This window comes from Vibrio sp. RW (genome assembly GCF_027587105.1).
GTDB classification, from domain to species: Bacteria; Pseudomonadota; Gammaproteobacteria; order Enterobacterales; family Vibrionaceae; genus Vibrio; species Vibrio toranzoniae.
Genome location: NZ_JAPPTM010000005.1, coordinates 1 through 115,343 on the forward strand (window position 1 = coordinate 1; position 115,343 = coordinate 115,343).

Annotated in this window: 92 protein-coding genes, 1 tRNA gene, 2 pseudogenes and 1 riboswitch (1 of these 96 running past the window's edge); of the genes and pseudogenes, 51 read left to right on the forward strand and 44 right to left on the reverse strand. The window is 43.7% G+C overall.

Translation table 11 applies throughout. The annotated features are described in order from the left end of the window. Positions 1–490, reverse strand: a 490-nt coding sequence (locus tag OCT63_RS05845) for a pyruvate kinase (RefSeq protein WP_269983356.1), incomplete at its 3' end; no start/stop codon positions are given. A 318-nt stretch (positions 491–808) separates the two neighbouring features. Here OCT63_RS05845 and mlc point away from each other — a divergent pair. Both mlc and OCT63_RS05855 read left to right on the forward strand, forming a co-directional pair. After that, on the forward strand, positions 809–2,026 hold the full coding sequence (gene mlc, locus OCT63_RS05850) for a sugar metabolism global transcriptional regulator Mlc (protein WP_161678000.1): 1,218 nt from the start codon (positions 809–811) through the stop codon (positions 2,024–2,026). A gap of 159 nt (positions 2,027–2,185) precedes the next feature. Beyond that, positions 2,186–3,127 (forward strand): chemotaxis protein CheV, encoded by a 942-nt coding sequence (locus OCT63_RS05855; RefSeq protein ID WP_017054999.1) that lies wholly within the window; start codon positions 2,186–2,188, stop codon positions 3,125–3,127. 163 nt (positions 3,128–3,290) lie between these two features. On the opposite strand, the gene OCT63_RS05860 is transcribed toward OCT63_RS05855, so the two are convergent. From OCT63_RS05860 to OCT63_RS05875, 4 genes are all read right to left on the reverse strand, one after another. Then, positions 3,291–6,383, reverse strand: a complete 3,093-nt coding sequence (locus OCT63_RS05860; protein ID WP_269983357.1) for an error-prone DNA polymerase — start codon at positions 6,381–6,383, stop codon at positions 3,291–3,293. A 97-nt stretch (positions 6,384–6,480) separates the two neighbouring features. After that, positions 6,481–7,953 carry a Y-family DNA polymerase gene (locus OCT63_RS05865; RefSeq protein WP_269983358.1) on the reverse strand — a complete coding sequence of 491 codons (1,473 nt, stop codon included), beginning with the start codon at positions 7,951–7,953 and terminating at the stop codon, positions 6,481–6,483. A 3-nt stretch (positions 7,954–7,956) separates the two neighbouring features. Next, positions 7,957–8,664: a translesion DNA synthesis-associated protein ImuA gene (imuA, locus tag OCT63_RS05870; protein ID WP_269983359.1), complete on the reverse strand. Its 708-nt coding sequence runs from the start codon at positions 8,662–8,664 to the stop codon at positions 7,957–7,959. A 154-nt stretch (positions 8,665–8,818) separates the two neighbouring features. Further along, positions 8,819–9,559, reverse strand: a complete 741-nt coding sequence (locus OCT63_RS05875) for a YciK family oxidoreductase (RefSeq protein WP_016792973.1) — start codon at positions 9,557–9,559, stop codon at positions 8,819–8,821. A 137-nt stretch (positions 9,560–9,696) separates the two neighbouring features. Here OCT63_RS05875 and sohB point away from each other — a divergent pair, with 137 nt between their 5' ends. Further along, entirely contained in the window at positions 9,697–10,764 is a 1,068-nt protein-coding gene (gene sohB, locus OCT63_RS05880; RefSeq protein WP_269983360.1) for a protease SohB, read from the forward strand. A 187-nt stretch (positions 10,765–10,951) separates the two neighbouring features. On the opposite strand, the gene OCT63_RS05885 is transcribed toward sohB, so the two are convergent. From OCT63_RS05885 to OCT63_RS05920, 8 genes are all read right to left on the reverse strand, one after another. After that, on the reverse strand, positions 10,952–12,514 hold the full coding sequence (locus OCT63_RS05885; protein WP_161685985.1) for a SpoVR family protein: 1,563 nt from the start codon (positions 12,512–12,514) through the stop codon (positions 10,952–10,954). Positions 12,515–12,525: 11 nt separating this feature from the next. After that, the gene (locus OCT63_RS05890) at positions 12,526–13,797 is read right to left on the reverse strand and encodes a YeaH/YhbH family protein (protein WP_269983361.1); all 1,272 of its coding nucleotides are present in this window, start codon (positions 13,795–13,797) and stop codon (positions 12,526–12,528) included. Between the two features lie 85 nt (positions 13,798–13,882). Continuing rightward, entirely contained in the window at positions 13,883–15,817 is a 1,935-nt protein-coding gene (locus OCT63_RS05895; RefSeq protein WP_017055006.1) for a PrkA family serine protein kinase, read from the reverse strand. A gap of 623 nt (positions 15,818–16,440) precedes the next feature. Then, positions 16,441–16,941 (reverse strand): YfbU family protein, encoded by a 501-nt coding sequence (locus tag OCT63_RS05900; RefSeq protein ID WP_060467377.1) that lies wholly within the window; start codon positions 16,939–16,941, stop codon positions 16,441–16,443. 220 nt (positions 16,942–17,161) lie between these two features. Then, positions 17,162–17,902 carry a pyruvate formate lyase 1-activating protein gene (gene pflA, locus OCT63_RS05905; RefSeq protein ID WP_060467378.1) on the reverse strand — a complete coding sequence of 247 codons (741 nt, stop codon included), beginning with the start codon at positions 17,900–17,902 and terminating at the stop codon, positions 17,162–17,164. 163 nt (positions 17,903–18,065) lie between these two features. After that, entirely contained in the window at positions 18,066–19,067 is a 1,002-nt protein-coding gene (locus OCT63_RS05910) for a lipid A deacylase LpxR family protein (RefSeq protein WP_161685981.1), read from the reverse strand. A gap of 206 nt (positions 19,068–19,273) precedes the next feature. Beyond that, a complete protein-coding gene (gene pflB / locus OCT63_RS05915; RefSeq protein WP_046222727.1) occupies positions 19,274–21,550 on the reverse strand; it encodes a formate C-acetyltransferase in 2,277 nt (758 codons plus the stop codon). 307 nt (positions 21,551–21,857) lie between these two features. Next, positions 21,858–23,399: a DUF3360 family protein gene (locus OCT63_RS05920; RefSeq protein WP_161678011.1), complete on the reverse strand. Its 1,542-nt coding sequence runs from the start codon at positions 23,397–23,399 to the stop codon at positions 21,858–21,860. Positions 23,400–24,189: 790 nt separating this feature from the next. Between OCT63_RS05920 and OCT63_RS05925 the strand changes: the two genes are divergently transcribed. From OCT63_RS05925 to OCT63_RS05940, 4 genes are all read left to right on the forward strand, one after another. Continuing rightward, entirely contained in the window at positions 24,190–24,960 is a 771-nt protein-coding gene (locus tag OCT63_RS05925; protein WP_017055012.1) for an ABC transporter ATP-binding protein, read from the forward strand. 136 nt (positions 24,961–25,096) lie between these two features. Further along, positions 25,097–25,867: an ABC transporter substrate-binding protein gene (locus tag OCT63_RS05930; protein WP_010437364.1), complete on the forward strand. Its 771-nt coding sequence runs from the start codon at positions 25,097–25,099 to the stop codon at positions 25,865–25,867. Positions 25,868–25,945: 78 nt separating this feature from the next. Beyond that, entirely contained in the window at positions 25,946–26,686 is a 741-nt protein-coding gene (locus OCT63_RS05935) for an ABC transporter permease (RefSeq protein ID WP_060467381.1), read from the forward strand. A 2-nt stretch (positions 26,687–26,688) separates the two neighbouring features. Beyond that, the gene (locus OCT63_RS05940; RefSeq protein ID WP_017055015.1) at positions 26,689–27,366 is read left to right on the forward strand and encodes an ABC transporter permease; all 678 of its coding nucleotides are present in this window, start codon (positions 26,689–26,691) and stop codon (positions 27,364–27,366) included. Positions 27,367–27,449: 83 nt separating this feature from the next. Here OCT63_RS05940 and xthA read toward each other — a convergent pair whose 3' ends face one another. The 3 genes from xthA to emrD form a co-directional block, all read right to left on the reverse strand. Beyond that, the gene (gene xthA, locus OCT63_RS05945; protein ID WP_269983362.1) at positions 27,450–28,256 is read right to left on the reverse strand and encodes an exodeoxyribonuclease III; all 807 of its coding nucleotides are present in this window, start codon (positions 28,254–28,256) and stop codon (positions 27,450–27,452) included. A 170-nt stretch (positions 28,257–28,426) separates the two neighbouring features. After that, complete coding sequence (locus tag OCT63_RS05950) at positions 28,427–30,517, reverse strand: S9 family peptidase (protein ID WP_269983435.1); 2,091 nt, start codon at positions 30,515–30,517, stop codon at positions 28,427–28,429. A gap of 339 nt (positions 30,518–30,856) precedes the next feature. Beyond that, entirely contained in the window at positions 30,857–32,062 is a 1,206-nt protein-coding gene (emrD, locus tag OCT63_RS05955; protein ID WP_161685979.1) for a multidrug efflux MFS transporter EmrD, read from the reverse strand. 698 nt (positions 32,063–32,760) lie between these two features. On the opposite strand from emrD, the gene OCT63_RS05960 reads away from it, so the two are divergent. After that, positions 32,761–34,878 carry a methyl-accepting chemotaxis protein gene (locus OCT63_RS05960; RefSeq protein WP_161685977.1) on the forward strand — a complete coding sequence of 706 codons (2,118 nt, stop codon included), beginning with the start codon at positions 32,761–32,763 and terminating at the stop codon, positions 34,876–34,878. A 140-nt stretch (positions 34,879–35,018) separates the two neighbouring features. Here the strand turns inward: OCT63_RS05960 and OCT63_RS05965 are convergent, their stop codons facing one another. From OCT63_RS05965 to dinG, 5 genes are all read right to left on the reverse strand, one after another. Next, on the reverse strand, positions 35,019–36,152 hold the full coding sequence (locus OCT63_RS05965; protein WP_269983363.1) for a ribosomal protein uL16 3-hydroxylase: 1,134 nt from the start codon (positions 36,150–36,152) through the stop codon (positions 35,019–35,021). A gap of 43 nt (positions 36,153–36,195) precedes the next feature. Beyond that, complete coding sequence (rsmS, locus tag OCT63_RS05970; protein ID WP_017055021.1) at positions 36,196–36,366, reverse strand: pleiotropic regulatory protein RsmS; 171 nt, start codon at positions 36,364–36,366, stop codon at positions 36,196–36,198. Beyond that, on the reverse strand, positions 36,356–36,904 hold the full coding sequence (locus tag OCT63_RS05975) for a primosomal replication protein (RefSeq protein ID WP_060467387.1): 549 nt from the start codon (positions 36,902–36,904) through the stop codon (positions 36,356–36,358). The genes rsmS and OCT63_RS05975 overlap by 11 nt, the downstream gene beginning before the upstream one ends. 22 nt (positions 36,905–36,926) lie before the next feature. Continuing rightward, positions 36,927–37,706: a sulfite exporter TauE/SafE family protein gene (locus tag OCT63_RS05980; RefSeq protein ID WP_017055023.1), complete on the reverse strand. Its 780-nt coding sequence runs from the start codon at positions 37,704–37,706 to the stop codon at positions 36,927–36,929. A gap of 126 nt (positions 37,707–37,832) precedes the next feature. After that, complete coding sequence (gene dinG / locus OCT63_RS05985) at positions 37,833–39,908, reverse strand: ATP-dependent DNA helicase DinG (RefSeq protein WP_269983364.1); 2,076 nt, start codon at positions 39,906–39,908, stop codon at positions 37,833–37,835. A gap of 512 nt (positions 39,909–40,420) precedes the next feature. Here dinG and OCT63_RS05990 point away from each other — a divergent pair. Further along, complete coding sequence (locus tag OCT63_RS05990; RefSeq protein ID WP_269983365.1) at positions 40,421–41,419, forward strand: porin; 999 nt, start codon at positions 40,421–40,423, stop codon at positions 41,417–41,419. A gap of 191 nt (positions 41,420–41,610) precedes the next feature. Then, complete coding sequence (locus OCT63_RS05995) at positions 41,611–42,267, forward strand: DUF2057 family protein (RefSeq protein ID WP_161678023.1); 657 nt, start codon at positions 41,611–41,613, stop codon at positions 42,265–42,267. 80 nt (positions 42,268–42,347) lie between these two features. Here OCT63_RS05995 and OCT63_RS06000 read toward each other — a convergent pair whose 3' ends face one another. Continuing rightward, complete coding sequence (locus OCT63_RS06000) at positions 42,348–43,082, reverse strand: pseudouridine synthase (RefSeq protein WP_269983366.1); 735 nt, start codon at positions 43,080–43,082, stop codon at positions 42,348–42,350. Between the two features lie 321 nt (positions 43,083–43,403). Between OCT63_RS06000 and OCT63_RS06005 the strand changes: the two genes are divergently transcribed. Continuing rightward, positions 43,404–45,629, forward strand: coding sequence for an NADP-dependent isocitrate dehydrogenase (locus tag OCT63_RS06005; RefSeq protein WP_269983367.1), 2,226 nt, complete (start codon positions 43,404–43,406; stop codon positions 45,627–45,629). Positions 45,630–45,884: 255 nt separating this feature from the next. Here OCT63_RS06005 and cspD read toward each other — a convergent pair whose 3' ends face one another. Beyond that, on the reverse strand, positions 45,885–46,106 hold the full coding sequence (gene cspD, locus OCT63_RS06010) for a cold shock domain-containing protein CspD (protein ID WP_017055029.1): 222 nt from the start codon (positions 46,104–46,106) through the stop codon (positions 45,885–45,887). Positions 46,107–46,692: 586 nt separating this feature from the next. Between cspD and clpS the strand changes: the two genes are divergently transcribed. Then, positions 46,693–47,013 (forward strand): ATP-dependent Clp protease adapter ClpS, encoded by a 321-nt coding sequence (gene clpS / locus OCT63_RS06015; protein ID WP_029626771.1) that lies wholly within the window; start codon positions 46,693–46,695, stop codon positions 47,011–47,013. Positions 47,014–47,052: 39 nt separating this feature from the next. Beyond that, on the forward strand, positions 47,053–49,326 hold the full coding sequence (gene clpA, locus OCT63_RS06020) for an ATP-dependent Clp protease ATP-binding subunit ClpA (protein ID WP_161672214.1): 2,274 nt from the start codon (positions 47,053–47,055) through the stop codon (positions 49,324–49,326). Positions 49,327–49,499: 173 nt separating this feature from the next. Here the strand turns inward: clpA and infA are convergent, their stop codons facing one another. The 3 genes from infA to aat form a co-directional block, all read right to left on the reverse strand. Then, complete coding sequence (infA, locus tag OCT63_RS06025; RefSeq protein WP_001040192.1) at positions 49,500–49,718, reverse strand: translation initiation factor IF-1; 219 nt, start codon at positions 49,716–49,718, stop codon at positions 49,500–49,502. A gap of 81 nt (positions 49,719–49,799) precedes the next feature. Beyond that, complete coding sequence (locus OCT63_RS06030) at positions 49,800–50,498, reverse strand: arginyltransferase (protein ID WP_269983368.1); 699 nt, start codon at positions 50,496–50,498, stop codon at positions 49,800–49,802. Further along, a complete protein-coding gene (gene aat, locus OCT63_RS06035) occupies positions 50,495–51,208 on the reverse strand; it encodes a leucyl/phenylalanyl-tRNA--protein transferase (protein WP_269983369.1) in 714 nt (237 codons plus the stop codon). Before aat ends, OCT63_RS06030 begins: the two co-directional genes overlap by 4 nt. Before the next feature lie 53 nt (positions 51,209–51,261). On the opposite strand from aat, the gene OCT63_RS06040 reads away from it, so the two are divergent. Both OCT63_RS06040 and aroA read left to right on the forward strand, forming a co-directional pair. Then, a complete protein-coding gene (locus OCT63_RS06040) occupies positions 51,262–51,717 on the forward strand; it encodes a glycine zipper 2TM domain-containing protein (RefSeq protein ID WP_060467396.1) in 456 nt (151 codons plus the stop codon). Between the two features lie 162 nt (positions 51,718–51,879). Further along, positions 51,880–53,160 carry a 3-phosphoshikimate 1-carboxyvinyltransferase gene (gene aroA / locus OCT63_RS06045; protein WP_269983370.1) on the forward strand — a complete coding sequence of 427 codons (1,281 nt, stop codon included), beginning with the start codon at positions 51,880–51,882 and terminating at the stop codon, positions 53,158–53,160. 61 nt (positions 53,161–53,221) lie between these two features. Here aroA and OCT63_RS06050 read toward each other — a convergent pair whose 3' ends face one another. Further along, a complete protein-coding gene (locus OCT63_RS06050; protein WP_060467398.1) occupies positions 53,222–53,467 on the reverse strand; it encodes a YciN family protein in 246 nt (81 codons plus the stop codon). Between the two features lie 439 nt (positions 53,468–53,906). Between OCT63_RS06050 and topA the strand changes: the two genes are divergently transcribed. From topA to OCT63_RS06070, 4 genes are all read left to right on the forward strand, one after another. Beyond that, entirely contained in the window at positions 53,907–56,537 is a 2,631-nt protein-coding gene (gene topA / locus OCT63_RS06055) for a type I DNA topoisomerase (protein ID WP_060467399.1), read from the forward strand. Between the two features lie 522 nt (positions 56,538–57,059). Then, positions 57,060–58,289, forward strand: a complete 1,230-nt coding sequence (glgC, locus tag OCT63_RS06060) for a glucose-1-phosphate adenylyltransferase (protein ID WP_269983371.1) — start codon at positions 57,060–57,062, stop codon at positions 58,287–58,289. Further along, on the forward strand, positions 58,279–59,733 hold the full coding sequence (gene glgA, locus OCT63_RS06065) for a glycogen synthase GlgA (RefSeq protein WP_269983372.1): 1,455 nt from the start codon (positions 58,279–58,281) through the stop codon (positions 59,731–59,733). The genes glgC and glgA overlap by 11 nt, the downstream gene beginning before the upstream one ends. A gap of 284 nt (positions 59,734–60,017) precedes the next feature. Further along, positions 60,018–60,815, forward strand: a complete 798-nt coding sequence (locus OCT63_RS06070) for an alpha/beta fold hydrolase (RefSeq protein WP_017055040.1) — start codon at positions 60,018–60,020, stop codon at positions 60,813–60,815. Positions 60,816–60,941: 126 nt separating this feature from the next. On the opposite strand, the gene OCT63_RS06075 is transcribed toward OCT63_RS06070, so the two are convergent. The 5 genes from OCT63_RS06075 to torD all read right to left on the reverse strand — a co-directional run bounded on the left by OCT63_RS06075 (position 60,942) and on the right by torD (position 65,029). Continuing rightward, entirely contained in the window at positions 60,942–61,259 is a 318-nt protein-coding gene (locus OCT63_RS06075) for a putative signal transducing protein (RefSeq protein ID WP_060467401.1), read from the reverse strand. An 11-nt stretch (positions 61,260–61,270) separates the two neighbouring features. Then, positions 61,271–61,951 carry a TVP38/TMEM64 family protein gene (locus tag OCT63_RS06080; protein WP_060467402.1) on the reverse strand — a complete coding sequence of 227 codons (681 nt, stop codon included), beginning with the start codon at positions 61,949–61,951 and terminating at the stop codon, positions 61,271–61,273. A gap of 135 nt (positions 61,952–62,086) precedes the next feature. Further along, positions 62,087–62,677 (reverse strand): TfoX/Sxy family DNA transformation protein, encoded by a 591-nt coding sequence (locus OCT63_RS06085; RefSeq protein ID WP_161672206.1) that lies wholly within the window; start codon positions 62,675–62,677, stop codon positions 62,087–62,089. Positions 62,678–62,804: 127 nt separating this feature from the next. Then, a riboswitch (cyclic di-GMP riboswitch) is annotated at positions 62,805–62,890 on the reverse strand. A gap of 170 nt (positions 62,891–63,060) precedes the next feature. Continuing rightward, positions 63,061–64,065, reverse strand: coding sequence for an HTH-type transcriptional repressor PurR (purR, locus tag OCT63_RS06090; RefSeq protein WP_017055044.1), 1,005 nt, complete (start codon positions 64,063–64,065; stop codon positions 63,061–63,063). Between the two features lie 316 nt (positions 64,066–64,381). Next, positions 64,382–65,029 carry a molecular chaperone TorD gene (gene torD / locus OCT63_RS06095; RefSeq protein ID WP_161752215.1) on the reverse strand — a complete coding sequence of 216 codons (648 nt, stop codon included), beginning with the start codon at positions 65,027–65,029 and terminating at the stop codon, positions 64,382–64,384. Between the two features lie 255 nt (positions 65,030–65,284). Between torD and torR the strand changes: the two genes are divergently transcribed. After that, positions 65,285–65,998 carry a two-component system response regulator TorR gene (torR, locus tag OCT63_RS06100; RefSeq protein ID WP_060467405.1) on the forward strand — a complete coding sequence of 238 codons (714 nt, stop codon included), beginning with the start codon at positions 65,285–65,287 and terminating at the stop codon, positions 65,996–65,998. A 158-nt stretch (positions 65,999–66,156) separates the two neighbouring features. Here torR and elyC read toward each other — a convergent pair whose 3' ends face one another. Beyond that, positions 66,157–67,005: an envelope biogenesis factor ElyC gene (gene elyC, locus OCT63_RS06105; RefSeq protein ID WP_060467406.1), complete on the reverse strand. Its 849-nt coding sequence runs from the start codon at positions 67,003–67,005 to the stop codon at positions 66,157–66,159. A 115-nt stretch (positions 67,006–67,120) separates the two neighbouring features. Between elyC and cmoM the strand changes: the two genes are divergently transcribed. The 5 genes from cmoM to fdhF all read left to right on the forward strand — a co-directional run bounded on the left by cmoM (position 67,121) and on the right by fdhF (position 79,148). Continuing rightward, a complete protein-coding gene (cmoM, locus tag OCT63_RS06110) occupies positions 67,121–67,906 on the forward strand; it encodes a tRNA uridine 5-oxyacetic acid(34) methyltransferase CmoM (RefSeq protein WP_269983373.1) in 786 nt (261 codons plus the stop codon). A gap of 125 nt (positions 67,907–68,031) precedes the next feature. Continuing rightward, positions 68,032–69,369, forward strand: a complete 1,338-nt coding sequence (mukF, locus tag OCT63_RS06115) for a chromosome partition protein MukF (RefSeq protein WP_102507513.1) — start codon at positions 68,032–68,034, stop codon at positions 69,367–69,369. Continuing rightward, complete coding sequence (gene mukE, locus OCT63_RS06120) at positions 69,350–70,156, forward strand: chromosome partition protein MukE (protein ID WP_161678045.1); 807 nt, start codon at positions 69,350–69,352, stop codon at positions 70,154–70,156. The genes mukF and mukE overlap by 20 nt, the downstream gene beginning before the upstream one ends. Next, complete coding sequence (gene mukB / locus OCT63_RS06125) at positions 70,153–74,613, forward strand: chromosome partition protein MukB (protein WP_269983374.1); 4,461 nt, start codon at positions 70,153–70,155, stop codon at positions 74,611–74,613. Before mukE ends, mukB begins: the two co-directional genes overlap by 4 nt. A gap of 293 nt (positions 74,614–74,906) precedes the next feature. After that, positions 74,907–79,148 carry a formate dehydrogenase subunit alpha gene (gene fdhF, locus OCT63_RS06130; RefSeq protein ID WP_269983375.1) on the forward strand — a complete coding sequence of 1,414 codons (4,242 nt, stop codon included), beginning with the start codon at positions 74,907–74,909 and terminating at the stop codon, positions 79,146–79,148. Positions 79,149–79,282: 134 nt separating this feature from the next. Here fdhF and OCT63_RS06135 read toward each other — a convergent pair whose 3' ends face one another. The 6 genes from OCT63_RS06135 to OCT63_RS06160 form a co-directional block, all read right to left on the reverse strand. Beyond that, positions 79,283–80,263, reverse strand: coding sequence for an alpha-L-glutamate ligase-like protein (locus OCT63_RS06135; RefSeq protein WP_060467412.1), 981 nt, complete (start codon positions 80,261–80,263; stop codon positions 79,283–79,285). 3 nt (positions 80,264–80,266) lie between these two features. Beyond that, the gene (locus tag OCT63_RS06140) at positions 80,267–81,772 is read right to left on the reverse strand and encodes an inactive transglutaminase family protein (RefSeq protein ID WP_060467413.1); all 1,506 of its coding nucleotides are present in this window, start codon (positions 81,770–81,772) and stop codon (positions 80,267–80,269) included. 17 nt (positions 81,773–81,789) lie between these two features. After that, entirely contained in the window at positions 81,790–82,530 is a 741-nt protein-coding gene (locus OCT63_RS06145) for an ATP-dependent zinc protease family protein (RefSeq protein WP_269983376.1), read from the reverse strand. A 273-nt stretch (positions 82,531–82,803) separates the two neighbouring features. Continuing rightward, positions 82,804–83,775 carry a tRNA 5-methoxyuridine(34)/uridine 5-oxyacetic acid(34) synthase CmoB gene (gene cmoB, locus OCT63_RS06150; RefSeq protein WP_161685949.1) on the reverse strand — a complete coding sequence of 324 codons (972 nt, stop codon included), beginning with the start codon at positions 83,773–83,775 and terminating at the stop codon, positions 82,804–82,806. 113 nt (positions 83,776–83,888) lie between these two features. Beyond that, on the reverse strand, positions 83,889–84,617 hold the full coding sequence (gene cmoA / locus OCT63_RS06155; protein WP_060467416.1) for a carboxy-S-adenosyl-L-methionine synthase CmoA: 729 nt from the start codon (positions 84,615–84,617) through the stop codon (positions 83,889–83,891). Positions 84,618–84,756: 139 nt separating this feature from the next. Beyond that, positions 84,757–85,641 (reverse strand): DUF72 domain-containing protein, encoded by an 885-nt coding sequence (locus OCT63_RS06160; RefSeq protein WP_161678055.1) that lies wholly within the window; start codon positions 85,639–85,641, stop codon positions 84,757–84,759. Positions 85,642–85,955: 314 nt separating this feature from the next. Here OCT63_RS06160 and aspS point away from each other — a divergent pair, with 314 nt between their 5' ends. The 17 genes from aspS (at position 85,956) to OCT63_RS06245 (ending at position 102,235) form a co-directional block, all read left to right on the forward strand. After that, a complete protein-coding gene (aspS, locus tag OCT63_RS06165; protein WP_269983377.1) occupies positions 85,956–87,728 on the forward strand; it encodes an aspartate--tRNA ligase in 1,773 nt (590 codons plus the stop codon). Between the two features lie 159 nt (positions 87,729–87,887). Continuing rightward, positions 87,888–88,409: a crossover junction endodeoxyribonuclease RuvC gene (gene ruvC, locus OCT63_RS06170; RefSeq protein ID WP_161685947.1), complete on the forward strand. Its 522-nt coding sequence runs from the start codon at positions 87,888–87,890 to the stop codon at positions 88,407–88,409. A 155-nt stretch (positions 88,410–88,564) separates the two neighbouring features. After that, positions 88,565–89,176: a Holliday junction branch migration protein RuvA gene (gene ruvA / locus OCT63_RS06175; RefSeq protein ID WP_060467419.1), complete on the forward strand. Its 612-nt coding sequence runs from the start codon at positions 88,565–88,567 to the stop codon at positions 89,174–89,176. Between the two features lie 151 nt (positions 89,177–89,327). After that, positions 89,328–90,344, forward strand: a complete 1,017-nt coding sequence (gene ruvB, locus OCT63_RS06180) for a Holliday junction branch migration DNA helicase RuvB (RefSeq protein ID WP_017055062.1) — start codon at positions 89,328–89,330, stop codon at positions 90,342–90,344. A gap of 552 nt (positions 90,345–90,896) precedes the next feature. Further along, positions 90,897–92,483 (forward strand): cytochrome ubiquinol oxidase subunit I, encoded by a 1,587-nt coding sequence (gene cydA / locus OCT63_RS06185; protein ID WP_017055063.1) that lies wholly within the window; start codon positions 90,897–90,899, stop codon positions 92,481–92,483. A gap of 13 nt (positions 92,484–92,496) precedes the next feature. Beyond that, entirely contained in the window at positions 92,497–93,633 is a 1,137-nt protein-coding gene (gene cydB, locus OCT63_RS06190) for a cytochrome d ubiquinol oxidase subunit II (RefSeq protein ID WP_161748707.1), read from the forward strand. A 31-nt stretch (positions 93,634–93,664) separates the two neighbouring features. Then, complete coding sequence (gene cydX, locus OCT63_RS06195) at positions 93,665–93,772, forward strand: cytochrome bd-I oxidase subunit CydX (RefSeq protein ID WP_000270284.1); 108 nt, start codon at positions 93,665–93,667, stop codon at positions 93,770–93,772. After that, entirely contained in the window at positions 93,765–94,067 is a 303-nt protein-coding gene (gene ybgE / locus OCT63_RS06200; protein ID WP_269983378.1) for a cyd operon protein YbgE, read from the forward strand. Before cydX ends, ybgE begins: the two co-directional genes overlap by 8 nt. A 190-nt stretch (positions 94,068–94,257) precedes the next feature. After that, entirely contained in the window at positions 94,258–94,677 is a 420-nt protein-coding gene (gene ybgC, locus OCT63_RS06205) for a tol-pal system-associated acyl-CoA thioesterase (RefSeq protein WP_060467422.1), read from the forward strand. Beyond that, the gene (tolQ, locus tag OCT63_RS06210; RefSeq protein WP_017055067.1) at positions 94,667–95,350 is read left to right on the forward strand and encodes a protein TolQ; all 684 of its coding nucleotides are present in this window, start codon (positions 94,667–94,669) and stop codon (positions 95,348–95,350) included. Before ybgC ends, tolQ begins: the two co-directional genes overlap by 11 nt. 3 nt (positions 95,351–95,353) lie before the next feature. After that, on the forward strand, positions 95,354–95,797 hold the full coding sequence (gene tolR / locus OCT63_RS06215) for a protein TolR (protein ID WP_017055068.1): 444 nt from the start codon (positions 95,354–95,356) through the stop codon (positions 95,795–95,797). Positions 95,798–95,810: 13 nt separating this feature from the next. Further along, positions 95,811–96,878 (forward strand): cell envelope integrity protein TolA, encoded by a 1,068-nt coding sequence (gene tolA / locus OCT63_RS06220; protein WP_060467423.1) that lies wholly within the window; start codon positions 95,811–95,813, stop codon positions 96,876–96,878. Positions 96,879–96,890: 12 nt separating this feature from the next. Then, the gene (gene tolB, locus OCT63_RS06225) at positions 96,891–98,243 is read left to right on the forward strand and encodes a Tol-Pal system beta propeller repeat protein TolB (protein ID WP_161748704.1); all 1,353 of its coding nucleotides are present in this window, start codon (positions 96,891–96,893) and stop codon (positions 98,241–98,243) included. Positions 98,244–98,354: 111 nt separating this feature from the next. After that, positions 98,355–98,897, forward strand: a complete 543-nt coding sequence (gene pal / locus OCT63_RS06230) for a peptidoglycan-associated lipoprotein Pal (RefSeq protein WP_060467425.1) — start codon at positions 98,355–98,357, stop codon at positions 98,895–98,897. Between the two features lie 33 nt (positions 98,898–98,930). Next, positions 98,931–99,719: a tol-pal system protein YbgF gene (gene ybgF, locus OCT63_RS06235; RefSeq protein ID WP_269983379.1), complete on the forward strand. Its 789-nt coding sequence runs from the start codon at positions 98,931–98,933 to the stop codon at positions 99,717–99,719. Positions 99,720–99,962: 243 nt separating this feature from the next. Next, positions 99,963–101,024, forward strand: a complete 1,062-nt coding sequence (gene nadA / locus OCT63_RS06240) for a quinolinate synthase NadA (RefSeq protein WP_269983380.1) — start codon at positions 99,963–99,965, stop codon at positions 101,022–101,024. A 179-nt stretch (positions 101,025–101,203) separates the two neighbouring features. Then, the gene (locus tag OCT63_RS06245) at positions 101,204–102,235 is read left to right on the forward strand and encodes a potassium channel protein (protein WP_269983381.1); all 1,032 of its coding nucleotides are present in this window, start codon (positions 101,204–101,206) and stop codon (positions 102,233–102,235) included. A gap of 115 nt (positions 102,236–102,350) precedes the next feature. Here the strand turns inward: OCT63_RS06245 and OCT63_RS06250 are convergent, their stop codons facing one another. After that, a complete protein-coding gene (locus OCT63_RS06250; protein ID WP_161685926.1) occupies positions 102,351–102,920 on the reverse strand; it encodes a UPF0149 family protein in 570 nt (189 codons plus the stop codon). A 137-nt stretch (positions 102,921–103,057) separates the two neighbouring features. On the opposite strand from OCT63_RS06250, the gene OCT63_RS06255 reads away from it, so the two are divergent. The 5 genes from OCT63_RS06255 (at position 103,058) to OCT63_RS06275 (ending at position 109,110) form a co-directional block, all read left to right on the forward strand. Then, a complete protein-coding gene (locus tag OCT63_RS06255) occupies positions 103,058–105,544 on the forward strand; it encodes an ATP-binding protein (protein ID WP_443088544.1) in 2,487 nt (828 codons plus the stop codon). Positions 105,545–105,792: 248 nt separating this feature from the next. Continuing rightward, positions 105,793–106,242, forward strand: coding sequence for an L-alanine exporter AlaE (locus OCT63_RS06260; RefSeq protein ID WP_060467431.1), 450 nt, complete (start codon positions 105,793–105,795; stop codon positions 106,240–106,242). A gap of 163 nt (positions 106,243–106,405) precedes the next feature. Continuing rightward, positions 106,406–106,496: transfer RNA gene (locus OCT63_RS06265), tRNA-Ser, on the forward strand. A gap of 207 nt (positions 106,497–106,703) precedes the next feature. Further along, positions 106,704–107,630, forward strand: a complete 927-nt coding sequence (locus OCT63_RS06270; protein ID WP_161685922.1) for a LysR family transcriptional regulator — start codon at positions 106,704–106,706, stop codon at positions 107,628–107,630. Positions 107,631–107,856: 226 nt separating this feature from the next. Beyond that, complete coding sequence (locus tag OCT63_RS06275; protein ID WP_161685920.1) at positions 107,857–109,110, forward strand: D-amino acid dehydrogenase; 1,254 nt, start codon at positions 107,857–107,859, stop codon at positions 109,108–109,110. 78 nt (positions 109,111–109,188) lie between these two features. On the opposite strand, the gene OCT63_RS06280 is transcribed toward OCT63_RS06275, so the two are convergent. The 3 genes and pseudogenes from OCT63_RS06280 to OCT63_RS06290 all read right to left on the reverse strand — a co-directional run. Continuing rightward, positions 109,189–109,926, reverse strand: a complete 738-nt coding sequence (locus OCT63_RS06280; RefSeq protein WP_161685918.1) for a dienelactone hydrolase family protein — start codon at positions 109,924–109,926, stop codon at positions 109,189–109,191. Between the two features lie 212 nt (positions 109,927–110,138). Beyond that, a complete protein-coding gene (locus tag OCT63_RS06285) occupies positions 110,139–111,068 on the reverse strand; it encodes a pyridoxal-phosphate dependent enzyme (protein WP_161685916.1) in 930 nt (309 codons plus the stop codon). Positions 111,069–111,160: 92 nt separating this feature from the next. Continuing rightward, positions 111,161–111,298, reverse strand: a pseudogene (locus OCT63_RS06290) (sensor histidine kinase); the annotation flags it as partial. 3 nt (positions 111,299–111,301) lie between these two features. Here OCT63_RS06290 and OCT63_RS06295 point away from each other — a divergent pair. Both OCT63_RS06295 and OCT63_RS06300 read left to right on the forward strand, forming a co-directional pair. Then, positions 111,302–111,436 (forward strand): annotated as a pseudogene (locus OCT63_RS06295) (glycosyltransferase); the annotation flags it as partial. A gap of 25 nt (positions 111,437–111,461) precedes the next feature. Next, positions 111,462–111,845: a GtrA family protein gene (locus OCT63_RS06300; protein WP_269983383.1), complete on the forward strand. Its 384-nt coding sequence runs from the start codon at positions 111,462–111,464 to the stop codon at positions 111,843–111,845. Positions 111,846–111,929: 84 nt separating this feature from the next. On the opposite strand, the gene OCT63_RS06305 is transcribed toward OCT63_RS06300, so the two are convergent. Beyond that, positions 111,930–114,257 (reverse strand): YgiQ family radical SAM protein, encoded by a 2,328-nt coding sequence (locus OCT63_RS06305; protein WP_269983384.1) that lies wholly within the window; start codon positions 114,255–114,257, stop codon positions 111,930–111,932. A gap of 235 nt (positions 114,258–114,492) precedes the next feature. On the opposite strand from OCT63_RS06305, the gene OCT63_RS06310 reads away from it, so the two are divergent. Together OCT63_RS06310 and OCT63_RS06315 are read left to right on the forward strand one after the other, a co-directional pair. Further along, positions 114,493–115,173 carry a hypothetical protein gene (locus OCT63_RS06310; RefSeq protein ID WP_060467441.1) on the forward strand — a complete coding sequence of 227 codons (681 nt, stop codon included), beginning with the start codon at positions 114,493–114,495 and terminating at the stop codon, positions 115,171–115,173. Positions 115,174–115,271: 98 nt separating this feature from the next. Next, a protein-coding gene (locus OCT63_RS06315; RefSeq protein ID WP_017055091.1) for a DUF4250 domain-containing protein crosses the window boundary here: on the forward strand, positions 115,272–115,343 show its start. Its footprint extends 129 nt past the window's final position; 72 of the gene's 201 nt are visible here — the first part of the coding sequence; it begins with the start codon at positions 115,272–115,274; the stop codon falls past the right edge of the window.

The following is a 115,343-nucleotide window of genomic DNA, read 5'->3' on the forward strand; positions in this document are numbered from 1 at the left end:
TATTAATACCCTTGTTGTTGGAGAGAGGGCCTCCGATGAGCACTTCAGTGTGGACTTTGCACCCTTCGACACTGGTCACTTTTAATTGAACACGACCATCGTCGAGTAATAAGATGTCGTTAGCTGATACGTCGTTTGGTAGTTCTTTGTAATCGAGGCCAACGGCTTGTTGGTTGCCTTCACCTAAGCCTAGGTTACTGTCTAGAGTGAACCGGTTTCCCACGGCTAATTGGATCTTGCCATCTTTGAATGTCGACACACGAATCTTCGGACCTTGCAAATCTCCTAGAATGGCGACTTGAGTGCCGAGCCGTTTAGCGATCGCTCGAACTTGTTCTGCGCGTTGGATGTGATCGTCGCTGCTGCCGTGAGAGAAGTTCATACGGACGATATTGGCACCGGCTTTGATGATAGCTTCAAGCACATTACCTTTATCTGTTGAAGGGCCTAGCGTGGTGACGATTTTCGTTTTTCTTAATGCGGCTGTCATGAATACTCCTAGAGTGAGGACTGTAATCTGATTTAAGGCTGAATTAAGTATATGCATTAATTGATAATTTATTGGGAGCTAGGAAGGTATTTCTCCAATTATCCACAATGATTGAATTCAAGCCTCAGTCGTGATGTTTTTTTTCGAAAATTAAGTCTTAATTTCTCAATTTGGATGATAATTCTTCTCGAACTATTTGACTCGATACACAAAGATTCATGTATATACGTGATACTGGTCACGGCGATATACCAAGTGACTTCACAATTACTTCGCAAAGTAAAAAAATTATCCAGTTGATGATTTTTGGAGCGTAAAATGTACATGGCTCAACCGGGCCATATTGATCATATCAAACAGGTCAATGCTGGTCGTGTATATAAACTAATTGACCTTAAAGGTCCTATTTCTCGTATCGATTTGTCCAAGCAAAGTGAGTTGGCTCCGGCGAGTATTACTAAAATTACCCGTGAACTCATTGAAGCTCACCTTATTCATGAAACGACGGTTCAAGAAGCCACCACTCGTGGGCGTCCGGCTGTCGGTCTGCAAACCAATAACGAAGGTTGGCAGTTTCTGTCGATGCGTCTTGGTCGTGGATACTTGACAATTGCTCTGCATGAATTGGGTGGTGATGTTCTTATCGATACTAAAATCGATATTCATGAACGTGACCAAGACGATGTGCTTGCTCGCTTATTGCATGAGATTGATGAATTCTTCCAAACCTATGCTGAACAACTCGATAGGGTAACCAGCATTGCGGTTACGCTACCTGGCCTTGTGAATTCTGAGCAAGGTATCGTGTTGCAGATGCCACACTATAATGTTGAAAATTTAGCGTTAGGGCCGGAGATCTATAAAGAAACGGGCTTGCCAGTCTTTATTGCCAATGACACCCGAGCATGGGCATTGGCAGAGAAGCTGTTTGGTAATTCACAAGACAACGACAACTCTGTTCTTATCTCGATTCACCATGGTTTAGGTGCCGGGATTATTCTTGATGGACGTGTTTTGCAAGGGCGTCATGGCAATATAGGTGAACTGGGGCATATCCAGATCGATAAAGAAGGCAAGCTTTGTCATTGTGGTAACCGAGGCTGTTTAGAAACGGTAGCGAGTTCACAAGCGATACGTGACCAAGTGAAAGCAAGACTCGCAAATGGTGAAGCATCAACCTTGTCTGTGTTTGAAGATGTCACCATTGAGCAAATCTGCGCGGCAGCAGCACATGGAGATGAGTTAGCCGTCGAAGTGATTGAGCAGTTAGGTCGCTACCTAGGTGCGGCTATTGCGATTGTGATTAACCTATTCAACCCAGAGAAAATATTGGTTGGCGGTGTTATTAACCAAGCAAAAAGTGTCCTATACCCTGAAATTCAAAAGTGTATCGAAGAGCAGAGTTTATCGGTTTACCATCAAGACTTAGAGTTGGTGGAGTCTCGTTTTTATAAGCAGGCGACCATGCCGGGTGCTGCGCTTATCAAGCAGGCTTTGTACGATGGTCAGCTATTGATGAAAGTTATTGAAGGTTAGCTTCTTTACTACTGTTATAGTCTACTCCAACCATACACCTAAGCTTCGTATTGCAGTATTTTTGATACTTAGTTTAAGTATTCTGTGATTGGCGCTTTGTGTTATCCTATTGAAGTAGGCTATTGTAGCCAAAGTTATTATTTGTCACTAAGGTGTTGTATGTCTGGAGTTTTAAATTCGGTTGATCAAAGAACCAAACTGGTAGGTGAAAACCGTCTGGAACTCTTATTATTCAGTTTAAATAGTCGTCAACTATTTGCGATTAACGTGTTTAAAGTGAAAGAAGTCCTAAAATTGCCAGTACTCACTCGCTTTCCAGGCTCCCATCATAATATTACCGGCGTTGCTTCTTTGCGCGGTGAATCCGTCCCTGTAATTGATTTACGTAGTGCGATAGGCTTTCCGCCATCACGTGCCGATTCTCAAGAAAGTAATTTGATTATTACGGAGTACAACCGAACTGTTCAAGGTTTTTTGGTTGGGCAAGTTCGTAATATTGTGAATACGATGTGGACTGAAATCCAGCCACCACCCAAGACAGCAGGGCGTGCAAACTACCTAACAGCGATTACGCATATTCAAGAAGAAGATCAACATAAAATTGTTGAGATCATCGATGTTGAAAAGGTACTAGCTGAGATCATTGATTACGATGTTTCTATCTCTGAAGGGGTTTTAGACGAGCAGCTCGCCAATGAGATGGTTGGACGTAACGTTCTTATTGTTGATGACTCTTCAACAGCACGTAACCAGATTAAAGGCACTTTGTCACAACTCGGCCTGAATATTATTGAATGTTGCGATGGCTTAGAAGCTTTGAATCTGCTTAAGGGATGGTGTGACGAAGGTAAAGACATTAATCAGGAAATATTGTTGATGATTACCGATGCTGAAATGCCTGAAATGGACGGCTATAAACTGACTCATGAGGTTCGTAGTGATCCAAGAATGCGTGACTTATTCATTACGCTAAATACTTCATTAAGTGGTAGTTTCAATGAAGCAATGGTTGAGAAAGTAGGGTGTAATCGCTTCATTTCTAAATTCCAGCCAGACCTATTAGTTGAAGTGACTCAAGAACGAATGCGCCAGATTTTGTAAGTAATACTGCTAATGGTTTATAGAGCCTTTAAGAAAAGGCTTACGGCGGATAGCGTTGAGGTATCATTCAATAATTTGAACTGAACTGAACTGAACTGAACTGAAGGGAAGCAGATGCTTCCCTTTTTCGCTTTTAGCGTTTATGAAACGGCTATCTGAGTCGCTAATGGAAATCCCGTGATTTGGTTTTCAAACCAACAATTTCATCGGTAATATCGATGAGCTTCCCAGCAATCACATGCATTACTTCGCCTTCCTTTTCTAATATTCCTTGTACTTTTAATGCTTTGGCTGTGAGGTAGGCTTTCTGTTGAGCTCGTGCGGTAGCTCCCCATACCACAACATTAATGTTGCCAGTGCTGTCTTCCAGAGTGACAAAGGTGACGCCTGTTGCGGTACCAGGTGATTGCTTACCAGTGACTAATCCGACAACAGTGACCATGGATTTGTGTCTTTGTTGTATTAGGTCTTTCATATGAGTGAATCGACCGAGTCGGTTCGCTTCTTCTAACAAAGTGATAGGGTGTTTGTTTAATGAAATCCCGATACTGGTAAAATCTTCAAGTAGATCTTGCATCTCATTGGGTTTGTGCAATGTGTGTTCGCCATCCTCATCCTTAGTATCGTCATAGACTTGGCTAAATAGAGGCAGGTCAGAAGCGGAATCCATAATTGCCCAGCGTGTCTGAAAGCGGTCACCAGAAACGTTGTGCAGCGCATTAGCCGAGGCGAGTAATTCAATGTCTGTTTTACTCATTGATAGTTGCTTCACCTGGCTAGGGTGACGATAACCGGAATGCGGACGATTGGCGAGTACGCTCTGGATACCGTGTTCGCTCAAGCCTTTGATTTGTCGCAGCCCTAATCGAATCGCTAGACCATTCTGATGAGAAACAACCGTGTGATTCTCTTGAGAGGTATTCACACATATCGGCAAAATCACCAGATTGTGCCTCTGTGCATCTTGTACCAACTGCGACGGGCTATAAAAACCCATGGGTTGGCTATTCAGTAAAGAAGCGTAGAAACATTCTGGGTAGTAACATTTCAACCAAGCTGAACAATAGGCTAATACCGCAAACGAAGCGGAATGGCTTTCCGGAAAACCGTACTCGCCAAAACCGCATATCTGTTTAAATATCTGTTCGGCAAACTCGGTTTTGTAGCCGCGTTTTTGCATGCCTTCGATGAGTTTGTTTTTAAACTTAAACACGTTACCGTTTTTCTTCCAAGCGGCCATCGCGCGCCTGAGTTGATCCGCTTCTCCGCCAGTGAACCCTGCAGCTACCATCGCGAGTTTAATCACTTGTTCTTGAAAGATAGGTACACCTAAGGTGCGTGATAGTACCGACTCCACCTCTTTGGATGGGTAACTTATGGGCTCAATGCCATCTCGACGTTTTAGAAATGGATGTACCATATCGCCCTGAATTGGTCCTGGGCGCACGATAGCGATTTGAATCACCAAGTCGTAATAAGTTTTCGGTTTAAGCCTTGGCAGCATACTCATTTGCGCTCGTGACTCAATTTGGAATATCCCGACGGTATCGGCTTGTTGAATCATGCCGTAAACCTGAGGATCGTCCTTAAGACGAGTGATCTCTGCGATCGTAAGGGAGCGACCATGGATACTCTTGATCTGGTCGAAACATTTACGAATCGCAGAGAGCATACCCAATGCGAGTACATCGACTTTCAGCAGCCCCAAGGTTTCTAGATCATCCTTATCCCATTGGATAATGGTGCGATCGTGCATTGCCGCATTCTCGACAGGAACCAGTTCATACAGAGGCCCTGAAGAGATCACAAAGCCGCCGACGTGCTGAGACAGGTGACGTGGAAAGCCAATAATGTCATTAACTAAATGGATAAATTGCTGACCCTTTAAAGAATCAGGTTGTAGTCCTAATTGAGTTAATTGTGCTTGCCAACCTAAGCTTTTATCTCTGCGATTCGTGTTTTTAATGAAGTAATCAAGCTGGGTTTCTTGTAGCCCTAATGCTTTGCCGACATCCCTTACCGCACTTTTAAAGCGATATGAAATGACAGTGGCGGCAAGTGCTGCGCGTTCTCTACCGTATTTCTTGTAGATGTATTGGATGACTTCTTCACGGCGTTCATGCTCAAAATCGACATCAATATCAGGCGGTTCGTCGCGCTCTTTACTGATGAAGCGTTCAAATAGCACTGAGATCTGTCTTGGATCGACAGAGGTGATCTCTAAGCAGTAACAGACCACGGAATTGGCCGCTGAACCTCGACCTTGGTAAAGAATCCCTTGGCTTTTGGCAAACATGACGATGTCGTGGATCGTGAGAAAGAAGAAAGGGTAGTCGAGCTCGTTAATCAGCCCGAGTTCTTTATCTATGATCTGCTGGATGTCGTTAGGCACACCTTGTGGGAAGCGAGCCTGTTTTCCTTTCTCGACCAACATTCGCAGATAGCTCATGGGCGTCTCACCTTGAGGAATAAGTTCACTTGGGTATTCGTAACGTAAGCTGTCTAAATCAAATTCGCACAGCTTAGAGATACGGTTACTCTCTTCTAGCCACTCAGTTTTGAAGATATGAGAGAGCTTATCAAGACTTCGCAAACAGCGCTCAGCATTCGCCAGTAAATGGCAGCCTACTTCTGTAATTGGCTTTTGGTACTTAATCGCGGTGAGTGAGTGCTGTAAGGGCAAGCGATTAGTGTTGTGCATCAATACACCACCACAAGCCGTAATTGGTAGTTGGTGATGTTGTGACAGCTCAACACAGTAATCCATGTACTGCTGGTCGGTTTGTTTTAGGTGTCGTTGTTGGCCAATCCACAGCCGGCCGGAGTGATGCTGAGAAAGCCATTGTCCCCAATGTGAATCTTCACTTTTCTGTTGAGGCAGCCAAAGAATGAAGCAATGCTTAGCCGACATGATATCCCATTCAGAGAGCTGATAATGTCCTTTGCTGCTACGACGTCTCGCGTTGGTAATAATGCGGCATAGCTCGGCATAGGCCGTTCTATTTGGGCATAACAAGACAACTTGGCACTCGTCATTTAACCAAAACATGCTCCCGACGATTTGCTTGAGCGACAGTTTATGTTGCTTGATTGCAGAGTGAACCTTCACGATGCCCGCTACCGAGCACTCATCGGTGACCGCGAGTGCTTTGTAACGTAAGAAATCGGCTTGTAAAACAAGCTCTTCTGCGTGCGAAGCTCCCTCAAGGAAGGAGTAATTACTTTGGCAGAAAAGCTCTGAGTATTGCTGAGACATAGCGTAATCTCACTTAATCATTGCGAGTGAACATGATTGAAAAGAGGCGTTTAAATGGAACAAGTGGCAAGAACGACTTACCAAACTGTCTTACTGACTAGCTGAACAAACCGTGCAAGAACCACTGTTTATCTGGTGTTCTAAATACCCATAACCACCGCCCGTTTTTGCTGTAAGCAATAAAGTAGTCACGAATGATTTTATCTCCGTCCCACCACCCAGACACAATGCGTTCAGGGCCTTGAGACAAGGTGACGCTCTCTGTTAATACTTCAGGCTCAGGTAGCAGAATACTCGGCCTGAGTCGCTGTTGATTAATACTGATAGCTGTTGTGGTTTGTTGATTGGCCTTTTGGGGAGTCAGAGCATTTTTTGTCACATGACTTAGTGTTGGTAGTGAATATTGATTGTTTTTTTCTGGCCTAGGATCCTGTTGTATTTTCGGAGTTTGAATACAGGCTTGCCCAAGCTTCGCCTGTAACAGTGAAAGTAGGTCTAGCGCAGCAAGTGTTCCGGTATTGCCATCAAAAAGATCATGGTAGGTCATTTGGGGGGCTCCATGACGAATCAAGGAGAGAGTTAGCCCTTGAACGGGTGCCGTGAGCTTTAGAGACTCTAAGGCGAGATGGGTAAGGTTCGCCCATTTTCTTGCAAGATAATCGCCCTGTGCTGAATAAAAAGAGACATGGTGATCGTCTTTATCTCTTAGATGCAAAGTCAGCGTCAACTCGAAAGCTACTCGGTCACGTAGCTTCAAAAAACACTCGAGTTGATTCAGTAATTTCAGTAACGGCTTTTCGATAAACAGGATGTTTTCAATATCAAACAATAGCTCGAGATATTGCTGAAAATTCTCCGGTGGATGGTAGAAATCAATCGGGTGCTTGAACTGTCCGTTAAGGCGACCAACATAATTCACTAAGTCGATATCAAAGCGACGTGCGACTTCTTGCAAAGGCAGCTTTAATAGGTCTTCAACGATATTGATACCAACACGATTCAGGCGCTCAACTTGCTTAGCTGGTAATTCGCTTGAACTTAGCGCCTGCTGACTTACCCAAGCTTTCATTTGCTCAACATTGTTCGTTGCTTGGTTGATGGATTGTTTGCCTAAAAGGATTGCAGAAAGCGGCGAATAGCCTGTAGCAAAGCTGAACTGGATATTGAGCGTTTCTAAATGGTTTTTTAGTTCATGCCAGTAATTGTCTAGCCCGTTGTAAAGCGACAGCATGTTAGAGGCTTTAATTAATAAACCATTGGGCGGCAGTAACGCCATATCTGATGTAACTAAATATGCCCATTGAGCGATCTCTTTCAGTTTATTTTTCTCTAGCTCAATACTGTAAGGGTGGACGTGTAAGTTGTGGCAAAGTGCCGCCGCAGACCCGAGTCCCATGCCTAGTGTGATGCCTGATTGCAGTGCGGCTGGGTTAGCTTGCAGCACACGGTGATCTTTTTCATCCACGATGATAATAGGTTGCTCGTGTGATGTTTCGTTCAAACCCAACTCATTAGAGTTAAACAAGGTATCTAACTGCAGAGATGGAAAGTGTAGATAAAGCCACAACATACGTTAGCCTTGCTTCGCAATAGGGAAAGCCGGCACCGTATTACTAGACAAAGCGTGAGTCGAACTGTTTTGATTGATGACTTTTTCTGTGAGTAACGGCCAATTTTGGCTCATGTCGAGAATAAAGCTGCCATACGACCAGCTGCCTTTTCTTTTCGTGACCTCAACCTTTAACCCCTGCGCGTGAGAAGAGAGTTTCATGCTTAAAGAAACGGGTAGGGACAACGGATTATGGCTGGTGGCTTTAAAGTGAAATAGCAGGCACTTACCCGTTTCACTGGCTGCTTGTAAGCGCTTGATTTGGTGTATTTCTAGATTGGCTCCCCATAGCAATACAGAATGACAAGCACCACTCTTGAGGCATTGTTCAGCGGCCCATAGTGCATCGAGAGCACGCTGAGGTTGGATGACTAGGATGTTCTCTAATGGAATATCTTGGTCGTTGAAAAACTCGGCACAGATCTTCCCTGGTGGGTTGATGAAAATGGCCAGTTTCTGTGAGTTTTGTTGAGCTAAATAAGGCGTGAGTAGACGAAGTTCGCCGATCCCTTGTTGTGATTCCACCTCAATAACGCCGTGCATCGGAAAGCCTCCATCAAGCTGTTTATCCAATTGAGGATAGCCTGTCGAAGTGGTACTTCCTTGCGTTGTTGATTGTAATCCTTTCCAGATTAACTGGCGGTCTTGTAAGTTTTTTATGAGTTCATGCATAATCAAATACCTGTATATATATACAGTATATTTAACAATGAAAAAGATGCAAAGCAAAATGACGAAAATCAGATGAACTAACTGTTAGATACTTGATTTAGATACAAAAAAAGCCGCGATTAAGGCGGCTTCTTGCTATTGGTTATAATATCAACTACTTAGGTTGAGCATCTATACATTGGCCATTAATGTCGGTCACACTTGGGTTCATTAAGTGTAGATACAGCGGGATGATGTCTAATGGCGTTTTCAGCTTGTTAGCATCCTCACCTGGGTACGCTTTTGCACGCATACGTGTTTGAGTACCGCCCGGATTAATTGCGTTAACACGGATGTTGGTGTCTTCAAGCTCATCCGCTAAGATCTGCATCATACCTTCGGTAGCAAACTTAGAAATCGCGTAAGTACCCCAGAATGCACGGCCAGAGTGACCAACCGTTGAAGAGGTAAAGACAATGCGACCTGCTTCCGCTTTCTTAATGACAGGCAGGAGTGCTTGAGTCATTAGAAACTCAGCTTTAACGTTGATTTGCATGACGCCATCAAAGGTCTCTTCATCGATTTGATCAAATGGACTTAACGTGCCAAGCACACCTGCGTTATGCAGTAGGCCGTCTAAACGACCAAACTGTGATTCAATGGTTTCAGCCATATCGACGTAGTTCTGTTTTGTCGCGCCTTTTAAATCCAATGGGATAATCGCAGGTTGTGGGTAACCAGCGCTTTCGATTTCGTCGTAAATCAATTCAAGGTTTTTGACATTACGGCCTAACAGAATGACAGTTGCGCCATGTTGAGCGAAGCTTAGTGCGGCTTGGCGACCAATGCCAGCACCGGCACCTGTAACCAAAATTACTTTATCTTTGAGGGCATCTGTAGAGATTGGGTAATCCACTGTGCTTATCCTTCTTTCTTTTATTATGTTCGTCATTCCATTGATGTTTAATTACACAGATAACCGCAGGAATGATGAGAAATTCTTGGTAATCGTGACAAGATGGTTACAATACACTAATTCATACAATAGGGGATATGACATTGGAATTTTTGTTGGACTACGGCTTGTTTTTAGCCAAGATTGCGACCGTTGTAATCGCCATCATTGCCATTTTAGTGATTGCTAAATCGGTGGGTGGTAAATCAAGCGCAATTAAAGGTGAGCTGGAAATCACTAACCTATCGGAACATCACAAACAGACTATTGAACAATTAGAGCACCATTTGCATGATGATACTTTCATCAAAGCACGTGATAAAGCAGAAAAGAAAGCGGAAAAAGAGAAAATAAAGTCACGCGGTAAAGAAGTGAAGAAAGCAGCGAAAGAGGGGGAGCTTGATAGCAAGCGTGAACCACATCTATTCGTTCTTGATTTTAACGGCAGTATTGATGCGAAAGAAGTGGCTTCATTACGTGAAGAAGTAACGGCGGTTCTAGCTGTGGCTCGTGAAGGTGATGAAGTATTGCTTAAGCTTGAATCTGGCGGTGGCATGGTTCACGGCTATGGTTTGGCCTCTTCTCAACTTGATCGTATTAAAGCGGCAGGCCTACCTCTGACTATCTCGGTAGATAAAGTCGCAGCAAGTGGCGGTTACATGATGGCATGTATTGCAGACAAAATCGTATCTGCACCTTTTGCTATTGTTGGTTCTATTGGCGTTATCGCTCAATTGCCTAACTTCAATAAATTGCTTAAAAAGCATGATATTGAGTTCGAACAGTTAACGGCGGGTGAGTACAAACGCACGCTAACTATGTTTGGTGAGAACAGCGATAAAGCACGTGAGAAGTTTAAAGAAGAGCTAGAAGAGACACACGGCTTATTCAAAGACTTTATTCGTGATCACCGTCCAGCGCTAGACCTTGATAAGGTTGCAACGGGCGAACACTGGTTCGGTACACAAGCTCATGAACTTGGGCTGGTGGATGAGATCAGCACTTCTGATGATTTAGTCGTAGCAGCATGCAAAGACAAGACGGTTCTAGCAATTCACTACGTACAGAAGAAAAAACTATCAGACAAGCTAGCGGGCGTGGCAGGTAAATCAGCAGACAGCGTGCTGATGAAGCTGATCGAACGCGGTCAAAAACCGATTGTTTAAGTTTTTTATACCAATTGTAGTAAATAATTGCTCGTCTTAGCTTGTTAAAAGGCTCGATAACTTCACTAGAATATTTGATTGTAGAGTAACTACTTATCGAAAAATTCTGCTTGGTTTTCAAGCCTTTTCCAGCACCATTCCTGAATGTCTTTTTACATATAGAGTATCAACGTTAGCGAGTTAAGCGTTAAATCTTGGTTCCATAATCATTACGTTTTGGACAAGTGGTCAGGATCTCTCTATGACCCGTATCGTTGAGCTCTTCCAAAATGACATCAAAACCCCATAAGCGGTATAGATGTTTCATGACTTCATCATAGCCTTTATCAAGAGGAATCCGGTCGTGAGGCCTATATTGCAGTGTCATCGAGCGATCACCACGGACATCTACATTTAGCACCTGAATATTAGGTTCAAGGTTACTTAAGTTATATTGTGCAGCGAGCTTCTCTCGAATCAAACTGTAGCCTGGATCATCATGGATAGCGCTGACTTCAATCGTGTTCTTATGGTCATCGTCGAGCACAGAGAACAGCTTAAAGTCCCTAATGATTTTTGGAGAAAGATACTGGCTGATAAAGCTTTCATCTTTGAAGTTATGCATAGCAAAATGCACGGCTTCTAACCAATCACTTCCGGCTAACTCAGGGAACCACTCTTTGTCTTCATCGGTTGGTTCTTCACAGATGCGTCGGATGTCTCTAAACATCGCAAACCCAAGCGCATAAGGATTTATGCCATTGAAGTAAGGGCTGTTGTAAGCCGGTTGTGCGACCACGCTAGTATGGCTGTGTAAAAATTCTAAGATGAACTTATCACTTACTAAGCCTTCATCGTAAAGGTGGTTAAGGATGGTGTAGTGCCAGAAGGTTGCCCAACCCTCATTCATTACTTGGGTTTGTTTCTGTGGGTAGAAATACTGGCTGACTTTACGGACGATACGGACACATTCACGTTGCCAAGGTTCAAGCAGTGGAGCGTTTTTTTCGATGAAGTAGAGAATGTTCTCTTGAGGCTCGCTAGGAAAACGAATCGTTTCCTTTTCTTCTTTGTCTTGACTTTTAGGCACCGTTCTCCATAACTCATTGACTTGAGATTGCAGGTAAGCCTCTCGCTCTTCCTGTCTTGCGGTTTCTTCTGCGATTGAAATCTTCTCTGGACGTTTGTATCTATCTACGCCGTAGTTCATCAGTGCGTGACAAGAATCGAGAAGTTGCTCGACTTCTGCAACGCCGTATTTTTCTTCGCACTCAGTAATGTATTTTTTAGCGAACAATAGGTAGTCGATGATGGAACTGGCATCGGTCCATGTTTGGAACAGATAGTTGCCTTTAAAGAAAGAGTTATGGCCGTAACAAGCATGAGCCATAACGAGTGCCTGCATAGTGACGGTGTTCTCTTCCATCAGATAAGCGATACAAGGATCTGAATTGATGACAATTTCGTATGCTAAGCCCATTTGGCCGTGTTTGTAGTTTTGTTCGGTTTGAATGAATTTTTTACCAAAAGACCAGTGGTTGTAATTGATGGGCATACCAATGCTGGAATAAGCGTCCATCATCTGTTCTGAGGTAATCACTTCAATTTGGTTCGGGTAAGTATCTAAACGGTAATGCTGCGCCACACGCTTAATTTCAACGTGATATTGCTCTAATAGGTTGAACGTCCAATCGGGTCCGTCAGGTAGCATCTTCTCGTTTTTCTTCTGCGTAGCTTCGTTCTTTTCTACAACGTTTGATTTCGCTGTCATGGCAAGCCCCCTTACGCTGTTTCTTTTTGGAATAGCTCTCTAAACACAGGAAAAATATCATCCACTGTTCTAATATTTTTCATCGCAAAGTTGTCAAAGCTGTTTTCGAGTTTTTCGTATTCGTGCCAAAGGGTTTGATGAGAGCGGCGTGTTATTTCTATGTATGAGTAATATTGGCAGATAGGCAGAAGCTTATTCACCAGCAGTTCTTTACAGCGAGGGGAGTCATCAGCCCAATTATCGCCGTCAGAGGCTTGAGCGGCGTAGATATTCCATTCACTCGCTGGGTAACGGTCAGCTACAATTTCTTTCATTAATTTCAGTGCGCTGGAAACGATAGTGCCACCCGTTTCTTGCGAGTAGAAGAACTCATGTTCGTCGACTTCTTTCGCCTGAGTATGGTGACGAATAAACACCACATCGACATTTTCATAAGTGCGATTGAGGAACAGATACAGCAGTACGTAGAAACGTTTTGCGATGTCTTTGGTGGCTTGATCCATTGAGCCCGACACATCCATCAAACAGAACATCACCGCTTGGCTAGATGGAATAGGGCGCTTCTCATAGTTTTTAAAACGTAAGTCGAAGGTGTCAATGAAGGGCACGTTTTCAATTTTTTTGCGTAGCTCGGCTATCTCTTCTTTTAAGCGACTTTCTTCGAAGGGTTGTGCCGGTTCCGTCATTTTAACTTGGTCAAGTTGCTCCATCAGTAGGTTAAGCTTGCGTTTTTTACTAGCTGTCATCGCGGTTCTTCGAGCTAGAGACTGCTGCAGTGAACGCACGATAGCGATGTTGGATGGAATCCCCGCGCTTTGGTAACCAGAGCGGTGTGTTTTCCATTCGGTGATTTTATTGACTTGATTCTTTTCTAGATTAGGCAGGGCTAAATCTTCAAATAGAATATCAAGATATTCATCTTTTGAAATTTGGAAGGTAAATTCATCTTGGCCTTCGCCATCAGGGCTCGCGTCCCCTTGCCCCGAACCACCACCTTGGCCCCCACCTTTAGGGCGCTCAATTTTATCGCCAGTAATGAACTGGTCATTACCTGGATGTACGCGTTCTCTTACGCCGCCTTGACCTTGATGAAAGCTTGGCTCTTTGATGTCTTTATGAGGAATAGTGACGTCTTCACCAGTTTCAGTATTGGTGATTGAGCGTCGGTTGACTGCATCGGCCACAGATTCTTTGATTTGCTCTTTATGGCGTCTTAAGAAGCGCTGCCTGTTTACAGCGCTCTTATTTTTGCCATTGAGCCTCCGATCGATAAATTGTGCCATAAGAACTCCCTCTCAGCTGATGTCGCGATCCTACTTTTATTTAGGTTGTACGAGCGGTTCACTTGAACTGCTCTGTACAGTTTAGTTATGAGGATTTACGAACTCTTAGGTACCACTCAGATAGTAGCCTAACTTGTTTTTCGGTGTAGCCTTTCTCCATCATACGAGCAACGAAGTCGTCGTGTTTTTTCTGATCATCCGTAGAGGTTTTAGCATTGAACGAAATAACAGGAAGTAGTTCCTCTGTGTTAGAGAACATTTTTTTCTCAATCACAGTGCGCAGTTTTTCGTAGCTTGTCCAAACGGGGTTTTGCCCGTTATTATTGGCTTTGGCACGAAGCACAAAGTTCACAATCTCATTTCGGAAGTCTTTAGGGTTACTGATTCCAGCTGTTTTTTCGATTTTTTCTAGCTCAGCATTCAGAGAAGCGCGATCAAATAGCTGTCCTGTTTCTGGATCACGGTACTCTTGGTCTTGAATCCAGAAGTCAGCATAGATGACATAGCGGTCGAAAATATTCTGACCGTACTCAGAGTAAGACTCTAGATATGCGGTTTGAATCTCTTTACCGATGAATTCTACGTATCGAGGCACTAAATATCCTTTCAAGAACTCGAGGTACTTCTCGGCGGTTTCTTGAGGGAATTGCTCACGCTCGATTTGCTGTTCGATGACGTAGAATAGGTGAACAGGGTTAGCTGCTACCTCAGCTTGGTCGAAGTTGAACACACGAGAAAGGATCTTAAAGGCGAAGCGCGTCGATAGCCCTGACATACCTTCGTCGACACCGGCATAGTCTCGGTACTCTTGGTAACTCTTCGCTTTTGGATCGGTATCTTTCAGTGTTTCGCCGTCGTAGACACGCATTTTGGAGAACAGTGATGAGTTTTCTGGCTCTTTGAGTCGAGACAAAATACTGAATTGTGATAGCAGTTCTAGTGTACTAGGTGAGCAAGGTGCTTTAGACAATTCACTGTGCTCAAGCAGTTTCTGATAGATCTTCACTTCTTCAGAAACACGTAGACAGTAAGGTACTTTTACAATGTACACACGGTCTAGGAAAGCTTCGTTGTTTTTGTTGTTGCGGAAAGTTTGCCATTCTGACTCATTCGAGTGAGCTAAGATCATGCCATCGAACGGTAATGCAGAAAGTCCTTCGGTACCGTTAAAGTTACCTTCTTGTGTTGCCGTTAAGAGAGGATGTAGAACTTTAATCGGCGCCTTAAACATCTCTACGAATTCCATTAAACCTTGGTTTGCTTTACACAGCGCACCAGAGTAGCTGTAGGCATCAGGATCATCTTGAGAGAAGTGCTCAAGCTTGCGAATATCAACTTTACCAACAAGAGATGAGATATCTTGATTATTTTCATCTCCTGGTTCTGTCTTCGCGATCGCTACTTGATCGAGAATCGAAGGGCGTAGTTTGATGACCTTGAATTTGGAAATATCACCGCCAAAATCGTGCAGACGTTTTGCTGCCCACGGAGACATAATAGAACGGAGGTAGCGCTGCTCAATGCCGTATTCGTTCTTCAGTAAGTCACCATCTTCGTTTACATCAAATAGGCAGAAGGGGTGATCATTCACAGGGCTTCGTTCACCGTTGGCAGACAGCACATAGATGGGTAGCTTTTGCATTAGTGCTTTGAGCTTTTCGGCAAGAGAAGATTTACCACCACCCACGGGGCCAAGTAGGTAAAGGATTTGTTTACGTTCTTCTAGGCCTTGTGCGGCATGCTTTAGGTAAGAAACAATCTGCTCAATCGCGTCTTCCATCCCATAAAAATCTTCAAATTCACGGTAACGTGCTATCACTCTGTTGGAGAAAATACGACTTAGATGAGGATCTTGAGCTGTGTCAATCACCTCCGGTTCGCCAATAGCTAGCAGTAAGCGCTCAGCAGCGTTAGCATAAGCACTCTTATCGTCTCTACACAGCCCCAAGAATTCTTGCAATGTCAGCTCTTCTTCCTTGGCCGCTTCATAACGTGATTGATAGTGGTCAAAAATACTCATAGTCACATTCCCCTTGTTAACCAGTCAAAACTGACGAGCGATTGAAAAATAGGCTCTTCCTACATTTTAAGGTTAGACCCGCTTCCACAATTTTGCTTAACAATTATGTATTTATTTACAATTTTGCGTGTGAAAAGCTCGGCGAAAGCAATAGGTAACTTGAAGCGAGCAAAATCAAATTATTTTGCATTCGAGAGGGGCTAGCCGTTTGTTTTATGATTTTAGGCAGCTTTCCAATTCTTGAACTGGATTTATGTGTATTAGACGTATAATCGAGCTTGATGTTTCTTTTTCGAATGAGCCTCTTTATCGTGCGCTGCGTTATCATAAATTGATGGCTGAATAGGTCGAATCAGTGAAAAAATCCTTCGTTAAAACAGCCGATGTGAGACAACCATATAAATGGCAGTGACAACACATGAAAAGTGGAAGGCGCGAGAAACGTCAGTGTGGAATCCATTCTCAAATAATTATATGAGTAGGGCTGTAAGCAATAGTGGATTCAAGCCTAGTATTTAAGATTCAAGTAATAAAAAGGGCTACTCAGTTGAGTAACCCTTCTTTGTATATATCAATGTTGTAAATCAGTTGGTGTCGCTGCAATCTAGTGTTGTTTATTAAGCTTAAGCATTAAAGATTTGAGATAGCTCTGTCGCACATAGGTGGTACTGACGAGGGCAATTGCGCCATGTCATTAACATGCGACGGTATTTCTCTAACATTGGCATTTGGCTATTAAAATGGTGGTCAGCTTTGTCGAATTGAGGGTAAAGCCCTTCAGAGCCCACTAGGAAGCGTACGTAGTGTGTTCTCTGCACTTCAGAAGAGATATCAAAACCGAGAAACTGTAGACGACGTTGGTCAACCTCAGTACGTTCTTGATTTTCTAGCATTTTGTGTGATTCTTGCATTGCATGGTACATTTCCATGATGTCGATAATTTCACGACACTCAGCTTCAGTTAAACAACCAAATTCTTTGTTAAGCTCTTGCATTTGGAGTTCGTAACCGCGCTCTACAATCGTTTGTAGACGTTGGTATTTAGCTGAATTCTCAGGATCCATTTGAGACATTAGGTAGTATTGATTCGATAGAATTAGACGCTGAGCATTGGTCATTTCCATGGGAGGAGCCTCACTAAAAACTAAATGTTGTATTCTTTTGTTGCAGTAAGAGTAACAGCATTCCTACGAGTGGAAACATGATCTCAACACGGATTTAATATGATTTTTTGAATTGATAAACAAAAGTTGTAAAGAAAAGTGAAAGGATTGTTTGGCTCGAAAAAGAAAACGCCCCAATCGAAATTGAGGCGTTTGAAATCACTATCAACGTAAGCTTAGATTAGTATTTGACGTTTGGATGATACTGACTAAGTACGGCTACAATCTCGTCCATTTTCTCTTTACTTGGAGGTTGTATACCTTCAAGAGGGTAGTCATGGCCGAGTGCTTCCCACTTGTGAGCACCAAGCTTGTGATATGGAAGTAGTTCTATTTTTTCAATGTTGTCCATGTCTTTAATGAACTCACCTAAAAGGTGAGCATCTTCTGGAGTATCGGTGTAACCCGGAACAATCACGTAACGAATCCAAGTGGTTTTTCCGATCTTGTGTAGGTAGCGTGCAAAATCAAGCGTACGTCTATTCGATACACCAATGAAGTCGTGGTGAATCTCATCTCGCATATGCTTAATATCCAGCATCACTAAATCTGAGGCTTCTAGAACTTCATCGATCACTTCAGTGTGCTTGCGAATGTAGCCATTAGTATCGAGACAAGTGTGAATGCCTTCAGCCTGAGCAGCGCGGAAAAAGTCACGGACAAACTCAGGTTGCAACATTGCCTCACCACCTGAACAGGTGATACCACCACCAGAGGCTTTCATGAAATGACGGTACGATTTTGCTTCGTTGATGATCTCTTCGACCGTTACTTCCTTTCCATCATGAAGATCCCATGTGTCGCGATTATGGCAGTACATACAACGCATTAAGCAGCCCTGAAGAAACACAATAAAGCGGATACCAGGGCCATCGACAGTACCACAAGATTCGAATGAGTGAATACGACCAGTTGTAGACATGAGCTATTCTCGTAGAGGAATTTATGCCCCTTATTTTATTACAAAAACGGTACATAAAATAGGGTCAAATGGTAACGAGGTCTTTAAAAGTAAAGGCAACTATCGATGAAGATGATTGTCTTTCTTAAACTGGAAAAGTAAAGGACAAAAGGCCTTATGGTGCCTAGAAGAAAGCAAACATGGTGATGCCACCCGTGGTGTACACTGACTCTTTCGCTTCTTTGTAATCAGGCGTTTTTGCCGTTAGCGCCAAGGATGCACCAACGTGTTGGTTATACCAAGCAAAACCCAGAACGGCTGTCGCTTGTATGTTCTCTAATGTAACATCGTAAATAGCAGGATCTTCGTTGTTTTTATTCGCATACTCGTCCACACCTGAACGATCACCTTCGATAGTCAGGTCGTTAAATCGGTAACGACCTTCAAGGCCAGCATAGGTAAACCAACCCGTGTTTGACGCGCCGATCATACCTGCCTTAAATGGGTTTTCTGTGCTGATGTTTGCTGCGCCAAAGTTGCCACCTAAGTCTGTACCCCAACGGAACATGAAGCCTGTTGAAATATCACTTCTAAAGTTACCCACGTTGATTTCTGAAACGTTAGAGATTTCGAAGTCAGTGTTTACTAACGCTTGATTGCGCATTAGGTTGAAATGACTCAGATACCCCACACTACCGGCGTACTCATTATCAACTTGATATTCCCAACCCATAGGTTCGTCTGATTTCGTGATCGAGTGGACTAGCTTTTGAGCGTCTTCAGAAAGTGCACGTTCACCCGTTGTACCAAACGTGATGTTAAAGCGTTGGGCTTGCTGCGGATTCAAGCTAATGTAGTTGAATTCTGTGTGTAGGAAACCGGCATATGGGCGATCATTGGCTGATGGTGTTTCCAATTCAATATCAGAAGGGGTATACATTTTGTGGCCAATGGTGATCTCCCACTTATCTAGAGAGTTTGCGCCCCAATAAGAAAGACTTAATGGTTTCACCCAATTGTACGGAATAATACTTGATGATGTGTAACCCAGAAATAAGCCGTTGGTGTAGTCTTGGTCGACACCAAAGATACCATCATTGTCTAAAGCGAAAGTTAATGTAGAACGTTCAGATGCTAATGATGCAAAAGAGAGAAGAATCAATGGTAAACAACGAAGGTAATTCATGTAGCAGTTACTCTAAAATTATGAGCCAAGATAGTACCGTAGTTTGAGTTAATCTATAGAAAAAAAGTGAATAGAAAGGGAGATTTCTGCTCAATCTAACACTTTGGGATATTGGTGAGGTCAGTACTATTTATATCGAATATAAAAAAAGCCTCGCACATTGGCGAGGCTCATTATTACTGAATGGTCAGTTTAAACGTTGATGTTTATAGAGACTCAGTAAATGTACGTGCGATTACGTCAGCTTGCTGCTCTGTAGTCAGAGAGTTGAAGCGTACAGCGTAACCAGAAACACGAATCGTTAGCTGAGGGTATTTCTCAGGGTGCTTAACTGCGTCTTCAAGAGTTTCGCGGTTAAGAACGTTAACGTTAAGGTGTTGACCACCTTCAATGCCAGCTTCGTGGTGGAAGTAACCATCCATTAGGCCTGCAAGGTTAGCACGTTGGCTGTCTTGTTCTTTACCTAGTGCGTTTGGCACGATAGAGAACGTGTAAGAGATACCATCTTGTGCGTCAGCAAACGGTAGTTTACCGACAGACGTTAGTGAAGCTACAGCGCCTTTCTCATCACGACCGTGCATTGGGTTAGCACCAGGAGCGAAAGGAGCGCCAGCACGACGACCGTCTGGAGTGTTACCTGTTTTCTTACCGTATACCACGTTAGACGTGATAGTAAGAACTGACTGTGTAGGGATAGAGTTACGGTAAGTCTTAAGCTTACGGATCTTGTTCATGAACGTAGAAACGAGTTCACAAGCAATGTCATCTACACGAGAGTCGTTGTTACCGTATTTAGGGTAATCGCCTTCGATTTCAAAGTCAGTTGCGATGCCATCTTCGTCGCGGATTGGTTTAACAGTCGCGAATTTGATTGCAGACAGTGAGTCAGCTGCAACAGATAGACCAGCAATACCACAAGCCATAGTACGACGAACGTCACGGTCATGAAGAGCCATTAGAGACGCTTCGTAGCTGTACTTGTCGTGCATGTAGTGAATGCTGTTTAGTGCAGTCACGTATTGCTTCGCTAACCAGTCCATGAAGTGATCTAGACGGTCCATTACTTTATCGTAATCAAGAACAGCGTCAGTCATTGGAGCTTCTTTAGGACCAACTTGCATCTTAAGTTTTTCGTCCATACCACCGTTGATTGCGTAAAGCATTGTTTTCGCAAGGTTAGCACGAGCGCCGAAGAACTGCATTTGCTTACCAACGATCATTGGAGATACACAACAAGCGATTGCGTAATCATCAGAATCAAGGTCAGGACGCATTAGGTCATCATTTTCGTACTGGATAGAAGAAGTATCGATAGATACCTTCGCACAGAAACGTTTGAAGCCGTCAGGCAGTTGCTCAGACCAAAGAACAGTGATGTTTGGCTCTGGAGAAGGACCCATAGTGTATAGAGAGTTAAGGAAACGGAAGTTCGAACGCGTTACTAGCGTACGACCGTCGATGCCCATGCCACCCATAGACTCTGTTGCCCAGATAGGGTCGCCAGAGAATAGCTCATCGTACTCAGGAGTACGTAGGAAACGAACCATACGTAGCTTCATTACGAAGTGGTCGATCATTTCTTGAGCTTGGTCTTCTGTGATTTTGCCAGCAGCGATATCACGCTCGATGTAGATGTCTAGGAAAGTCGAAGTACGACCTAGAGACATTGCAGCACCGTTTTGAGACTTAACAGCAGCTAGGTAGCCAAAGTAAGTCCACTGGATAGCCTCTTGAGCAGTTTGAGCTGGCTCAGAGATATCGAAACCGTATTTAGCTGCCATTTGCTTGATTTGACCTAGAGCACGATGTTGCTCAGAGATTTCTTCACGCAGTTGCATTGTTTCTGCTAGGTTTTCGCCGTTTTCGAATTGCTCTTGAAGAGAAGCAAATTGAGCTTGCTTGTCTTTCATTAGGAAGTCGATACCGTATAGAGCTACGCGACGGTAGTCACCAATGATACGACCACGACCGTATGCATCAGGAAGACCAGTCAGAACACCAGACTTACGACATTTTAGGATATCAGGCGTGTAGATATCGAAAACGCCAGCATTGTGTGTTTTGCGGTATTCTGAGTAGATTTTTGAAACCATTGGGTCAAGAGTTTCACCGTATGCTTTACAAGAACCTTCAACCATACGTACACCACCGTTAGGGATGATGGCACGTTTTAGTGGTTTCTCAGTTTGTAGACCAACGATAGTCTCAAGATCTTTCTCAATGTAACCTGCATCGTGAGCAGTGATGGTAGAGATAACAGAAGTATCGAAATCTACAGGTGCCTTAGTTGCGTTTTCCTGTTTGATACCTTCCATTACCGAAGACCAAAGCTTGTTAGTTGCTTCAGTACCCTCAGAAACTAGGAAAGACTCGTCGCCTTCATACGGCGTGTAGTTCTTTTGAATGAAATCACGAACGTTTACTTCGCTTTGCCACTCACCTGCAGCAAAATCTTCCCAAGCTTTAGCAAATTGCTCTGCCATGACATACCTACCTTTTTAGTAGAAAAAACACGTACATTAACACTGTTGAGCCAGTGCCCCTGGTAAGGGTAGTACACTCTTATTAATAACAATATGTATGAGCATATTCGCTTCATATGATTATATATATTGTCACTACTCTTTATATGTTGTCTTTACTCTATGTAATTAAGACTACGCTAAAAAATTTCTGTAAACCTTAAACTAAATCAATAAATACCAACAAAAGTTGAAAAAATTTGAGTAGCAGGGGTTGCTACCCAAACTTTTTTTTAATCTTAATACTACTTTTGTGTAGTAAAAGAGGTTATAGCCAAGATGTTAGGCCATACTGACTCTCTAGCATACCAACTGCAAGCATTGCTACTAGACAGATAACTAAAACGCCAACTGGGATAACAATTTTGTCTACAAATGATAGACGCTTCGCACGCTCTTTATCACCAATTAGGCCGTTGTTATCAAGAAGCATAGTTAACGCCCAAGCTAATACTGGGTTAACAACTGCAGAACCAAAGATACAGATACCAGCGGCTTGAGAATCTTTCGAATCCTTAACCATTTGCATACCCGCTTCCAGTAGAGGTAGAGATACACCGACAAGTAGCGCAACACGCATCACAGGTGGCCATACCGCAACGTCCATCGGGAAACCAAGAATCGCAACAATAATACATAGCGAACCAAGTAAGATTGCGCCACCAGGAATGGGACGTTTCGCGATTGCAGCTGGGATCATATAAGTACCCCAAGAAGAAGTGATATTACCACCACCTACTGCAGTACCAACCATTTGACGAACTGAACACATAGTCATTGTGTCATCTACGTCCATCAGAACTTTTTCAGAACGTTTAGGGTAGTTCAACTCTTGGAAGATACGGTGGCCTAAGAAATCAGGTGACCACATTGCTACTGCAAGAATTGCGAACGGTAAAGAAGCGATAAAGTGTTCAATGTTTGGCAAGCCAAGCATCCAACCTTCAGAAGTCGAACCCCACCAGTAAACTGGGTTTAGGTTTGGAATACCCATTTCAGTTTCGAACACGATATCGAAACCAGCGCCTAGTGCTAATGCAATAGCAAGGCCTGTAAACGCACAGACTGGGATAGCTAACCAACGCTTGTTAACTTTTGCTAGGAAAGCGTAAATAGCAATAGTAATGGCAAGAACGATAAGACCCACGTAACCCATGCTACCCGCTTCAACAGTAGAAGATTGAAGACCAACCGCCCATGCTTGAATTGAGTTGATTTGGCTCATAGTACCGGTTAGACCTAAGAAAATGAGCAAGCCACCAGCAGTACCTTCTGAAGTTAGGTTAACTAGCTTGGAGCCGCCTTTTAGGAAGCTTAGGATTAGACCGAAAATACCGATAAGGATAGCCAATGCAAGAGGGTGAGCACCAGCTAGAGCGATGGTACCAATAAGAGGGATCATTGGGCCGTGGTTACCGGCAAGGTTGGCTTTTGGATTAAAGAAACCAGAGGCAAGGATACAGAACAGCAGTGCAGGGATAAGCATTTCTACACGAGCGACTTCAATCGCAAATTCTTTACCAAGGTTTACGTGATCCCAAGCTTGAGTGAGGCCATCAGCCCAAGACATCATTACTGCAGAGTACATTGCGATGATACCAATGGTGCCAGCAAGTGCAGGAACAAGGTCTTCAAGTTCAAAGCGGAAATCACGGCCTGGAAGGTTTAGGCCAAAACGACGAGGCTTCATGATTTGAAGTTCGTGGTCTAGGTAATCTGAGCGGCTCTCAAATTCAGAAGAAGGGCGGTGTAGCTCTTTATAGCTTTTCTCTTCTACTTCAGAGTTCGCATTATTGACAACGTCTGACATAGATTCCTCATATTTTTGTGTTAGTAATTCTAAGATTGAATTCTATAATTTCGCATAATTGCGTTATTTCTTAGTTTTAACTTGTTAGCACTATGTTGCGCAGTTTTAATGTGCATTATGCTGTGAAGTTAAAAGAAACATTTGGCATTTTTTTATGCCTTATTGTGTGTCGAGGAGTTTAACAAGCTTACTCTTTAGGGTGATTGATCTTGATCACTTTAAGAGTGTATGTGAAAGAAAGCTACAAAATGAAGCGATTCATTAACGTACCATTGATGAATCATGTAATTTGTTTTCACAAGTTAACGTTTACTATCTTCTTTAAACTCTGTTGCCACAGCGTTCGTTGATGTGCCTAAAACTTACTGGATTGTTTAATTACTACCTGCTTGTCCTGCTTATTAGGGAAACTCTTACAATCTAGTCCCTTTATAATAATTGTGATTTATGTAATGACTTGTGTATTTATGTGTGCGCTATATGTTGTCGGCAATAAAGCATCTTAGTCACATAACTTGTTTTCCTTACCGAGTATAAGGTTACGACAATCTCATTTTGGTTAACTTTATTTAAACAATGTAAGAGAGGGTATTACGAGTTATTGATATAACTCATTCATTAAATTGAGGGTAAAACGCTACATAGTGCATAATAAATCAGTGTGAAGTGCTATTTATTCTGAATTTACTAGGTTAATAATTTGTTGCATGTTGATCCGTGTGGTGCTAATTTGTATCGCATGAAAAGGTCGGAGTACCTTGCATTTTCACAAACTTGGGAGAGAAAGCGCATGAAAGATGTACCAGCGCTGGACATAAAGGATCTACACAAAACGTTTGGTCAAAATGAAGTTTTAAAGGGAATTTCACTTTCAGCGCATAAAGGCGACGTGGTATCAATTATCGGATCTTCAGGATCGGGTAAAAGTACTTTCCTTAGATGTATCAATCTTTTAGAGACACCTACCGCCGGCGAAATTTGGGTTAATGGCGAATTAATTCAAATGAAAAATAATCGTCAAGGTGTTTCTGTTCCTACCAATGAAAAACAAGTTCAGCGAATCCGTTCTCGTTTGGCAATGGTTTTTCAAGGTTTTAATCTATGGTCTCACCTGACCGTTCTCGAGAATGTTATTGAAGCACCTGTTCACGTATTAGGTGTGCCTAAAGCACAAGCGATTGAAAATGCAGAGTTACTATTGAAGAAAGTAGGGCTGTATGAGCGCAAAGACTACTACCCAGGACACTTATCCGGCGGGCAACAACAGCGCGCTGCGATTGCACGAGCGTTAGCGGTCGACCCCGAAGTGATGTTGTTTGATGAACCAACATCGGCACTCGATCCTGAGTTAGTTGGTGAAGTTCTTGGCGTAATGCGTGATTTGGCTGAAGAAGGAAGAACCATGCTTGTGGTAACACATGAAATGGCTTTTGCTCGCGATGTATCAAATCACGTAATGTTTTTGCATCAAGGGCTAGTGGAAGAGCAGGGCGATCCAGCTAAACTGTTTACGGAGCCTGAATCTGAGCGTTTACAACAATTTATCTCATCGATTTACTAATCAGAATTGAAATACCGTTGCCAAGGTAAATAGCAACGGTGTGAACAATGAAACACAACACGTAAGTTAATAAGCAACAACAAACACAATATTAAAACTAGCAAAACATAAAAACCTAAATCACAGGAGTAGGGATATGAAAAAGTGGTTATTAGTCGCGGCACTTGCTGCAACTGCTGCAACGGGCGTAGCTCAAGCAAAAGAATGGAAAACAGTACGCTTTGGTATTGAAGGTGCTTACCCTCCATTTAGCTGGACAGAAGCTGACGGTTCACTGAAAGGCTTCGATGTCGATATGGCTAACGCGCTTTGTACTGAAATGCAGGTGCAGTGTAAGATCGTTGCACAAGACTGGGATGGCATCATTCCTTCTCTACTTGCTCGTAAATATGATGCGATCATTGCGGCAATGTCTATCACGGAAGAACGTAAGAAAAAAATCGACTTCACTGGCAAATACGCACTTATCCCAAACAAGTTCATCGCTAAAAAAGGTGCAGGCCTTAACTTTGATGATCTAAGTGGTCAAAAGATTGCCGTTCAACGTGCAACAACTCACGATAAATACCTAACAGACAACTATGGCGACACAGTAGAGATCGTTCGCTACGGTTCATTCGACGAAGCTTACCTTGATCTAGCAAACGGTCGTGTTGCTGCTGTACTCGGTGATGCATCTGCTCTAGAAGAAGGCGTGCTGAACAAAGCGGGTGGTGAAGACTACGAATTCGTTGGTCCATCACTAACTGATCCTAAGTGGTTCGGCGAAGGTTTTGGTATTGCTCTACGTAAGCAAGACAAAGATCTGACTAAGCAATTAGATGCGGCAATCCTTTCACTACGTGAAAAAGGCATCTATCAAGATATCGCGGCTAAATACTTCAACTACGACGTATACGGTCAGTAATCTCTAGCGTCATTTCTTAAGGGAGAGGTTCTCCTCTCCCTGTCTTACCAACTTTTCGCAGTTCTGTTGGAATTCATTATGTTTGATTTACAAGGATATGAAGCGTCGATCCTAAAAGGAGCGGTGCTTACAATCGAAGTTGCTTTATTGTCGCTGATTTTAGCTATGGCGCTTGGCATGCTAGGCGCTTTGGCAAAGCTTGCACCCTATCGTTGGGCTCGCGCCATCGCAACCCTCTACACAACCGTCATTCGAGGCATTCCAGATCTCGTATTGATGATGCTGATTTTCTTTGGTGGACAAATCCTTTTAAATAACAGTTTGTACTCCATCAATGAGTGGCTCAATGAGTGGTTCACATCAAGTGATCCTAACCATGAATGGACCGCTTACTTACCCGATTATATTGATGTCAGCCCATTTATTGCTGGTGTTTTAACGATAGGCTTTATCTTTGGCGCTTACATGGCAGAAACATTCCGCGGCGCGATCATGGCGGTGGATAGCGGTGAAATGGAAGCGGCGAAAGCTTACGGCATGAGCCCTGTACTGGCATTTCGTCGTATTCTATTGCCACAAATGATTCGTCACGCCTTACCGGGTTTTGGCAACAACTGGTTGGTATTACTTAAAACCACCGCGTTAGTTTCCATTATCGGCTTAGAAGATATGGTGCGTGTTAGCGCATTAGCCGCGGGTTCAACCAAAATGCCATTTACCTTCTATATGACAGTGGCGCTTATCTTCCTATTCTTCACCAGTGTTTCGACGGGCTTGCTTAAGCTGGTTGAACGTAAATTCAGTATCCACGCGAGGTAGTTATGGACTTTTCATTGATAATTGAAAGCCTGCCGATTTACCTTAGTGGTTTATGGACAACGGCTTGGATGGTTTGCTTAGCTTTGATCATTGGCTTATTTGTCGCCATACCATTAGCTATCTCTCGCAACAGCCCAAATATGCTGATTAATGCTCCTGCTTGGTCATTCATCTATTTCTTTCGTGGTACGCCGTTATTGGTGCAGTTGTATCTTATTTACTACGGTATGGACCAGTTCTTCCCAGTAAAAGACACATTATGGGAAAACGCTTGGTTCTGTGCTCTGGTGGCATTCATTCTTAACACATCAGCATATACAGCAGAGATCATTCGCGGTGCTATTAATGGCTTACCAAAAGGTGAAGTTGAAGCGGCAAAAGCATACGGTATGAGTACAGCGAAGACTTATAGACGTATTATTCTGCCAAGCGCTCTACGCCGCGCACTACCGGCTTACAGTAACGAAGTTATCTTCATGCTTCACGGTTCAGCGGTAGCCGGTATCGTAACGATTATGGATCTTACGGGTGCTGCGCGTTTGGTTAACTCACGTTACTACGCTCCGTTCGAGTCTTTCCTAACGGCAGGTCTGTTCTACATGGCACTAACGTTCATCATAATCGCGATTTTCAAATTCGCAGAGAAACGTTTCTTAGCTTATCTAAGACCGCTTAGCTAATAAGCACACCGCAATAATTTCAGTTAAACAAACGGCGCCTTTCATAGCGCCGTTTTTTTATGGATAAACTTGTTTGCATAGAGCTAGTTAAACGTCGACCAAATTGGCGCGTGATCTGACGGTTTTTCGATGCCACGTAGCTCGTAGTCGATGCCTGCTTCAGTACATTTATCAGCAAGTTTCTGTGTTGCTAAGACTACATCAATACGTAGGCCACGGTTGTCTACGAAACCTTTCGAGCGGTAATCGAACCACGAGTATTGATCATTCACTTCAGGATGTAGCATGCGGAAGCTGTCCACAAAGCCCCAGTCCATCAATGTTTTCAACCATTCGCGCTCTTCTGGTTGGAAAGAACATTTACCGGTTTTCAACCAACGTTTCGCATTAGGTTCACCAATACCGATATCAGCGTCGATAGGGCTGATATTAATGTCGCCCATCACAATCACTTGTTCATCTTTGTTGTGGTAATCGTTTAGGTAAGTCATCAAGTCTTTGTAGAATTGACGCTTGTACGGGTATTTGGTTTCGTGCTTGATGTTATCACCTTGAGGGAAGTAGCCATTTAGCACAGTAACCTTTTCACCATTTTCATCTTCAAACGTCGCCATGATCATGCGCTTTTGATGGTCTTCATTGTCTGTTGGAAACCCCTTCTGCACAGAGATAGGCTCTTGCTTACACAACATAGCCACACCGTAGTGTGCTTTTTGACCGTGGAAGTAAACCTTGTAGCCCATTGCTTCAACATCAGCAATTGGGAAAGCTTCATCGTGTACTTTTATCTCTTGCAGACCGATCACGTCAGGTTGATGCTTGTCGATAACAGCTTGCAGTTGGTGAAGACGGGCTCTCAGGCCGTTGATGTTGAAGCTAATTACTTTCATTTGTTTTTATACCTCTCGTAAACCTTTGTCACTGCGAGTTTTTAAAGGTTTTTTGATTTGGTGGATTTCATGGTATGTCGTATTTAACCACGCTTAATAATTTCTGTCGCCATTTTGTCGAGACTAAATGGCGACGTTAAATTGTGTGAATACCTACAGTTACGCTGAGTCTACTGAGTTTTTAGTAAGTCTAAAAAGAAGGCGTATTCAAGAGCATCTTCTTTTAATCGCTTAAATCGACCAGAAGCGCCACCGTGACCGGCTTCCATATCGGTTTTGAACACCAGTACATTGTTGTCTGTTTTCATTTCACGCAGCTTCGCGACCCACTTCATTGGTTCAAAGTATTGCACTTGTGAATCATGTAGGCCTGTTGTCACCAACATGTTCGGGTAGTTTTGTACCTTAATATTGTCGTACGGTGAGTAACTCAGCATGTAGTCATAGTAGGTTTTATCGTTTGGGTTGCCCCATTCGTCATACTCATTGGTGGTTAGAGGGATCGATTCATCAAGCATGGTTGTCACAATGTCTACAAACGGAACATGTGCACCAATACCCCGGTACAGTTCTGGCGCTTGATTGATGATTGCCCCCATTAGTAGACCGCCAGCAGAACCGCCCACCGCAAATACTTTATCTTTAGCGCCATAACCTTCTTCAACTAGGCCTTTAGTTACATCGATAAAGTCATTGAACGTGTTTTGCTTGGTCAGCTTTTTGCCGTCTTCATACCAAGGGCGCCCCAGCATTTCTGAACCGCGTATGTGAGCTATCGCATAAACGAAGCCTCTATCGAGCAGGCTGAGACGAATCGAGCTGAAGGTCGGTTCAATGGTGGAGCCGTAAGACCCATAACCGTATTGGTAGATTGGGTTAGTGCCGTCTTTTTTGAACAAATCTTTACGATACACCAAAGAGACAGGGACTTGCTTACCATCGCGAGCCGTAACCATGATTCGCTCTGATTGGTAGTTATCCGCTTCAAAGTCACCTAATACTGGTGTTTGCTTTTTGATTTCAGACTCACCCGTGCTGAGGTCGAAATCATAGTAAGTTCCTGGCGTAGTCAAGCTGCTGTAATAGATACGAACTTTTGAGTTATCTAACTCATAGTTACTCGTTAGGTAAGCGGCGAAAGCGGTGTCGTTAAATTCAAGTGGGAACTCTTTACCTGTTGAGAGTTGGCGAACCTTGACTGTCGACAAGCCATCCGCACGTTGCTCGTAAACAAGATGGTCATCAAACAACTCGAAATCAACAAGTTGAGTGTTGTCGTCTGCTGCGATGACATCGACCCATTTTGAGCGGTCATGCATGTCTTCGGCTGTGACTTTCATTAAACGGAAGTTGACTGCTTGGTAGTTGGTGTAGATGTAATACCAATCACCCAGTTTAGCGATGCTGTACTCAATTCCAGTCTCTTTTGGGTAAAAAGCTTCAGCTTTAGCCTTCGGGTTGTTGGCATCGATGACTGAAACCCCACTGGTTTCTGTACTCGAGTGCCAAATGTAGACCTGTTCACCATCTTTGCTTTTATTTAAAGAGGTGTAGTAAGCGCTGTCGGCTTCTTCGTAGATTAGCTCATCGCTTGTTTGAGGTGTGCCTAATACGTGGCGGTAAACTTGATAACCTAGCAGCGTTTGTGGATCTTTCTTAATGTAGTAAAAGGCTTGGTTATCGTTTTGCCACGCGATAGCACTCGAAGCACCTTCTATTTCGTCTTTTAGGTATTCACCAGTGGTGAGGTCTTTAATCTTGATGGTGTAAATGCGGCGACTCAGGGTATCTTCGCCATAGGCCAACAAGTTTTCGTCTGGGCTGATTGTTAGGCCACCAATACTGAAAAATTCGTGTTCTTTTGCTAGTTCGTTAACGTCTAAGATGACTTGCTTGTCTGTGCCTAAAAAGTCTTTTTCACGCAAGTGAACTGGGTATTCGTTGTCACCTGTAACTTCATTCGAGTAGTAGTAGCTGCCTTTGCGAACTGGTACCGAATTGTCGTCTTTGGCGATTCGACCTTTGATCTCTTCAAATAGCTGTTCTTGCAATGCTTCAGTGTGTTTGAGCACAGTGTTGGCGTACTGATTCTCTTGCTCGAGGTGGTGCAAGATCTCTGGATCTTGGCGCTTGTCGTCACGCATCCAGTAGTAATCATCGATTCGGGTATCACCATGAATCGTCATTGCATGAGGGACTTTCTTAGCAACAGGAGCTTGTGTTTGCTGAGCGATGAGTTGCGATTGAGAGTAGTGGTTCATGGTTGGTATTCCTTGATTGCTGCATCCGGCGACAAGCGCGCCCGATACAGCTAATGTGATTAAAGCGAAACGCATCTGTATATCCTTAGTCTGTACCTTACTCGCTTTTATGCCAGCATCCTTATTAATTAGAGCCTGGGTACGTTGATGTTCTTCCAGTGATGTTATTTATAATCGGATTCTGGATATGCACTTTCATCGTAAGTTTCTGTTATTGTTTTCAAAAAATCAAAGTAATGTTAAATGAAATTGCTGATGGATGAGGAAAAAGGGGAAAACGTGTAACAAAAAAGGGACACACTTGCTGGTATGTCCCTTTTGGATGATGAGAGCGCTGTTTTAGATTGCCAGTGGCATTTCGTTTGAGTGGCCAGGCTTACGATTGACCCAACGTAAACCAAGCATCACGATAAATGACATTACAATCATCAAACAACCGAGTGGCAGTTGGTCTTGAGCGGGGAAGAACGATGCCAATAGTGTTGCGATACCAGCTCCTAAGTTCTGCATGCCACCTAAAATAGCACCTCCCGTGCCTGCATGGTATGGGAATGGCGAAAGCGCCCCTGTTGTTGCGGCTGGGAATAGGATGCCAGCGCCCAAGAAGTAAATAGTTGCACCGCCAATCAGAGTTAATGCTGTCGTTTGACCAAACAGGCCCGGAATCAATACCACGGTTGAGCCTACTAAGATCGCCACTAGACCAACATTCAGTGAGCGGCGCTCAGAGCGACGTTGTGCGATGTAACTCGATAAGCCAGCACCGACTAAGTAACCCGGAATGGGTAAGACAAACAACAAGCTTACTGTGGTCGCTGGTAAGCCTAGTACGCCGCCAAGCAGTACGCCTGCCGCAGCTTCAAATACGGCTACTCCAGCAAATGTTGCGACCAATATCAGTAAGAAACCTTGGAAGCGTTTGTCGGACAGAACGAATTTGTAGCTATTGACCACCGATTCATGTTTGCGTCGCTCTTTTGGTAGGGTTTCCATCATGCTCGTCATCATGGTGATCACAACGGCTATGCCAAACAGCGCAAGGAATAGATAGCTAGAACGCCAACCGAAAACTTCTGTTAGATAACCACCCAATACAGGCGCCATCAATGGTGAGAAAATCACACACATGCTGATTAAACTGTTTGCACGGTGCAGCTCTGCGCCTTCAAAACAGTCACGAGTCAATGTACGAGACATCGCCCCACCACAACCGATTCCCAACCCTTGGATAAAGCTACCCGCTAAGAACCAGTCATATTCATGAGCGAATAATGCCATCAAAGTACCAATGATATAGATGACCAACCCAGCGACGATGATTGGTTTACGACCTAGGCGATCAGAAAGCGGACCGTAGACAAATTGCGACAGGCCATAAGGGATCAGGTAACACGCCATCACCGCTTGAAGTGAAGACGCTGATACTAAGAACTCACCCGCCATATGACCGATAGAAGGCACATACATCGTTTGAGTCATTTGACCTACGGCAGTCAGAATTGCGATTAAAAAGGTGAGTTTCGCTAATGGAAACGAGGCGGACATTTGCGTATCTCTCCAAAAAAATAGGACGTAAAAAGCCTTAGCGCTCCATTAAGGAGAGCCAAAAGAATAAAGTATTCAGGGAATCTAGGCGCGAGATATTAGAACTTGAGTGGCGACTTAGCAATCAAAAAATGTGAAGTTGAACAAGATAAAAATCTATAACTTGGATTACAAAAACTAATCCGAAATTAGTGCGGTTTAAAGATAAAAAGGGTGAATAGGTTTCCTTGAAATATCACAATTATGATGACCAACTTGAGGTATTCATAACCTGAAGTGCAGACGAAAAGAAGTTTAAGGAGAAAGGTTTCAGTAGCCGAGTGAAATATAACCGTTTTTATCAGAGTGACGATGTAGAAAATAAAAAAGGTTGCCTTGATAAAACAGCATTCCCATTAATGATGACAGGTTAAACGTCTCTCTAGTTGCGTCTATCTTAGTTGCGAACACTGTTAGTTGGGCATTCTCGCTTCAATCATTTAACTTGGCGTGAAAGCTGAAAGCTCTTGAAATCACAGTAACAAAAGACAAAAACACGACTTATTAACATTTATGTAAACTTTCGTTTTATATGTCTGCAAATTGTGCTGTAATTATCCGCTAAGCTATTCGTCTAACCTCATTAGCATTGTATGCAGGTAGTTATCAATGTGAGAGTTAGGGTTAAGGAAGTCTTTTGGCTTAAATAAGGATATTCAATGCGCTCTCTATCGGTACAGTGGAAAATAACCCTCTTAGCAGGTTGTTGCCTACTCATTACTTCACTGTCTCTTATTGGTTTCTCGATCTACAATGCGACGAGCAATCAACAAGTCATCAAATCTCAAAGTTCAGAATCGGTTATCAATAAAACTCAGCAGTTGTTGGCGTCTGTTTCTCAGCTCAATGCTCAAGAAACGCAACGTTATATCGACGAAGCTATTTACCGCGCCGAGATGCTAGCGGCGAATGCTCTGTTTCTAAAGAATAATGCGGATGAAAACTTTACCCCAAGTGAAGAACTTCGTACTGCATTGGATGAAATGGTGCGTCGTTCAGTTTTAAATTTTGATTCGATTCAAGGGGCATACTTAGTCTTTAAGCCAGATTTGCTTGATAGTGAAGACGCGAACTATGTGAATGCTGATTATGTCGGCTCTAACGAAAAAGGCCGTTTCGCACCTTATTGGAAGGTGGCTGATAACGGTGAGAATGTTTTGCCGAACGTGATCTCAGAATCAACATTGAGCGATGATAGCAACAGTGAGCGTTTTTATTGTCCTTTGTCATCAGGGCAAACGTGTATTAGTACACCAAAAGTTGTAAACAGCGGTGGTAAAACCTTACTGACTTCCTCAATTTCTGTGCCTATTTTAGTCGATGATGTAGCCATTGGTTTCTTAGGGATAGACCTAAGGCTTGATGGCTTAGTGGATGTAGTCACTCAATCTGATCAAAGTTTGTTTGATGGTGCTGGTGCTATTTATGTCGTTAGTTTGGACGGTTCGGTTATTGCTTCTGATGATTCTAGTATTGCTGTTGGTTCGACTTTCCAGAGTGACCACACGAACAGTGATTTGATGACCGACTTTATCTTTGGTGGCGAAGTGACAACGCAATGGAGCAAAAACGACGAGTGGTTACTCGCATTTGCTCCTGTTATAGCGGCTAACCAAACTTGGGGAGTTCTATTCGAGATCCCAAGAGAGAGTGTCGTCGCTGATGCAAACCAGTTGGATTCCATCATTAGTACTAAGTTAAGTGAAGGTATCAAAACAGAAGTCATTGCAGGCACTGTCTTTACTCTATTTGGCTTGGCCATTATTGCATTTGCTTCACTGTCCATTGTTAAGCCAATTCGACAGGTGGTTGAGAGGTTGAATGATATTGCTTCTGGTGAAGGTGATTTAACGCAGCGTTTAGAAGTGAAATCTCAAGATGAAATAGGTCAGCTATCGAAAGGCTTTAATCTGTTCCTAGATAAGCTTCAGCACACAATCAAAGAAGTGGTTTTAACTACAGAGCAAGTGGCGAGCACAACAGGCCAAGCGAAAGCATCCGCATCAAGCACACGTGAAAGCAGCGAATCTCAATTCAAAGAAGTGGATTTAGTTGCAACAGCGGCAGAAGAGATGACTCAAACATCAGGCTTGGTGGTACAAAACGCAGAAGTGGCCGTTGATGCGGCTAGCGAAGCTAACCGTTCTGCTCAACAAGGCCAAGAAGTTATCGAGCTTTCTGCCGGTGAAATGAGAAAGCTGGTGGAACGTATGTCGAGCGCGGTGCCTATTGTTGAAGAGCTAGCAAAGAATAATGGAAACATCACCGAGATCTTAAGTGTCATTGAAGGGATTTCTGAGCAAACTAACTTATTAGCACTGAATGCGGCGATTGAAGCGGCGAGGGCCGGTGAGCAAGGTCGAGGTTTTGCGGTTGTTGCGGATGAGGTGAGAAACCTAGCAAGTCGCACGCATTCATCGGTTGGTGAAATCAGAGCGGTTATCGATAAGGTTCACGCAGGTACTCAAGATGTTGTTGAGGCGATACAAGAAGGTAATATTCTCGCCAATGATACCGCGTTACATGTTCAAAAAGCGGTTGAAGATCTTGGTTCGATCTTTACCTCGATAGAAGCGATCAGTGACATGAACAATCAGATCGTCAGAGCGGCAGAAGAGCAGCAATCCGTTTCTGGTGAAGTGAATCAAAGCGTGGTTAACATACGTGATTTGAGTGCTAAGATTTTAGAGCAAGCTGCGGCGTCTGAACAAGTCGGAAGTGAAATTGATCAGCTGTCTCAACAGCAACAGAAATTAGTTAATCAGTTTAAGGTCTAGTGGTTTAGAACTGATTAAAAAGTGAATTAAAAAAGGACAAATGGAGATTTCATTTGTCCTTTTTTGTTACTTCTGAGGTTTGGTCTAACGTTCTAGCTTCTAAAACTCAGTAATTTTCGCCGAAACCTCTGCTAGCGAAGTTAGTCTTCAATGAACCAGTACCCTTTGTTCACTAACTCTGTCACAACCGTTACGCCCGAAGGAGATAGAGTGGCAGCTGAATTGATAACGCCTTCATCGCAAAGTATGTTGAGTAGTGATGAGTCAGCTTCGTCAACCTTAACCACTTCACCATTGATGTAAGCCGTGTTGCTTTCATTTTCATGGTAGAGCGCTTTTAAGCCAGATACACGATGGATCTCGCCCTCAGACTCTAAGTGTTGAGCGATCTCTTCTTTAGTCCACAAAGGCTCAGGTGCAACGATATCAAGTTGGTGTCGTGATTGGCTCAGTAAACAACCCATGAAATCACTGAGCGTTTCTGGTTCTTCCAAGGCTGACTTCAACATATCAGTCAGGTTATCTAAGTCTGATGAACGAATCTTGCCGTAGCCTTCTTGCGTTTTGAACTCTGGATCATGCAGGTGAACGTCACCCATATCATGAGCAAGTACAAAGTCGGCAAAGTTGCTGATCAGCTCTTGTTCTTTAGGGGAGCGATAGCCAATAGAGTAGCTCATTGACGGCTCTAACGTGTTCCCTTCATGCGGGAAACCTGGTGGGATATAAAGGATATCGCCAGGTTCTAAGATTTCATCAATGATTGGCTCAAAGCCTTCTATTTGACGAAGTGCAGAGGCTTGAACGGATTCTGTGTACTGACCTATATCCTTCGCACCAACCTTCCATTGACGCTTACCTTGACCTTGGATGATGAATACATCGTATTGATCAATGTGAGGGCCTACACCGCCTTCAGGTGCTGAATAGCAGATCATGAGATCGTCGAACAACCAGTTTGGTAATTGTTGGAATGCTTCAGTCAGCTGATGTGCACCTTGATGCCAGTGGTTCGCCGCTTGAACAATCAATTGCCAATGGCTTTCAGTGAGTTCACCAAACTTTTCTTCAGAAAACGGGCCATGTTCTGCTGTCCATTGGTTGTCGAGGTTAGAAACAAAGCGAGAATCCACTTCTTCTTCCATCGATAAACCAGCAAGTTCTTCCGGCGAAATGGGGTCGACGAAGTTTTGGAAGCCACCTTTTAAGATAGTTGGTTTTTTATGCCAGTAATTTTCAAGAAATTCGGGCATAGAAAAGCTAAGTTGGTACATGTGAATCCTGTATATTTTAATGCTAGATGCTAGATGCTAGATGCTAGATGCTAGATGCTAGTTTGGCTTGTAAATCTTGCTGGACAATTTTGATTGCTTCTAACGCTACTTTTGGATCGATTTCGTTGCTTTCGAGCAGATAGATCAAGTCGACAGCCAACTTAACTTCTTCTGGTGCGTTATCCAGTGGTGATGGTGTGTTATCAGTGTTCATTTCGCTTAGGGTTCTCTAAGTTAATCAGTCTCTCAATATTTTTCATTGAGTCTTCACAGCGCTCTAATCGTTCTTTTGCTAACTGCCAAGCCTCTTCCGCTTTTTTCTTACTGTGGCGAGGCGCAGAATCAAACGCTAACTTTCGTGCTTGAACTAAATCGACGAGCCGCTTTTGCCAATCTTGATGCTGTGCAAGTTCATTGTATAAATCGTTTAAACTTTTCCCTGATTTACTTTTTCTATCTAGACGCAAATCGTGATTCGCTAACTCTCGTTGAATCGCAGCAATCTGGTTGGTCAGCTTTTCAGTTAGATAATTCGCTCGTGATGAAGTGAGTTGATTGGTGCTCTGTTCACGAATGATTGTGTTATAAGTCGCCTGAGTTTCGAGTGCATAGGGAAGCAGAATAGAGGAACCACACTTAAACAAGGCTCGATCAAACAGTGCTTGATGGTAAGCACCACGAGATTTATCGACCTGAGAGCAATGGCCAATCAAGGTGTCAATAACACTTTTTAGTTTTGAAAACTGATTCATGTTGCTTCCTGTTTGCTGGTGGCTATAAGTTTACAAACCACGCTTCGTAAGCCAGTTTAATGGCAAGAACACTGACCACAGTCACAAAGACAGGTCGTATAAACGTCGCACCAAAACGAATCGCAGAGTGTGCACCAACAAATGCCCCTGCCATTAAGCAAACACCCATGGTTAAACCAAGAACCCAATCAATATGACCCAAAATGGCGAAAGTTACCAAAGAAGTGAAGTTACTAGTAAAGTTCATTGCTTTAGCTAAGCCAGAAGCAAGTAAGATATTCAGGCGGTAAAGTGCCATAGAACTTACGGTCCAAAATGCGCCGGTTCCTGGGCCTGCAACACCATCGTAAAACCCAAGAATGAACCCTTGGTACTTTTGTTTTCTTTTAAGTACCGGACACGGTTTAGGAGACACATCGTGGCTCACGTCTGGAGTCTTATGGAAAATGGTATAGACCGCCGCCGCTAAAATAATGAGCGGTAAGACTTTCTCTAACCATTCAGTACTGATTGCATCAACGGTTAATGTGCCAATAGTCGCACCTATTAGCGTTGCTATGAATGCGTTGACCCAGCACTCGGGTTTAAATAATTTCTTACGGTAATACGTAAAAGCCGCTGTCGATGAGGCAAACGTCGCAGCGAGCTTATTGGTACCCAGCGCAATGTGTGGTGGTAGGCCAAGTGATAACAAAGCGGGGACGGTTAACATCCCACCACCGCCTGCTACAGCATCAATAAAGCCAGCTGCAAATGCAACCAGAGCAAGAATAACCAACATGGTTGGTTCAATCATTTCCATAAATAGCTAGTGTTCTCGTTGTCGGCTGGTCGTACAGCCACACGAATAATCGATGGATTAGTCATGTTGGGTTGTGAATGCAGGGCCTAGCGATAACTGGCCATAACTACCTTAAGGGTAGGAAAATTAGTAATTTATTGTTCTTTTAAAAGGCGGTAGCGAGTCGAGTAGGGACTTCCCGTATCGCTTCGTCACTATACGTCTATCAAGGATGGTGACTTTACCAGAATCTCGTTCTTTTCGCAGTAGCCGACCGACAGATTGAATAAGCTTTTTACTCGCATCTGGAACAGTAATCTGCATAAAGGGATTACCGCCACGTGATTCAATATATTCTGAATGTGCTTGTTCTACTGGGGAGGTTGGAACGCCAAAAGGAATCTTGGTAATAACTAGGTTTTCAAGAAGTTCTCCTGGTAGGTCAAGGCCTTCTGCAAAGCTGCCAGTCCCAAAAAGAACGCTTGTTTTACCTTGGTCTATGAGTTTTTTATGTTTTTTTAGGATTTCAGTGCGTGAAGTGTCACCTTGAACCTGTAAAGCCCATGACTTTTTAACAAAATCTGTTGCCAAAGCTTCTGCAACTTTATTCATTTGCCAGTAAGAAGAGAATAGAACGAGATTGGCTTTGTTTTCTTCTATTATCTTAGGCAAAATTTCAATAAGATAGTCGGTAAACTGAGGCGCTTGCGGTTCGTATTTCATGGCTGGAACGATCAGCTCTGCTTGATTCTGATAATCAAACGGTGATGCCAAAGCCAGAAACTGCACACCATCTTCCGCTTTTTGACTGATCCCCGCTTGATGACTGAAGAAGCTGAAGGAATTGAGCGCTCTCATTGTCGCAGAAACTAAGACAGCTCCAACACAACGGCTCCAAATCTGTTGGTCAAGTTGCCAGCCCACCTCTAATGGTGAAACATTCACGACGATATCGCCTTCACTCTCTTTGTTTAACTCAAGCCAACGCGCTAACGGCGCCCCCTTTTCTCGCTTAGGTTCCGCCATTAGGCGCCATACTTGCGCTAGATTCTCTGTCCTTTGTATATAGAAACCTATTTCAGCGAGCGCGGGCTCGGCTAATTTCGCTGAAAGTTCTCCGTCTTTAACGCGTTCAGCAATGAGGTCTGCAACTTTTGCGACGGCTTGACTCGCCTTTTGAGTGAGCTGCTTGAGATCTTTAGATTCACTTTCTAGCCATTCGGGTAGGTCGCCGTGCTCAAAACGAAACAACCCGTCTTCAAAATGGGCGGTGTCAAATTGTTTGTTTAGCTGATTCAAAGTGGGAATCAGCTGTTGTACTGAATCTTGCAGTTCATTTCTGAATCGATTAACGCGCTTTTCATCCGCGAGGCCTGAAAGCTTGGTGATGGATTGATTTAAGCGCTCTAACCAAGATGCGGCGCCTTTTAAGCTCGCCGCTGCAGACGAGTGATCTCTTGCTACGTGAGGTAAATGATGAGCCTCGTCGAAGATATAGATACTATTCTCAGGTTCTGGAAGAATAACTCCACCGCCTAGGTCTGCGTCTGCCATCACCAGGCTGTGATTGGCAATAATCACGTCCGCTTTATCTAGTTCCGAGCGTGCTTTTTGGAAAGGACAGTCTCTATGAGTAGGCATACTGTTATTACAGCTGTGTTTATCACTGACAATCATTTGCCAAATCATGTTGTCGATCGGTTTCGGCCATGAATCACGGTCGCCATCCCATTTACCTTGAGTCAAGCTACGGTACATGGTTTGTAATTGTTCGATGTCTTTTTTCTTTGGTTTGGCGTCGAACATAGCCATTTGTCCACCATCAACTCCACAAGCCGCGGCTAACTTCTCGGTACAGCAATAACGCTGTCTACCTTTGGCGAGTATAAAAGAGAACTCTCTATCAGTAAGTCTTCTATATAGAGGGAGGTCTTTATTGACGAGTTGTTCTTGAAGTGCAACTGTCGCCGTTGAAATGACGATTTTTCGATTGTTGAGCACCGCAACAGGAATCGTCGCCATTAAATAAGCCAGTGATTTACCAATCCCCGTTCCTGCTTCAGCAACAATCATGCGATTACTTTTGTGGTATTGCCCACAAAGTGTCTTTGCTATTTCTGCAACAAGGTAATTTTGAGCACGTCGAGGTACAAAGTTGTCCAACTGATCTTGGAGGTTTTGATAACTGGTGCGGATAGAGTTTTGAATTTTAGTAGTTAGCATACTGTGACCTACGTAACGGAGCGAGGATAGTAGCACATATCACTAGCCGGTACATTTATGGCAAAATAGCTCGCTTTTGAATCAAAGGTAGATCTCGTTCACAAAAAAAAACTGAACCATCAGGAACTTAACTATTTTATTTATCTTGTGAAATATAAATATTAAAAAAGACTGGCTATTAGGTGTAATATTCTTATTTAGTGGTTTTTTTTATACCTTTATGGTTTTTAATGCTGTATTTTTTATTTTTATAGTTATTATATTTCCCAGTTAAACTAAGGATAAGTTACTCGTAAAACAATGAAAAAAAATGTAAGTGTTTGATTTTTAGTTGTTTATGTTTTTTTTGAGTGTTTTTTTAGTTTATTTGACACGCAGGATAATCTTTTGCAATCTAGACCTCGAAATTTAGTGACAGTGGTTAGCCAACAAAGAGTGGTAATTACTAGTCACAAAAATAATAGGGAACCGGGCAAGGATCTCCCATTCTTAGAAAAGGCAGTGGATTTATTATGAAAAAGACTCTAATCGCATTAGCACTAGCGGGTATCTCAACTTCTACGCTAGCAGCAGGCAACATTTATGACGACGGCACTACAGCGTTCAACGTTAAAGGTGAAATCGATACTTACCTAAGTACTGCTGAATCAACAACAACAGCTAGTGGTACAGCGACAAAAACCAAGTCTGACATTGACGTGGATCTATGGGCAAAAATCCAAATCGATGCAACGCATAAGTTGAACGATAGCGTATCTGCATTCGGCTCTTTCGAAATCCAAAACGGTAACGGTTTTGATGGTTGGAAAGGTAAGGTAAGCGACGATAATTCAATGCAAACTGATGACCTTTACTTCGGTTTCAATATTGGTGAAAACTTCGGTATTGCTGCTGGTGAAGTAGGTGACTTCGGTGACTCTCTAGACGCAGTAACACTAGACAACACTAATGAAGGTTTAGGTTACATGGATGACTTTGTTAGCTCTCTTGAGTCTGCTGGTCATGCAATTTCAGCTAAGTACACAACTGGTGGTCTTAAGTTAATCGCTGATACTTACCTATCTTCAGATGAAAATGAAGATGCTGCATACGGTGTATCTGCTGAATACACTTTCGACGAGATGTTCACTCTTGGCGCAACTTACCAAGATCAAGGTAACCGCGGAAAAGGTACTGACCACAGCATCATGGGTGCAAAAGCTGGTCTTACTCTAGGTAACTTCGGCGCGGCTGTGAACTACATCTTTGAAGACATCGATGGTGCTTCAGATCTAGACACAATTTCTGCTGCTTTAGATTACCAAATCGAAAAAGCACGTCTATACACGTCATTCGGCTTCACTGACGGTGATAACGATGAAGAAATCAACTACTACACTATCGGTGCTGATTACTCAGTTTCTAGCAACATCTTAGCATTTGTTGAATATACTGATGCAGAAGATGTAGCTGATAACAACAACAAAGTTGAAGGTGACGGTGTTGTTGCTGGTATGTACTACACATTCTAATCACTTGATATCAAGTTGAATGTAAACAAAGGTCGCATTTATGCGGCCTTTTTGATTATATAAGAAAGCTGTCAGTGTTATACCCAACTGAGCTTAAATCTCTGGCTAGTAAGCTATATTTTTATGCATGGTGTTAGCGAGACCTCGAGGTTATTTGGGTATAAGACTTAATGATAAAAAAGGGTTAAATCATGAAACGTACTATTTGGACTTCGATTTTAATGGCGCTTTCCGCGTTGAGTGTCCCGAATGCATATGCAAACACCAATTCGTCGACCGAGCTAGATGCGGCTCAAGGGGTTGAAGTGTTATTTATCAATAGTCAAAAGCAGATGGATGAACCGTTTATGCTTACCACGGGATCGAATCAAATCGTGTTACGCATTGATACGATGTTGGGGCGAGGTGAGCAGCGTGGCAACTTCACTTCAGCGCCTTATATTCTTACCTTGGATGTTAATGGTGGCGAACTGGAAATCGACGGTCCGAAACTGAAGGACGTACTTCAAGCAAGAAAAGTGTTTGAAGGCGATACGATTGACTGGAATGTGAGCCTCAATGGCAGCGATATAGATTACGACCAAATCAAAATGGTGGGGAAAAAGGGCATGCTCCCATATTCAAACCTTGACGAACAACTTGCGATTTATAACGCAGCCAATGGCATCAGCTTTGCGGGTAATGTCATTGCACCTGTTGCCGGTGCAAGTTTAGTAAACGGTAAGCAACAAGCAGCTAAGTCTGTAGGCCAAGATAGCCTAGAAATGCAAAAAGCAAAAATGTCGTATTTGAAATTGTCGCCAACTGAGCGTAAATCACTCCGTAAATGGTTGGTTGATCAGCAGTAAACGAACTCAATCAACGTTGATGACTGTTTTTAGGAAGCGAAGCCAGGAGCACTAGCTGCTGGCTTTATTCGTTCAAGCGGTTAAAGCTTTACCTCTCTCCACTCACCAGGCTGAAGCTCACCGACGTTCATATTACCCATCGAATAGCGAATGAGGCGTAGGGTAGGGAAGCCGATATTGGCTGTCATACGCCTTACCTGACGGTTACGTCCTTCAATGATAGTCATTGCTATCCATGTAGTCGGTATTGCAGCTCTAAACCTAACTGGAGGGGTTCTTTCCCAAACCTCTGGCTCTTGCATCACTTCTACGTTTGCAGGCAGTGTCATACCGTCTTTTAGTTCGACACCTTTTCTCAATTTATCTAAATCTTCCTCAGAGGGGCTTCCTTCAACCTGCACCCAATAAGTCTTTGGTGACTTTGAGTTGGGCTGAGTTAGTTTAGCTTGAAAGATGCCATCATTGGTTAAGACCATTAACCCTTCGCTGTCGCGGTCAAGTCGTCCTGCGGCATAAACATCTTTAATTGGTATAAAATCAGCCAATGTTTTTCTGCCTTCACCATCAGTGAACTGGCTGAGAGTATCAAAAGGCTTATTGAACAGAATCACTTTTCGCTCTTCCAATGTTACCTTGGGTTTGGTACTCATAGGTTTACTCTTGTAACGGTGTTTACTTGAGTGAGGTTTTTTATGTGAATTACCAGTGCTATGTTTATCACTGCTTCGGCTCTGCCTATTACCGCTTTGTTTTAATGTTGCGCCAGAACGAGTTGGTTTGTCTGAGCGAGATGCGCTGCGTGAGCGAGTAGACATGTTAACTACCTTGCAAAAATGTAAATGAAGTGTGCTGAAAAGTTTTCACTGAAACGGAATTGAGCTATCATTTGCGCGCCTAAAAGACACAAAATCGAACAAGTTGATGGACTCTTAAGCCTGATTTGTTTAATTATACCTTCGTGTTTTATTATAACAACGCACTCACGGATTTGGTTCATGCTGCCATCAAGATAGCATGAGGAATAAGATAGAGTACGACTACCAAGTAAGCAGTTTTCACTCTCAGAGTCGCTTATTGGTCAATTTATAACATGCTCACTACTTTAGGTGAGCTTGTAAGAACTATAGGGAAATTTCATGCCTACTGAAAAACCAACTATCATCTATACCATCACAGACGAAGCTCCGGCACTAGCAACTTACTCTCTGCTGCCAATCATTCAATCTTTTACGGCTTCTTCTGGTATTGACGTTGATACTCGCGATATTTCACTTGCAGGGCGCATTATTGCCAACTTCCCTGACTACTTGAATGAAGAGCAGCGTATAGGTGATGCATTAGCCGAGCTAGGTGAGCTGGCTAAGACACCAGAAGCGAACATCATTAAGCTTCCAAATATTTCAGCATCTGTACCTCAACTTCAAGCAACGATCAAAGAGCTACAGTCAAAAGGTTACGCACTTCCTAATTACCCTGAGGAAGCGAATACTGATGAAGAAAAAGCAGTAAAAGCGACTTACGACAAGATTAAAGGCAGTGCAGTAAACCCAGTACTACGTGAAGGTAACTCTGACCGTCGTGCTCCACTTTCTGTTAAGAACTACGCGAAGAAAAACCCACACTCTATGGGCGCTTGGTCTGCAGACTCTAAGTCACATGTTTCAAGCATGGACGACAAAGACTTCTTCGGTAGTGAAAAGTCAGTGACAATTGAAGGTGCTACTCAAGTAAGCATTGAGTTTGTTGGTAAAGACGGTTCTAAGAAAACGCTTAAGCCAGCTTTTGCACTGCAAGATAAAGAGATCATCGATGCATCAGTAATGAACAAAGCTGCTTTGGTTGCGTTCTTTGAAAAAGAGATCGTATCGGCTAAAGAGCAAGGTGTACTGCTTTCTCTTCACATGAAAGCGACGATGATGAAAGTCTCTGATCCAGTGATTTTTGGTCACGCGGTTAAGGTTTACTACAAAGACGTATTCGCTAAGCACGGCCAACTATTTGAAGAGTTAGGTGTTGATGTTAATAATGGCATCGGTGATGTATATGCGAAAATTGCTGAGCTTCCTCAAGCGGAGAAAGAAGCAATAGAAGCTGACTTACAAGCGGTATACGAGACTCAGCCTCCACTAGCGATGGTTGATTCGGACCGTGGTATTACTAACCTACACGTACCAAGCGATATCATTGTTGATGCATCTATGCCTGCAATGCTGCGTTCTTCAGGTCAAATGTGGGACCCAGAAGGTAAGCAAAAAGATACGAAAGCAATGATCCCAGATCGTAGCTATGCAAGTATCTACCAAGCAGTTATTGATTTCTGTAAAGAGAACGGCGCTTTTGACCCTACGACTATGGGTAGCGTACCAAACGTTGGTTTGATGGCTCAAAAAGCGGAAGAGTATGGTTCTCATGATAAAACTTTCATTCTTGAATCTGCTGGTCAGGTTCAGGTTGTTGACGCTTCAGGCTCAGTGCTTTTGGAGCAAGACGTCGAGGAAGGCGATATCTTCCGTATGTGTCAGGTTAAAGATGCGCCAATTCAAGACTGGGTTAAACTGGCGGTAACTCGTGCTCGAGCTTCGGGTGTTCCAGCGATATTCTGGCTAGATGAGTCTCGCGCGCACGACGCTCAGCTTATTAAGAAAGTTGAAACGTACCTTTCTGAATACGATACTGATGGTCTTGAAATTAAGATCCTTGCTCCACTTGAAGCAACTCAATACTCATTGGCTCGTATTAAAGAAGGTCTAGATACGATTTCAGTTACAGGTAACGTTTTACGCGATTACCTAACTGACTTGTTCCCAATTCTAGAGCTTGGTACATCAGCTAAGATGCTATCAATTGTTCCGCTAATGAACGGTGGTGGTTTGTTTGAAACAGGTGCTGGCGGCTCGGCTCCTAAGCACGTGCAGCAAGTAGAGAAAGAAAACCATCTGCGCTGGGATTCTCTCGGTGAATTCTTAGCATTGGCGGCGTCACTAGAGCACCTAAGCGTAGTGACAGGAAATGCTAAAGCGCAAGTTCTAGCTGATGCACTTGATAAAGCGACGGGCGAATTCCTAGATAACAATAAGTCACCTTCACGTAAAGTGGGAGAGCTTGATAACCGTGGTAGCCACTACTACCTAGCTGCATACTGGGCTAAAGCACTTGCTGAACAAACTGTTGATGCTGATTTAGCAGCAGAGTTTGCTAGTGTGGCGCATCAACTGACGGAAAACGAAGAAGCGATTGTTGCCGAGCTAAACAACGCTCAAGGTGTAGCTGGTGACTTAGGTGGTTACTACCTACTTGACGACGCATTGGTTTCAACTCTAATGCGCCCAAGTGCAACGCTAAACGCATTTATTGATGCATAGTGATTGTACTCATAACTATCAAGTCATAAACATGGTTTGATAGTTACCTTTTAGTCAGGTAAGAAATGTATTTACTGGCTAAACCAAAATTGAAGACGCTTTAATGAAACCGTTAAAGCGTTTTTTACTTGATGTCTATTGTTCGAAAAAAAACGCCCATTTAAGACTGTATGACAGTGCTAAATGAGCGGTTTCTGTGTAACTTAGTCGCCTTTAACTAGGACTAATGAACGTAAACATGTGTTGGCAGTGAACCTATTTACTGGCGTTACCTTCTACAGGAACAACAGAGCTAGCATGCGATCCTTTAGGTCCACTTTCTACTTCATAGTCGACCTGCTGACCAGCCTTTAAGGTTCGATAACCTTCCATTTGTATTGTGGAGTAGTGCGCGAAAATATCGCCGTCTTCACCTTCTGGACAAATAAAACCAAACCCCTTGGCGTTGTTAAACCATTTTACTGTACCTGTAGCCATGCTATACATCCCTCATGCATTTTATTACTAACGTTGTTATATCAATTTTTGTAAGTGAGATTGATATCATTCTTATCAGCGAAAAAACTTCAGCTGATAGCTTGAACCTCGTACATTGCTTACGGAAATTAACGCTACCCTGCGTAACTATTCCTTATTGTTAATTTTTAAAGCGTGTTGCTGATTTCAAATCATGTTGCAAAAATGTATTAAAAAACCTTTTAGCTCCAATGTAGCTAATGATTGAGCACAGTCAATAGCAAATTGGTATAAAATTGATCAATTTTAATAACAAATCACATTCGAGATTAACTGCAAACTATTAACTAAATAGTAACTTAGTGGCGGCTTTATTGTCAGAGTCAATAGTTGTGGTGTCTTTTTAATCAATCACATATGTTAATCCTGTTAATCGAGATCTTTTATTTGCAGCTATGGAAATGGTGGATTAGGCTCAGTATAGAGGAATATTTTTTGGCCCTGTTTCTTGGTGCAGTTTCTTAGTACACCATAAAGCGTGAATATGATAGATTTGAATGAGCTAAACATTCACGATTTCCGGAAAATAACCCTTAGCAAAACTGATATGAGCAGAAACTTTGAATGGGCATCTCCAGGCTCAGATCTACTGGAGAAAGAGACAACTAAAGTAAAGCCACCGGCAATGTATAACGTTATATTGAATAACGATGATTACACGCCTATGGACTTTGTAATCGAGATACTAGAGCGATTTTTCTCACTAGATATCGAAAAAGCAACGGAAGTGATGCTCAAGGTTCATTATGAAGGTAAAGCTATATGCGGCACATTCAGTGCTGAAATAGCGGAAACAAAGGTAGCTCAGGTAACGATGTATTCAAAGGAAAATGAGCATCCGCTACTATGTACAATGGAGCAAGTATAAATTGCTCGAACAACACTGTTGTTCACTTAGGAGGTACTTATGCTAAATAAAGAATTAGAGACGAGTTTAAATGGTGCATTTGCTCGTGCACGAGACAAGCGGCATGAATTTATGACTGTCGAACACCTCCTACTAGCATTATTAGAAAATGATGCGGCCAAGGAAGCGCTACAAGCTTGTCAGGCTGATCTCGATGCTCTTCGCAACGAGCTCGATATTTTTATCGATCAAACAACCCCACTGATTCCAGAGAGCGATGAGACTCGTGAAACGCAGCCTACACTGAGCTTTCAACGAGTGCTCCAACGCGCTGTTTTTCATGTCCAATCTTCAGGTCGTAGTGAAGTAACAGGTGCTAATGTACTTGTCGCTATTTTCAGTGAGCAAGAATCTCACGCGGCGTATCTTCTTAAGAAAAACGACATTAGTCGCTTAGATATTGTTAATTTTATTTCTCATGGTATTACCAAGGTCAATAACGAAGGCGACAGCTCATCATCATCTGCTTCATTTGGTGGTACAGAGAGTGCAGAAGAAGCGAATTCTGAAGACCGTCTAGAAAACTTTGCCACCAACCTTAACGAAGTGGCGAAGCAAGGTAACATTGATCCACTAATCGGGCGTGATAAAGAGCTTGAACGTACAATTCAAGTACTATGTCGCCGTCGCAAGAATAACCCTCTTTTAGTGGGTGAAGCTGGTGTAGGTAAAACTGCCATTGCTGAAGGCCTTGCATGGCGTATTGTTGAAGGACAAGTACCTGAAATTATTCAGAGCAGTGTGATTTATTCTTTAGATATTGGTTCGCTGCTAGCGGGTACTAAATATCGTGGTGACTTTGAGAAACGCTTCAAAGCGATTCTTAAGCAACTAGAAAAAGAAGAAGACGCGATCCTGTTTATCGATGAAATTCACACAATTATTGGTGCGGGTGCCGCATCTGGCGGTCAAGTTGATGCAGCAAACCTAATTAAGCCGCTATTAAGCAGCGGTAAATTACGTTGTATCGGCTCAACAACATACCAAGAGTACAGCAGTATTTTTGAGAAGGAGCGTGCGCTATCTCGTCGTTTCCAGAAAATCGATATTGTTGAACCGTCATTAGATGATACGACTAAGATTCTGATTGGCCTGAAGCCAAAATACGAAGCTCACCACGAAGTGCGCTATACCAATAAAGCGTTGCGTGCCGCTGTAGAGTTGTCAGCTAAATACATTAATGAACGTCACCTTCCTGATAAGGCGATTGACGTTATTGATGAAGCCGGCGCTCGTAGCCGTCTGGCTCCTGCAAGCCGTCGTAAGAAGACGGTAAGCGTGGCTGATATTGAGTCAATGGTGGCGAAGATGGCGCGTATTCCTGAGAAATCAGTATCGTCTTCAGACAAAGATACGCTGCAGAAACTGGATCAACGCATGAAAATGTTGGTATTCGGACAAGACCCAGCGATCGATGTATTGAGCGAAGCGATCAAGCTAACTCGTGCAGGACTAGGTGCTGACAATAAACCGGTTGGTTCATTCCTATTTGCTGGTCCTACTGGTGTGGGCAAAACCGAGGTTACGGTTCAACTGTCTAAACTGATGGGTATTGAACTGCTGCGCTTTGATATGTCTGAGTACGGTGAGCGTCACTCGGTGAGCCGCTTGATCGGTGCGCCTCCAGGTTACGTTGGTTATGACCAAGGGGGATTACTTACTGACGCGGTCATAAAGAACCCACACTCTGTTGTGTTACTTGATGAGATCGAAAAAGCTCACCCAGACATCTTTAACCTGTTATTGCAGGTGATGGATAACGGTACACTAACTGATAACAACGGTCGCAAAGCTGATTTCCGTAACGTTATCTTAGTGATGACAACAAACGCGGGTGTAGCCGAAACCGAGAAGAAATCGATCGGTCTGATCCAGCAAGATCACGCAACTGATGCGATGGGTGAAATTAAGAAGGTGTTTACTCCTGAGTTCCGTAACCGTCTTGATAATATTATTTGGTTCAATAGCTTAGACCCAAGTGTGATTAGTCAAGTAGTCGACAAGTTCATCGTTGAGCTTCAGGTTCAACTGGACGCACGTGGCGTATCTCTAGAGGTTTCTGAAGATGCTCGTCACTGGTTGGCAGACAAAGGCTACGATAAGACGATGGGAGCTCGCCCTATGGGACGTGTGATTCAAGATAAGCTTAAGAAGCCTCTTGCCAATGAGCTGTTGTTCGGTAGCTTGGTTGATGGCGGTACAGTTAAGGTGTCCCTGAAAAAAGACGATCTAGACTTTGTTTATGTAGGGGCGAAAGAAGAAGTTATGCACTAAGCATTATTTCTTAATGGTTTAACTTTCTAGCGGCTTAAGCCTCAATGAACACATAGCTAAAATAAAACGCATGATTTCGGTTGTGCGTTTTTTATTTTTGGGATACGGGGAATTTTAGGTGTTAAAAAACGGAGCATATAGCTCCGCTTCTTATCGTATTCGATAATTAAAAATTAACGAGCACGGAAGACGATGCGGCCTTTAGAAAGGTCGTATGGAGTCATCTCAACAGTTACTTTATCACCAGTAAGAATACGGATGTAGTTCTTACGCATTTTACCAGAGATGTGTGCTGTCACTACGTGACCATTTTCAAGTTCAACACGGAACATTGTGTTTGGTAGAGTATCAAGGACAGTGCCTTGCATCTCGATTACGTCTTCTTTAGCCATCTAATCCTCTTTCGAAATTTGGCGGTTTTCAACGGCTTGATTGTGCCGTTAAAATCAAAATATGTAAAGTTGTCGCGTATTCTACCCTTGCCACCGTTGATTTACTAGCCTTTGATGGCGTTGAAACCGTACTTTATAGTTCATTGCAGGGCATTCATCGATTTGATAACCCAAATATAGCCATTGTTTATGCTCTTTCTGGGCATGTTGGATTTGGAATAGAACACCAAGTGTTCCCATGGATATGTCGATATCTGGATCGAAGAAGGTATAAAACGCGCTAGTGCTATGAGCCATAACATCGGTAACCGCGATTCCGATCAACTTGTTCTCGTCGTAGATATGCATGAACTTTGTCGTAAGCCACTCATTTTGTGAGAATTGTAAAAATTCTTCTTCCTTTGGTGGGTACATGGTTCCCGAACGATGACGAGCGGTTATGTAGCGGCTATATAAATCAAACCAGTTATCATCCATTGTATCTTTGAGTTCCCAGCGAAATGTTTTCGCCTTGTTGAGGGCCCGTCGCTGGCTTTTGGAAAGTTTAACTTCTGGAATCGAAATACGAATGGCCTGGCATGCTGAGCAACTGTCGCAATGCGGTTTGTAAATGGTAGCTCCACTGCGACGAAACCCGTTTGCGAGCAGAACTTCATAATTCTCTGAAGTGTGCATGTGTTCATCAAGCGTGACCGCCACTCTTTCTTGAAGATGTGGCAGGTAGCTGCAAGCATGGTTATCGGTCAATCCAATTCTGATTTGTTGTAAATCTGAACTCATGAAGGCGTTCCCTCTAGCCATTGTGATTTAAAACATCCATCGCTAAGTTGATTTTCTTTAAGTATTTTCAAAGCACTAAGGAACTCATCTCTTTCTACTTCGATAGCGCCCAAGGATTCCAAATGAGGGTTCATGACTTGGCAATCGATGAGCTTTCCTCCGAATCGTGTAAAGTGTTCACAAAAGTACCACAGCGCGATCTTAGAGGCATTGGTCTTCAAGCTAAACATCGATTCACCGCAAAAGACTTGGCCTCTTTGCAAGCCGTAAAGTCCGCCGATCAGTTCATCGCCTTGCCAAACCTCTACTGAATGACAGAAGCCTAATGAAGTAAGTTCACAGTAGGCTGATTGCATGTCACTGTTTAGCCACGTTTCTTCTTCGGGCCTGAGTGACGAACAGTAACCAATCACTTTATCGGTCGCTTGGTTAATGCTGACACGATAATTATGTTTTCTTTGAAACTTTTTAAGACTTTTTGATGGTTTGAATGTCTTAGGATTAAATATCGCTCGCGGTGCAGGGCTCCACCAAAGTATAGGCTCACCTGGGCCGTACCATGGAAATATACCTTGGCTATAAGCGTTCAAAATTCGCATTGGTGATAAATCACCACCAAAGGCGAGCAGACCGTTGGGTTCATCAAGCGCGTCGAAGGGCGAAGGAAACTCTATACTAGTAGTATCAAGTTCGGTTAGGTATATAGTCATAAGTACCGCGTTACAGATTAATCACTGACCAAGAGGTCTTTAGGAGTTTTACCATGAAGAAGTTGCTTTGGATTTTACTTGTTTTGCCCATGTTGGCAAATGCAGCTTACAACAGAAACCAAGCTCGCCCAGTGAATGAGGTGGTTTATGGTGAGATCGATACGGTTAGATACATCACTCAACAAGAGATCGTTGAATCGAAAGCGAATGGTTGGGAAACCTTATTGGGTGCTGCGATCGGTGGCTTGATCGGTAATCAATTTGGTGGTGGCACTGGTAAGGAAGTCGCAACGGCCGTGGGCGCAGTGGCTGGTGCGGGAATAGCTCGTAACCGGGGCAATACACAGTACAAAGTTGAGTACAAACTTGTCGAGTTATTGGTCAAAACCAAAGAGGGTAAGTTGGTTAACATTATTCAAGATGTCGATAACTCGATGTTGTTTAACCGAGGTGATGATGTGCGAATTCTCTATTTTTCTGATGGCGTACGTGTTGATGTCGTGTACTAGTGTCTTGGTTCAATTGATTGACCGATTAATCGCCTTTATCAAGGGGATTAGCTCTGGAGTTCGTTGGAAAAGTTAGTTAATCTGCGAGTACGAAGAATTATTCATCACCCGAAAATAAATACGCGCCAGTGACTTCGGGTGGTACAAGGACTAAAAGATTTAATGGAAAGCCTTACGTTACAACCAATTCAAAAAGTGAGTGGGGAAGTAAACCTACCTGGCTCAAAAAGTGTTTCCAACCGTGCACTTCTTTTGGCGGCACTTTCAACTGGAACAACTCGCCTAACAAACTTGCTAGACAGTGATGACATTCGCCATATGTTGAATGCCTTGACTCAACTAGGTGTCGATTATCAGTTGTCTGCTGACAAAACTGTTTGTGAAGTAACGGGTGTGGGTGGTGCATTCTCAAGCGATAAAGCTCTTGAACTTTTCTTAGGTAACGCAGGTACGGCGATGCGACCGCTTGCTGCAGCACTTTGTTTAGGTCGTGGTGAGTATGTTCTGACAGGCGAGCCACGCATGAAAGAGCGTCCGATTGGCCACTTAGTCACAGCACTACGCGAAGCCGGCGCCGAAGTCGAATACCTAGAAAGCGAAAACTACCCACCACTGAAGATCACAGGTACTGGTCTTAAAAGTGGGACGGTTTCAATCGACGGCTCTATCTCTAGTCAGTTTTTGACGGCATTTTTGATGGCTGCTCCTCTGGCTGAAGGCGAAGTGACCATCAAAATTGACGGTGAATTGGTTTCTAAGCCTTATATCGATATCACGCTACACATCATGAAACAATTTGGTGTGGATGTGGTTAATAACGATTACCAAGAGTTCGTGATTCCTACCGGGCAATCTTACTCGACACCGGGTGATTTCTTAGTGGAAGGCGATGCATCATCAGCGTCTTATTTCCTTGCAGCTGCTGCGATTAAAGGTGGTGAAATTAAGGTCACTGGTATTGGTAAAAACAGTATTCAAGGTGATATCCAATTCGCTGATGCGCTTGAGAAAATGGGTGCGGAAATCGAATGGGGTGACGACTACGTTATCTCTCGTTGTGGCGAGCTGAAAGGTATTGATATGGACTATAACCATATCCCAGATGCTGCGATGACTATTGCGACAACGGCACTGTTTGCGAAAGGCACAACGGCTATCCGTAACGTCTACAATTGGCGTGTGAAAGAGACGGATCGTTTGGCTGCAATGGCAACCGAATTACGTAAAGTCGGTGCTGAGGTTGAAGAGGGAGAAGATTACCTAATCGTTAACCCAGTAGCTGAACTGACACACGCGGCGATTGATACTTATGATGATCACCGTATGGCGATGTGTTTCTCGTTAGTCGCCTTGAGCGATACGCCGGTTACCATCAACGATCCAGGTTGTACTTCAAAGACATTCCCTGACTACTTCGATAAGCTGAAAATGCTAAGTCTATAAAAATGCAAAGCATATAAAGGTTGAGGAAGTAAAAAGCTTGCCTAAATGGCAAGCTTTTGAATTATTGCTGAAGCGTAAATTCTTTCGAAAGATGGTGCGCTAAGTATTTAAACATGTTAAATACCCCGGTTGTATGTTCTGTTGGCATTCCATTGCTGTCTAAGAAATATTCACCTTTGAAAATGAGAACATCGTCTTGTTCTACTACGCTGTTTGCGCGCATGCCTTCAATGTAGTCATCATGTGATTGGATAATTTGGTTTGCGATAAGCAGTAAATCAAATTCTGCGATTACTTTCTTTGTCATGAGTTTATCTCTGATAACTGAATATAACGTTGAGTTTATGGTGTCGAACTAGAAATTCAATGATTTCACAACCGTTTAAGAGAGTCTTTTTCGAATATCCACAATTTATTTTGTGATTTACGACAAAAATAATTGAATGGAACTCGCGTTAGATTCGCGGACAAGCTTAGTATGAGCCCGTTTAGACGTAATGCCTGATGAATAGGCTCTTGCAAGTATTCTTCGTGAGTACTTTATAGCTTCTTTATATTGTGACCCTTTATCTATGAGTCGTCGAATTGTCGAGCGATCAGATCCAATTTTGAAAAAAGCGGTTGATCTTCTAGTAATCTCGCACAATAGTAAAAAAAGAAGCAATGAATTTAGAATATCATGCGTAAAAGCCCGCAAGTTAAATTGTTGGTGCTGAAGCATCGTGATTAAGGACGTTAGAGTCAATATGGGTAAATCGCTCGTTATAGTGGAGTCGCCAGCCAAGGCTAAAACTATCAATAAATACCTTGGCAAAGACTTTGTCGTAAAGTCGAGTGTAGGTCACGTACGTGATTTACCAACGGCTGGTCAAAGTACTGGTAAAAAGGCTGCTGCAGTTTCAACCAAGGGTATGAGCCCAGAAGAAAAAGCTCGTATCAAGAAAGAAAAAGATCGCAAAGCTCTTATCAAAAAAATGGGCATTAATCCGTATAAAGAGTGGGAAGCGAATTACCAAATCTTACCTGGCAAAGAAAAAGTTGTTGCTGAATTACAAAAACTGGCTGAGAACGCAGACCACGTTTATCTCGCAACCGATTTGGACCGCGAAGGAGAAGCTATCGCATGGCACCTTCGTGAGATCATCGGTGGCGATGAAACGCGATACAAGCGAGTGGTCTTTAATGAAATCACCAAGAATGCTATTCAACAAGCTTTCGAAACTCCAGGTGAGCTAAACATTGATGGCGTGAACGCACAACAAGCACGACGTTTTATGGACCGTGTTGTTGGCTTTATGGTGTCACCTCTGCTTTGGAAGAAAGTAGCACGAGGCCTGTCCGCTGGCCGTGTTCAATCGGTAGCCGTTAAGCTGTTGGTTGAGCGTGAGCGTGAGATTAACGCTTTCATCCCTGAAGAGTTTTGGGATGTACATGCTGACACTAAAACAACAGATAAAACAGATTTCAGGCTACAAGTTGCGCAGAAAGATGGTGTTGCGTTTAAACCTGAAAACGAAGCGCAAACTCAAGCTGCAGTTAGTGTTTTAGAAAAAGCGCAATACGAAGTATGTAAGCGTGAAGACCGCCCTACGAAGAGTAAGCCGTCTGCACCTTACATCACGTCAACGCTGCAACAGGCGGCGAGTACGCGTCTTGGTTACGGCGTAAAGAAAACCATGATGCTGGCTCAACGCTTGTATGAAGCGGGTTACATCACTTATATGCGTACTGACTCAACCAACTTGAGTTCAGAAGCGGTAGAAGCCGCTCGTGAATACATTGGTTCTGAGTACGGCGCGAAATACCTTCCACCTAAAGCACTTGTATACGGCAGCAAAGAGGGCGCTCAAGAAGCCCACGAAGCGATTCGTCCTTCAAGTGTAGATGTTAAGTCGGAAGACCTAAACGGCGTAGACGCAGACGCACACAAGCTTTACTCGCTGATTTGGAATCAATTCGTAGCATGTCAAATGACACCAGCTCAATACGATTCAACGACAGTAAGCGTTAAAGCAGATGAGTACACGTTAAAAGCGAAAGGTCGTATCCTTAAATTTGATGGTTGGACACGCGTTCAACGCCCAATGGGTAAAAACGAAGACACGATTCTTCCAGCAGTGCAGATTGGCGATAAGCTCGATCTCATTGCGTTAGACCCTAAACAGCACTTCACTAAGCCACCGGCACGTTTCACTGAAGCGGCACTTGTTAAAGAGCTTGAGAAGCGTGGTATTGGTCGTCCTTCAACTTATGCATCGATCATCTCGACGATTCAAGATCGTGGTTACGTGAAAGTTGAACAACGCCGTTTCTATGCAGAGAAGATGGGTGAGATTGTTACTGACCGTCTAGACGGCAGCTTCAATGACCTAATGAACTACGATTTCACTGCTCGTATGGAGCAGAAGTTAGACCAGATCGCAGAAGGCGAAGCAAGCTGGAAAGGCGTGCTAGATAACTTCTTCGAAGACTTTACTGGCGATTTGGAAAAAGCGGATTTAGACGAAGACGCTGGTGGCATGAAGCCAAACCATATCGTGGAAACCGATATTGAGTGTCCGACTTGTAGCCGTAAAATGGGTATTCGTACCGCTTCGACAGGTGTATTTCTTGGCTGTTCTGGTTATGCGCTTCCACCAAAAGAGCGTTGTAAGACGACAATAAACCTTGGTGATGAAGAAGGCATTGTTAACGTTCTTGAAGAGGACGTTGAAACCGCAGCACTTCGAGCCAAAAAACGTTGTCCTATCTGTGAAACAGCAATGGATGCTTATCTGATTGATGATAAGCGTAAGATGCACGTGTGTGGTAACAACCCTAACTGTGAAGGTTATGTGGTTGAGTACGGCGAATTTAAAGTGAAAGGCTACGATGGCCCGCTTGTTGAATGTGATAAGTGTGGTTCTGACATGGTTTTGAAAAACGGTCGTTTCGGAAAATACATGGACTGTACGAGTGAAGATTGTAAGAACACTCGTAAGATTTTGAAGAATGGTGAAGTTGCGCCACCTAAAGAAGATCCCGTGCACTTCCCTGAGCTTCCATGTGAAAATTCAGACGCGTACTTTGTGCTTCGTGATGGTGCTTCTGGCTTGTTTATGGCGGCGAGTAACTTCCCTAAATCGCGTGAAACACGTGCGCCATTAGTAGAAGAGCTGGTTCGTTTTAAAGACCGAATTTCACCTAAATTCAAATACCTAACATCAGCACCAGTTGCTGACCCTGATGGTAAGCCGACAGTGGTTCGTTTTAGTCGTAAGACTAAAGAAAACTACGTGCGTACTGAAGTCGATGGAAAACCATCCGGTTGGACTGCGTTGTACATCGACGGTAAATGGGAAGTTACGGATAAGCGTAAAAAGCCCAAAGAAAAGTGATTGAACGTTATTGATTGAAAAAGCAGCCATTCGGCTGCTTTTTTTTGATCTAAATATGACTAATTATGCAAATGGTAGACTCCTGTTAGTTCTGAAGTTTTATTAAATGACCACAGGAAAATGAAGGAAATGATTAATCGTATCTTTTTATGTGGTTTTAACAGTATTGTAACTCAATTAAAATACTGTAACTCTCAAGTTTGGGGTTAGTTGTATACCTAATGTGTGGTGAGTGTTAATGTAATGTATCTCTGAGAGGGGGTAGTGTGAGCTGCTTTAAGTCTTAGAAAAAGCAATCGGTTACATAGCGCAGAATGGCGTATTAAAAATTGAAATCGACAGGAAAGTCGATAACGTATATAAAACTAAGTGCAAATAATAATGCACATATAATAACGTTTGGCTTAGGATATCGCCACTGTATGTGAATAGATATTCGCTAAGTACCCTGAATAAGTGTTAGTGCTCATCCCCCAGAGGAAGATACCTCTACGAGTACTGACATCGACAAGCTATAGATATATGGAGAATAAAATGGCTGGTGTATTGGGAATGATTCTTGCTGGTGGCGAAGGCTCGCGCTTGAGACCTTTAACAGAATCTCGCAGCAAACCCTCGGTTCCGTTCGGTGGTAGCTACCGCTTAATTGATTTCGCTTTAAACAATTTCGTCAATGCAGATCTTATGAAGATCTATGTGTTAACACAATTTAAGTCACAATCTTTGTTTCATCATATGAAAAAAGGTTGGAATATCAGTGGTATAACAGATCGTTTTATTGACCCTATTCCAGCGCAAATGCGTAAAGGAAAGCGTTGGTATGAAGGTACGGCAGATGCTATTTACCAAAATATGGGTTTCATGGAGTTGGAAGAACCAGATCAAGTCTGTATTTTCGGTTCTGACCACATCTATAAAATGGATATCAAACAGATGCTTGATTTCCATAAAGAAAAGAGAGCGTCTTTAACGGTTTCAGCGTTACGTATGCCACTTGCAGAAGCTTCTGAGTTTGGTGTTATTGAGGTTGATGCTGACGGCCGTATGATTGGCTTTGAAGAGAAACCTGCAAATCCGAAGTCGATTCCGGGCGATCCAGAATCAGCGCTCGTTTCAATGGGCAATTACGTATTTGAAGCGAAAGAACTTTTTGCTGAACTAACGGAAGATGCTGATAGAGAAGGTTCGACACACGATTTCGGCAAAGACATTATTCCAAACATGTTCCCACGTGGTGACGTGTTTGTTTATGATTTCAGCACCAACCGGATTACTGGTGAGAAAGAAGAAGTTTACTGGCGCGATGTAGGCACGATTGACGCATACTGGCAAGCGCACATGGACCTTCTCAAGAAAGATGCGCCATTCTCACTATATAACCGCAAATGGCCTCTACACACTTATTATCCACCACTACCACCAGCTACGTTTACTGATTCGGCAAATGGTCGAATTCAGATCATTGATAGCCTTGTGTGTAGCGGTAGTTATGTACGTGGTTCGCGTATTGAAAAGAGTGTATTGGGATTCCGTAGCAATATCGCATCAGCGTGTGATATTAGCGAAAGTATCTTACTCGGTGATGTAAAAGTGGGTGAGGGTTGTATCCTGCGCCGCGTTATTATTGATAAAGATGCAGACATCGCACCGGGTACACAGATTGGTGTAAATTTGACAGAAGACAAAAAGCATTACCACGTATCTGATGATGGTGTCGTAGTTATTGAAAAAGGAGCACGAGTTGGTTACTAAGACTCTCTCGGTACTTTTTGTAGCGTCTGAAGTTGAAGGCTTGATTAAAAGTGGTGGCTTGGCTGATGTAGCCAAGGCACTGCCGAAGGCTTTGCAAGCTCTCGACCAGGACGTTCGAGTGACTATTCCCGCATATAGAAATATTCCAAACATTGACTCAGCAGACGTTATTTTATCGACTGAACTCGATCATTGGCCTCATACTGCTTATCAGGTTAAGAAACTGACCGTAGAAGGCGTTCAAGTTTTAGGCATCGAATGTGCCCAGTATTTCGACCGCCCAGAAATGTATGCAGAGAACAACCAAGCTTACGCTGACAATGGAGAACGCTTTTCGTTTTTTAGCGCCGCGTGTTTGGATATGTTGCCAAAGCTTGGTTTCCAACCTGATATCGTTCATGCGAACGACTGGCATACGGGCTTTGTTCCTTTCTTGCTTAAGTTTCGTTATCACCAGCACGAATTTTTCGAAAACACTCGCAGTGTTATATCAATTCACAACGCGGTGTTCAAAGGCGTTTTTTCTTACGAAGAGTTGCAATGCCTGCCTGAAATGCACAGCTATAACGTACCTGAAGCTGCAGTAAGTGATACTCACGTTACCATGCTAAAAGCGGGTGTTTTGTGTGCAGACAAAGTGAATGCAGTAAGCCCAACCTATGCAGAAGAGCTCAAAACTGAGCTTGGCAGTCATGGTATGGCAGCAGAGTTCCAACACAGAGCTTCGGACTTGTTCGGTATTTTGAATGGCTGTGATTATGGTGCTTGGAATCCTGAAACGGATGATTTTTTGCCTCGCAAATACAAAGCGACTAAGCACAGCATGGTTCGTGGTAAATCGGCGTGTAAGCAAAAATTGCAACAAAATGTTGGTTTGCCAGCTATCGACTGCGCTGTGTATGGCATGGTTTGTCGTCTGACCCATCAAAAAGGCGTGCATTATTTATTGCCCATCATCGAGCAGTTTTTGAAGAATGAGCTTCAGATTGTGATTGTAGGAACAGGCGATCCAGTGTTGGCGAGTCAGTTGAAAGAGCTATCCGCACTTCATTCAGACAAGTTCTCGTTCGTAGAAGCGTACAATAATGAACTTGCGCACTTAGTTGAAGCGGGCTCTGATTTCTTTTTGATGCCTTCCGAATTCGAGCCTTGTGGTTTAAACCAGATCTACAGCATGGCTTACGGGACTTTACCGATAGTCCGTTCTGTGGGGGGTTTAAAAGACAGCGTGAATGATTACGACCAAGCTCCTGAGTTAGCCACAGGGTTTGCTTTTGAGGAGCCAACACCGCAGGCGTTACTGGCAGTCTTACATCGTTCATTGCTGCTTTATGCGCAAAATCCATCTGAAATTAAGCGTGTTCAGCTTTATGCGATGCAACAAGATTTTAATTGGGAAGTGGCGGCTAAAGAATATCTTGCCATGTACCATTCGGCATTTTAACTTTTTGATTCAGCTTTAAAATTAGCTGGCGGATAACAACAGTTCTTAATAAAAGAAGGCGCTCTGGTGGTAGAGTGCCTTTTTGTTTTCTGATCAGAACACATCACGTTTACGAAGACCAAGCTTGCAAACTCATTTTAGTCAGGTAGAAAAGGTGGGGTAGGTATTCACATGACTAATGGTAGGTTTGACACTATTATCACTTAAAGTTCTTGATAGCGTGATATCCTAGTCATCGCCTCGTGAAGAGGCATAGCTCCATTCCAATAATTAAAGCGATAGGTATGTCTGAGAGTTTACTATTTCATAAAACATTTACTCACCCTACGAGCGATGAGTGGGTTGTATTTGTGCATGGCGCTGGAGGCAGTTCCTCTATTTGGTTCAAGCAGATCAAAGCGTATAAACAGCATTTCAACTTGCTGCTCATTGACTTGAGAGGGCATGGTAAATCAGACAATATACTTAAAGGGCTGATTTCGAATCGTTATACCTTCAAATCAGTGACGCTTGATATTCTCAAGGTGTTGGACCATCTTAAAATCCGTTCTGCACATTTTGTTGGCATGTCTTTAGGCACGATCATAGTACGTAACGTTGCGGAGTTAGCTGCAGGGCGTGTGCGTTCAATGGTATTAGGTGGCGCTGTCACTAAGCTAAACACGCGTTCTCAAGTTTTAATCAAATTAGGTAACTTAAGTAAACACATTATTCCTTATATGTGGTTATACAGTCTTTTTGCGTATGTAGTAATGCCACAAAAAAGCCAAAAAGAGTCTCGTCATCTGTTTATCCGAGAAGCAAAGAAACTATGCCAAAAAGAGTTTAAACGTTGGTTCATCTTAACCGCAGATGTTAATCCCCTAATGAAGTATTTCAAAGATAGAGAGTTACCCATTCCTACTCTCTATTTAATGGGAGAGCGTGATTACATGTTCATTAAGCCAGTAAAGGAAATGGTGCAAGCACATGAGTCGAGTGAACTAGTTGAAATCGCTAACTGCGGTCACGTATGCAATGTAGAAAACCCTGAAGCATTCAATCAACATTCTATCGAGTTTATCCAAAAGCAAATTCAATAATTCTCTAGGTTTATTATCAGGATAGATGATTAGATTGAGTTGAAATAAAAACGGGAAGCTAGATTAGCTTCCCGTTTTTATTTTGAGGAGGTATCAAACCGAGCCTCTTGTCACAGTCTTTGCGTATTACTCAGGTGAGGCTGCGCCACACTGCCAACAAGAACCAAATTGTGCTTCGTTGACTTCGTGACACTCACTACATCGCCACTCTTCATAGATGATCGAATCTTGCTGCTTTTGGTAATCATTTACAATAGTGAGAGCTTTGTTGGCCAGTTCTGGTTCATACAGCCAAACGTACGGGTCAGTATCTTCTGTAAATGGGAGTTCCCCTTTTAAACCAAACAACCCCTCACCACGGACCTCACATGCAATATTCTCACTTTCTAGCAATCCACATATGATGTGGGCTTCTGTCGGATTCGATGCAACAAAGATTTTCATGACATAGAACCTTAATCAGTTATCGGTGTTGAGCGAAATTTACCCATTAGCCATTTAGCAAAAATTGGGAACACCCCGAGTAAAGCAAATGACAACAATACTGAAGGGGAAATGATACCTGAAAGTGAGTCAATCTCCGCAAGTTGAGTACCGGCGTTCAAGAAAACCGCCGTGCCTGGTAGCATGCCTATTTGGCTTGTAATGTAGTAACGACTGACCGACATTGGCGTTAGGCCCATCAGTAGGTTGATAAGGAAAAAAGGGAATACAGGAATCAGACGCAGGGAAAATAAGTAGAATGCTCCGTCTTTTTCGACCCCCTTGTTAATCGTCGTTAATTTTCCGCCAAACTTAGTTTGGACCCAGTCTCGTAATAAATAGCGACTACTTAAAAAGGCAAGCGTGGCGCCAATTGCACTTGCGAAAGATACCAGCAGCAAGCTATTCCAGAAACCAAATAGAGCAGCTCCGAGCAGGGTGACAACAGCGGCACCAGGAATTGAGAAAGCAGTAATCATTACATACGCAATAAAATAGATAGCGGCAGCTGAAATAAAGTTGCTGTCAATGTAGTCATTTAAAACAGCTTGTTGGGTCTTAGCATTTTCAAGCGTTAAGTACTGGCCGAAATTGATGCCTAACAAGACAATTGTTACGACCAACACAATACCCAATATCATTTTCTTACTCATTGATACTTCCTCTAAATTTTCAATGCATACCGATAGTATAGATAGACAGGCAAAGCATAGATTAACTTTCAGCAGATATAAAAAAAGCCGCAAGAAATGCGGCTTAGTTGTATCGATAGGTTTAAGCTAACAGCGTTAGTTAACACGATTTATAAGTTCTTCACGACGTTGCTGTGGAATTACGGACCAATGTGTACCATTAATTGCTCCTTCTAACGCCCAAAGTAGTTCAATACTGACAGAGGATGTATGTGATTCTTTAATAGCGTTAAACGCGTTTACAGAGCCAGATTCATATAAACGTTCTACGGAATCAATACCTGCTTTTTTCAACATACGTTCAGTCGCGAGTCGAAGATTCGGAAGATCTTTGAGTCGGGTCGGCTTAGCAGAAGACTGTTCAGCTTTTTCTTCTTTAGCAAAACCCAGAGACGTGGTTGCAAGCTGCAAAATTTGCTTTTGGTCTTGCCATAAGCCTTCAGGTAAAGCGAAATATTTAGTAACGACAGGGAAGCCACGTTTTTTGTAGACGTATGGTTGAAACCCTTGTTGTTCGAATTGCTTTGTTGTGCATTTGTCTGCTCGTATGTGCAGTTGGTCATTAACAACCAGAGCAAACATTGTGTCATCAGCAAAAAGACCGAATCCACCAAACATTGAGCGTGATTTTATTTTTCCTAAGGGCTCAAATAACTTCATTGAGTCCTTTAGTATCGGTTTATCCATGTTATTTATCTCGGTGTATTTGAACTACGCCACCAAATAAGCAGGTCCGAGAGATTAGCAAAATGTTGCAATAAAATTGTCAATAGGCCGTAAATTACTAAATGATTAGTCGTTACTGCATTTTGCCATCGGTAACCCCGCTACCATACCAACGAGTGGTTTAGGCCGGAAGCTTTGCGTCCCACTTTTTCAAGAGGTTTGCCCTGTGCGTGACTGATTGAATAGAATAAAGTTTTTGTTGAATGAGGCTCACACTTGTTATTTCAAAATGTGATATCGCTTCAATTAATGATCTTTGTGTTGTGCATCTAGGTTCATTTTAGTTGCTGATAAAAAAAGCGCACCTAAAGGTGCGCTTGATGAAATTAAACTCATTTTATCAATTAATTTAACGTTTTAACTGTACATCGCTCTACGATTTCAGGGTGCATTTCGAAGACACGTTTTTCATGATCTTTGTCTTTTATACGTTCTAATAAAATTTCGAAAGCATTTTTACCAACACGACGTTTCGGCTGGTGCACCGTTGTTAAAGGTGGGGAGAAGTATTCAGCCAGCTCGATGTTGTCGTAACCAATGATCGAAATATCTTCAGGAATACGAATACCTTTCTGTTGCAGTCGACTCATTAGACCTAGTGCCATCGTGTCATTAAAGCAGAATACAGCAGTCGGGCGATCTTCCATCTCAACGATTTGCTCTGCAGCAAGAACTGCCGTATCGCACTCGAAGTTGCCTTCGATGATCATGTTGTTATCGGTAGAAATCTTAGCTTCGTTGAGTGCGCGCTTGTAACCGGCAATGCGTTCAACACAGGCTGCTTTGTCTAAGTGGCCACTTAAACAGGCAATTTTAGAGTGACCGCGTTCAATCAGGTACTTGGTTGCTAGGTAGCCACCTTCTTCAGAGTTATCAATGATCTTATCAGCTTGAGAGCTCTCTGGGCCCCAGTCCATAATAACTTTAGGGATGTCAGCGTGACGGTCTAACATCACTCTTAGTTCTTCAGTTAGGTCTGAACACATAACTAAGATGCCATCTACACGTTTCTCTGCCAGCATTCGAATGTAGTCACGTTGCTTCTCATAGATACCACCTGTGTTACACAGGATCAAAGTGTAACCTTGACGGTAGCAGTAGCTCTCAACACCATCGATAACTTCAGAGAAGAATAGGTTGGTTGATTGAGTAACAAGCATGCCGATAGTGCGCGTTGTATTACACTTCAAGCTACGAGCAACAGCACTTGGCGCATAGTTCAGTTCGTCTACAGCTTTGTTTACTTTTTCTTGAGTCGCTTCTGCAACAAAACGTGTTTTGTTGATTACGTGAGAAACGGTTGTTGTCGATACGCCGGCTAAGCGAGCGACATCTTTTATCGTGGCCATGGTTTTATCCTATTAGAAGCTACTTTCCCAAAGTACGGAATAAAGTAGCCGTTAAGCTACCTAACTAAGAGCTGTAATTTGTAGGGCTCTTTGGGTACTAACGTGCTAAAAAACAAAAAACCGCTATTGAGCGGCTTGTCTTAACACCGAAATGCTCTGAACTTAAATAAGCATAGCATTTCGTGAATGTTTCATATTTTATCGTTTGCGGTCACAATTTTAGACTGACTAGAAGTTACTCGCAATAAAATTCACCCTGAAATCCGGGTGAATTGTCACATTCTATTGAATTTATTTACCTAGTCATGCAATAAGTTTAGTCACCAGCTAGATATTGAGCGTCTAAATTACAGAAGGCGAGTAACAGAGATGAGACTGAAGCGTAGAAACCGAATTCGTCAACGTCATGACATTTCACGTTGAACTTAGGTACCCAACTAAGGAGTTGTTGCTCGATAAACTGTTGTTGAACAGAAAATGATTTTTCTAGCTCTTCTTCAAGCTCTGTTTCGTTAGAGCGAATGATCAAGTTACCAAGGAAATCGAGTTCGATAGCAATGTGGTCCGCTGGCTCTTTCAGGTCTTGGTTAACCACTAAGTTGTGTTTAGCCATGATCTCTTCCATCTCTTTTGCTGGCTTATCGTTCAATAGTCCAGTTTCGCCGATGTACATAGAAGCGTACGGAAGGGCACCATGTTTATCTGTTTTTAAGAAAAGATCACAAAAGTCAGCAGACAGTTCCAGTTGAGCATCTTCACGTGTTTGCAGACGGTTTAGTGCGTCAACTAAGTTATTAATCGCAGGTTCTAGTGTTTTATTTTCGCTTAAGCCAGTTAAGAAAGAACGAATCTCAACAGAGTGGTAGTGATCGAGCTCTTCTTGAGTGAGTTCTTTGGCGAATAAGCTTGATAACCACCAGTAGATTTCTGCTCTTTGTTCGTTGAACGCTTTTGTATCTTTCATTTGATTGATCCTAATATCGTCTTTCGTATACCCGGGGTATTCAGTCTAACTAACCGTGATATTTGCTAAGCGCAAAGCTACTCGTTAGTGGTAATGCCCATATTGAATTGTTATGGACGATAAATAGCAAGGTTTAAGATTGTCTTGTATCAAAAAAAATCCATGTTTCTGGCTTTTATCTTCTGCACCACTAGAATTGTTACTAGTTATGAATAGAATAGTCATTGAAACTATTAAATAAGAAAAGTGGTGTAGATGAGCTATCACGTATTAGTCGTAGAAGATGATGTGGTAACCCGCAGTAAATTGGTTGGATACTTCCAGAACGAAGGTTACACAGTGAGCGAAGCAGAAAGCGGCGCTCAAATGAGAAGCGTGTTAGAAGAAAACAACGTGGACCTCATTATGCTGGACATCAACTTGCCAGGCGAAGATGGATTGATGCTAACTCGCGAATTACGCAGTCAATCAGACATTGGAATTATTTTAGTTACTGGACGCACGGATAGCATCGACAAAATCGTAGGCCTAGAAATGGGGGCAGACGATTATGTTACTAAACCTTTCGAACTTCGCGAGTTATTGGTTCGAGTTAAAAACTTACTTTGGCGTATTGCTGCTGCTCGTAAAATAGCGGTCGCTATGGTAGAAGAAACAGAAAATGAATCTGTGGTTCGTTTTGGTGAGTGGACGTTTGATATTCCTCGTCGCGCACTAAGCCAAAACGGTGATCCAGTTAAACTGACTAAAGCGGAATATGAGTTGCTAGTAGCGCTCTCTTCCCACCCTAACCAAGTGTTAAGCCGTGAACGTATTCTTAATATGATCAGTCATCGAGTGGACGCGCCTAATGACCGTACTATCGACGTACTAATCCGTCGTATGCGTGCCAAAATGGAGTTCGACCCTAAGAATCCACAGATTTTTGTGACGGTTCACGGTGAAGGTTATATGTTCGCTGGTGACTAATACCCTTTGGGAAATTATCATTAGTAACGATATTTGAAGGAAAAAAGCCGAGACATCATTTGATGTCTCGGCTTTTTATTACTTAACGGTTATTGCCAGTGAGCTAAGAACCTACAAATTTCTTTGCTGCTCTATCTGCTCAATAGGCTGAGCTGAGCTTATTGTGCTGCAGAAACTTCACTGTCTTCCTCAGCTAAGCTAGAAGCTTCAGGAACAACAACCGGTTCTTCTGAAATGTCCCTACTGGTGTCTAGCCAGTCACGTAGGCTTTGCCAAACCAATCCCATAGTCTCGTGCCAGTAACGCTCGGTTTGCTCAAGGTAGAGCGCCTTAGGCATGTACTTATTCCAAGGCTCAACAATCCCTTCTTGTGCAAGGTAGTTTGTGGGTGCAGGTAATGGATCCATACCTGCAGCATTGAACTCATTCAATGCACGAGTCATATGACTAGCAGAAGTCACCAATACCATTCTCTTGTGTTTAACAAACGCAGCAGCTTGGCGGGCTTCTTCCCAGGTATCTTTTGCTGTCTCAAGCAAAATGATGTCTGGTTTTGCTACGCCGAGGGCCAGGGCAACCTTAGCCATCATTCTAGCATTGCTCACTTCAGTGCCTCCTCCGTAGCCAGACAAAATGAGTTTGGCACCAGGATAAAGACGTAGAATACGAATTCCTTCACTCAAACGCATCAAACCGGTGCGGCTAAGCTCTGATGTAGGCGGGATTTGGTCGTCTACGACGTGACCACTTCCAAGCACCATCACGTAATCGACGGTATCGTCGACGGGTAAAAAAGCGGTGTGTTGCCTTTCCATTGGCATTAAAAGTTGGCTAGAAACTGGCTGGAAAGCGATTAGGAAAATACCACAGAGGGCTGAAAGGGTAATTAGGCAACCCGTCTTCCTGTTGATAGTAAACATCACTAGGGCTAAACCCAGAAAGGCGAGAATTAACATTGCTGGCAGTGGCATCAGTAACGAAGACACTACTTTTTTCAGCTCAAACATATCCGAATAGTCCGAAAAAACATCACTTAGTAGTAAAAAGAGACATCGCCTCTTTATTCCTGAAATTCCTGTGACAGAATAGCAGGCACGATAGGACATAATAACTCAAGTAGCCGTGACTGAAGACCGTAATTTCGACGATATTGCCCACAAATTTGCAAAAAATATTTACGGCTCTGACAAAGGAGAGATCCGTCAAGTCATTGTATGGGAAGATTTAGAGCAAGCTTTGAGCAAATTTGAGCATTCATCTTCACCGTTGCATGTGCTTGATGCTGGAGGGGGACTTGCACAGGTGTCGCAAAAAATTGCCGCGCTTGGACATCACGTGTCTTTATGCGATCTCTCATCTGAGATGCTTAAACTCGCAGAAAAAAGTATCTGCGAAGCGGGTTTGTTAGAGCAGTATCGATTTATTCATTCACCGGTACAAAAAGTGGCAGAACACCTCGATGAGAAAGTCGACTTTGTGATGTTTCACGCGGTCATGGAGTGGCTAGCCGACCCAAAAGAGGCGCTTGATTTATTGTTAGAACAAGTAAAACCGGGTGGCGTTGCCTCGATAATGTTTTACAACCACCACGGATTAGTCCTGAAAAATGTGATTTGTGGCAACATTCCTCATGTATTGAATGGGATGCCACATCGAAAACGGTTTAAGCTGCAACCACAAAAAGGCTTGAAGCCTGAAGAGGTTTATCAATGGATAGAAGACGCCGGTCTGGAAATCTGCGGTAAATCTGGCATTCGCTCTTTTAGTGACTACATAGGTAATATGGAGTACATGGGCGATTACCAATTTGAAGATGTATTGGAACTAGAAAAACAGCTATGTCGCCAGGAGCCATATCTGTCGCTAGGCCGTTATATTCACGTTTGGGCTCAAAAACCTGCACAATAACAGCGGTGAATGTGGTAAAAGAAGCCACAACATGCGCTATGCGATCGTAAGAAGCCCGCGTCATAAAGAAATAGGCGTCATATCTAACATGTTCGATATGACAAAGAACAGTAACAGGAACCACAATGAGTGAAATGACTCAAACTGCCGAAGAGCAGCCAATTGATGAGTTGGTGGGCTGGGTCAAGCAGCATGATTTTTCATTAAACTTGCCACCAGAGCGCTTAGCATTTTTGATTGCTATCGCAGTATTAAGCAATGAAAGGTTCGATGAAGAGTTAGGCGAGGGTGAACTGCACGATGCATTTGCCATTGTCACTCGACTGTTTGAAGATACTGGCGAAGCGTCGGCGTTTCGTGCCAACAATGCCATCAACGAGTTGGTTAAACAGAAGTTGATTAGCCGCTTTACCAGCGAAATCACTGATGGCGCGAGCATTTATCGCCTATCACCATTGGCGATTGGTATCTCAGATTATTACTTACGTCATCGTCAGTTCTCCAAATTAAAATTGTCTATCCAGCTTTCTATGGTTGCAGATGAGATGGCAAAAGCCATTGAAGCAGCACAAAAAGGCGGAACGCCAGGACATTGGAGAAAGAACGTTTACGGCGTGCTCAAGTATTCTGTTGGTGAGATTTTCGATCAGATCGATCTTAACCAACGTGTTATGGATGAGCAGCAGCAAACCGTTAAGCAGCAAATTGCCGACCTTTTAAACAAAGATTGGCGAGAGGCGATCAACAACTGTGAAACCTTGTTATCAGAAACCTCGTCCACGCTAAAAGAATTGCAAGACACCTTGCAAGCAGCGGGTGATGAACTGCAAACACAGATCCTCGATATTCAAGAAATTGTTTACGGTGACGATGAACTCGAATTCGTCGGAGAAACCCTGTTCGGCTTGCAGATGAAGCTTGATCGAATTACCAGTTGGGGTCAGCAAGCGATCGACTTGTGGATCGGTTACGACCGCCACGTTCACAAGTTTATCCGTACCGCGATTGATATGGATAAAAACCGTGCCTTTAGCCAACGCTTGCGTCAGTCAGTCACTGACTACTTTGATGCGCCGTGGTTATTGACTTACGCCGATGCTGAGAAGCTCACCGATCTACGTGATGAAGCACTCGTGCTTCGTGATGACGAAGTGATGGGTCAAGCGCCAATCGACGTAGAATACGAAGAATTTGAGCAAGTGAATGATCTGCTTTCAGACCGAATTGCAGAGATGTTAAAAGCTCACAAACAGCAAGGTTCGCCAATTGATCTTGGCCTTGTGCTACGCGACTACCTCGCTGCACACCCTCGCACACACCATTTTGATTTAGCCAGAATTGTTGTCGACCAAGCGGTGCGCTTAGGTTACTCAGAGTCTGACTATCAGGCTATTCAGCCAGATTGGCAGGCAATCAACGATTTCGGTGCAAAGGTACAAGCAAATGTCATTAACAAGTACTGATGATTACATGCCAGAGAAACTGGTAAAAGCGATAGCGAACCCACTGTTCCCCGCGCTAGACAGTATGCTGCGTTCAGGTAAGCATATTTCAACAGAAGATCTAGATAACCACGCGTTACTTTCTGATTTTGAAGTTGAGCTTCAGCATTTTTATCAACGCTACAACACCGAGCTTGTGAAAGCGCCAGAAGGCTTCTTTTACTTGCGTCCGCGTTCTACGTCTCTCATTGGTCGTAGTGTGTTGTCTGAACTAGACATGTTAGTTGGCAAGGTATTGTGTTTCTTGTACCTAAGCCCAGAACGTTTAGCGCACGAAGGCATTTTCAACAACCAAGAGTTGTTTGAAGAGCTAATGGCGTTAGCGGATGAGAAAAAACTCATGAAGCTAGCAACCAACCGTGCGTCTGGCTCTGACTTAGACAAAGAAAAGTTATTCGAAAAAGTACGTACTTCTCTACGTCGTCTACGTCGCATCGGTATGCTGATTGCGATTGGCGAAACGGGTAAATTCCGTATTAGCGAAGCGGTATTCCGTTTCGGTGCTGACGTACGTGTTGGCGACGATATGAAAGAAGCTCAACTGCGTCTTATCCGTGATGGTGAGGCTGTGGTGCATACTCAAGAGCCTAACCAAGGTAGCTTGTTGAATGAAGAGCAAACAGAATCTGTATCAGAAGTCGATGCAGACGTAGACGAAAACGGTCAACAAGACATTTTTAACGATCAAACTGACTTTGACCTTGAGTCGAACGATGGCGAACAAACAAAAGTAGAAGGTGAAGCATGATTGAAAGAGGTAAGTATCAATCATTAACCATGGTCAACTGGAACGGCTTCTTTGCGCGTACTTTTGATATTGATGGATTGGTTACAACGCTTTCTGGCGGTAACGGTGCAGGTAAGTCGACCACAATGGCGGCTTTCATCACAGCACTGATCCCTGACCAAAGCCTTCTGCATTTCCGTAACACGACGGAAGCGGGCAGCTCACAGTCGTCTCGTGATAAAGGCCTTTACGGTAAGCTTCAACCTGGCGCATGTTATGCGGCGCTAGACGTTGTGAATTCTCGTAATCAACGCCTACTGTTTGCAGTAAAACTGCAGCAAGTGGCAGGTCGTGACAAGAAAGTCGATATCAAGCCGTTCGTTATCCAAGGTCTTCCAAGCCATGTGAAACCAACGGATGTACTGATTCAGAACGTTTCAGACAGTCACGCTCGTGTGTGTCAGTTGAACGATGTGAAAGCTGCAGTTGCACAATACGAAGGTGCACACTTCAAAGCCTTCTCTTCGATTGTTGATTACCACTCACAGATGTTTGAGTACGGTGTCGTTCCTAAGAAACTGCGTAACAGCAGTGACCGCTCTAAGTTCTACCGCTTAATTGAGGCATCACTTTATGGTGGTATCTCCAGTGCGATTACGCGTTCTCTGCGTGATTACCTTCTGCCGCAAAATGGCGGTGTGAAGAAAGCATTCCAAGATATGGAATCAGCACTACGCGAAAACCGCATGACGCTAGAAGCGATCAAGACAACGCAGTCGGATCGTGACCTGTTCAAGCATTTGATCACTGAATCAACGAACTACGTGGCAGCGGATTACATGCGCCATGCCAACGATCGTCGTAACAAGTTAGATCAAACCATGAAGCTCCGTGGTGAACTGTTTGGTTCTCGCGAAACCTTGCTTGATCAAAACAACCTGCTGAATCGTGTTCAAGAAGAGCTTGAACTGCTGGTTGATCAAGAATCTGCGCTAGAGCAAGATTATCAAGCGGCTTCAGATCATCTTCAGCTGGTTCAAACTGCACTTCGTCAGCAAGAGAAAATTGCCCGCTACAGCGAAGATCTAGAAGAGCTTAATGAGCGCCTAGAAGAGCAGATGATGGTGGTTGAAGAAGCCCAAGAGCGAGTACTTCTTGCTGAAGAACAGGCTAACATGACTGAAGAAGAAGTGGATAGCCTGAAAACTCAGTTGGCTGACTATCAACAAGCTTTGGATGTTCAACAAACTCGTGCATTGCAATACCAACAAGCGGTTCAAGCATTAGAGAAAACGAAGCAGTTACTTGGTGATGAATCTATTACCGCAGAAAGTGCATTAACTCTGGTTTCTGAGCTAAAAGCCCAACAAGAATCAAGCACGCAAACGCTACTGTCTACTAAGCATAAGCTAGACATGTCATCTGCTGCGTCTGCACAGTTCGACAAAGCGTTATCTTTGGTTAAAAACATTGTTGGTGACGTAGACCGTAAAGAAGCATCCTACAGCGCTAAGCAGGCGCTAGAAAAAGGCCGTAACGCAAAACACGTTGTTGAAAATGAACAACAGTGGCGTGCTCAGCACCGTGACATGGCTCGTGACGTGGCACAACAGCGTCAAGCAAAAGAGCTTGCTACCGAGTATCAAAAACAACATAACATCTCACTGACTGACGAAGCGGTTTTTGATGAAGAACGCGAACGTCATGCAATGCAGATCGAAACGCTTGAGTATGCTCAAGAAGAGCTGCGTGAAGCGAAGAGTGAGCAACGTCGTGTGCAACAAAACCACGATCAAGAGATTCAAAAGCTTGAGTCCATTGCTCCTGCGTGGATAACGGCAAACGATGCGCTTGAAGCATTAAGAGATCAAACCGAAGCTGAGCTCGAAGATAGCCAAGCAGTGATGACTCACATGCAGCAAGTACTTGAAGATGAGAAATCTCAAGCGGCCGCGAAAGAGCGATTGGCAACTCGTCGTGCTGAACTTGATCAAGAGATTGAACGCTTAGCTTCACCGGGTGGTTCTAACGATCGTCGATTGAAAGGCCTCGCGGATATGCTTGGAGGCGTGCTACTTTCTGAGATCTACGACGATATCACGATTGGTGATGCACCTTACTTCAGTGCGATGTACGGCCCAGCTCGTCATGCGATTGTGGTGTCTGATCTCAGTGGTATTAAAGAGAAGCTGGTGGACCTTGATGATTGTCCAGAAGATCTTTACATCCTAGAAGGCGATGTCGATGCGTTTGATGACAGCTCATTCAATGCAGATGAGTTAGAAGGCGCTGTATGTGTTCAGCTTAACGATCGCCAAATGCGTTACTCTCGCTTCCCTGAGATCCCGTTGTTTGGCCGTGCGGCTCGTGAACAACGCCTAGAGAAATTACGGGAAGAGCGTGATGTGGTTGTTGAGAACCACGCGAAAGCAGCATTTGATGCACAAAAACTGAATCGCCTATACCAAGCATTCAACAGCTTTGTTGCGAAACACCTGCACGTTGCATTCAACGCCGATCCTGAACAGGCGCTAGCGTCTCTTCGTGATAAGCGTAGTCAAATTGTTCGTTCTTTGGCTGAGTTGGATTCTAAAGAACAGCAGCAACGCAGCCAACTTCTACAAAGCAAGCAAGCACTTGGTGCGTTAGACAAACTCGCGCCTATGGTGCGTATTTTAGAAGACGAAACCTTAGCAGAACGCCTGGCTGAACTAGAAGTACAACTTGAGCGTTTGAGTGAAGCGAAGTCTTTCTTGAACAATCACGGCAAAGCACTTAATTCATTGGAGCAGGTTGTTTCTGCACTGGACGCAGACCCTGAGCAATTTGAAGCGTTAGAAGCGGAATATCAACAAGCTGATAAAGCGCTACAAGCTCTAAAAGGCAAAGTATTCGCACTGTCTGATTTGATTGAGCGTCGTCACTACTTTGCTTACGCAGACTCTGTTGATTTGCTTAATAAGAGCAGTGAACTAAGCGAGCAGCTTAAAGCGAAACTGGTTCAAGCAGAACAAGCAAGAACCAAAGGCCGTGATGGCTTGAAGCAAGCTCGTGAACAGATGAACCAGTACAACCAAGTATTGGCGGCACTGAAGAGCTCGCATCAAGCGAAGCAAGAAACGGTTCAAGAGTTTAAGCAAGAGCTTCAAGAGTTCGGTGTAAACGCTGATGAAGGCTCTGAAGAGCGTGCTGTACGTCGTCGTGACGAGCTTCAAGAGCGTTTGCACAGCTCTCGTAGCCGTAAGAGTGAATACGAGCGTACGATTACGTCAACAGAGCTTGAGATGAAAGCACTGGCTAAGCGTCTTAAGAAAGTACAGAAAGAGTACACAGAGCTTCGTACCTTCGTGGTTGCAGCGAAAGCAGGTTGGTGTTCAGTGCTTCGTTTAGCCCGTGAGAATGACGTTGAACGTCGTCTCCACAAGCGCGAACTGGCTTACCTAACGGCTGGCGAGCTTCGCTCTATGTCGGACAAATCACTAGGTGCGCTACGTTTGGCGGTGGCTGACAATGAAGATCTACGCGATTCGCTGCGCCTATCAGAAGACAACGCGCATCCAGAGCGTAAGGTTCTGTTCTACATTGCAGTTTACCAACACCTTCGTGAGCGTATTCGCCAAGATATCATTCATACGGATGACCCGGTTGAAGCAATCGAAGAGATGGAAGTTGAACTGGCTCGTCTAACAGAAGAACTGACGCAGCGTGAAAACCGCCTAGCGATCAGTTCTGAGTCGGTAGCTAGCATCATTAAGAAGACGATTCAGCGTGAGCAGAACCGTATTCGCATGCTGAATCAAGGCTTGTCTAATATTTACTTTGGTCAGGTTAAGGGCGTACGTTTGAACGTTAAGATCCGTGAAAGCCACGAGATCTTATTGTCCGGGCTCGCTACCCAGCAAGAGCAACATAAAGACCTGTTTGAAAGCACCCGCTTTACCTTCTCAGAAGCAATGGCGAAGCTGTTCCAACGTGTTAACCCACATATCGATATGGGTCAACGCTCTCCACAGGTTCTGGGTGAAGAGTTACTGGATTACCGTAACTACCTAGAGTTAAGTGTAGAAGTTAACCGTGGTTCAGACGGTTGGTTGCAAGCTGAATCGGGCGCACTTTCTACGGGTGAAGCTATCGGTACGGGTCAATCCATTCTGTTGATGGTTATCCAAAGTTGGGAAGAGGAGTCTCGTCGACTTCGTAGTAAAGATATCGTCCCATGTCGCTTGCTGTTCCTTGATGAGGCAGCACGTTTGGATGCAAAATCTATCTCAACACTGTTTGAGCTTTGTGATCGTCTAGGCATGCAACTTTTGATTGCAGCCCCAGAGAACATTAGCCCAGAAAAAGGCACAACCTACAAACTGGTACGTAAGGTCTTCAAAGATCACGAACACGTGCACGTTGTTGGCCTGCGTGGTTTTGCGCAAAATAAACCAGCCTCTCCGGTTCAAGAGCTTATCGAAGAAGCTGAGCAGTAAGCTCGGTAATGGCCCAATGATATTTGTTCAAAGCCCCTAACCATTAGGGGCTTTTTTGTACCTCACATTTAATTTTTCAACTGAATGCCTCAAGCTCAATCTTCTCATCGATACTGATAAGACCTCTCATACCTTGTGGTTATTATCAATGGAACTTGTTTGAGGTCACACGTACAAATCCACAAATAATGTATGGTAATGCCATGAGTCTAATAATGTTAACGATATTGTATTGCTTATATTTTTAATTGTTGATAACTCGCGTGTGCGAAAGGCAAAGGTAGGACTAAGGTATGATTCAAATTGTCATTGATGGAAAATTTCGAATCGTTGAGCAAGGGCAAACCGTTCTTGAGGCAGCAAAAACATGTGGTTTAGAGATTCCATCGTTATGTGGTTTGAACAACACAACGGACAAAGTGCCGTGTGATTTGTGTGTGGTTGAAGTGGATGGGATGGGCGTGACACGTTCTTGTGAGCTTGAGGTAGCCAATGGCTTGAACATCACCACTCAATCTAAACAGCTAACGACGCATCGACAAGATGCGCTGAACCGTATCATGGCAGACCACTACGCTGACTGTGAAGCACCGTGCCAAACCGCTTGCCCTGCGGGTGTCGATATCCAATCTTACCTCCATCATATTGCGCAAAATGATCATACCAAAGCCATCGAAGTGATCAAAAAGACATTGCCAATGCCGCTCACAATTGGTCGTGTGTGTCCTGCTTTCTGTGAAACAGAATGTCGAAGAAACTTAGTCGATGATTCAATTGCGATTCGTCAGCTAAAACGACATGCAGCCGATGCCGATCTGGCCGCTCAAGAGAGCTACATGCCAGCGAAGAAACCAAGCAAAGGCAAGAGCATTGCGATTGTCGGCAGTGGCCCTGGTGGCTTAACAGCCGGTTATTACCTGTCTAATGAAGGTTATGACGTCAGTGTTTACGAATCGATGCCTAAAGCTGGTGGTTGGTTGCGTTATGGGATTCCTGAGTATCGTCTGCCGAAGTCGATTCTAGATAAAGAAATCGAACTCATGTGTCGTAACGGAATGGCAGTCGAGTGCGACAAGAAGCTTGGTGTTGATTTCACCTTGTCAGATCTTAGCCGTGATTTTGATGCGGTTTGCTTAGCAGTGGGTGCGTCACAAGCCGTTGAGATGAATTATCCCGGTAGTGACCTTGGTGGCTGCTATTTGGGTGTCGATTACCTGAAAGATTATGTGACTGACAAAAACTTCATTACGGGTAAGAAAGTCGCGGTAATCGGCGGTGGTAATACCGCGATTGACTGCGCTCGAACAGCCGTCCGTGATGGGGCCGATACCACGCTAATTTATCGACGAACACGAGACGAGATGCCGGCGGAAGACTACGAAATTGAAGAAGCTGAACACGAAGGAGTGAAGTTTCACTTCTTGACCAATCCTGCTGAGAATATGGCTGGTGAAAATGGCCATGTATCTGAAATCAGATTAGAGCGTATGGCGCTTGGCCCTGCGGATGCATCGGGTCGACGAAGCCCGAAACCTACGGGTGAGTTTTTTGTTGAGGCTTTCGATACTGTGATTGCCGCCGTGTCGCAAAAGCCTGATCTTAGCTTCATGGACAATGAGTCACTAGAAATCCCGTTAACACGCTGGAATACTGCGGACGCGGATCCACAAACCATGCACACAGGTACGGGCAATATCTTTAGTATCGGTGACTTCCGACGTGGTCCAGCGACAGCTGTCGAAGCGGTAGGAGACGGGCGTATTGCCGCGCAAGCTATCGACCGATTCTTCAACGGTGATATGGGGAACATTCCAACTAAACCCTTTAACTCTAGAAAGCACAAGCAGCTCAAAGCCGTTGATCCCGAGCAGTACAAGTCGATACAGCGCATGGCGCGTAAGATTATGCCAGAGCTCACCCCTGAGCAGCGCGAGCAAAGCTTTGACGAAGTAGAAACTGGTTTTGATAATGCCGACGCGATAGCCGAAGCAGCAAGATGTTTAGAGTGTGGTTGCCAAGCCAATACAAACTGCGACCTAAGAGACTACTCGACCGAATACAAAGCTACTCAAACGCATCCAAAATACAAAATCGATGTGGCTTCTAACGACAGCTGGCAAGCGATTCGCGCTGAAGAAGCGAAGGTTGGTTCGATAAGACAGAAGTTTGCTGTCGATGACAGTTCTGAATTCATCATTTTTGACGCCAACCGCTGCATCAGTTGTGGTCAGTGTATCCAAGCGTGTCGTGAACAGAATGTTCATGGTGTTCTAAGCTTCATGAACCAATCAGACGGGAAACCAGCATCGAGGCCTGAGTGTCGCCCTAATTTTGGTGCGGATAAGACCTTAATGGGCGATTCTAACTGTGTTCAATGTGGATCTTGTATTCAGGCGTGTCCAACTGGTGCGATGGTGGATGCTCGTGATAGAAAACAAGGCGATACCGACATCCTTAAAAAGGTCGACACTATCTGCACCTACTGTGGTGTGGGCTGTAAGCTGACCATGCATGTTGACGAAGCGAAGAACAAAATCCGTTATATCGAGGGCGGTGATTCTCCGGTTAACGAAGGTATGTTATGTGTTAAGGGACGTTTCGGTTTCGACTTTGTCGGCAGTGATGCCCGCCTTACAACACCGTTAATTCGTAAAGATGGCTGGTTACAACCTGCGAGCTGGGAAGAAGCCATTACGCTGATTGCCGAGAAACTCACGGCTATCAAACAAGGTTTTGGTAGTAACGCTTTAGCGGGGTTCTCATCGGCGAAAACCACCAATGAAGATAACTATGCGTTCCAAAAATTCATACGTCGTGAACTAGGCACCAACAACGTCGACCATTGTGCTCGCCTTTGTCATGCTTCGACTGTTACTGGTTTAGAGGCTTCGCTGGGCAGCGGGGCAATGACCAATGATATCCCAAGTATCAAACACTCAGATGTTATCTTTATCATTGGTTCAGACACTACATCCGCGCACCCAATTATCGGCTCACACATCAAACAGGCAGTGAGGCATAACGGTGCTCGTTTGATCGTCGCCGATCCTAAAATAATCGATATTGCCGATCATGCTGAACTTTACTTAGCACACCGACCGGGTACCGATGTGATGCTGATTAATGGTGTGATGCAGCAGATCATCAAACACGGTTGGTATGATCAAGAGTACATTGAAGATCGTGTGGATGGCTTTGATACCTTGCTCCAAGAGGTCATGTCACCAAGCTACTCTCTCGATAAAGTGGAATTGGTGACTGGCGTTAAAGCAGAAGACATCTTCGCGATGGCGCGCTTGATCGGTACGGCAAAACGCACGGCGGTGTATTACTCCATGGGTATCACGCAACACACCACTGGCCACGACAATGTTCGCTCGATTGCTAACCTGCAGCTCTTGTGTGGCAACATCGGTATTGAAGGTGGTGGTATCAACCCACTGCGTGGCCAATCCAATGTTCAAGGTGCGTGCGACATGGGCGCATTGCCAAACAACCTGCCAGGCTATCAGAAAGTGTATAACCCAATGGTCCGCCAAAAGTTCGCGATGGAGTGGGGCGTTGCTGATTTGCCTGCTGAAACGGGGTTAACGTTGACCGAGATTATTGATGGTGCGTGTAATCGAGATGTACGTGGTTTATACGTGATGGGTGAAAATCCAGTGCTCAGTGATCCAAACCAAGCGCACGTGATTGAAGGGCTTGCAGCGTTAGATTTCCTAGTGGTTCAAGACATCTTCTTAACCGAAACGGCGCAGTATGCCGATGTGGTGCTACCGTCTTGCTCGTTCGCTGAAAAGTCAGGTCACTTTACCAATACTGAGCGACGCGTTCAGCGTATTAACCCAGCGGTATTACCTCCAGGTGACGCGAAAGAGGATTGGGTGATTATCCAATTGCTGGCTAATGCGATGGGTGGTGATTGGAGCTACGATTCAGTTGCGGATATTACCAATGAGATTGCCCGCGTCACGCCACAATATGGTGGTTTACGTTGGGAGAACATAACGGTTAATGGCGTACAGTGGCCGAGTAATAAGAACAACCCAGACGGCACTCGTATTATGCACCAAACCCAATTCACTCGCGGGCGTGGTCAAATGGAAGCGATTCCGTTTCGATATGCGGCAGAGCTGCCGGATTCAGAATTCCCATTAGTGCTAACAACGGGGCGGGTATTGGAGCAGTTCCATACCGGAACCATGACGCGTAAAACAAAAGGTCTGGATAACTTAGCAGGGCCACGAGCGATGGTCAGTGTGCATGATGCTGAATCGTTAGGGATCTCGAATGGTCAGATGCTCAAAGTATTAACGCGTCGTGGTGAAATTGAAATCGCGGCGTTTGTAACCAAGCGAATGCAGAAAGGCGTGGTGTTTATTCCATTCCATTTCGTGGAGTCTCCTGTGAACCGTTTGACGACAACGGCGACAGATCCGCATGCCAAGATCCCGGAGTTTAAGGTGGCTGCTGTGCGTATTGAGCCAATTCGAGAGCTTGAAATTGAAGCTAGAGGGGATGGCCTTACGAGCTAGCTTAAACATCGGGCACTAAAAAGCCGCTTAACCGAAGTGTTCAACTTTATGGAAACACTTCAATCATGCGGCTTTTTTATTGAACTCGATTAGGTATAGAATCATTTACTCAGTGGGTTAACTCTCGGCTTAGATTAGTTTGGAACAATTTCGTTACCGTGAACACCAAACTGCTTAGCAGCGTATGCCACGCGCTCTGCTGCTTTCGGATATTCGGCGGGTGTGCCTAGGTTTTCAATATGATGCAAGCGAGGAAGCAAACCCGCGCCGTTTGCAATCTGTATTGCTAACCCAGGACGAGCGTTGAGTTCCAGTACCATAGGGCCCTCTTCTTGGTCTAAAACCATGTCAGTACCCATGTAACCAAGACTTGTCATTTCCCAAGCACTTGATGCAAGAGTTAGCAGCTTTTCCCAATGCGGCACTTGAAGTAGCGCCAGTTCTTTACCGGTATCTGGGTGGTGAGTCACAGGGTGGTCAAACTGGACCGCACGAACGGCTTTTCCGGTGGCAATACAAATACCAACCCCCACAGCGCCTTGGTGCAAGTTTGCCTTGCCGTCAGAAGCAGAAGTGGAAAGGCGCATCATAGCCATCACAGGATAGCCTTTGAATACGATGATTCGTACATCTGGCACACCTTCATAACTAAAGCCATCGAAACACTCGTCAAACTTGATGAGGTTTTCAACTACGGCTACATCGTTCTTGCCACCCAGAGAGAAAAGGCCCGCTAGAGCGTTACTGATATGGCGCTCGACATCTTCTTCATTGATGGTTGAACCAGATGGCTTGGTATAAACGCCATCCTTGTGAGATGTCACAACAAGGATGCCTTTACCACCACTACCTTGAGCTGGCTTGATTACGAAACCCGGCCACTCTTTAACCATCTTGTGGATTGTTTTCACTTCAGCTTGGTGACTAATAACGCCAATCAATTTCGGTACAGTTGCGCCAGCCTGTTCTGCAATGATCTTAGTCTTAAGCTTGTCATCAACGAGTGGATACTTGGAACGATCATTGTAGCGACCAATATAGCTATGGTTACGCTTGTTCATTCCCATAATGCCTTTGTCTTTCAACCTAAACGGTGAAGTAAACTGATCAAACATAACTTAGTCCTCCGCTAGCGGTTTAAAGCGACGAAGCTCGGTTAGACGGTAGCCAGTATAGTTACCTAGTAGCAAGATGGTCGCTAGAATAACAAGCTGTAGACCAATAAAGTTAAACGTTAAGTGCTGAATGAATGGGTTCGTCATGCCTAAATAAACAAGAATAGCGGTAAACAGAGAACCACCACCTTGTAACACGACTTCTTTCGCGCCTTCTTCTTCCCATAGAATAGACATACGTTCGATAGTCCAAGATAGGATGATCATTGGGAAGAACGTAATGGATAGACCTTCTGTCAGACCGACTTTAAATGCGACCACGGTAAACACGGAGATGATCATGATTACTGTAATGATGACGGCGGATATCCTAGCTACCAGGAGTAAGTTGAGTTTTGATAAGTAACTTCGTATCACCAGACCGGTACCGACAATTAATAGGAAACCGACAATACCCGTTATTAATTGTGTTTGAACAAACGCCACCGCAATCAGAACTGGCATGAACGTACCAGATGTTTTCAAACCGATGATCACGCGTAGGAACACAACAATCAGTGCACCGATAGGAATAAGCATGATGGTTTTGAACATCGCTTGCTCTTCTAGCGGCAGGCTGTGAATCGATAAGTTCAATAATCGATCAGCTGAAACCTTGTTGTTGGTTGCTTCAGTTGGAGATACTTCCTGAGCAATCATAGAGAAATGAACTTTACTGTTCTGACCACCAACAACATCGAGTAGAGAAACGTTGGATTCATCCCAGATAAGTAGGTTTGGTTGAACTTGTCGTTGACTCGACTCTGGAGAGAACAAAATCCACTGGTCATTGTCCCAGATTTGGATCATGTGTTGGATTGATTGTCGACGACGTCCATCTTCCAATTCAATAACACCGACTACTTTGTTGTGAATTTTGGCTGTCGAAAGTAGCTTGTGTGTCGCTTCAACTTTCGTCATATTATTCAGAATTAGCGCAGAGTTTTGGCTGTCTGGATCGTTAAGCGTTTTAATCAACTCACGAGTAAAGGTTAGGTTGTCTGCGGAACGCTTTGTCGCTCTATCAATCAGAGCAAGAGATGCCGCTTCTTCTGGACCGTCGAAGCTTGGTTTCGTTATTTCACCTTCTGGTGGTATATCGTTTACTTTAGCTTGGTTGTCGACTAGAAACTGTGTTTTGTAGTAGATGGTTTGAGGACCATCTGCATAACGAATAGACCACTCTGCGCGGCGACCTGACTCTGTATTCAAGTAGGAGATACCGTAGCCTGGTGATGAAGCTGATTCACCGATAAGTGTGTAATTAGACTGAGTGTGAGGAGCTGCTAATGAAACCTTTGCTTCTTTACCTATTGCATTGAATTCGATACGAGCTTCAATGTCCCATACTTGTCTAGTTTCTCCTGGAGTCCAAGGTACACCGTAGGTTGTATGCCTAAACATACTTAGCGTTATACCTGCCACAATGAGCAGGAAAATAGAGATATAAAATGGAATTCTTGACGTCATAGCTTGCCCTACTATTGTTATTTAGCTTCCGTTTGTACGTACGTTTTGCTTACATCCACTAGCGCGATGTCTTTGATAAATTCGCGCCCTAGTAATACAGGGTGACTCATTTGAGAGCGATCCGCCAATGTAAATTGCGCTTTTTCATGGATTTTTCCAACTTTCACCCATAATTCAATCACCGCTCTTCGCTCTGTCTGATCATTAGTTGATTGTCGGATTTTCACATAACGTATAACAGGTGCTTCGATCCATTTTTGTTCTTTTTCTGTTTCTGCTTGGTCGTCTAGGTGGAATTTAACCCAGTCCTTACCGTTACGTTCGAATTCTTTAATATCGACGGCATTTAAAGAAGAGGTGGTTGCGCCGGTATCAACACGAGCGTCAAAGCTTTGTTTTATCGAGTCGATAAACACCTTTTCGATTCCACCTAGGATGGTAGGTTGTAACGTAGGGGTGACAGGGTCAGCGGCAACGACTTGAGGTTCTTCTTCCTCTTGCTCTTCAATAACCTTGTGTTCAATACGAGTTAGATGAGCATCTAGTTGACTGGAAAGAGTCGTAATTTCATCTTCTAGGCTTTCAATATAGTCGCTTTGGTTACTCATTTGTAGTTCAAGATTCTGAACTTTATTTGCGATGTTTGCCTCTGAGTGGGAAATTGCGTCGAGCGTTTCTTGGTGGTAGGTCGCACCGTTAGTGAGGGTGCAGCCAGAGAGCAAACCCACCGCCACAATTGGCGATAATCGCTTAAACATAAAAAAACCTTTGGGAATTAGAGAATAGTTCATACTATTTAGCAGTTTATCCTACAGGAAAGGATGCGTGAAGCATCCTAATGTTAGAGTCTGGTCATATTGAATCGCAATGTGAGCGCTACGCCAATTATCGCAATCTGAAATAGCTTACTTATTAAACAGACGTCAATTTTGGGGCTCTTTGATCAAAGTGTACTGCGAAAAAATGATGGGTTCACAAGTAAAATAAACCATCATTTTCCCTCAGGAACTATTGCGTTATGGGCAGAGTATCTATGGCTTTGTTGCTACCAAAATCGCACGTCTTGGTGCAGGGTGACCTTCAACCGTTTTACTCGGATCGTTCGGATCTAGGTAATCTGGCAGAGAGTTGTGTGTCATCCATTCTGTTGTGCGTTGTTCACCAATTGTCGTGACATTTTCGTCAACGATACGAACGTCTTCAAAGCCAACCTGTTCAAGCCAACGTTTCAGTGCTCGAGCTGAAGGGAAGAAGTAGACGTTTCTCATCTGCGCGTAACGGTCAACAGGAACTAGAACTGCATTTTCATCGCCTTCAATCACTAAGGTTTCAAGCACTAACTCACCGCCAGACACCAATTGGTCTTTCAGTTGAATTAAGTGATCAAGCGGCGAACGGCGGTGGTATAGCACGCCCATGCTAAATACAGTGTCGTAGGCTTCCAGTTTTGGGAGTTGTTCAATACCTAAAGGTAACAGGTGCGCACGTTGATCATCGCCCATTAACTTACGGATCGCTTCAAACTGAACCAAGAAAAGGTGAGAAGGGTCGATACCTACGGTTAGACGAGCGCCTTCACCAAGCATGCGCCACATGTGGTAGCCATTGCCACAACCCACATCGAGCACAGAACGGTTTTTAAGTGGTGAGATATGTGGAAGCACACGATCCCATTTCCAGTCACTGCGCCATTCCGTATCGATATGAATGTCGTGAACCGTGTAAGGGCCTTTTCTCCAAGGGTGGAAAGTCTTCAGTAAGCTTTCTAACTTTTTAAGCTCACCTGTGTGGAACGGTGTAGAGCTGCCAATGGTCACTGAGTTTTTCAGATCAATTTGGTCAGGCACACCTTGTGGAATCTTGTTTAGTGCTCGTAACCAACGGTCGAAGTCACCGTGCTCTGCATTTTGCCAATCGGTCAGTTGCTGTGGCAGGACGTTTAACCACGGCTGAAGGCGAGTATCTTGGGCGATAAGTTGATAAAAATTAGCAAAATTAAACATGGGTAATATAAACCGTTGTGGAATTCATAATGTGTGTGACGCTGAGCATCACAGCACAGGAAATTAGTGGTTAAAGTCCGAATGAATCGTCTCTAACTGATTATGTTTGTGTTTTATTTGATAGCGAACATCGAACCAAAGTTGAAACACTGAAACCAAACTTCGCAACTAGAAAAACCGATTTCTTGAAAACGTTCTTTATGAACCTTGACCGAGTCAGGCCGCATAACATTTTCAATCGCGCTACGTTTTTGGCTGACTTCTAATTCGCTGTAACCGTTAGCACGTTTGAAATCATGATGCAGGTCGATAAGCAGCTCGTTTGAGCTTTCATCTTCGAATACGTATTTTTCTGACAGGATTAAGATCCCGCCCGGGCGCAAACCTGCGTGAATTTTTTCAAGCAAAGCGTATCGGTCGTCTGGAGACAAGAATTGCAGCGTAAAGTTAAGTACCACAACAGAAGCATCTTTGATTTCTACTTCACGAATATCAGCTTCGATGACTTCTACCGGCGTGTCACTGCGGTAAGCGTTAACGTGCAATTTACAGCGCTCAACCATCGCTTCTGAATTATCGATAGCGAATATCGTACAGCCTTCTTGTTGGATGTGGCGGCGCATTGACAGCGTAGCTGCGCCAAGAGAGCAACCGAGATCATAGATATTTGAATGTGGTTTTACGAAGCGCTCAGCCAGCATGCCGATCGCAGAGATAATGTTGCTATAGCCAGGCACCGAGCGTTGAATCATATCCGGAAATACTTCAGCAACCCTTGCATCAAAGGTGAAGTCTCCAATTTTATCAATAGGAGCGGAAAAGATATTGTCTGTGTTGCTCATGGCATTTTCTCTCGACAGTCAGCGTAATTGGTCCGAAATTCGTACCAAATAAAAGGGGGCGTATTTTACGTAAAAAAAAGACTGCTGTCACGAAAACTGAGATTAGTCCTGATCTTTGGCTCTATACCAGAGAGTGGGATTAAAACATTGAGATTTGGTGATTGCCTTTCTGAGCTGGAAACTGAGCGAGTTCGGGCAATAATAATGACGTATTTTCAGATACTTGCTTTTGCAATCGCTGATATATATCAATTGCAAGTTCAGGCGCGTGGTTGTTGTCTGGCGTGTGGATCATCAAATACGGTTGTTTGCCTTCACTAAGCCAGTTTGGAATTTTGTTAAACCATGGCTTAAAAAACTCGATGTTAGGCTCTTGATCAGGGTGGCCAATGAAGCGAATCATCGGGTTGTTGGCGGTTGCAATCGCATGAACGGGTACGCGTGGCTTTTTCTGATGAGCATCGATCACTGCCTCTGTGGTTGGCGGCGCGGAAAATACGGGGCGGCTATCCATAATGATGCGATTGATGCCTTCTTCTACGAGCCATTGATTGAAACGTTTTTCGGCATCACCTTTGTCAAAGAAACCCAAGTGACGGACTTCAACACCAAGCTGCATGTCTTTTGGAAATAACGTACAAAACTTTTGCAGCACAGGGAGCATGCTAGGTTCAAAGCTGTGCGGTAGCTGAATCGTCCATTGACCAATGCGATCATGCAGTGGTGACATGGTCATTAAGAACTCTTTGAGTTCGGCTTGGCAATGCCTGAGTTGTTGCTGGTGGGTGATGAATTTAGGTAGCTTGAAAGTGAACCTGAAATCATCGTGACTTGCGGCTTTCCAGTTATGAACGGTAGACATACTTGGCGTAGCGTAAAAGGTCGTGTTGCCTTCAACGGTATGAAAAACTTGGGTGTATTTTTCTAGACGTTCTGCAGGCTTTGTCCCCTTGCCATAGAACTGACTTTGCCACTCAGAATGAGACCACATGGTTAAGCCAAGTCTTAGAGGTAAAGTTTCCATTGTTATTACACCGTTAGTTATCACGCTATTAGTCATTACAAAAAATTTTAGTTGAAGTGCAAATCTACTGTACGAGACTTTTGCCGATTACGGTACTTTCGAGATATAATTATGCCAAATTTTTTGGTTTTGATGAATCTTTGTGCACTTGGTGGGCTAAAAAGCAGCAAAGCCAGATAAAACATAATAAATTCGAATGTGGAAGGTCGATTTTAAGCGAGTTTCCGCGTATAAATGTTCCTTTGCTCTGTTGTGTGGAATGACCACTGACAGCTTGGAAATTAGTAAATAATTAAGAGATTGGGAAATTCATTATGCGTACCCATTACTGTGGTAACCTGAACAAGTCCCTGGCGGGACAAACTGTAGAACTGTGCGGCTGGGTAAACCGTCGCCGTGATTTAGGCGGTCTTATCTTTATTGATATGCGTGATCGTGAAGGCATCGTTCAGGTTGTTGTCGATCCAGATATGAAAGATATCTTCCCGATCGCTAACCAACTGCGTAATGAATTCTGTATCAAATTTACTGGTGAAGTGCGTGTTCGTCCGGACAGCCAAGTAAATAAAGACATGGCTACTGGTGAAGTTGAACTTTACGCGACTGGTCTTGAGATCATCAACCGTTCAGAGTCGCTTCCACTAGACTTCAACCAAACGAACTCTGAAGAGCAGCGTCTAAAGTACCGCTACATCGATCTTCGTCGTCCAGAAATGAGCGACCGCATTAAGCTTCGTGCTCGTGCTTCTAGCTTCGTTCGTCGTTTCCTCGATGAGAACCTATTCCTAGACATCGAGACTCCAGTACTAACGAAAGCAACGCCAGAAGGCGCTCGCGATTACCTAGTACCAAGCCGTGTTCACAAAGGCAGCTTCTACGCGCTTCCTCAATCTCCTCAGCTGTTCAAGCAACTGCTGATGATGTCTGGTTTTGACCGTTACTACCAAATCGTTAAATGTTTCCGTGACGAAGATTTACGTGCTGACCGTCAGCCTGAATTTACTCAGATCGATATTGAAACATCGTTCATGTCTTCTCAAGAAGTACGTAACATCACTGAAAAGCTAGTTCACGATATGTGGAAAGAGCTTCTAGATGTTGAACTAGGTCAATTCCCAGTAATGCCTTTCTCTGAAGCGATTCGTCGTTTCGGTTCTGATAAGCCAGATTTACGTAACCCACTAGAGTTAGTGGACGTTGCTGACTTAGTTAAAGACGTTGAGTTTAAAGTATTCTCTGGCCCTGCTAACGACGAAAAAGGTCGCGTAGCGGTTATCCGTGTACCAGGTGGTGCTAAGCTAACTCGTAAGCAAATCGACGGTTACGCAGAACACGTAAACATCTACGGCGCGAAAGGCCTAGCTTGGATGAAGGTTAACGACCGTGCTGCAGGCATGGAAGGCATTCAATCTCCAGTTGCTAAATTCCTAAGCGAAGACGTAATCAACGGTATTCTAGATCGCACTCAAGCTGAATCTGGCGATATCATTCTGTTCGGCGCAGACAAAGCGGGCATCGTTGCTGAAGCAATGGGCGCACTTCGTCTTAAACTAGGTACAGATCTAGAGCTAACAGACACATCTGCATGGGCTCCACTGTGGGTTGTTGACTTCCCAATGTTCGAAGAAGACGGCGAAGGTAACCTACACGCAATGCACCACCCATTCACATCGCCACTGGGTGTGAACGCGGAAGAGCTAAAAGCGAACCCAGCAGCAGCAAACTCTGATGCATACGACATGGTAATCAACGGTTACGAAGTAGGCGGCGGTTCTGTTCGTATTCACAATGCAGAAATGCAAACGGCTGTATTCGGTATCCTCGGTATCGAAGCACAAGAGCAACAAGAGAAGTTCGGCTTCCTACTAGATGCTCTTCAATACGGTACTCCACCACACGCTGGTCTAGCATTCGGTCTTGACCGTCTAGCAATGCTACTTTGTGGTACAGAGAACATCCGTGACGTTATCGCATTCCCGAAAACAACCGCTGCAGCATGTCTACTAACAGACGCGCCAAGCCTAGCGAACCCAGCATCACTGGAAGAGCTAGCAATCGCTGTTAAACTAGCGAAGAAAGAAGACTAGTCAAACGATTAGCCTAACTTTCTAAAGAAGCTTTAAGTTTTCGATAGAGCTAAATTTTGCAGTAGAACAATGAAATGCCCGTTAATTTGACGGGCATTTTTTTTTGCGTTCGATATACTAAGCTCATAAAGCATGTATAAATAATCAGTATTTGAAGTTATGTCTATTATCTTAGGGATTGACCCTGGCTCACGCATTACCGGTTACGGTGTTATTCGTCAAAATGGCCGCCACCTCTATTACTTAGGAAGTGGTTGTATTCGCACCTCTGAAAAAGAGTTACCGGGTCGACTAAAGCAAATTTATGCGGGTGTAAGTGAAATCATCACTCAGTTCCAGCCGGATGTGTTTGCGATAGAGCAGGTCTTCATGGCGAAGAATGCGGATTCGGCGCTTAAACTTGGTCAGGCTCGAGGCAGCGCAATAGTAGCGGCTGTAAATGCAGATTTGCCCGTTCATGAATACGCGGCTCGTTTAATTAAGCAAGCGGTGACCGGTAATGGCGGCGCGGACAAGTCTTTGGTTCAGAACATGGTAATGAGCATGCTTAAGCTACCTGCCAAGCCACAGGCCGATGCGGCCGATGCTCTGGGCGTAGCAATCACTCACGCGAACACCAATAAAACCTTAGTTGCACTGGCCGGTAAAGCAACTGGGGCAAAAAAAGGGCGTTACCGTTAACCTAGATCTTAGTGCTTTCTTAAAAGCTTTAATAATATGGCTTCACAAGCCAAGCAAGCGTAAATAAATCACTCTAACAAACATAAAGAACTGGATAAGCATCCAGTTCTTTTATATTCTGTCACTTAAATTATGTTCCACCAAGAGAGTGAATTGTGATCGGACGTCTACGCGGTATTTTAATAGAAAAACAGCCACCAGAGTTATTAATCGAAGTGAGTGGCGTTGGCTATGAAGTTCAAATGCCAATGAGCTGTTTTTATGAATTACCAAATGTGGGCGAAGAGGCAATTATCTACACTCACTTTGTTGTACGTGAAGATGCACAACTGCTTTATGGTTTCAACACTATTAAAGAACGCGCGCTGTTTCGCGAAGTTATCAAAGCGAACGGTGTTGGCCCTAAGCTTGGCCTTGGTATCCTTTCAGGTATGACGGCTAGCCAGTTTATTCAAAGTGTTGAACGCGAAGATATTTCTACGTTGGTAAAATTGCCGGGTGTTGGTAAGAAGACGGCAGAGCGGCTTGTTGTTGAAATGAAAGACCGTTTGAAAGGGTGGGGTGTCGGTGATTTGTTCACACCTGCGACGGATGCTGCACCTATTGATTCTATGCCGACGGTTCATGATGCTGAAGAAGAAGCGGTAAGTGCACTACTTGCATTAGGTTATAAACCAACTCAAGCTTCTAAGGTTGTTTCTCAAGTGGCTAAAGAAGGCATGACGAGTGAACAGTTAATTCGCGAAGCATTGAAGTCGATGGTTTAAATAGATCTTACTTTTTTGCAGGGTTTTATATGCTGCAGGTAAGCCTCCACTATACTGGTGTTCAGCCTTTTCACGTTCAACGTAGTGGACAACAAAACATCGAGTTAGAAATTAGATATAACAGAGTTAGAACTCTCAAATTGGAATCCCTATGATTGAAGCAGATCGCCTCATTGCTCCTGATAATCCGGTCTTTAAAGATGAAGATGTTATTGACCGCGCGATACGACCAAAAGCATTAGCTGATTATCAAGGTCAGGATCACGTTCGTGGCCAGATGGAGATTTTCATCAAAGCGGCACAATTACGTAGCGAGGCGCTCGATCATCTGTTGATATTTGGTCCTCCAGGCTTGGGTAAAACCACATTGGCTAACATTGTTGCCAATGAAATGGATGTGAACATACGGACTACTTCAGGGCCTGTGCTAGAAAAAGCGGGTGACTTAGCGGCATTGCTGACAAACCTTGAAGAGAATGATGTGCTGTTCATTGATGAGATTCATCGACTAAGCCCTGTGGTTGAAGAGGTTCTGTATCCAGCAATGGAAGATTACCAACTGGACATTATGATTGGTGAAGGGCCTGCGGCGCGTTCTATCAAGATCGATCTCCCTCCTTTTACTTTGATCGGCGCAACCACTCGTGCAGGTTCGTTGACCTCTCCATTACGTGATCGTTTTGGTATCACTCAACGTCTTGAATACTATAAAGTTGAAGATCTACAAAATATTGTCCAGAGAAGCGCAGATTGTCTTGGTCTTTCGATGGAATCAGAAGGCGCGTTAGAAGTTGCTCGCCGTGCGCGTGGTACACCTCGTATTGCTAACCGTTTGCTGCGTCGTGTACGCGATTACGCAGAGGTCAAAGGGGATGGTCATATTTGTCCTGAGGTTGCTGATAAAGCGCTTAACATGCTGGATGTCGATGCGAAAGGTTTCGATTACATGGATAGAAAGCTTCTACTTGCAATTATGGAGAAGTTTGGTGGTGGTCCGGTTGGTATCGACAATATGGCAGCCGCAATTGGTGAAGAGAGAGACACCATTGAAGATGTACTAGAACCCTATTTAATTCAACAAGGTTATCTACAAAGAACGCCGAGAGGTCGAATTGCTACCGACAGAGCCTATTTGCACTTCGGAATAGATAAACCTTCTAATCGTTAAATTATTCATTTATAAAAATCCCAGTTGCATAAGCGCTGGGATTTTTTTGTTTTTAGTGAATAACAACTCTTTGAGTTAATCGGTGAAAAGGGTGAGTAGTGGATGTTAAAAATGGAAACTTTGATTTCAAGTTTGATTTGGTTAACAAAAAATGAAATAAGTTGTCATATATTTTGTTAATACTTTATGGGTAGTTGTAGTTCGTATGTTGAAGTGGTGATGAGCTTTTGTCACAGATATCATGCACTGTTATTAAGACAAGCTAAATTGGTGTGATTTTAATCATAACTGTTCAAAAATAACTCTAATTTGCTAGAATAAATTTGATACAAATCAACGCAGGGTTCTCCCATAAACCTTTTGAAACATACTGATTTTACCAGTAATATTAGCGCCAGCTATATTAGCTCATGCTTAACAATAATCTAACTATAACGGTACGTTTTTGCTACAAATTTCAATTTGTAATAACAATTGCATAAATTGTTTTAACATGGATTTTTGAGGTGAATAATCACAAAAGTGTCACTCAGCCGACACAAAGGAGTTACCATGATTGATGTTGTTGATCTGTCGCGATTGCAGTTTGCATTTACAGCGATGTATCACTTCCTATTTGTTCCACTGACTTTAGGGATGGCGTTTCTACTTGCCATTATGGAGTCAGTTTATGTAATGACTGGCAAGCAAATTTACAAGGACATGACTAAGTTCTGGGGTAAATTGTTTGGTATTAACTTTGCTCTTGGTGTAGCGACAGGCTTAACCATGGAGTTCCAGTTTGGTACTAACTGGTCATACTATTCTCACTATGTTGGCGACATCTTTGGTGCTCCGTTGGCTATTGAAGCGCTTGTTGCATTCTTCCTAGAGTCTACTTTTGTTGGTCTTTTCTTCTTCGGTTGGGATAGATTGTCGAAGCGTCAACACTTAGCGGTAACGTGGTTAGTCGCTCTTGGTTCTAACTTTTCTGCGCTTTGGATATTAGTAGCAAACGGCTGGATGCAAAACCCAGTGGGTGCGGAATTTAACTTTGAAACGATGCGTATGGAAATGGTGAGCTTCGCAGAAGTTGTACTAAACCCAGTAGCGCAGGTTAAATTCGTACACACAGTAGCGTCTGGTTACACAACGGGTGCTATGTTCATCCTTGGTATCAGCTCATACTACATTCTTAAAGGTCGTGATCTTGCCTTTGCACGTCGTTCTTTTGCGATTGCAGCATCATTTGGTATGGCCGCGATTTTATCAGTAATCGTACTAGGTGATGAATCTGGTTACGAGCTTGGTGAAGTTCAAAAAGTGAAGCTAGCTGCTGTTGAAGCAGAGTGGCACACGGAAGAAGCGCCAGCCGCATTTACTGTTTTTGGTATTCCAAATCAAGAAACAATGAATACTGACTACGCAATTAAAATTCCTTACGTAATGGGTATTATCGCAACACGTTCTCTTGATAAGGAAGTAACGGGTCTGCGTGACTTACGTGATGACCACGTTGATCGTATCCGCACGGGTATGTATGCGTACGATTTGCTTGAAAAGCTACGTGCAGGCGACAAGTCTGAAGAAAATATGGCGGCTTTCGATGAAGTAAAAGGTGATTTAGGTTACGGCTTGCTTCTTAAGCGCTACACAGACGATGTTGTTGATGCAACAGAAGAGCAAATCCAAATGGCCGCGGATGATTCAATCCCAACGGTTTGGCCTCTATTCTGGTCATTCCGTCTAATGGTTGCTTGTGGCTTCATTATGCTGTTTGTATTCGGTGCTGCGTTTGTTCAAACATGCCGTCAGAAGATCGAACAAAAACCATGGATTCTTAGAGCTGCACTATTCTCAATTCCATTGCCTTGGATTGCGATTGAAGCAGGTTGGTTCGTTGCTGAGTTTGGTCGTCAACCGTGGGCGGTTGGTGAAATTCTACCAGTTAACGTTGCTGCATCAGCATTAACTATTGAACAGCTTTGGAGTTCTCTATTCGCAATTCTTGCACTGTACACCGTGTTCTTGATTGCAGAAGTTTACCTAATGCTGAAATTCGCGCGTAAAGGTCCAAGTAGTCTAAAGACAGGCCGTTATCACTTCGAACAAAACGATAACTCTGTTGAAGACAAAGTTAGCCGTTCAGTCGAAGTATAAGTGAGGGAATATTATGTTTGATTACGAAAGCTTACGACTTATTTGGTGGGTACTGATCGGTGTTCTACTGGTTGGTTTCGCCGTAACTGATGGCTTTGATATGGGTGTTGCAGCCCTTTCTCCTGTTATCGGTAAGAGCGACACAGAACGTCGTGTCATGATTAACACTATTGCACCGCACTGGGATGGTAACCAAGTTTGGTTAATCACGGCGGGTGGTGCATTGTTTGCTGCATGGCCTCTGGTTTATGCGACGTCTTTCTCTGGTTTCTACTTTGCAATGTACGCGACGTTAGCCGCGCTTTGGTTACGTCCACTTGCTCTTGATTACCGTTCTAAGATTGAAAATCCAAAATGGCGTAAAGCTTGGGACTACGCACTTTGCTGCAGTGGTACAGTGCCGCCAATCATTTTCGGTGTGGCATTTGGTAACCTACTACAAGGTGTACCATTCGACCTGAATGACTTAATGATGTCTAAGTACCATGGCACATTCTTCGCTTTACTAAACCCGTTTGCATTGCTTTGTGGTGTGTTAGCTCTGATGTTGTTCGTTATGCAAGGTGCAACATGGCTTCAAATGAAGACAACAGAGGAATTACATAACCGTGCTCGTCTTGTCGCTCAGATTTCAGGCCTTGTTGCTATTGCTCTGTTCGTTATTGGTGGTTTCTGGGTTCAGTCTATTGAAGGTTATGTAATCACAAGCACGATTGACACCTTTGCAGATTCGAACCCATTAAACAAAGAGGTATCACTTCAAGTTGGTGCTTGGATGACAAACTTCGAAACGTATCCTGCAATGTGGGCAGCGCCAATTCTTGGTGTCGCAATGCCTCTATTAGCTGTGATTGCATCTCGCTTTGAGCGTGGTGGCTTTGCGTTCTTGTTCTCGAGCCTATCTAACGCTGGTGTTATCCTAACGGCTGGTTTTGCAATGTTCCCATTCGTAATGCCATCAAGTTTGAACCCTAACCATAGTTTGACTATGTGGGATTCAACAGCGAGTGAACTAACACTTGGTTTGATGACAATGGTTGCTGCGGTAATGGTTCCTGTGATTCTTGGCTACACAACTTGGACATACTACAAAATGTTCGGTCGTCTGGATAAGAAACACATCGAAGATAACGACGTTTCAGCTTACTAAGCTAGAAGTGAAATAACTTAGGAGAAATTTTATGTGGTATTTCGCATGGATTTTGGGTGTACTTCTAGCATGTGCATTCGGCATCATTAATGCTCTTTGGCTTGAGCATTCAGAAATGATGGACAAGGACAGTGAGTAATCTCGCAGAACAAATCGCTAAACTGCATCAACCAATGGATAAGACTCCGTTACGAGTTTTATCCCTGATATTGGGTTTCATGCATGTGGGTTTAGTGATGTGGGATCCTGAAGCGTATGCGACAAGTATCGGAGGTTTTAACGCGATCATTGGGCCAATGTTTATCTGGGCTGTGTGCTCAAGCATGGTTTTCGGTATCGGGTTTAAGCCAAGAGCTTGGGTCTGGCAGCTGTTGTTTAGCCCATACGTTTCACTCACTATTTTGCTCTACCTAACGGTGCTACGCTTTATCTGAAAGGTAATAGTTTAGGTTCATATCAAAGCGAATTTTTTATACTTGTTGGGTTTTTAGTCAAAAAGAGGTCATCTTATACAGATGGCCTCTTTTTTCGTCTGTTAAATCAAAAATTCACTGCCATATACTATTAATGAAAATGAGTTAGGTTATAGTAATATCTTTATCGTTTTTAGGTTGTGGTATCAATTTGCAAGGATTATCTAAGCCGTTTAAGTGGCCAGTAACCGTATATTACGAAGACACCGATGCGGGTGGCGTGGTGTACCATTCTAATTATCTCAAGTTTTTTGAACGCGCTCGAACCGAGATGTTGCGCTCAATTGGTGTCTCTCAGCAAGTATTGTTAGAACAAAGCATAGGTTTTGTCGTCCGACATATGGAGATAGATTTTATTCAAGGCGCGCGCCTTGATGATTCTTTACAAGTTATTACTAATATTTACGAATTGAAGCGAGCTACCTTGGTCTTCTGTCAAGAGATCGTAAATCCTGATGGCAAAGCATTGTGTAAAGCACTGGTTAAGGTAGCATGTATAGACAATCAAAAAATGAAACCCAAGGCAATGCCAACATTTATTCTTACGGAGCTAACGAATAGTGACTGCTGAAATCTCAATATTAGGCCTAATTTTAGAAGCTAGCTTTCTAGTTAAAATGGTCATGCTAATCCTAATGGGCATGTCTGTTGTTTCTTGGGCAATGATCATAAAAAGAAGTAAAGTGTTATCGCAAGCTTCTAAACAAACTGAAGTGTTTGAAGATAAATTTTGGTCTGGTGTTGACCTAGCTAAGTTGTATCAGGAAAGCAATAAGCGCAAAGATGAGCTGTCTGGTACTGAAGAGATTTTTTACGAAGGCTTCACCGAGTTTGCTCGCCTTCGCAAATCCAACGCTACTTCTCCTGACTTTATTATGGAAGGCACTGGGCGTGCAATGCGCGTTGCAGTAGCCCGTGAAGTAGACGAGCTAGAAACTAACTTACCTTTCTTAGCGACAGTCGGTTCTATCAGTCCTTATATAGGCCTATTTGGTACGGTTTGGGGCATTATGCACTCATTCATCGCATTGGGTGAAGTGAAACAAGCGACACTCGCAATGGTTGCTCCTGGTATTGCAGAAGCACTTATTGCAACGGCAATGGGTCTGTTCGCCGCAATTCCTGCAGTAATGGCGTACAACCGCTTCAGCAGCCGAGTAGGTAAGCTAGAACACAACTACGCGACTTTCTCTGAAGAGTTTCACAGTATTCTTCACCGTCAAGCGATGGCTGGCAGGGAATAATCGATGGCTGGATACCAACCTAAAAAACGCAAAATGACCGCAGAGATTAACGTTGTACCTTACATTGACGTTATGCTTGTTTTGCTGATCATTTTTATGGTGACTTCACCGTTTGTAACTCAAGGTGTCGACGTTGAGCTGCCTCAGGCTTCAACCGCTAAGTCTGCACAAGATCTTCTGGGTGACGATAACGCGAGTTTTATTATTGTTGAAGTGAACAAAGACGGTGAGCTTGGTTTAAGTGTGAATAACGAAGAAGTACAGCGTGGTTTATCATTGGAAGATATTATCGTCCGAGTGAAAGCTGAGTTGTCTTTGAAGCCAAACTCTCCAGTGGCGGTTGGTGGTGATGCCGCAACGCCTTACGCTGAAGTGGTTTTATTACTTGATGAATTAAGCCGTGCAGGTGTGCCAAAGGTTGGCCTTTTAACGGATATAAGGGAATAGCTCCGTAGCATTCATGAAAGCGACTAATAAGAAATCCAATAATTTTAGATCACCGCTTCTTATTTCACTTGGGCTGCACGTCATTTTATTTGTTGCGCTCATTTGGGGAGCGGACTTCACGATGTCAGAACCTAAGCCAACTGGCCAGATGGTTCAGGCTGTAGTGATTGACCCTCAGTTGGTTCGCCAGCAAGCTCAACAGATTCGTCAACAGCGAGAAGCGGCGAGTAAGAAGGAGCAAGAGCGTTTAGACAAACTCAGACGTGAAAGCGAAAGACTTGAAAAGAATCGAAAAGCGGAAGAAGAAAACATTCGTAAGCTAAAAGAACAGCAAGCGAAAGAAGCAAAAGCAACCCGTGAAGCTGAAAAGCGTCGAGTTGAAAAAGAAAAACAACGTAAAGTCGAAGAAGCGCGTTTACAGCAAGAAAAAAAGAAAGCCGCTAAAGCAGAAGCTGACCGTAAGCTGAAAGAAGCGGCGTTGGTGAAAGCTGAAAATGAGCGTAAAGCTAAAGAAGCAGCAATCGCAAAAGCTGAACAGGAACGCGTGGCAAAAGAAAAAGCCGCGCAAGAGGCTGCTGAAAAAGCTCGTAAAGAAAAAGAAGCCGCTGAACGTGCTGAAAAGCAACGCATAGCCAAAGAGAAAGAGGCTGCAGCGGCAGCAGAGAAAGCCCGTAAGGAGAAGGAAGCGGCAGCAAGAGCTGAAAAAGAGCGTAAACAGCAAGAAGCAGCATTGAATGACATCTTTGAAGGGCTTGAAACAGAGGCGACGCAGAATTCTTCAGCAAGACAACAATTTATTAGTGATGAAGCTCAGCGTTACGGTGCTATTTATACCCAACTGATTCAGCAGAACCTTTTGTTAGAGGACAGCTACAGAGGACGATCGTGCCGAGTTAACCTTAAGCTTATTCCAACGGGCTCAAATGCTATTTTGGGGAGCTTAAGTATCTTGGATGGTGATAGTCGTTTGTGCGCAGCAACCAAGCGTGCGGTGGCACAAGTGCAATCGTACCCATTACCTAAAGACCCAGACATTGTGAAATCACTAAAAGACATTAACTTAACTGTATCACCAGAGTAGAAGGACAAACTTGTGTTAAAAAAACTATTACTGAGTTGTGTTTTTGTAATAGCGACAAGCAGCCAGTTTGCACATGCGGCGCTGGAGCTGGTTATTACAGACGGTATTAACTCTGCACGACCGATCGCTATTGTCCCTTTTCGTTGGGAAGGTGCTGAACCGTTGCCACATGATGTATCAGCAGTTATTGCTTCTGACTTACAGCGCAGTGGTAAATTTAGCCCCGTTCCGACAAGCAAAATGCCTCAAACGCCTTACAGTGAAACTGAGGTGGATTTTGATGCTTGGACCAATCTAGGTGTTGATTCATTGCTGACGGGTAGTATCACTAAAAATGTCGAAGGGCAGTATGTGGTGAATTATCAATTGGTCGACATTGTTCGTGGTCAATTGACTAAAGGACAAAGCCGAGCGTTAAGTGATGAAGGTCAATTAGTGCTTTCGAAAGACCATGTGTTGTTTAATAAAAAGGCAACGGTACCTGGTAAACGCTTGAGAGAGTATGCACACCGTATTTCTGATTTAGTTTATGAAGAGTTAACTGGTGAAAGAGGCGCGTTCTTAACACGTGTTTCTTATGTGGTAGTGAACGATAAAGATAAGTACCCATATCAGCTTCGTGTGGCGGATTATGACGGCTTTAATGAGCGTTTGGTACTTCGATCTAAACAGCCTCTTATGTCGCCATCATGGTCACCGGATGGCAAAAAGCTGGCTTATGTGAGTTTCCAAAATGGCCAAGCTGAAATATTCATTATGAATATTTATACAGGTGAGCGTGAGAAGGTGACTTCATATCCTCGTCATAATGGTGCGCCAAGATTCTCGCCAGATGGTAAGACATTAGCATTGGTATTGTCGAAAACAGGCAGCCTTCAGGTGTACACACTTGACCTTGCTAGCCGTAAGCTGACTCAAGTTACCCGAGGCCGTTCGAATAATACTGAACCATTCTGGCATCCAGATGGAAAGTCTCTTATTTTCACATCGGATCGTGGTGGTAAACCACAGATTTATAATGTAAATTTGTCAAATAATTCGACATCTCGTATTACTTGGCAAGGTAGCCAAAACTTAGGTGGTCAGATCACTCCTGATGGACGATTCCTAATCATGGTAAATCGAAGCAACTCAGGCTTTAACTTGGCTAAACAGGATTTGGAAACTGGTGCGGTTCAGATACTAACAAAAACATTGTTAGATGAATCACCAAGTATTGCACCGAATGGAGGTATGGTTATCTATAGCTCTATTTACAACAAGACAAACGTACTATCGATGGTTTCTATTGATGGGCGTTTTAAAGCGAGATTACCGGCAACCAACGGACGTGTAAGAGCACCTGCATGGTCACCGTTTCTCTAGCTAAAGTGATACATTCTATTAGCTATTGATAGTGTTAACTATTGTGGCATTTAACTATCTATAGCACTTAGTCGCTGTAGAAACTAAGTTTGATAACGTAAGGAAAATAAGATGCAACTTAATAAAGTTCTTAAAGGCTTGATGATTGCACTACCAGTAATGGCAGTGACGGCATGTAGCTCAACTGATGAAGCGACATCTGCAACATCTGGTACTGAAAGCAACCAAACAACTTCAGGTTCAGAAAGCAACGTAGATACAACGGTTGTAACGCCAATTGACGCTAACGGTCAACTGTCTGAGCAAGAGCTTAAAGAGCAAGCGCTACGTGAAACTCAAACAATCTACTTCGCATTCGATAACTCAACTATCGCTAGCGACTACGAAGCAATACTAGCAGCTCACGCAGCTTACCTAAGTAAGAACGTTAACATGAACGTTACTATCGAAGGTCACGCTGATGAGCGCGGTACTCCTGAGTACAACATCGCACTTGGCGAGCGTCGTGCACAAGCTGTAGCGAAATACCTACAAGCTCTAGGTGTTCAAGCAGACCAAATTTCTATCGTAAGCTACGGTGAAGAGAAGCCACTTCTTCTAGGTCAATCTGAAGATGTGTACGCTAAAAACCGTCGCGCAGTACTAGTTTACTAATTTTAGTAGGCTATATAATTGAGGAATTGCCTCATGTTCAGTAACACAAAGCGAGTTATTTTGCTTTCGTTACTGGCAAGTGCAGCGAACACCGTGTTCGCTGCACCAGCTCCAGTATCCGATCTCAATAGCACCGCAACCAATTCATCATCTTCCTCTCGACCAGGGGCTGTATCTAACGAATCAGATATTGAGCGTTTAGAGCGCCTGCTTCAAAATCGCAACCTAGTTCAGCTTCAAATGCAGCAGCAAATCGATGACATGTCACTGGAGATCAGTGAACTTCGAGGTGCGCTGGAGCGAAACAGTTACGATATGAAGCAAATGCTAGAGCGTCAACGCGAACTGTTCATTGAACTGGATCGGGTAAGAGGGCAAGTGAAAGCAGCAGGAACCGTAACGGCAGCAGTGGCAGTAAGCGAAGGCTCTAACGATGCTTCTGGTACGTTCAGTACTGATGTGGATGAGCAAACCGCTTATCAAAATGCTGTAGATATGATTCTAAAGCAACGAGACTACACGGGTGCTATTGCAGCATTCCAGAAGTTTCAAAAAGACTTTCCAGATTCAACCTTCACACCTAACTCACATTACTGGTTAGGTCAGCTTTATTTCGCTAAGAAGCAAGATAAAGAAGCTGTGAAGAGCTTTGCGGCAGTTGTGTCATACAAAGATTCAAATAAGCGAGCAGATGCACTGGTTAAGCTTGGTGACATAGCAGCGCGCAACAATAACGCGACGCAAGCTAAGAAATATTACCAACAAGTCGTCACAGAATATCCAAACAGCGCTTCGGCAAACGTGGCTAAAACCCACTTATAAAACAAAATAGGGGTGCTTACGCACCTCTGTTTATATCCGCTGTATTCTGTTCGTTGCTGGTGGCTTGTTACGACTTGCCACTGTTAGATCTCTAGTTACTCTCTTTGTGATAGCAACATAAAGACTTGTTTATGCTTTTTGAGTATTAACGAGTAAACGTTTGCTACCAATCCTTTTTGATCCCAATCGCTGTCCTGTGTAGAATACTCTGATTCTCGGAAGAAGTTGCGTAGAGCAAGAGCAATGAGTCATATACTAGATAAAATCGATACAGTTTACCCGTTTCCGCCTAAGCCAGTTCCATTGAGCGACACTCAGAAACAGGCCCACATCGCAAACATCAAAAAACTACTTCAAGAAAAAGATGCAGTTCTAATTGCACACTACTACACAGATCCTGAAATTCAGGCTTTGGCAGAAGAAACTGGTGGTTTCGTTGGTGATTCATTAGAAATGGCTAAGTTCGGTAACCGTCATTCAGCAAGCACTTTGATCATCGCCGGTGTTCGTTTTATGGGCGAGTCTGCTAAAATCCTGACTCCTGAAAAACGCATTCTAATGCCAACGCTGGAAGCGGAATGCTCACTTGACCTCGGTTGTCCAGCTGACAAGTTTACAGAATTTTGTGATGCTCACCCTGACCACACGGTGGTTGTATACGCGAACACTTCTGCGGCAGTTAAAGCTCGTGCAGACTGGGTGGTTACGTCGAGTATCGCTTTAGAAATCGTTGAAAGCCTAGACGCTGAAGGCAAACCAATCATTTGGGGGCCAGACCGTCACCTAGGTTCTTACATCGCAAATCAAACTGGCGCTGACATGTTGCTTTGGCAAGGCGAGTGCATCGTTCATGATGAGTTCTCAGCTGATGCTTTGAAGAAAATGAAGTCGGTATACCCAGAAGCGGCTATTTTGGTTCACCCAGAATCGCCAGCAAGCGTCGTCGAATTGGCTGATGCGGTAGGTTCAACAAGCCAACTGATTAAGAAAGCAAAAGAGCTTCCTCATCCACAGATGATTGTCGCTACTGATAAAGGTATCTTTTTCAAGATGCAACAATTGGTTCCTGAAAAAGAGCTAATTGAAGCGCCGACAGCCGGGGCTGGTGCAACTTGTCGTAGCTGCGCACACTGCCCTTGGATGGCAATGAATGGCCTTGAAGCGATTGAAAACGCGCTTGAAAATGGCGGCGAGCAACACGAAATTTTCGTTTCTGACGAATTACGCGTTAAGTCTCTAATTCCATTGAACCGCATGTTAGATTTCGCTGAACAGCTTAATGTGCAAGTGAAAGGCAACGCTTAATTTCATTATTGTGCTGTTATTATGAATAGGAAGCCAGCCTGTAGTGCTGGTTTTTTTGTACCTAAAGATAGGTTGCGAATATCAATCTTGTGGTCATGTATCTTTTTCTGATGATACATCTTGTTGATATCGCGTATTTTTTCTAGCATGTAAGTAAGAGAAAAAGATTTGAGGCTCGAATGATAATCTGGTTACAACTCAAACGCTGGGTCAAAGCAAATATCTTTGTTTTGAACGGAAAAAACTTGCTGTTTACCTTTCTTGGTTACGTATTTTTGTCGTGGTCGACTTTGTATCTAGCGGGTGAAACGGACCTAACCAGTTCGTTTACTACATTCGCTTACTATCTAGTCGTGACTGCGTCGACGGTTGGTTACGGTGATTTATCACCAACGACAGATGCAGGGCGATGGATCGTTATACTGTTCGTGATTCCGGGAGGGCTTAGTCTTTTCGCGGCATTACTCGGCAAGGTCGCGACAGAAGGTGTTGAATATTGGCGAGCGGGCTTGCTAGGAAAAAGGAGAGTTAGAGTGGAGAACCACATTTTGATACTTGGATGGAATGAGCAAAGAACCATTCACCTCATTCGTATGTTGCAGCACGAAGAAACGGGTAAACGACCAATTGTGCTATGTACTCGTTCAGATATTGAGAACCCGTTACCAGGCGAAATCAACTTCGTTAAAGTAAATAGCTACACTGATGGCAAAGAGATGGAAAAGACAGGCATCGAGTCGGCCAGTTGTATTCTCATTGATAATCCTGAAGACGATATAACTTTATCTGCGGCGCTTTACTGCGCGAACCGAAATCCTAAGGCACACCTTCTGGTGTACTTTAAAGATGAAGCATTGAGTGATTTGTTGCACCAGCATTGCCCTAACTCAGAATGTATTCCGGCGGTGGGGGCAGAAATGCTGGCCAAGGCTGCGGTAGATCCGGGGTCGAGTGCGCTTCACCAAGAGCTGTTGAGTACGACAAGGGGGATGACACAATATTCAACTTATTACCCTGAGGGGGCTGAACCTGTAACGGTTGCGCCAATTTTTTCGGTGTTCAAAGAGAAGTATCAAGCCACGTTGATTGCGATTGATGCGGGCAGTGGTATTGAGCTTAACCCTGATCTAGACCAAGTGGTCAACAGCGGGACTAAGTTGTTCTATATTGCAGATGAACGAATTGATCACTTCGATTGGAAAGGCTTTTAAACGATTGATATGCCCTCAGAACTAAAAAAGGCCTCATAGTGAAGTGAGGCCTTTTGTTATTGTTTGGTCGAGCGAGTTAAGCTTATTTTTTCAGAGCTTATTGATATTCTCTAGGTTATTGAGCATCAGCTAATGCAATGCCACGTTGCGTTAGACCGCACAGCATCACAGGAACCGCATTAAAGATCTCTTCGAACTGCTCTAAACCTTCAATGCCTTGCTCTGCAAGTGTCGCGATTGACGTTTCAGGATCGTAAAGCATGCTCAGTGAAAGTAGCACGCCACCAACTAGCGCGTTGTCTTCGCTGTCTTCTGGCATCAATGTTTCCCAATCATCACGAGCAATCTGCCAACCTTGAAGTAAGCCTTCACAAAAATCACGAGCAGCTGTGTTAACGACTTCTTCATCATCCAATTGACAAGCTTCAGGCCAAACCCAAGTGCCTTCAATCAGTTCTGGGCGGGTTTCGTTCCAAAGCGCGATGATAATTTCAATATAGCTTTCAAGTTGCTCACCATCAGTAAAAGGAGCGACTTCTTCACCACCCCAAAGGAACGGAAGCCATTCATGAGGAGGTAATACGTTAGGTGCCGCTGCCATTGCAGTGACAAATCCTATGGTTTTGTGTTCTGTGATTAGCTTTCCTTCCAACTCTGGAAGCGCAAGAATATCTTGTAAAGTCAAAGTGAGGTACCGTAAAAGGGAACATATTTGCGCTTATAGTACCAATGAACTTGCGCCAATCAAGCTTCAATCTAAAAAGGCTTGATGTCCTTGATGATAAACACTAGGTTTAACAAAAAAGAAAATAACAAAAAATTATGCAGATACGGTCGTCTCTTAAGAAAAACAGTATGGTAGCGCTCGGGTTATACTTGGCCATGTTCATTGCCATTGTCGGCAGCGTGACGTACCACGTCGTAGAGTCTCCTGTACGTGCCAAATTAGAACAAAACCTAGACCTACGTGCTGAATTGTTATCTGCATTGATTACAGAGCCACTCAGTAGCTCTAAAGGTGTTGTCGATAGCCTAGTCGGTTTTGCTCAGAAACAACGAAAAGGTTCAGAGGTTGCTTCGGTATTAAAGTCAATTTTGGCGGCGAGCGACGATACGATCGTTAGCGCGGGTATTTGGCCAGAACCTTATGCACTTGATCCGAATAAACGTCTGAACAGCTACTTTTTCAACAAAGCCGATGATGGCAAGATTGATCAACTGTTTTCTTATAACAACCCTAAGAATGCGCCCTACCATCAAGAATATTGGTACACTTCTGTTGTTGATGAGCCGCAGGGAAGTATCGCATGGAGCGATGTGTATATCGACCCATACACACACGTTCGAATGATTACGGCGTCTTCCCCTTATTATTACGATGGCACCTTTGCCGGTATTGCGACAGTGGATCTCTCACTGGAAGAGTTATTGGGTTTCATTAAAACCCATGCGGAAGAATATAACCTTGGTATCACTATAAGAGATAATCTCAACCAAGTTCTGGTTTCTCATAACTTCAATCTTGTCGAGGGAGTCTACATTAGTAATAACCAATTTGGTGACTTTGATTGGCAAGTCGCAGTGGTTAACTCAAAACTATTGGTGGCAGACGAGGTGTTTCGTCTGGTGATGAGTATTGAGAGCGGTATTGTTCCGCTATTGCTCGTGTGTGTCATGGCGGGTTATTACTTGTTGAACCGTTACTTGATTAGTCCTATTACCAATATAGCAATTAAGGTCGACGGTTCAAAAGCGGGTGAGATCATCGATGTTGAGTACTCAAGTGATGATGAAATCGGCCACTTGATTAAAACCTTCAACGAAAAGACCATTTATCTCGAAGCGGAAAAGGTTAAGGCTCAGGCCTCAACCAATGCAAAAACAGCGTTCCTTGCGACCTTATCCCATGAAATCCGAACTCCAATGAATGGCGTTTTAGGAACCGCCCAAATTCTGCTAAAAACCCCTTTAAACAGAGAGCAAGAGAAGCATCTTAAAAGTTTGTATGAGTCTGGGGATCATATGATGACTTTGCTTAATGAGATATTGGATTTTTCAAAGATCGAGCAGGGCAGATTAGATCTAGATGAAACCCGTTTCCCGCTCGATTCGATCATCGGAAGTATCAACAGTGTCTACTACACATTGTCTTCCGAAAAAGGACTTCAATTCAAAGTGTATTCTGAGGTGCCTTCTGGCCGTTGGTACTTCTCGGACAAAGCTCGCCTGCGCCAAATCTTGTTTAATCTACTGAACAACGCTGTGAAGTTCACTTCAAGAGGTTTTGTTGAGGTGTACCTGAAAGAAGTTGTTGAAGGAAATGATGTTTACCTTAGTATTCGAGTTCGTGATACCGGAATAGGCATACCTAAAGAAGCGCAAAAACGCATCTTCAAACCTTTCGAGCAAGCAGAATCTACGACTACAAGACGTTTTGGTGGTACAGGCCTAGGCTTAGCGATTGTGAAGGAAATTGCCCAATTTATGGGTGGCAGTATCACGGTCACCAGTGAAGAGGGGATTGGCACTAGCTTTGATGTTCGCTTAAAGATTAAGCCTTGCCAACCTGGTGAGATAGAAAGCCTACCGCATAAAAAATTGGATTACTCTGGCTTGAAAGTGTTGATTGTTGAGGATAACAGGACCAACACCGTCATCATTGAAACCTTTATGAGTAGTAAAGGGTTTACCTGTAAGAACGTTGAAAACGGCGAACTTGCGATACAAGCTGTCGTTACAGAGCACTTTGACTTGGTGTTGATGGATAACCATATGCCAGTGATGGATGGCGTGGAATCAACAACGGCTATTCGGGCTCTAATTGGCGATGTTTCATCTGTCTTAATATTTGGTTGTACCGCTGATGTCTTCAAAGAGACTCGCGAACGTATGATCGGTGCTGGTGTGGATTACATTATAGCTAAACCAATTGATGAACGGGAGCTCGACGATGCGTTATTTCGCTATTCGAATAAGCTTTACCAATTCCATGAAGCAGAAGTTCATGCTCCGGAGAGCCAAGAAGTAAAAGATCACGATTGGAAAAGTAAAAGTGAGTCACTGCCTAAGCCTGATTTACGAAGCAAAGGCAACATCGAAGAGTTGCTCGTGACACTGTACGTGGCGTTAGAAGACAACAACTTAGAGCTGATTCAATTTTCGCTAGAGAGCTTGCGTGTTCACGCTGAACCTATGAACAATACAGAACTTACATCTCAAATTGATAAAGCTCTAGAGTACGTCTTCTCGGGAACGCGCCCCTCGCAAGATGTTATTGATATCATTACTGTAAATCTACCTATGGCTTAGGTGTTGTTTTATTACAGGAAGTAAAAGTTAAATTGCGCAATTTTCAACCTTCTTGTGGTTTTTTGGTCAAAGTGACTGCTTTTAAAGTAGTTTTTGGTTGTTAATTTACCACTTGATTTGTAATTTGGAATGTATGACTGCTAATGTTGTGTTTTAATAGTGATATTAACTGGCCAGGTGAGAATACGCCTTGCTTATGTGTTACTAAATCACTAATGAAGTAGTGATATATTTTAGGTTTGTCTCTAATGAAGTCTCGTGGTCCATTTTGTATTCGTAATGCAGCTGCGGATACATTTGCTATGGTAGTTTTCTGCTTTATCTCTGGCATGATCGTAGAAGTGTTTATTTCCGCTATGACGTTTGAGCAGTCTCTTGCTTCAAGAACGTTATCTATTCCGGTAAACATTGCTATTGCTTGGCCTTATGGTGTATTTCGTGATTGGTTCTTACGTAATGGTGCAAAACTTTCACAAAGTTCATTGATGAAGAACTTGGCTGATCTTATGGCTTACGTGTTATTCCAATCGCCTGTGTATGCTGGGATTTTACTAGCAGTAGGCGCTTCAACTGACCAGATTGTCACCGCGGTTACTAGCAACGCGGTTATTTCATGTGGCATGGGCGTACTTTATGGTTATTTCTTAGATATGTGCCGTAAATGGTTTAGAGTTCCAGGTTATTATCAACAAGCGTGAATAAAGTGAAATAAGCGATACTTGGTTTGTTTTTGATCTAATGAGTTAATTTGTAATCGAACAAACTGAAAAAGGCACTTTTTTTGATAATGCCACTTGACCAAAGCAAGCAGAATCAATAAAGTAGCGCCTCGTTGAGTGACAAGCTCAACACAAAACTTGTGGAAGGATGGCTGAGTGGCTTAAGGCGCTCGCCTGGAAAGCGAGTATACGTTTATAGCGTATCTGGGGTTCAAATCCCCATCCTTCCACCACTATTCAAAACCCTAGCAGAAATGCTGGGGTTTTCTCGTTCTAGAGCCCCTATAATTCTCAACTTACAATACATTCAACATTTCGTCTGAAGTGACTCGGTGCACAAGTTAGTAAGCGCAAACGAGATCTCGATAAATTGGGATATATTTGAATGCCAAACTTATGAGACGCTTGGTTTAGGGTTAATCGAATTACAAGGTAGTTGAATGCATCACTTTAATATCCGTGCTCTTGAATATTTAAATGCGTTATCCAAATATGGGTCGCTTCGAAAGGCATCTAAGATGATGAACGTTGACCCTGCGGCAATGAGTAGGATGCTAACGCAACTAGAAGCTCAGGCGGAAATGAAACTTTGGGAGCGAAATAACCGCCACTCACTGTTAACTGAGGCGGGTAATGAACTATTGAATTATTATCGTTCTATCGTTCGCGGAGAAGCGGCAGTTTTAGCTCGGCTGACTAAGCTTAAAAACCTCCAAGGGGGTAACGTCAGTATTGCTATTGGTGAAGGCTTTATTACCAACTTGGTGGCTAAACCAATGCAAACCTTCATGACTCGTTATCCCGATATCAACCTTTCTATTGAGATTGCGGGAGCTCTTGATGCCGTCAAAATGCTTGAAGATCAACAGATAGATTTTGCAATCACTTATGCTTCTGCTCCACACCCGAAGTTGCATTCGCATGTTGAACGTAGCCACCCACTGGAACTCATCGTACCTAAAGGGCACTTCCTTACCAGTAAAGAAGCTCCTGTAACACTGCGGGATATTAAAGATGTTTCTCTCGCGCTAATCGATAACTCGACAGGAATGGGAAGGCTGGTAAAACACGCTGAGCAGGTATCCCATCTTACTTTACAACCAAAGCTTCAAACTAACTCGGTAACGGCACTTACTAACTTCGTTTCCGCAGGCCTAGGTGTGACTTTTATGCCTAAGCTTACCGTGATTGATGAAATCAAATCAGGTCAAATTGAAGTGGTCGCGACTGAGCTAGAAATGCTTTCGAAAGCAACCGTGAAGGTTCAATCTTTAAAAGGCCGAGCACTTACGCTTCAAGCCGAAACATTGTTAGGTTTTTTGCTCGAAAATGCAACGTTCTTGAGCCATGATGCCTACAATCTTTAGGCATCATAGATTTATGTAACGACTCCTCCCAAGCTTCTAAATACCTCCAATATCACAGTTCCAAACTTCCAAATTCGTTTCTAAGTTGAATTGACTTTTTATCAACGGATCCTCTATTGTTAAATCAACGCCTGCCGAATAAGTTACAAATTATTAACGAAAATAATATTTGAATTAAAAACAGTGTTTAGCCGATTGAGCTTTTGCTGGGCATTAGGGGAAGAGAATGGAAGTAATTGTAATTGGCAGTGGTGTAATTGGGTTAACCAGTGCTTGGTATCTGGCGAAAGAGGGTCACACTGTTACGGTTATTGACCGACAGGATGCAAGTGGCAAGGAAACGAGTTTTGCTAACGCCGGGCAAATTTCTTACGGTTATTCATCACCATGGGCGGCGCCGGGGATTCCTTTGAAAGCGATGAAGTGGCTCACTCAAGAGCATGCTCCCTTGAAAGTGAAGCCGTCACTTTCCCCTGAATTAGTTTCTTGGGCGACTAAGATGCTCGCCAATTGCAATGAAGCTAGATACGCCGTGAATAAGTCACGCATGTTAAGAGTGGCAAACTATAGCCGAGACTGTCTCACTCATCTAAGAACCAGTGAAGACTTGGCTTACGAGGGCAGGCAGAAAGGCACCTTGCAAGTATTCAGAAGCGAGAAGCAACTGGACGCAATTCAGCAGGATATGAAGCTGCTAAAAGAGAGTGGAATCGAGCACTCGCTGTTTGGTGTTGAGCAGTGCCTTTCAGTGGAACCGGGTTTAGCTGATGTGAAAGACAAGCTGGTGGGCGGCTTATACTTACCTCATGATGAAACGGGTGATTGCCATCAGTTCTGTTTAGCCTTAACTGAGAAAGCCAAGGCGCTTGGCGTTCAGTTCGTGTTTGATACTGAAGTGGTGAGTTTGAATCATCAGAACCAAACCATAAAAAGCATTACGACAACTCAAGGTGAATTCAAAGCGGACGCTTATGTGGTGGCTTCGGGAAGCTATTCTCGTGAACTGCTCAAGCAAGTGGATTTATCGATTCCTGTATATCCCGTGAAGGGCTACTCCCTGACACTGCCGATCGTGAGTGCAGATAAGTCACCGACCTCAACGGTTATGGATGAAACCTACAAGGTAGCGATGACTCGTTTCGACGACCGAATTCGTATTGCAGGGACGGCAGAGCTTGCTGGTTTCAATTACCTGATTCCAGAAAAACGCAAAGCTACGATTGATATGGTGATCAAAGACCTTTTCCCACAAGCGGGGGATTTTTCTAAGGCAGATTATTGGACAGGACTACGACCAATGACGCCAGATGGCACGCCTATCATCGGAAAGACGCCAATTAAGAATCTGTTTACCAATACTGGTCACGGGACGTTGGGTTGGACGATGGCATGTGGTTCAGGAAAGCTATTAGCGAGTGTGGTCAGTGGCTCGGATTGCGATATAAAAGCAGACGACTTAAGTATCCATCGTTACATGTAGTTCATCAAAAGACTTGGTCATACGAATTAGCCCATGTTTATTATTAAGCATGGGCTGATTTGGTTTAAGTGTTACGGCTTATCGGGTAGTGGTTTCTAACACATGGGTGAATCTTTCCCACGATTTTTGGTCAGCTTCATTTTGGTAATTATTAGAGCCGAACACGGTAAACGCATGGGGAGCGCCACTATAGGTGATCATTTCATGTGGAACTTTGGTCGTTTCAAGTTCAGTGGCAAGGTTGCCAAAATCTTGCATTGAAATCATGGCATCAGCCGTTCCGTGGAACACGACAACCGGAGCTTTAGTCTGCGAGTAGTCTTGGCCTTTTGGTGTTGATAAACCGCCATGGAAGGTGACATAAGCCTTCGAAGGAATCCCAGCACGAGCCGCTTCCAATACAGCAGCTCCGCCAAAGCAGTATCCTATCATCACGTTATTATCTAAGTTGCCCCCAAGTCTTTTCGCTTCCATGGCTCCAGCGTTGAGCAGCGCACGCATTTTCTCTCGGTCCTTGTACAGCTCGCCTGTGTGTTGTTTTTTGTCTTTCACTTCGGTTGGGCGAATGCCTTTACCAAATAGGTCGATGGCGAACACGTTGTAACCGAGTTCGTTGAGCATCTCAGAACGCTTCTTTTCGTAATCCGTTAAGCCATCCCAATCGTGTATTAGCAGCACCAGAGGCGCTTGGTCACTGGCTTCACTCCAATAACCTTCGTAGTCCATCCCGTCGACTTGGTAAGTAACGTTTTCTCCAGAAATTGCTGAAAAGGGTAGTAAAACTGAAAACAGGCCGAGTGTAGTGAGTTTTCGCATGCGTTATTCCTTTAGATGACAATGACGTTCCAATCGAAAGTATAGATAACACGATGATTCTCGCCAGATTTCTGTTTCTAATTTGAAGTGTAGAGGTGCAAGATGAAGGGGGAATGCTCAAACAGCCATCACGATGAAGTGTGATGGCTGTTTGACGGTGTTCTTAGATTACGGAAATTTGCATATCCAGAGCTAGGTGTGACGGGATGCAATTACCAGGAAGCGTTGGTCGTGCTAAGGCACATATCCGGATATTTTCGCTGATAGCGTGGCAACATCGATTCGTTACCTAAGATGCCACCTTGGTGAATGTAGATAATGGTTTTGGTTGGGTTATCTTGTTGCCATTGTTCTAAGCATTGCCACATCAATGGGTCGTAAAGCAGGTCAAACTCGATGTCGGTTTGCTCTTGCAGATCCAACCAAGTTTGATAGTCCTGTTGATACAACTTTCCAAAGTGGTGTTTGGTTTCAAGCGATAAGATCTGTGGATGATCGGACTCACCAAGCTCATTAAATTGTTGCGTCAGATAGTCACTGCCACCGACACAAGCGCAGGTTAATACAGGGATGTTGTGTAGCTTTAAATGCTTATGAAGATAGAGAGCAGTGCTGCCTGTCCCAGCAGGGAGTGCGACCACAAAATCGTGTTGGTTTTCGAAGCGAGTCCAGCTCAGTATCTCCATCGCCAGTTGCTTAACACCATACTCAGCAAGCTGAGAGCGTCCACCCTCAGGTAATACAATGCAGTGGGAGTCAGGTTGTCTGACTTGCTCAATATACGCTTGTGGATGAAGTTCAGAGCCTGTCTCTTTAACTGAAATCACCTTCGCGCCAAGGTCTACTGCACCACGGTAATTACCTATTGGGCGTTCTAGTAGCCACTGAGGGAGATGATCGACATAAAACTCAAGCGTCCAACCTTTGATCTTTGCCAGTGCTGCGAGTGAGAACAGAGAGTTAGCCTGCGCAGAACCAAAGCTGATCAAGGTTGTGGTCTCTGGGTGTTCGTCTTCCAGCAGCTTCATGAACTTGCGGGCTTTGTTGCCGCAAAAGTGTGAGTGAAGCTGATCGTCACGCTTTAAGAAAAAGGTGTGGTCGTTAAATTGATGCTGAGTTACAGGGCTATTATTTAGTTTCATCGCACTTAAATAAAATGCAGACTAAAGAGCCAGCATTTTTAAATCAAATAGGACGGACGAGTATCTAGTAGCCAGAGGCGACTGTAAACCAACTAAATCAAGTTTTCGTTCGATATTGATGCAGATGAATCGGCTTGAAAAGTGATCTTGGCTGTGCATCCACCACATCTGCGATTGAACAATTCAAAGTCCCAATCAAAACACTGACACAAGTCATCGACAATCAATACTCTTTGAGTATTGGTTTGATGGGGGAGTACATAGGTCGTATTTTCATCGAAACCAAAAATCGCCCTTTGTATCTGATCCAATCTGTGGTCGATACACCTTCATTAAAAACACACTTTAAATTAGAGGAGTCAGCATGAGCCTGAACCGAACGCACCTCACAAGATGGTTCGGTTTGCTGTGGCTGGTGTTGGTGGGTTTGTTGTTGATTGTACGGTGTTTGCCTTGCTGCATTACATGGTTGGTTTGCCTTTAATGACGGCGAGAATTGGGTCTTTCATTGCGGCTGCAACGACAACTTGGTTTGGTAATCGTGTGCTGACTTTCGGGTTCAAAGGGCTGGGTCGTTGGTCTGAAAAGCTGATTCAGTGGCAAAAGTTTATGTTCTCAGCGTCGATATCGGCAGTACCGAATCTATCGTGCTTCAAGTTGATGACGGAATTACTGCCAATATTTGCTGGCGCTGTGTTTATCGCGATGGCCGTTGGTATTTTGGTCGGTATGGTGACGAACTATCTGTTTAGTTGGTATTGGGTCTTCACCCGTTAAGCTCCCTAGTAGCAGACACAAAAAAGCGCAGCTAAATAACTGCGCTTTGTCTTTTATTCTTACGAAGTGTATCGGCTCACAATATTAGCGTTGTGTAGCGCGTTGACGACTCTTTCCGTTACCAGCAGGTTTGCCACTTTGACCATTACCGGCTTTGTTGCGGTTTGGTTTGCCGCTTCCGCTGCCATTGCTTTGGTTAGCGTTCCCTTGGCTACCGTTGCCGTTACCAGTAGGCTTTTTACCACCAGGCTTATTGCTACCAGATTTGGAGTGGTTGCGTGGCTTCTCGCCGCCTAAACCCGGTTGAGATTTGCTGTGCTTAGTTGCAAAACGCTGTGAGCCATGACGACCAGACTTACGACGTTGTGCAGGTGTTTGTGCATCAAAATCTTCTTCCGGAATCAAACAGCCAGGCTTGTCACCGATAAGGTGTTTCTTACCCATATCGATTAGTGCTTCGCGGATTATCTTCCAGTTCTCTGGATCGTGGTAACGAAGCAATGCTTTATGCAGACGACGTTGACGGTCACCTTTAGGCACAGGCACATCTTCACGTTTCTTATATTTCACGCGCTTCAGAGGGTTAGTCTCTGAGTAGTACATCGACGTTGCATTACACATTGGCGATGGGTAAAAGTTCTGTACTTGGTCACACTCGTAGTTATGCTTTTTCAGCCACAACGCAAGGTTAAGCATGTCTTCATCTTCTGTGCCCGGGTGAGCTGAGATGAAGTAAGGAATTAGATATTGTTTCTTACCGGCTTCAGCGCTGTACTTTTCGAACATCTCTTTGAAACGATCGTAAGTGCCCATGCCCGGTTTCATCATCAGATCCAGAGGGCCTTTTTCAGTATGCTCGGGAGCAATCTTCAAGTAACCACCTACGTGATGAGTCACAAGCTCACGCACGTATTCTGGAGATTCAATCGCAAGGTCATAACGAACGCCTGATGCGACCATTACTTTCTTAATGCCCGGAACTTTTCTCGCTGAGCGGTACAGGTCAATGGTGTGCTGGTGGTCTGTGTTTAGCTTCTCACAGATTTTTGGGAACACACATGATGGGCGACGACAGTTAATTTCCGCTTTCGGATCTGAACAACCTAAACGGTACATGTTCGCCGTTGGGCCACCCAAGTCAGAAATAGTACCAGTAAAGCCTGGTACTTTATCTTTAATGTCTTCGATCTCATCCAAAATAGATTCTTTCGAACGGTTCTGAATGATGCGACCCTCGTGCTCTGTGATTGAACAGAAAGAACAACCACCAAAACAACCGCGCATGATGTTCACAGAGGTTTTGATCATATCGTAAGCAGGAATCTTCGCTTTGCCATACATAGGGTGAGGAACACGCTTGTAGGCAAGGCCAAACACGTAATCCATCTCTTCAGTCGTCAATGGAATTGGTGCTTGGTTAACCCAAAGTTCACGGTCTCCGTGACGTTGAATCAAAGCACGACCTGAATACGGGTTTGTTTCCAGGTGTAAAATACGGCTCGCGTGAGCGTAGAGAATACGGTCGTTGTTTAGCTTTTCGAATGCAGGGATACGAACAGCAGTTGTTTTTGCATCGTGACGAGAAGGGCGAATAGCAATGGGTTGTGCCTTTACTTCTTCCACTTTTTCGTCTTTCTTGGTATCACATTGCGTTTCCACTTCGTACGGGTTTACCGGCACGTAAGCTTTGTTCGGCTTTTCGATACGAGAAGAGTCGATGATTTTGAAGCCTTCAGGGGCTGCTGCAATATTGATTGCCGTACCACGAATATTCGTCAGAGTTGACATGTCTTCGCCGTCAGCAATGCGGTGTGCTACTTCAACTAGCGCACGCTCAGCGTTACCAAAAAGAAGAATGTCAGCTTTTGCATCAAACAATACAGATCGACGGACTTTATCCGACCAGTAATCGTAGTGCGCAACACGGCGTAAACTTGCTTCGATACCACCAAGAACGATTGGCGTGCCTTTGTAAGCTTCGCGACAGCGTTGGGAGTAAACCAGAGTTGCACGGTCAGGACGCTTGCCACCTTCGTTGTTTGGCGTGTAAGCATCATCGTGACGTAATTTGCGATCAGAGGTGTAGCGGTTGATCATGGAGTCCATGTTACCCGCTGTGATGCCGAAGAATAGGTTAGGTTTACCCAGTTCCATGAAGGCATCTTTATTGTCCCACTTAGGTTGGGCAATAATGCCCACGCGGAAGCCTTGAGCTTCAAGCAAACGGCCAATGATAGCCATACCAAAGCTTGGGTGATCGACATAAGCGTCGCCCGTTACAATAATAATGTCACAGCTATCCCATCCAAGAGCATCCATCTCCTTTCTACTGGTAGGCAAAAAGGGTGCGGTTCCGTAGCACTCGGCCCAGTATTTTTTGTGTTCGTGAATAGGAGTGATATTGCTGTACATATTTCAACCTCTGATTTTTGAGGCGGGAATTATAGCGGCATGAGACTAGAGTAGCCAGTAGAACATGCCCTTGTTAATTCTAGTGTCTTTAGTCATTTTGGTGAAATAAGACACAAGAGCTACACCTCAGCATAGTTGAAGCGTTAAGTAGAGTGGCTAATTTGTTATTTTGATTAGTGTTCGCAGCAGTTTTTGATATTATTCGCGAAAATAAGTCTGAATAAGTAGATCCACAATGGTTGAATCATTATTAGTACAATTTGCACCCATGCTACTGGGAGCCCAACTGATTTTAACGTTAATCTTAGTGAAGGGCGATATTTGCCCTGGTCAACGTGGCCGTATTCACAAGATGTTACCTGCGATTGGCGTGCTTTGGCTGGCTGTTGCTTCATTGAGAATTGAAGCGTTTCTGATCGTATTCGCTATCTTTTACTTCTATTCTCAAGTTCAAACTAAGAAGACACGTGACTCAGGCCCTATCTGGGTGATGTATCTTGCGTGTGGTTTGGCGCTGTCATACGTTGCTATCCAAGCAAGCGAACAGGTAAATCCAGTTGGTATTATTACGACTGTGGTGCTGGTGGCTTTACTGGGTGCTTCTTTCGGACATTTATTGCTGACTATCGCAAGAACGCGCTTACAAGCATTTCACCGCGTTCTGCCTGTTGTGGGCGTATTAAGTGGCATGCTAGTGGTATTGGCGACCGTGATTAACGTTTATTCACTGTCTGAAGCGCAACTAGAACCTGTTATTTCAACCTTGTTGTTTAGCTTTGCTTTGCTTATCTCTTCCATCGTGGTTTGGTGTTGGCATTTACTGTTCGTTAAGACACCTGAAAAGCTTCAGCTTACGGTTTCATTGTTGATGTTATTAGCGGCAGCTGTTGGTTTAACGCCAGTTTGGGCACTGTAACCATTCATCTGATTTAAGAAGTGTGATCTGTTTTTTAGCGTGACCTTGGTAAGCGTTCTAAACTTAACTTTAGTCGGTATGTTGGTAAGGAGTACGGGATGGATTTAAGCAACGTCAAAAGTCTTGATAGCATTATTTTGCTCGGAATTGTGAATGAGAAACTTCGTTTA

Coding starts and splice junctions, on each gene's coding strand:
- mlc (WP_161678000.1), top strand. CDS start 809: ATGTACATGGCTCAACCGGGCCATATTGATCATATCAAACAGGTCAAT.
- OCT63_RS05855 (WP_017054999.1), top strand. CDS start 2,186: ATGTCTGGAGTTTTAAATTCGGTTGATCAAAGAACCAAACTGGTAGGT.
- OCT63_RS05860 (WP_269983357.1), bottom strand. CDS start 6,383: ATGTCTCAGCAATACTCAGAGCTTTTCTGCCAAAGTAATTACTCCTTC.
- OCT63_RS05865 (WP_269983358.1), bottom strand. CDS start 7,953: ATGTTGTGGCTTTATCTACACTTTCCATCTCTGCAGTTAGATACCTTG.
- imuA (WP_269983359.1), bottom strand. CDS start 8,664: ATGCATGAACTCATAAAAAACTTACAAGACCGCCAGTTAATCTGGAAA.
- sohB (WP_269983360.1), top strand. CDS start 9,697: ATGACATTGGAATTTTTGTTGGACTACGGCTTGTTTTTAGCCAAGATT.
- OCT63_RS05885 (WP_161685985.1), bottom strand. CDS start 12,514: ATGACAGCGAAATCAAACGTTGTAGAAAAGAACGAAGCTACGCAGAAG.
- OCT63_RS05890 (WP_269983361.1), bottom strand. CDS start 13,797: ATGGCACAATTTATCGATCGGAGGCTCAATGGCAAAAATAAGAGCGCT.
- OCT63_RS05895 (WP_017055006.1), bottom strand. CDS start 15,817: ATGAGTATTTTTGACCACTATCAATCACGTTATGAAGCGGCCAAGGAA.
- OCT63_RS05900 (WP_060467377.1), bottom strand. CDS start 16,941: ATGGAAATGACCAATGCTCAGCGTCTAATTCTATCGAATCAATACTAC.
- pflA (WP_060467378.1), bottom strand. CDS start 17,902: ATGTCTACAACTGGTCGTATTCACTCATTCGAATCTTGTGGTACTGTC.
- OCT63_RS05910 (WP_161685981.1), bottom strand. CDS start 19,067: ATGAATTACCTTCGTTGTTTACCATTGATTCTTCTCTCTTTTGCATCA.
- pflB (WP_046222727.1), bottom strand. CDS start 21,550: ATGGCAGAGCAATTTGCTAAAGCTTGGGAAGATTTTGCTGCAGGTGAG.
- OCT63_RS05920 (WP_161678011.1), bottom strand. CDS start 23,399: ATGTCAGACGTTGTCAATAATGCGAACTCTGAAGTAGAAGAGAAAAGC.
- OCT63_RS05925 (WP_017055012.1), top strand. CDS start 24,190: ATGAAAGATGTACCAGCGCTGGACATAAAGGATCTACACAAAACGTTT.
- OCT63_RS05930 (WP_010437364.1), top strand. CDS start 25,097: ATGAAAAAGTGGTTATTAGTCGCGGCACTTGCTGCAACTGCTGCAACG.
- OCT63_RS05935 (WP_060467381.1), top strand. CDS start 25,946: ATGTTTGATTTACAAGGATATGAAGCGTCGATCCTAAAAGGAGCGGTG.
- OCT63_RS05940 (WP_017055015.1), top strand. CDS start 26,689: ATGGACTTTTCATTGATAATTGAAAGCCTGCCGATTTACCTTAGTGGT.
- xthA (WP_269983362.1), bottom strand. CDS start 28,256: ATGAAAGTAATTAGCTTCAACATCAACGGCCTGAGAGCCCGTCTTCAC.
- OCT63_RS05950 (WP_269983435.1), bottom strand. CDS start 30,517: ATGAACCACTACTCTCAATCGCAACTCATCGCTCAGCAAACACAAGCT.
- emrD (WP_161685979.1), bottom strand. CDS start 32,062: ATGTCCGCCTCGTTTCCATTAGCGAAACTCACCTTTTTAATCGCAATT.
- OCT63_RS05960 (WP_161685977.1), top strand. CDS start 32,761: ATGCGCTCTCTATCGGTACAGTGGAAAATAACCCTCTTAGCAGGTTGT.
- OCT63_RS05965 (WP_269983363.1), bottom strand. CDS start 36,152: ATGTACCAACTTAGCTTTTCTATGCCCGAATTTCTTGAAAATTACTGG.
- rsmS (WP_017055021.1), bottom strand. CDS start 36,366: ATGAACACTGATAACACACCATCACCACTGGATAACGCACCAGAAGAA.
- OCT63_RS05975 (WP_060467387.1), bottom strand. CDS start 36,904: ATGAATCAGTTTTCAAAACTAAAAAGTGTTATTGACACCTTGATTGGC.
- OCT63_RS05980 (WP_017055023.1), bottom strand. CDS start 37,706: ATGGAAATGATTGAACCAACCATGTTGGTTATTCTTGCTCTGGTTGCA.
- dinG (WP_269983364.1), bottom strand. CDS start 39,908: ATGCTAACTACTAAAATTCAAAACTCTATCCGCACCAGTTATCAAAAC.
- OCT63_RS05990 (WP_269983365.1), top strand. CDS start 40,421: ATGAAAAAGACTCTAATCGCATTAGCACTAGCGGGTATCTCAACTTCT.
- OCT63_RS05995 (WP_161678023.1), top strand. CDS start 41,611: ATGAAACGTACTATTTGGACTTCGATTTTAATGGCGCTTTCCGCGTTG.
- OCT63_RS06000 (WP_269983366.1), bottom strand. CDS start 43,082: ATGTCTACTCGCTCACGCAGCGCATCTCGCTCAGACAAACCAACTCGT.
- OCT63_RS06005 (WP_269983367.1), top strand. CDS start 43,404: ATGCCTACTGAAAAACCAACTATCATCTATACCATCACAGACGAAGCT.
- cspD (WP_017055029.1), bottom strand. CDS start 46,106: ATGGCTACAGGTACAGTAAAATGGTTTAACAACGCCAAGGGGTTTGGT.
- clpS (WP_029626771.1), top strand. CDS start 46,693: ATGAGCAGAAACTTTGAATGGGCATCTCCAGGCTCAGATCTACTGGAG.
- clpA (WP_161672214.1), top strand. CDS start 47,053: ATGCTAAATAAAGAATTAGAGACGAGTTTAAATGGTGCATTTGCTCGT.
- infA (WP_001040192.1), bottom strand. CDS start 49,718: ATGGCTAAAGAAGACGTAATCGAGATGCAAGGCACTGTCCTTGATACT.
- OCT63_RS06030 (WP_269983368.1), bottom strand. CDS start 50,498: ATGAGTTCAGATTTACAACAAATCAGAATTGGATTGACCGATAACCAT.
- aat (WP_269983369.1), bottom strand. CDS start 51,208: ATGACTATATACCTAACCGAACTTGATACTACTAGTATAGAGTTTCCT.
- OCT63_RS06040 (WP_060467396.1), top strand. CDS start 51,262: ATGAAGAAGTTGCTTTGGATTTTACTTGTTTTGCCCATGTTGGCAAAT.
- aroA (WP_269983370.1), top strand. CDS start 51,880: ATGGAAAGCCTTACGTTACAACCAATTCAAAAAGTGAGTGGGGAAGTA.
- OCT63_RS06050 (WP_060467398.1), bottom strand. CDS start 53,467: ATGACAAAGAAAGTAATCGCAGAATTTGATTTACTGCTTATCGCAAAC.
- topA (WP_060467399.1), top strand. CDS start 53,907: ATGGGTAAATCGCTCGTTATAGTGGAGTCGCCAGCCAAGGCTAAAACT.
- glgC (WP_269983371.1), top strand. CDS start 57,060: ATGGAGAATAAAATGGCTGGTGTATTGGGAATGATTCTTGCTGGTGGC.
- OCT63_RS06070 (WP_017055040.1), top strand. CDS start 60,018: ATGTCTGAGAGTTTACTATTTCATAAAACATTTACTCACCCTACGAGC.
- OCT63_RS06075 (WP_060467401.1), bottom strand. CDS start 61,259: ATGAAAATCTTTGTTGCATCGAATCCGACAGAAGCCCACATCATATGT.
- OCT63_RS06080 (WP_060467402.1), bottom strand. CDS start 61,951: ATGAGTAAGAAAATGATATTGGGTATTGTGTTGGTCGTAACAATTGTC.
- OCT63_RS06085 (WP_161672206.1), bottom strand. CDS start 62,677: ATGGATAAACCGATACTAAAGGACTCAATGAAGTTATTTGAGCCCTTA.
- purR (WP_017055044.1), bottom strand. CDS start 64,065: ATGGCCACGATAAAAGATGTCGCTCGCTTAGCCGGCGTATCGACAACA.
- torD (WP_161752215.1), bottom strand. CDS start 65,029: ATGAAAGATACAAAAGCGTTCAACGAACAAAGAGCAGAAATCTACTGG.
- torR (WP_060467405.1), top strand. CDS start 65,285: ATGAGCTATCACGTATTAGTCGTAGAAGATGATGTGGTAACCCGCAGT.
- elyC (WP_060467406.1), bottom strand. CDS start 67,005: ATGTTTGAGCTGAAAAAAGTAGTGTCTTCGTTACTGATGCCACTGCCA.
- mukF (WP_102507513.1), top strand. CDS start 68,032: ATGAGTGAAATGACTCAAACTGCCGAAGAGCAGCCAATTGATGAGTTG.
- mukE (WP_161678045.1), top strand. CDS start 69,350: ATGTCATTAACAAGTACTGATGATTACATGCCAGAGAAACTGGTAAAA.
- mukB (WP_269983374.1), top strand. CDS start 70,153: ATGATTGAAAGAGGTAAGTATCAATCATTAACCATGGTCAACTGGAAC.
- fdhF (WP_269983375.1), top strand. CDS start 74,907: ATGATTCAAATTGTCATTGATGGAAAATTTCGAATCGTTGAGCAAGGG.
- OCT63_RS06135 (WP_060467412.1), bottom strand. CDS start 80,263: ATGTTTGATCAGTTTACTTCACCGTTTAGGTTGAAAGACAAAGGCATT.
- OCT63_RS06140 (WP_060467413.1), bottom strand. CDS start 81,772: ATGACGTCAAGAATTCCATTTTATATCTCTATTTTCCTGCTCATTGTG.
- OCT63_RS06145 (WP_269983376.1), bottom strand. CDS start 82,530: ATGTTTAAGCGATTATCGCCAATTGTGGCGGTGGGTTTGCTCTCTGGC.
- cmoB (WP_161685949.1), bottom strand. CDS start 83,775: ATGTTTAATTTTGCTAATTTTTATCAACTTATCGCCCAAGATACTCGC.
- cmoA (WP_060467416.1), bottom strand. CDS start 84,617: ATGAGCAACACAGACAATATCTTTTCCGCTCCTATTGATAAAATTGGA.
- OCT63_RS06160 (WP_161678055.1), bottom strand. CDS start 85,641: ATGGAAACTTTACCTCTAAGACTTGGCTTAACCATGTGGTCTCATTCT.
- aspS (WP_269983377.1), top strand. CDS start 85,956: ATGCGTACCCATTACTGTGGTAACCTGAACAAGTCCCTGGCGGGACAA.
- ruvC (WP_161685947.1), top strand. CDS start 87,888: ATGTCTATTATCTTAGGGATTGACCCTGGCTCACGCATTACCGGTTAC.
- ruvB (WP_017055062.1), top strand. CDS start 89,328: ATGATTGAAGCAGATCGCCTCATTGCTCCTGATAATCCGGTCTTTAAA.
- cydA (WP_017055063.1), top strand. CDS start 90,897: ATGATTGATGTTGTTGATCTGTCGCGATTGCAGTTTGCATTTACAGCG.
- cydB (WP_161748707.1), top strand. CDS start 92,497: ATGTTTGATTACGAAAGCTTACGACTTATTTGGTGGGTACTGATCGGT.
- cydX (WP_000270284.1), top strand. CDS start 93,665: ATGTGGTATTTCGCATGGATTTTGGGTGTACTTCTAGCATGTGCATTC.
- tolR (WP_017055068.1), top strand. CDS start 95,354: ATGGCTGGATACCAACCTAAAAAACGCAAAATGACCGCAGAGATTAAC.
- tolA (WP_060467423.1), top strand. CDS start 95,811: ATGAAAGCGACTAATAAGAAATCCAATAATTTTAGATCACCGCTTCTT.
- pal (WP_060467425.1), top strand. CDS start 98,355: ATGCAACTTAATAAAGTTCTTAAAGGCTTGATGATTGCACTACCAGTA.
- ybgF (WP_269983379.1), top strand. CDS start 98,931: ATGTTCAGTAACACAAAGCGAGTTATTTTGCTTTCGTTACTGGCAAGT.
- nadA (WP_269983380.1), top strand. CDS start 99,963: ATGAGTCATATACTAGATAAAATCGATACAGTTTACCCGTTTCCGCCT.
- OCT63_RS06245 (WP_269983381.1), top strand. CDS start 101,204: ATGATAATCTGGTTACAACTCAAACGCTGGGTCAAAGCAAATATCTTT.
- OCT63_RS06255 (WP_443088544.1), top strand. CDS start 103,058: ATGCAGATACGGTCGTCTCTTAAGAAAAACAGTATGGTAGCGCTCGGG.
- OCT63_RS06260 (WP_060467431.1), top strand. CDS start 105,793: ATGAAGTCTCGTGGTCCATTTTGTATTCGTAATGCAGCTGCGGATACA.
- OCT63_RS06270 (WP_161685922.1), top strand. CDS start 106,704: ATGCATCACTTTAATATCCGTGCTCTTGAATATTTAAATGCGTTATCC.
- OCT63_RS06275 (WP_161685920.1), top strand. CDS start 107,857: ATGGAAGTAATTGTAATTGGCAGTGGTGTAATTGGGTTAACCAGTGCT.
- OCT63_RS06280 (WP_161685918.1), bottom strand. CDS start 109,926: ATGCGAAAACTCACTACACTCGGCCTGTTTTCAGTTTTACTACCCTTT.
- OCT63_RS06285 (WP_161685916.1), bottom strand. CDS start 111,068: ATGAAACTAAATAATAGCCCTGTAACTCAGCATCAATTTAACGACCAC.
- OCT63_RS06300 (WP_269983383.1), top strand. CDS start 111,462: ATGGTTCGGTTTGCTGTGGCTGGTGTTGGTGGGTTTGTTGTTGATTGT.
- OCT63_RS06305 (WP_269983384.1), bottom strand. CDS start 114,257: ATGTACAGCAATATCACTCCTATTCACGAACACAAAAAATACTGGGCC.
- OCT63_RS06310 (WP_060467441.1), top strand. CDS start 114,493: ATGGTTGAATCATTATTAGTACAATTTGCACCCATGCTACTGGGAGCC.